We start from the raw sequence: 113,647 nt of genomic DNA, 5'->3' as shown, positions 1-113,647 counted from the left end.
ACAGCATCAAAGCCGGGCATCTGCTCGCCCATCATCTGGAACGAAGGGTTCAACGCACCAAGGCTCTGCATGTCGGTCTGCGGGCGCATATATTCGTCGCGGTCCAGAATGGTCAGACCGTTCTGATCAGTGACGGCGATCACCGACTTGTCGAAACGGCCATCGTCCCAGGCTTCCTTGGCGCGGCGCTGCGATTCAACGGCCAGCGCATCGGCCTGCTCACGCGAAAAGCCGTATTCTGTGGCGATGATATCGGCCGAGATGCCTTGCGGGACGAAATAGGTTTCCATCGCAACCGAGGGATCCACGGCGATGGCCGCGCCATCGCTGCCCATGGCAACGCGGCCCATCATCTCAACACCGCCCGCGATATAGGCCTTGCCTGCGCCGCCTTTCACCTGGTTGGAGGCCAGGTTCACGGCTTCCATGCCCGAGGCACAGAAACGGTTGATGGCGAGGCCCGGAATGCTTTCGTCCAGATCCGAGGCCAGAACCGCGGTGCGTGCAAGGCAGCCGCCCTGTTCCATGACCTGGGTGACGTTGCCCCAGATCACGTCCTCGACGGCGTGACCGTCCAGATTGTTGCGCGCCTTCAGGGCGTTCAGGGTCAGCGCGGACAGGCGCACCGAGGTCACCTCGTGCAGCGAGCCGTCCTTGCGGCCCTTTCCGCGCGGGGTGCGGATCGCGTCATAGATATAAGCTTCGGTCATAAGTATCTCCTCAAGCTCGGTCCGACGGGTTGCCGGGCATCAGATCATAGGGGTGTTTCCAGCCGGGCGTTTCGCTGAGACGGGTCAGCCAGGCGTCGATATGGGGCCATTCGGCGCGGTCAAAGCCGAAGGGTTCGGGATAATAAAGGTAGCCGCAGCAGGAAAGGTCAGCATTGGTGATCCCGTCACCAACGATCCAGTCGCGCCCCTCAAGATGGGCATTCAGCGTCGCATAAGCGGCCTTGAGCCTTCCCTGCATGAAGCCGATCACCTGATCGGGGCGTTTGTCTTCGGGCAGGAAGTTCATCAGGAACCGGGTCATGCCCGCCTGGCTGGAGAGTTTGTGGTTGTCCCACAGAACCCAGCGCAGCACCTCGTATTTGTCTTCCGGCGCGCCGCCGAATTTCCCGGTTTTGTCAGTGATATACTGCTGGATGGCACCCGACTGGGTCAGGCGCATGTCGCCGTCTTCCAGTACCGGTGCTTCGCCCATCACGTTCATTTCCCGGAATTCCGGCGTGCGGTTCACCCCGGCAAAGAAATCAACAAAGACAGGCTCCCACTCAAGGCCCGACAGCTCAAGCGCCAAAGCGGCCTTATAGGCGTTACCGCTTTCTCCGAAGCAGTGCAGTTTGATGGTCATTCTTCAAATCCTCCCACGGAATTCAGCAGATCAAAGGCTGCGCGAAATCAGTTCCTTCATGATTTCATTGGTGCCACCGTAGATGCGCTGCACCCGGGCGTCAGCCCACATTTCCGCGACGGCATATTCCTGCATGAAGCCATAACCGCCATGCATCTGGACGCATTCGTCCAACACTTCGCCTTGGGTGTCGGTGGTCCAGTATTTCGCCATCGCCGCCTTTTCGACGGTCAGCTTGCCTTGCAGATGCTCGGCCATGCATTCATCCAGAAAGGCGCGCGCAACCTTGGTCTTGGTCAGGCATTCCACCAGTTTGAAACGGGTGTTCTGAAACTGGGTCAGCGGGCCACCAAAGGCTTCGCGTTCCTTGCAATAGGCGATGGTGCGCTCGACCGCGCCCTCCATGGCCCCTACGGCACCACAGGCGATGATCAGACGTTCCTGCGGCAGCTGCTGCATCATCTGATAAAAGCCTTTGCCCTCCTCCTGGCCAAGGATGTTTTCCGGCGGGATTTCGACGTTGTCGAAGAACAGCTCGGAGGTATCGGCAGCATGCAGGCCCACCTTGTCGAGGTTGCGCCCACGCTGGAAGCCCTCGGCGCCGTCGGTTTCAAGCGCCACCAGCGACACACCCTTGGAACCCTGCGAGGGATCCGTCTTGGCTGCGACCAGAATAAGATTGGCGTGCTGGCCATTGGTAATAAAGGTTTTTTGCCCGGACAGACGGTAGGCGTTGCCATCGCGGATTGCCTTGGTCTTGATCCGCTGCACGTCCGAACCGGTGGAGGGTTCGGTCATCGCCAGTGCGCCAACCAGCTCACCCGAAACCATCTTGGGCAGCCAGCGCTTCTTCTGCTCCTCGGTGCCGTACTGAAGAATGTAATGCGCAACGATGCCGGAATGGATGCCATGGCCCCAGCTCGCCAGATTGGCGCGGCTGCCTTCAATCAGGATTGCGGCCTCGTGCCCGAAATCACCGCCCGCGCCGCCGTATTCCTCGGGGATCGAGGGGCAGAGAAGCCCCAATTCACCGGCCTGGTTCCACGTCTCGCGGTCCATCATCCCCTGTTTGCGCCATTTTTCGTATTTGGGCATCCATTCGTTGGTGATGAACTGCGCCGTCATGTCGGCCAGCATCTGGTGCTCGTCTGTCATCCAGGCGGAACGGGTCTCGGTGCTCATGTCTCTCCCTTTCAGCACGCGTCGTTGCGGCGTGCCTATCGTTTTCTGTCCTCCAGCGCGCTGTTGAAAAGACGCAGCCGGTGGGTCAGGTTTTCGCTATCGGTGACGCTGTCGAAATTCTCAAAAAGGAATGACAGCGCCTCGCCTTCGTCCAACCCGGCCTCATGGGCAAAACGTTTCAGCCTGCGATAACCATCCTCGGTCATGGCAACCGGAAAGTGGCGGGTCAGGCGGAACCGTTTTGGCATGGTTCGGTGGTCCTTTTGGTCTGGGCACCGGGCCGGAAGGGAAGGCAGCAGGGCGTCCCGGTTGGAACGCCCCGAAAGGATCAGAAGCTTGCCGCGTCCAGCGCCATCACCGTATCCGCACCGCTCTGGATGCGCACAAGGTGCAGCTGCGTGGCGGGCAGGCGCCGTGCCATGTAGTAACGGCCGGTGGTCAGCTTTGTCTCGTAGAACGCCGCGTCAGAGGTTCCGGCCTCCAGCGCCGCATGCGCCGCCTTCGCCATCTGCGCCCACATCAGGCCAAGGCAGACATGACCGAACATGTGCATGAAGTCATAAGAGCCAGAAAGCGCGTTGTTGGGGTTCTTCATGCCGTTCTGCATGAAATACATGCCCGCGGCTTGAAGATCCTTGGAGGCGGCCTTCAGAGGTTCAATGAAATCCTTGGCGTAAGTATCGGAGATGCCAGCGTTTTCCTTGCAGAAATTTTTCACCAGATCAAAGAAGGCCATGACGTGCTTGCCGCCGTCCTGCGCCAGTTTGCGGCCCACGAGGTCGAGCGCCTGAACGCCGTTGGCCCCTTCGTAGATCTGCGCAATGCGGGCGTCGCGGGTGTACTGGCTCATCCCGTGTTCTTCGATATAGCCGTGGCCGCCATAGACCTGCTGGGCCTTCACGGTCATGTCGTAGCCTTCGTCGGTCAGGAAGCCCTTGATCACTGGAGTCAGCAGCGAGACCAGACCGTCGGCGTCCTTGTCACCGTCGCGGTGCGCCTTGTCGATCATGGTTGCGCCCCACAGAAGGAAGGCACGGCCCCCTTCGACAAAGCTTTTCTGATCCATCAGGCTGCGGCGGATGTCCGGGTGCACGATCAGCGGATCGGCCGGGCCATCGGGGTTCTTGACGCCGGTCACGTCACGGCCCTGGAGGCGGTCCTTGGCGTATTCAACAGCGTTCTGATAGGCGGCCTCGGCCTGGGCAACGCCCTGCATGCCGACACCCAGACGGGCCTCGTTCATCATGGTGAACATGGCGCGCATGCCCTTGTGCTCGGTGCCCAGAAGGTAACCAGTCGCCTCGTCATAGTTCATCACACAGGTCGAGTTGCCGTGGATGCCCATCTTCTTTTCGATATTGCCCACCGAGACGCCATTGCGTTCGCCGACCGAGCCGTCTTCGTTGACGATGAATTTCGGGACGATGAACAGGCTGACGCCCTTGATGCCGTCGGGGCCGCCGGGGATCTTGGCCAGAACCAAATGGATCACGTTATCGGACATGTCGTGATCGCCAGCCGAGATAAAGATCTTCTGGCCTGACACCTTGTAGGTGCCATCTGCCTGCGGTTCTGCCTTGGTGCGCATCAGGCCCAGATCGGTGCCGCAATGCGGTTCGGTCAGGTTCATGGTGCCGGTCCATTCGCAAGACACCATCTTGGGCAGGTAGGTGTCTTTCTGCGCGTCGGTGCCGTGCGCCAGGATCGCCGAGGCGGCGCCGTGGGTCAGGCCCTGATACATCACAAATGCCTGGTTGGCCGAGGAGAACAGCTCACCCACTGCGGTGCCCAGCACATAGGGCATGTTCTGGCCGCCGTATTGTTCCGGCATATCCAGACCGGTCCAGCCGCCTTCCTTGACCTGCTCAAAGGCATCCTTGAACCCGGTCGGGGTGTAGACAATCCCGTTTTCAAGGCGACAGCCTTCGGTATCACCCACCACGTTCAGCGGGTGCAGAACCTCGGAGCTGATCTTACCAGCCTCTTCCAGAATGGCGCCGGTGAAATCGCGTTCCAACTCGCTATATCCCGGCGTGGCGGCCTCGGAGACTTTCAAGACATCGTGCAGGATGAACTGGGTGTCCTTGGTGGGAGCATTGTAAACGGGCATCGCGGTCCTCGTTGAATTTCTTCAGTGTTTGTCTGGCGTGACCTCCCGAAGGGCGGAAGGCCGGGGCGGGGCAACCGGTTATTCGGCAGCCTCCTGTTCGGATTTCATCGAGGCGATGACACTTTCGCCCCATTTCAGCTGCTGTTGCAGATCTTCGATCGCTTCGTTCAGCTCGTCCCGCTGGCGTTCCATATCGGCGAGCCGTTCGCAGGCGACATCATAGGTGCGCGACAGCTGCGTCAGCTGCTGGTCCCCGATGTGATAAAGGTCCAGAAGCTGGCGGATTTCCTCAAGGCTGAAGCCAAACCGTTTTCCACGCAGGATCAGTTTCAGGCGTGCGCCGTCCCGTTTGGTGAACAGGCGTTTCTGGCCGTCGCGGATCGGGAACAACAGTTCCTTGGCTTCGTAAAACCGCAGGGTGCGCGGAGTCACGTCGAACTCATCGCACATCTGACGGATGGATTTTGTCTCTTCGGTCATCGTCGTCACTCTTGACTGCTGGGTGCAGCCTAAAATTGAACAGCTGAGGCGTGTTTTACAACATCTTCTTGACGTTTACGTAAGCTGTACGCTACGTCACATGCGTGGGTGACGTGGAGAGAGCCATTTGTGACGCAGCGTCGGCCCCCGGAACGCCTGGTAAATCCGGCGAAAGGGGGAGCCGGGGCAGGGGTAAAGGCGGAATTCAGGTCGGATCTTTCGGGATTCGATGCGGCGGTGCGGCGAATCCTGTTCCGTGCGTAGGACATGCAGAGCGGACAGCCCAACGGCGCTCCACAGTTACGCCTGTGAAGCCGGTGGTCCCAGAGCCGCCGAAACGGGTATTTGAGTTTTACTTTGCCAGCGCCAAGGTGGTGACGCGCAGGGCGCTCAGTTCTTCCATGGCCTCATCCAGCTGTTCGCGCTGCTTTTGCAGCTCGATCATCTGCCGGTCCGCCATCTCCACAAAGGCCTGCATTTGCGCCTGATCGCCTTCGTTTTCGCGGATCAGCAGCCATTGCCTGATCTCTTCGAGCTGAAAGCCGAACCGGCGTCCGCGCAGGATCAGCTTCATCCGCGCCTTTTCACGCGGGCCGTAGAACCGCGACCGCCCTTCGCGATCGGGCTGCAGCAGCTCGATGTACTCGTAATAGCGCAATGTACGCGGTGTCACGTCGAACGCAGCGCACATTTCCTTGAATGACAATCTGGCTTCGGTCATCCACTTTCTCCCCTTGGCCGCGAACCTATGCAACTGCGGCAAACAGTGCAAGCACCCGCAGCAGGCAACTTCACCCGACGTCACGGAGCGCTGTGATCACGGGGTTGCGCTTTGGGGCGGGCAGGGCCAAGGTTGCGCATACAAAGACCAAACAGATCAAAGGGAACGCCCCTATGGCGGACAAGACCCAGCTGGCGCGCCAGTTCATCGAAGCCATCCCCCACGCCCGTGAATTGGGCATGGTGCTGACCGAAATCGGCGATGGCATGGCCGAGATCACCATGGCTTATGATGAAAAACTGATCGGTGATCCAGAAACGGGCGTTATTCATGGCGGCGCGGTTTCGGCCGTGATGGACACCTGCTGCGGTGCGGCAGTGATGAGCCATCCCTCGGCGCCCGGCGGCACCGCAACCATTGATCTGCGTATCGATTACATGCGGGCAGCGACCCCGGGGCAGACCATTGTCACCCGCGCCACCTGCCATCACATCACCCGCAACGTTGCCTTTGTCCGCGCGGTTGCGATGGATGACGACAGCGACCGCCCCGTGGCTACGGCTTCGGGTGCCTTCACAGTGGAGAAAGGGTTTTGAACCGTTCCCGACCCGAACCCGTTCAGGTGGTCAAGCAGCGCCGCGATGCCGCCCTTGCCGCCCTTGTCGAGGCCGTGCCTTATATCCGTTTTCTGGGGATCACCTTTGACCGGCGCGGGGATGAGCTGACGGCGATCCTCAACTTCGATGAGAAGCTGATCGGCAATCCGTTCCTGCCCGCTATCCATGGCGGGGTCACGGCGGCTTTCCTTGAGGTCACCTCAGTGGTCACACTGAACTGGGCGCATTTGTGGCCGAAAATCGAATCCGGCGAGCTGGACCCGAATGAGCTGACAGCAGGCAAACTGCCGCGCCAGCCCAAGACGATCGATTTCACAGTTGATTACCTGCGATCTGGCCTGCCGCGTGATGCCTATGCGCGGGCCACGGTGAACCGGGCTGGGCGCCGCTATGCCTCGGTCCATGTCGAGGCCTGGCAGGATCACAAGGACCGGCTGTTCGCGCAGGCCACCGGCCATTTCCTGATCCCACAGGATCCCGTGAAAAAGGATTGAACCGGGTGTCGCGATGACTGCCGCGTCCGAGGCGCCAATCACCCACAGCCGGGTTCTGAAGATCGCGGTGCCGATTGTGCTGTCCAACGTGACGGTGCCGATCCTTGGCGCCGTCGACACCGGGGTGGTGGGGCAGATGGGGCAGGCGGCTCCGATTGGCGCCGTGGGTATTGGCGCCGTCATCCTAGCCACGGTCTATTGGATCTTCGGGTTCCTGCGCATGGGCACCACCGGGCTTGCGGCGCAGGCGCGTGGCGCCGGGGATATGGCTGAAACCGGCGCCCTTTTGATGCGCGGGCTGATCCTGGCCGCATTGGCCGGGGGCGTCTTTATCCTGTTTCAGACGCTGCTGTTCTGGGGCGCCTTTGCCCTTGCTCCGGCCAGCGCCGAGGTGGAGACGCTGGCGCGCGAGTATCTGACCATTCGGATCTGGGGGGCACCTGCCACCATTGCGCTTTATGCCGTGACCGGCTGGCTGATCGCGATGGAGCGGACACGCGGCGTCTTCATCCTGCAGATCTGGATGAACGGGCTCAATATCCTGCTGGATCTGTGGTTCGTTCTGGGTCTCGACTGGGGCGTCGAGGGCGTTGCGGCGGCGACCCTGATCGCCGAATGGAGCGGCCTGGCGCTGGGGCTGTGGCTGTGCCGCGATGCCTTTGGTGGCAATCAGTGGCGCGACTGGGGGCGGGTATTCGACCCCGCAAGGCTGCGCCGCATGCTGCAGGTCAATGGCGACATCATGGTGCGTTCGGTTCTGCTGACCGGCTCCTTCACCACCTTCCTGTTCATCGGTGCAGATCTTGGCGATGTGCAACTGGCGGCCAATCAGGTGCTGTTGCAGTTTCTGGAGATCACCGCCTTTGCGCTTGATGGCTTTGCCTTCTCTGCCGAGGCCCTGGTGGGCGGCGCCGTGGGCGCAAAGAGCCGCGACCGGATGCGCCGGGCGGCCTTGCTGGCCTCTTTCTGGGCGTTTGGCGGGGCGGTGGCGCTGTCCCTGGCCTTTGCGCTTGGCGGCGGTGCAATCATCGATGTGATGACAACCTCGCCCGAGGTGCGCAGCACGGCGCGGCTGTTCCTCTTCTGGGCGGCCCTGGCGCCAGTGCTGAGTGTGGCGAGTTACATGCTCGATGGTGTTTTTATCGGCGCCACATGGACGCGGGACATGCGCGTTGCGATGATCCAATCGGTAACGCTTTATGTGGTGTCGCTGCTGGTGCTGGTGCCGCTGTTTGGCAATCATGGCCTTTGGGGCGCACTGATGGTGCTGAACGTGGCGCGGGCCGCCACGCTTGCCCTTCGATATCCACGGCTGGAGGCCAGTGTCGCCGCCTAAAGCAGCGCTTCGATGGCCTCGGTCGGGCGGCCAATCACGGCCCGGTCACCCTTGATGGCGATGGGGCGTTCGATCAGGATCGGGTGTTCCGCCATTGCGGCCAGCAAATCTGCCTCGGCGCTGTCCTTGGAAAGGTCCAGCTCCTTGAAGGTCTTTTCGCCCGTGCGCATCATGCCGATTGCAGGCAGGTCCAGCGCGGCTTGCACCGTCTTGAGCTCTTCCAGGCTGGGCGCGTTTTTCAGATATTGCCGCACGTCGACTTCGGCGCCGCGCTCCTCCAGCAGGGCCAGACCAGCGCGGGATTTTGAGCAGCGAGGATTGTGCCAATAGGTGATCACAGCCAGTCCTTTCTTTTGGTTCCAACAGCTTGCGCGACGTTGTCAAAGCCGTCACGTGCCAGCAGCGCATCCAGCCCGCGTGCGATATCGCTCGCCAGCGACAGACCGCCAAAGACCATCGCGGTGTAGAACTGCACCGCCGAGGCGCCTGCGCAGATCTTGGCATAGGCTTGTTCTGCGTTGCTGATACCGCCAACCCCGATCAGCGGGACCTGGTCCTGCAACAGCTCTGAAAGCTGCGCCAGAACCCGGGTAGAGCGGTCAAACAGCGGCGCTCCGGACAGTCCGCCTGCTTCGTCCCGATGGGCGCTTTTGAGGCCCTCGCGCGACAGGGTGGTGTTGGTGGCGATCACCGCGTCGATGCCGCTTTCCAGTGCCACTGCGGCGATATCCTCAATCCCGGCGCGGTCCAGATCGGGGGCGATCTTCAGGAATACGGGAACCCGGCGCGGCAGACCATCGCGGGTCTGGATCACCCCGGCCAGCAGCGCCGACAGCGCCGCCTTGCCCTGCAGGTCGCGCAGTTTTTCGGTGTTGGGGGAGGACACGTTGACGGTGGCAAAATCCAGATGCGCGCCACAATGGGCCAGGACCCGGGCGAAATCGGCAGCGCGGTCCTCGCTGTCCTTGTTGGCGCCAAGGTTCAGACCGATGACGGCATCGCGGGGACGCTGCGAAAGGCGCTTGCCGATCACCTCCATGCCTTCGTTGTTGAAGCCAAAGCGGTTGATGGCGGCGCCATCCTCGGTCAGGCGGAACAGGCGCGGTTTGGGGTTGCCGGGCTGCGGGCGGGGCGTTGCGGCGCCCACCTCGATGAACCCGAAACCGGCGCGTGACAGCGGCAACAGCGCCTCGGCGTTCTTGTCAAACCCTGCCGCCAGACCCACCGGGTTCGGTAGTTCGATCCCGGCAAGCGTTGTCTTCAGACGCGGCGAAGTCACCGGGCCGGGCGTCGGCGTTAGCCCCGATGTCAGTGCCTTGATCGACAGCCCGTGTGCGGTTTCGGGATCAACGCGGTGCAGGGCGGCAAGGGCCAGCTTCTCTGTCAGCTTCATCCGAAACTCGCTCCGCCTTTCGCAGGGTTGGTGCGGATCAGGCGCGAGGTCTCAACCGCGGCCTGACGGTGCACCACCGCCTTGCGGTAATCGGGGTCGGTCACCATCTCCAGAAACGCATGGGCAGTGGGGTAGCGGGCGATGAACATTTCGTCCCAGACCTCATCCCCCGGACCGATCAGGGTCGCCTGCCAATTGCCGCGCCAGACGATACCGGCGCCGAGGCGGGCGATGATCGGCGCGGTTTCGCGGCCGTAATTTTTGTAAGCCTCGGCCCCCGTCAGCCCGGTGCCAGCCAGCGCGTGATCCTCGGGGTAGGCGGCGGTGTCGCGGAACTTCACAAGGTTCAGCATCTCGATGGGCTGGTCGCGGTCGAGCCCCTTGAAGGCTTCGAACTGGGCGCGGTCCGGGTCGATATAATGGCTCATGTCATCTCCTGCGGGAATTGGTGGCGGCCATCCTTCAGCGGCAGCGGTTTGGCCCAAAGCACCTCGCCCAGCTTCATTTCGCGATAAAGATGGGGGAACTCCGCGCCGCCGCGAGAGACTTCCCATTTCAGCGCATCGCCCAGAGCGTCAGCCTCCAGCGCGAGGAGAAACAGCCCCTCCGCGCCCGCGAAATGCTTGGCCGCGGTTTCGGCGGCCTGCGCGGCGGTAGAGAAGTGGATATAGCCATCGGAAAGGTCGATCGGCGCGCCACGGGTGGTGCCCGCAGCCTCAAATGCGGCCCATTCGTCCGCCCGGAAAATTTTGTAGATCAGCATGAAATCGTGATGCCCCGCGCCGCGTATGGAATCAAGCCTGTAATCCGGCGATGTAGATGCCCACTGCCTGCGCAGGCTGACCCTAGGAAACCCGGTCTGGTTGTTTTTCCCCTTTGACTGGCGCGTTGTTTGGTCGCACCATTCCTCCAATCATAAAACAAGGGAGTCCTGATGATGATGACACGTTTCCTGATGTCGGTTGCGGCACTGGGGCTGACGGCGGGCGTTGCGGCCGCCGATTACAAGCTGACCATTCTGCACACCAATGATTTCCACTCCCGGTTTGAACCGATCAGCAAATACGACAGCGGCTGCCGCGAGGGTGACAACGCCGAGGGCAAATGCTTTGGCGGTTCCGCCCGTCTGGTGAGCGCGATTTCCGATGCCCGAACTCGCAGCAACAATTCGATCCTGGTGGATGGTGGTGACCAATTCCAGGGCTCGCTGTTTTACACCTATTACAAGGGTAAAGCCGCGGCCGAGATGATGAACAAGATGGGCTATGACGGGATGACCGTCGGCAACCACGAGTTCGATGATGGCCCCGAGGTGCTGCGCGGGTTCATGGATTCCGTCGGGTTTCCCGTGCTGATGTCCAACGCCGATGTCAGCGCGGAACCTGCGCTGGCCGATGTGCTGAAGAAATCCACGGTGATTGAGCGCGGCGGCGAAAAGATCGGTCTGATCGGTCTTACGCCCGAAGACACACATGAGCTGGCCAGCCCCGGCAAGAATATCACCTTTTCCGATCCGGTGGTTGCCGTGCAGGCCGAGGTCGACCGTCTGACAGCGGAAGGCGTCAACAAGATCATCGTGCTGAGCCATTCTGGCTATGGCGTAGATCAGCGCGTTGCGGCCGAAACCAAGGGCGTCGATGTGATCGTAGGAGGGCACAGTAACACTTATCTCTCCAATGTTTCGGATCGGGCGGTTGGGCCTTATCCGACGATGGTGAACGGTGTGGCCATCGTGCAAGCCTATGCCTATGGCAAATTTCTGGGCGAACTGAACGTGACCTTTGATGAGGCTGGGAACCTGGTCGAGGCGAAAGGTGAGCCGCTGATCATGGATGGCACCGTGGCTGAGGATGAAGCCACCGTCGCCCGTATCGCCGAGCTGGCGCAGCCGCTTGATGAGATCCGCAACAAGGTGGTGGCCGAGGCTGCGGCTGCGGTGGACGGAGACCGCCAGAACTGCCGCATTCAGGAATGCCAGATGGGTAATCTTGTTGCGGATGCGATGCTGGACCGGGTCAAGGATCAAGGCGTGCAGATCGCCATTGCCAACTCGGGCGGCATCCGCGCCAGCCTGGAGCCGGGCGAGGTGACGATGGGCGAGGTTCTGACCATCCTGCCGTTCCAGAATACGCTGTCCACGTTTGAAATCTCGGGGCAGGATCTGGTTGCTGCGCTTGAAAACGGTGTCAGCCAGGTGGAAGAGGTCAAAGGCCGCTTTCCGCAGGTAGCCGGGCTGACCTTCACCTGGGATCCTACGGTTGCCCCGAACGAAGGGCGCGTGCAGGAGGTGATGGTCGATATGGGCGACGGGTTTACCCCCCTGGATCCAGCCAAGACCTATCTGGTTGTAACCAACAACTACGTGCGCAATGGGGGCGATGGCTACAAGGTCTTCTCAGGCGATGACAAGAACGCCTATGACTTTGGTCCCGATCTTGCGGATGTGCTGGCGGAATATCTGGCAGAGCAAGGGGCATATTCGCCCTATACCGATGGGCGCATCGCGCAGAAGTAATCGGGCTTGCGGGTAGTGGATTTGCGCGCGGTCAAAGGCTGCGCGCAAATCATACATTTGACGTGCCCCGCCTCTATGGGGCCGGTTCTGGAACACTGAACTGCCCCTATGCGGCTTTCCGGGGGACCTGTTGCAAGAGCGACAGCAACTGAGGTTTTGACACCGGCTTCGCCAGAACCTCGTCCATGCCTGCCGCCAAATATTGTTCCAGTTGCTCAGGCATGGCGTTGGCGGTGACGGCGACGATAAAGCAGGGCAGCCGACGGGTGGCCTGTTCCATGGCGCGGATCTTCTTCGTCGCCTCTACGCCGTCCATACCGGGCATCTGAATATCCATCAGAACCACATCAAAGGCAGAAGCGCGCACCATGTCGAGCGCTTCTGTGCCGCTACAGGCACTGTGAACCTCGCAGGAGGTATGGCAGAGGAACTTTTCGAGGATCAGCCGGTTGGTCTTGTTGTCATCGACTACCAGAACCTCCATCGCCGGAGCGTCTGACACTGTGGCGACATCCGTGGTGGACTGAAGCGGTCCCGTGTCTACGTCAGGGCCTGGGACCAGCGGTAGTCTGATTTCAAAGGTTTCTCCTTTCCCGGCTTTATCGGCCAGTTCCAGGCTGCCGCCCATCAGGTGGCACAATTGACGAGAGATCGACAGCCCCAGTCCGGTTCCGCCGAACTTGCGTGTGTCGCCCGCATCCGCCTGCTGAAAAGGAAGAAAGATCGCCTGCCGGGCCCCGATGGGAACGCCGACACCGGTATCACTGACCCGGACCAACAGCTCGCTGCCCTCAGCCGTGGGTTCCGCTGTGATGGTGACGCTGCCTGACTGGGTGAACTTGATGGCATTGGAGACCAGATTGTGGAGGACCTGGCGGAACCGGTGTCCGTCGCCGACGATCATCTGAGGCAGATCCTCGTGAATGCTGGCGCTGAGCTGCAGGTGTTTTTCTTCGGCTCTAGCTGAAAACAGTGATCGCGCACCTTCGATTGCATCGCGGAGTGCGAAAGGCCGGGTTTCCAGAGCCATCCGTCCCGCTTCGATCTTTGACAGATCGAGTACATCGCCGATCGTCGTGAGCAGCACCTGACCGGAATCCTCGATAATGCGAAGATAGTCATGCTGTTCCCTGTCCAGCTCGGTTTCGCTCAGCACCGAGGCCATCCCCAGAATGCCATTCAACGGCGTACGGATTTCGTGGCTGACATTCGCCAGAAAATGCGATTTCGCGCGGTTGGCGGCTTCTGCTGTCGCCAGCGCCTCGCGCAGGGCCTCGGCAGAGCGTTCTCTTTCGGTGATGTCGACAAGGGAAACGGACCAACCCAGGAGCGGGCTCTTGCTTTGCATCGGGCTTTCGATCGGCAGCGCGCGCAGATCAAAGATACGCTGGTTGAGCCGGATCGGTTCCGCGTTGGCCAGAACGCCACTGTTCAGAAATGACTGCAGTGTCGTACCGATCTTGTCCAGATGATCCAGCGTGTCGCCATGGCGTGGAAGGGTTTCACCAAACAGCATTTTGGCGGCGGGATTGGCCCCTGCAAAGCGACCGTCTGCGTCCAGAATGATCACCGGATCATGGGTGGCATAGAACAACAGGCTCCGGCCCTGTGCGACGGTATCCATCATCGTGTTGTTCAGCAGCAGCCAGCTCAGCGCGATGAGGGTCACGGCAAACATGAAGGGGGTGGGATCATATCCGAAAACAGTGAAGCCATCGAAGATATAGGCCAAATTGGCCGTGAGCGGCGCTGCGGTGATGAAAATCAGCACCGCGAGGAATGGCCGAATAATTTTCCGGGCCCGGATCAGCGCATAGGTCAGCAGCCCAAGGGCGGTGCTCACAAAAATATAAAGCCCAGCCGCAACCGCATAGAACAGGGGGCCATGGTCAAAAATGACGAACGTATTTTTGCCCTCGGTCACGAGCCGGGTGTCAGGACCATACAACAGCTGCGTTTGACTGTTGGTGGCAGCGATGAGGGCGACAAGGATTGGCAGAGCGACATAGAGCAACAACCGGATCGGTTGCCGCTTGCGGCTGGAATTCATCGTGTAGTCGAAGACAAAGAAGGACCAGGCGATCGGCAGCAAGGTGATGCCGGGCCAGGCAGCAAGGGACCAGGCAACCTTGCAGGCTTCTCCGGGCGAAGCGAGATCGGCGGCAACGGTAAACAGCCACCACAGCATCGCACTCAATGTCAGCAGAAAGGCGGGCTTACCCGCAAAGCGGGTGTTGCGTGCGACCCAGAACAAGATCATGGCGCAGATCGCCCAGAGCATGGCAGCGGTCGCAGCGGCCAGCGTAACATGCAGGTGTGTCAGGCAGGTCATGGCCTAACCGGAACACCCTGGGGGCAAGTTGTGCAGCGTAGAGGCGAGAGCATGAAAAGATATCTTCGATATTGATACGTATGGCGTCCGGTTTCGCACAAAGGGTGTCGATCATTGTTTCGTGAGGACAGAGTGACGGTATATCGCGAAGATATTGAAAACAAGGCGGAAAGCCTGTGTGGTAAATGGTGTGTTGCTGGGCTTGGGCCGGGCTGTCGATCGCCCATATCTTTGAGCTTTCTCAGCAGAGCAGGATTCGCTGTCGCCCCTCAGCAAGTGGGCGATGGCCGGTTTTGAGCCAATACAGGTTAATTCCAGGAGAAATCTTGGCCGTGGCAACAGGGGCAAAGCGAGGCTTTGGGATCGTTTCTGCGGTCACAACTCCGGCTTGCAGGTGCCGTGAGGTAACCGGAGGTTCGTGATTGAGGTACCGCTAAGCTCCAGTCATACGTAGATTGTTTTCATTTTGAGACCTTAGCGGCTGTCACTTTTGATCGCGGCGTCTGTGGCATGGGGGTCCGGAAACAGGTCGCATCGCTCTCTTTGCATGTGTTAGGGATAATTGTCACAAAGCGCATGCTGCGGAAGCGCCGATCTGTCTGTAATTACACATGACAAACAACAGTAGCCGATCCACCTCTGTGGGGCGGGACCTTTGAACCGGCTATGCTGGATCAATACAATTGGAAGTAAAAACAGGAGCCAACATGGCGGTGAAGACAGCGGTAATCGGACTGGGGATCATGGGGCAGCGGATGCTTGAGCAACTGATCCTGCACAAAGACTACACTCCGGTAGCCCTTTGGGATCCGTCTGCGGACGCTTGCGCAGCCGCGCAGGCACTGGCGCCCGAGGCTGAGGTGACAGGTTCGCCCGAGGCGGCGATCGTGGCGGCTGATCTGGTCTATCTTGCTTGCCCTCCGGTCCCGCGCAAAGCCTATGCCCTGGCGGCGGCTGCGGCTGGCAAAGCGGTGTTTTTGGAAAAACCGCTTGGCGTTGATCTGGCGGAAAGCGAGGCGCTGGTGGCGGGGCTCAAGGCCAGCGGCGTACCAGCAGCGGTGAATTTCACTCAGGCCGCCGGTGCGGCTCTAACGGATATCTCCAGTGCTGCCCTTGCAGGGGAAATGGGCGATCTCGTCGGGGTGGATATGGTGGTGACCTATGCCGCCTGGCCGCGCGCCTGGCAGCAGGCAGCGGATTGGCTGCGGTTCCGCGCCGAAGGCGGCATGACGCGCGAGGTCCTGTCGCATTTCCTGTTCTTCACCCAGCGGATCTTTGGCCCGCTCACCGTCTCGTGGGCGCAGCCCTCTTACCCTGGGGACCCGGCGCTGTGCGAAACGGCGTTGTTGGCCCGGCTGGAAAACGAGGAAGGATTGCCGGTGTCGATTCTGGCTTCGGTCGGCGGTGCGCAGCCGGATCGTCAGGAGTTCACCATCAAGGGCAGCAAGGCCAGCCACCGGGTTTCGAATTTCTCGGACCATGCCATCTCGGAAGGGGAGGACTTCGTTCCGGTGCCCCAACCTCCGGCAGACCGCCGCACCGTCGCGCTGCAAGCGCAGTTGGACGATTTCCTTTTGTGCATGGCGGGCAAACCTCACCGGCTTGCCACCCCGCAAGAGGCGCTGGAGGTGCAGCGCCTGGTTGAGGAGATGTTGGGCGGAAAAGGCTGACAGGCGTTTGGACCTGCCGTTGGGGCAGGTCCATCCTCGATACCTTGCGAAGTGGCGGCGAGGTGAGCCGCCCTCACGTGGTACATGCGCCTCGGCCTACGAAACTCCAAGCACCAGTTCCGCCGCGCTTCCTACATTTGACTTGGCAAGAACAGCACAAGCGTAGGGAAGGCGAGCAGCAGGATCAGGCGCAGGATATCCATCAGCCAGAAAGGCGTCACGCCGCGAAAGATGGTAGCGGTCGAAACGTCACCAACCACCCCTTTGAGGATGAAGACGTTCAAGCCGACGGGAGGCGTGATCAGGCTGATCTCGATCACAACGACGACAACGATGCCGAACCAGACCGGATCGAACCCCAGCGATGTGATCAGGGGAAAGAAAATCGGCACGGTCAGGAGCAGCATCGACATGCTTTCGAAGATGCAACCGAGGCCGAGGTAGATCAATATGATCAGGATCATCACGACCCAGGGCCCCAGATCAAGCGATGTGACCAGCGCTAGTAGCCCTTCGGGCAGACCGGCCAGATTGACGAAGTTGGAAAACACCCAGGCCCCTATAAGAACCGCAAAGAGCGAGGCCGTGGTCAGAGCCGTCTCCCCCAGGACTTCGCGAATGCTTCGCCAATTCAGGTTGCCCCGGGCCAGGGCGATCAGGAAAGCGCCCATTGCGCCCATGCCTGCGGCCTCGGTCGGGGAAAAGGCGAGATTCAGCGGCCAGAAATTGAGCGCTCCGTAAAGGCCGCCGATGACCAGAAAAAACAGCAGCAGAACGGCCCAGACATGGCTGAGCGCCTGCAGGCGTTCGCCCCATGTGGCACGCGTCCCGGCAGGGCCCGCCTCTGGGTGGCGCATCACGGTCAGGCGCACGGCCGCAAGGTAGAACAGGACGCCAAGGAAGCCGGGAACGATGCCCGCGATGAACAGCTTACCGATCGATGTTTCCGTGAGCAGCCCGTAGATCACCAGGATCACGGAAGGCGGAATGAGAATGCCCAGGGTGCCGCCCGCCGCGATGGAGGCACTGGAAAGACCGTCTGCATATCCGTATTTGCGCATTTCCGGCATGGCCACCTTGGCCATGGTTGCCGCCGTTGCCAGCGAGGAACCACAGATGGCCGCAAACCCACCGCAGGCCACGATTGTGGCCATGGCCAGACCGCCACGGAAATGTCCCAGAAAGGCGTTCGAGACGCGGTAGAGCTCGCGACTGATCCCACCCTTGTTGACGAAAAGCCCCATCAGGATGAACAGGGGAATGACGCTGAGCCCATAGTCCTGTGCGGTGTCGATGATCAAGCGCCCGACCATCGAAATCGCAGCGCGATAGCTGGTTTCATAAATCAGCCCGATCATGCCGACAAAACCCATGGCAAAGGCAATCGGGATGCGCAGCAGGACCAGAACGAAGACGGCGATAAAGCCAAGGAAGGATTCAAGCATTCTTGGCCTCCAGCATATGCGGCGCAATGAGGTGCAGCAGGCCGCGCCCGATCAATGCGACAGCGGTGACGTAGATCATCGCTGCGATGAAATAGGCGATATAAAAGGTGGGGATCGACAGGTATTCTGTCACGTCGCCGTAGCTGCGCGAGCGTTCCGCCAGATCCACAACACGGCCCGCCGGATACCACAGCATCACAGCACAGATCAGGGCAACAGCCGCATCACGCCAGCGTTCAAGTCTCATCCTGCGGAACGGCCCGTCCAACAGATCAACGGCGATATGGCCGTTCTGGGCGCTCAGAACCGGCAAGGCGGCGAACACGATAAGCGCAATGCCGATACGGATCAGTTCGGTTGCCGCTTCGATCGGGGCATTGAAAACCGAGCGCATCAGCACATCTGCAAAGGTCAGGCACATCAGCGCAAAAAGGGACAGGTTGGCCAGGAACATCGGCAGTTTTGAAAGGGCGGTCAGGAACCGGAGGGCGTATTGCATCGGGCCTCGCTTGAGCGCAGTAGGATATGAAAGGACCGGCGCCCATCTGTGCGCCGGTCCCGTTTTCCGGATCGTTTACTTGCCAGACGCGGCGGCCATTTCCTTGACCATCATGTCATAGGCGGCTTGCCCGTCGACGCCTGCGGCTGTCACCTCTGCGATGATCTTGTCGCGGACCTCTGCGGCCATGATGGCAAAGGCTGCCTGATCTTCCGCGCTGGCCTCAACGATCTTATTGTCCGCGGTGTCCAGGGTCAGCTTGCGTGCGGTCGCGTCGCTTTTGTCCCAGACCGCGCCCATCATCCGCGATGCGGGTTCGCCGAAGACCTTGCTGTCGAGGGCCTCCTGCACATCGGCGGGCAGGCTGTCGAATTTCTCCTGGCTCATGATGACCGAGAAGGAGCCACGATAGAAGCCGCCGGGCATTTCATAGACGTTCTTGGCCACTTCGTTCAGTTTGAAGCTGATACGTTCGCCAAGGTTCATGGCAACCGCATCTGCAGCGCCGGAATCAAGCGTCTCGTAGACCTTGGGGGCAGGCACCTGAATGCCGACAAGACCCAGTTTCGCGCCTACGTCTGCGGAGACACCACCGCCCAAACGTGTCTTGAGGCCAGACAGATCGGCCATGGTGTTGACCTCTTTGTTCGAGTGGATCTGCCCCGGGCCGTGGGTCGTCAGTGCGATGACCTTGACGCCGCGATGCTCGTTCAGGTCCTTAAGAATGGCTTCGTGCACCCGCCAATGAGCGACCGAGGAGGCTTCGGCGTTGCCCTCGTAGCCGGGGATCTCGACCAGCTTGGTGCCGACGAACCGTCCGGGCGTGTAACCGTGAAACAGGATTGCCACATCCGCGATGCCATCAAGGACCAGATCCATCTGCGCAGGCGGCGAGGCAAGACCGCTCTTCAGCTCGGTCATCACGGCACCGTCTGTCGCCTCTGACATCATCTCGCCCAGTTGAGCGAACATTTCAGTGTTCACCGGGTGGGTGGGCGGCAGCCATGTGGAAATGGTGATCGTTTCGGCAGAAAATGCACTGGTTCCCATGCTGATCGCAACGGCGGCGCTGGCCAGAATCTTGGTTAGCTTGGTCATTGGAGTGTCTCCCAGAATGTTGGATTCATACCATTTTCAGGGTCTAGCGCCCCAATTCGGAAGGTATATGCGTTTTCATGTAACTCCATTTTTGCCGTCTTGAAAACTATTTTCTGCTTAAAGCTTCTCTGGCGCGTCCTCTTCCAGGGTGTTCAGCAATGCATGCAGTATGGGCTTCAGGTGGTGTCCGCCGTGCTCTGTCAGGCGTTCTAGCAAGGCCTTTTCATGGGCTTGTGCCTGTGGAACCAGCCTGTTGGTCAACGCGCGCCCCTCCGGCGTCAAAAAGACGCGGACCCGTCTGCCATCTTCAGGATCGCTTTGGCGGATCAGTAGTCCGCGCTTCTCCATCTGGGCGATGATGCGGGTCAGGCGGGATTGCTCAACCAGCGCGATCCGGGCCAACTGCGTGATCATTGCGCCTTCGCAGTCGTGCAGGCAAGCCAGCACCCGCCATTCCGGCACGCGCAGGCCCGAGCTGCGGACTTGGGCGTGAAACTGGGCACTGGCCCCTTCGCTGGCGGCAGCAAGCAGATAAAGCAGGTAGTTGCTCACAAACCCCGGTGTGCCATCCGGGCTGACTGGCGTTGTCATAGGTCCACCCAGCATGCGCCAAGGCGACGCCCAGAAATGTCTTGACCTGAGTTATATGAAATTTCATATTCTTTCAAAAGGAGGACTCCCGTGAGCAAAATTGATGGTGTCGTACTGGAGGTTACACCGCTGACCGACCGTATCAGCAGCCTGATAGTGGCTGCAACAGATGGTCGCGTGTTGCCCGAATGGGAGGCCGGCGCGCATGTCGAGTTCGACGTGCCGGGCGGAACCCGCGCCTATTCGCTGGTGGCGTTTGATGCTGACCTGATGTCCGCGCCGAAGGAATACCGCATCACCGTTCAGCGCGAAGATGAGGGGCAGGGCGGCTCCAAGGCGATGCATGCGCTGACGGTGGGAGATCCTGTTACTTTTGCAGCGCCCAAGAATGATTTCCCGGTGAAGCTGGACGCCCCGGCTGTTCTATTGGCGGGCGGCATCGGGGTCACGCCAATGATTTCGATGGCGGCGGCCTTGCAGGCGGCAGGCCAAAGATTCGCGTTCCACTATGCGGGCCGTACGGGTGCCGCCATGGCCTATCACGAGAGGCTGGCGGACACCTTGGGCGAGGCGTTTCACCTGCATTGCGATGATGACTCGAGCGCGCTGGATCTGGATGCACTCATAAGTGGGCTGGGGGATGCACATCTTTACGCCTGCGGTCCGCGGGGCCTGCTGGATGCGGTGCGCGCCAAGGCCGAAGGTGCCGGTATTCCAGCGGATCATGTGCATTTCGAACTCTTCACCGCGGCCGAGGCGCAGGAGGGTGACAGCGCCTTTGAGGTGCAGATCAACGATGGCAGGGTCTTCACCATCCCTGCGGACAAAACCATCGTGGAGGTGCTGGAGGAGCATGACGTCGATGTCCTTTACGATTGCCAGCGTGGCGATTGCGGCATCTGCCAATGCGACGTGATCGAGGGTGTGCCGGATCACCGCGATGTTGTGCTCAGCGAAGCGGAACGCGCCGCCGGTGATGTGATGCAGATATGCGTGAGTCGGGCGAAATCCGCGCGGCTGGTGCTGGATATATAGGGGAACGGACATGGTCAGCTATTCAGGAAACCCAACTGCGGCGGCGTCCCTTGTGCAGCCCCATCAGGTGCACCGGGATGTCTATATCAACGAGGACATCTTCAAGCTTGAGATGAAGCATGTCTTTGCCAACTCATGGGTGTTCGTCGGCCATGAAAGCCAGACCCCGGTCAAGGGCGACTACTTTGCAACCCAGATCGGGGATCAGCCTGTCATCCAGGTGCGCCACAAGGCGGATGACATTCATGTCCTCTATAACCGCTGCCCGCACAAGGGCACCAAGATCGTCATCGACCGGCAGGGCAATACCGGTAAATTCTTCCGCTGCCCCTATCACGCGTGGTCCTTCAAGACCGATGGCTGCCTGCTCGCGATCCCACTCAAAAAGGGATACGAGGGCACCGGCCTTGAAGAGACAGAAAGCGGCAAGGGCATGAAGGCGGTGGGTGCAGTCAAGAACTACCGCGGCTTCATCTTTGCGCGGCTGGCCGAAGAGGGCATCAGTTTCGAGGAGTTCTTTGGCGACAGTCTCAGCTCGCTCGACAATATGATGGACCGCTCGCCCGAAGGTCGGCTTGAGGTGGTCGGCCCGCCGCTACGCTATCTGCATCACTGCAATTGGAAAATGCTGGTCGAAAACCAGACCGACACCTGCCATCCAATGGTCGCGCATGAAAGCAGCGCCGGAACCGCAGTGAAGCTATACGAAGAGCTGGACCTGCCGGAAGGCACGCCCAAGCCCCCCGCGATGGAGATCATCGCGCCCTTCATGTCCCCCTATGAGTTCTTCGAGGGCATGGGCATCCGCACATGGCCCAATGGGCACGGGCACACGGGCGTGAGTCATTCGATCCATTCGGACTACTCCGCCATTCCCGGATACTTTGAGGCCCTGACCGAAAGCTACGGAGAGGAGCGGGCAAAGGCCATCCTGGATGACAACCGCCACAACACCGTCTATTTCCCCAATATCATGATCAAGGGACCGATCCAGCAGCTGCGGGTCTTTATCCCGCTCGCGGCCGACAAGACCATCGTGGAAAGCTATATCTACCGGTTGGTTGGGGCGCCGGATGCGCTGACTGCCCGCACGGCAATGTACAACCGCATGATCAATGCGCCCACATCGATTGTCGGGCATGACGATCTTGAGATGTACGAGCGCGCGCAGGAAGGATTGCACGCCGACGGTATGGAATGGGTCAACGTCCAGCGATTGCTCGAAGAGGACGAGGATTTCAGCGAGGAAGCTGTGCACAACGGCACCACCGAACGCCAGATGCGCAACCAGTTCAACGCCTGGGCCAAGTTCATGACCTATGATGCCCCGGAACAGGAGGTGGCGGAATGAGTGTCACACGGGATCAGCTGATCGATTTCATCTATGACGAGGTGCGGATGCTGGACGAGGGCCGCTATGACGAGTGGCTGTCGCTCTGGCTGCCCGACGGGATCTACTGGATGCCGCTTGATTACAAGCAGACCGATCCGATCAATCAGACCTCGCTGCTATACGAGGACATGTTCATGCTGAAGCTGCGGGTCGAGCGTCTGAACGGTGCGCGCACCTTCAGCCAAAAGCCAAAAAGCCGCTGTCATCATGTCATTCAGCGCCCATTCGTGGACGAGATGGGTGAAGACCGTTTCGTGACCAATACCTCCATGCACTATGTGGAGACGCGCCTGGACGAGCAGCAGTTGCTGGCCTTGACCGTGCGGCATGATCTGGCCCTGGTGGACGGGGCGCTTCGGATTGCGGGCAAGCGGGTTGATCTCCTCAATTGCGACGCGGCCTTCCGCAATATCCAGTTGCTGCCATGATCACTGCACAGACCGTTTTTGGCGCCTTTGCAGAAAGCGCCGCCCGCTGGCCCGACCGTCCGTTCCTGAATGTGCTGCCAGAGACGGCAGAGACCTACGGGATCGACGCAGGTGAGATCACCTACGCCGAGGCCCTGAAGACGGTGCAGGACCATGTCGCAGAGATCGAGGCCGCCGGATACGTCAAGGGCCAGCGCGTTATGGTCCTGCTGGAAAACCGGCCCAGCTATTTCCTGTGGTGGCTGGCCTTCAATGCGCTCGGGAACTCTGTTGTTCCCGTGAACCCCGATCTGCGCGCCGCTGAAATGGAATACATGATCGGGCACGGCGAACCTGTTCTGGCCCTGTCGCTGGCCAGTCGCGCGGACGAGCTGCGCAGCGCCGCTGAGGCGGCCAAGGTTCAGATGCCTGTGGTGACACTTGGGGAACCGCTGCCGAAGGCCGTCAGAACCGAGGCCATCGCCGTGCGTAATGGCGATGCAGAGGCGGCGCTGCTCTATACCTCCGGCACCACCGGGCAGCCCAAGGGCTGCATCCTGACCGATGAGTATTTCATCGAGGCGGGCCGCTGGTACAGCACCGCAACCGGTGTTTGTGCGTTGAACACGGATGGCGAGCGGATGATCACGCCGCTGCCGATCTTTCACATGAACGCCATGGCCTTTTCCTTTATGGCGATGGTTGCCGTGGGCGGCTGCCTGACGGCACTGGATCGTTTCCATCCACGCAGCTGGTGGGACTCGGTGCGCCGCAGCCGGGCAACCTGCCTGCATTATCTGGGCGTGATGCCCTCGATGCTGATGGGGGCGGAGCCTTGCGCGGAGGATCGCAATCATTCGGTGCGCTTCGGGTTTGGCGCAGGGATTGATCCCAAACTCCATGCCCCCTTCGAAGAACGCTTCGGCTTTGCCCTGACCGAGGCCTGGGCGATGACCGAAACCGGGGCAGGGGCCACCATCTGTGCCAACCGCGAACCACGCAATGTGGGCACCTCCTGCATCGGCTGGCCGCAGGACACGGTCGAGGCGCGGCTGGTGGATGACAGCGGCGCCGATGCCGATCAGGGCGAATTGCTGGTGCGCCATGCAGGGCCGGATCCGCGCAAGGGCTTCTTTGCAGGTTACTTCAAGAACCCGGACGCAACGGATGAGGCCTGGGAAGGCGGCTGGTTTCACACCGGCGATATCGTGCGGCGCGCGGCGGACGGGACGATGTATTTCGTCGACCGCAAGAAGAACGTGATCCGCAGATCCGGGGAAAACATCGCGGCGGTCGAGGTGGAATCCGTCCTGGCCCGCCATCCGGCAGTTCAAAGCGTTGCGGTCGCCGCCGTTCCTGATGAGATCCGGGGTGACGAGGTCTTTGCCTGCATCATTGCCAAGGAGGGGGCCAGCCCGGAGCTTGCCCATGAGATCACCACATGGTGCCTGACGCAGTTGGCCTATTACAAGGCACCCGGCTACATCGCCTTTGTCGAAGACCTGCCCGTCACCGCGACCCAGAAGCTGCAACGGGCGGTCCTGAAGACGCGCGCGGCTGAGCTGCTGAAGGAACCCCAGACCATCGACACCCGCCATCTGAAAAAGCGGAGCGCGGCATGAACCGTCTGCCCTATGACGGGGTTGTGCTGACCGCGCCCGTATCGGTGCCCTACGTGCGCTACACCAATGAAACCGCCCATTGGTGGATCGCCCGCGCCCTGCGCGAGGCCCTGAAGGTGATCGGTATGACACCGCAGCAGCTGGACGGGCTTTCGGTCTCCAGCTTTACCCTGGCGCCCGATACGCCTGTTGGCCTGACGCAACATCTGGGCATTTCGCCTCGGTGGCTCGATACCGTTCCGATGGGCGGGGCCTGCGGTGTTGCCGCCCTGCGCCGGGCGGCGCGCGCGGTGCAATGCGGCGACGCCGATGTCATCGCCTGCGTGTCGGGGGACACCAACCGGATCGACAGTTTCCGCACCCTCCTGTCCGCCTTTTCGCGGTTCTCGATGGATGCGACCTTTCCCTATGGGTTCGGCGGCCCCAACGCCAGCTTTGCCCTGTTGCAGGACGCCTATATGCAAGAGTTTGGCGCCACGCGGGAGGATTTCGGCCGTATCGCCGTGGCGCAGCGGGCCAATGCCCTGAAGAACCCGCAGGCGATCATGAAAAAACCGCTGAGCCTCGATCAATACCTTGAGGGCCGCATGATCTCGAACCCGATCGGCCTGTTTGATTGCGTGATGCCCTGCGCAGGCGCTGAGGCCTTTGTGGTCATGCGCGAAGAGATGGCCGTCTCCAAGGGCCTGCCCTTTGCCCGCATCAGCGCCACCATCGAGCGCACCAATGCCTTTCCCGAGGATCCCATGCAGCTGCGCGGCGGCTGGGCTGTGGACGTGGATGAGCTGTGGCAGATGGCGGGTCACGGCCCGGACGAGATCGACGTCTTGCAAACCTATGATGACTACCCGGTGATCTGCATGATGCAGTTCGAGGATCTGGGGTTCTGCGCTAAGGGCGAGGGCGCGGAGTTCGTGCGCCGCCACGATCTGACCATCGGCGGCGATTTCCCGCATAACACCTCGGGCGGGCAGCTGTCGGTCGGGCAGGCCGGCGCGGCAGGCGGCTATCTTGGCCTTGTCGAGGCGCTGCGGCAGGTCACGGGAACAGCGGGGCCAACCCAGGTCGAGGACGCGCGCCGGGCGGCCGTGTCGGGCTTTGGCGTGATCAACTATGATCGGGGTCTTTGTTCCTCTGCCGCTGTGATTGAAGGAGGGGCGTCATGAGTGAACCACTGGTCCCGCCGAAAAAGAAAGACCCGCAAAGGCGCACGGCCGTGCCGGTGCTGCCCCCCGCCACGCGCAGCCGGGCTGCACTTGGTCTGGGTGTGATGGCCGCGCAGGGTCGTTTTGGCTTGCAGGTCTGTGCAGACTGCCGGGCGGTACAATATCCGCCACGCGATGCCTGCCACAAATGCCTGTCCACTGATCTGCGCTGGCAGGATGTGGATCCATCCGGCACGGTGATGGCTGAAACCACGATCCGTGTGTCGCCCGAACCCTATTTCCGTGAACGGATGCCCTGGCGCATGGGCGCGGTGAAACTCGATGCCGGGCCGATGCTGAATTGCCATCTGCATGGCGAGGTTGGGCGCGGCGATGCGGTGCGCATGGCGTTGAAACTGGACAGGGCCGGGCAGGGCGTCTTGGTTGCGCTGCCACAGAAAGGAAGCGATGCGATGCAAGATGATTCCGTGCTGCGGGCGATGTCGTCCGATCCAAAATACCGCCGCGTCCTGATCAGTGATGCGCGCGCGCCGGTGGCCCTAGCCCTGACGCAGGCGCTGCTCAAGGCCGGTGCCTCCCATGTGTTCCTGGGGGAGCCGGAAGCCTGGCGCAGCTGGCCGGAACGCGCGGCCTTTGAAGCGATGGAAAACGTCTCGCTGCTGCCGCTGGACGTGACGGATGTGACGTCGATCGAAAAGCTGGCGGCCGAGATCGGCGGCAAGGTCGATATCCTGATCAACACGGCCAGTTTCGTGCGCCCCGGCGGGATCATGGGCAATGACACGGTCTTTGCCCGCGACGGTTTCGAGGTGAACACCTTGGGCTTGATGCGGCTGGCGCAGGGGTTTGGCCCCGGCATGGCGGCGCGGGTGCAGGATGGCACCAACTCGGCGGCGGCCTTCGTGAACATCCTCTCGGTTCAGGCGCTGGTGCCGGATCCGGGCTTTGGCACATTCGGGGCGTCCCAGGCGGCGGCGCGGTCGATCTCGCAAAGCCTGCGCGCCGAATTCCGCCAGAGCGGCTTGCGTGTGATGAATGTCTATATCGGCCCCATCGAGGGTGATGCCTGGTTCCAGCCCCTGCCACCGCCCAAGGTGACGCCGAACGCCGTGGCGCGCTCGGTCGTCGGCGGGTTGGTTGATGGGCTGGAAGAGGTCACCTGCGGCGACATCGCGCGTGATCACTATGCGCGCTGGCAGGCGGATGCGCTGCTGCTGGAGCGGGAAATGACCGGAGGCGGATCATGAGCGATCTTATTGCAGATGTGGCGGTGGCGCTGGGCAGCGGTGCGGCGCGTATCGTGGACCTGACCCATACGCTGGACCCGGATTTCCCGGTGATCATCCTGCCGCCGGAATTTGGCCAATGTGCCCGCTTCCGCATGGAAGAGGTCAGCGCCTATGATCATCGCGGACCCGCGTGGAAGTGGCACAACCTGACCCTCAATGAACACACGGGCACCCATTTTGACGCCCCTATCCACTGGGTGTCGGGCAAGGATGTGCCCAATGGCGCAGTGGATGAGATCGATCCTAGCGTCTTTGTCGGCCCGGTCGTGGTGATCGATTGTTCCGAAGGGGCGGCCAAGGACGACGATTTCGAACTGACGTCACAGATCATCGAAGCCTGGGAGGCCGAGCACGGAGAAATCCCTGCCGACAGCTGGGTCCTGATGCGCACCGATTGGTCCAAGCGCAGCGGGGCAGCCTATCTCAACATGGCAGAGGACGGGCCGCATTCACCGGGGCCGACCCCGGCAGCGATCGAGCTGCTGCTGAAACGCGATATTCGCGGCTTTGGCACCGAAACCGTTGGCACCGATGCCGGTCAGGGCGCTCATTACGTACCACCCTATCCGGCGCATTACTTGCTTCATGGGGCAGGCAAATTCGGGCTGCAATGCCTGCGCAACCTGGATCAGCTGCCCCCCACGGGTGCGCTGCTGATTGCCCCTCCTCTCAAGATTAAAGGCGGTACGGGCAGCCCCCTGCGCGTGCTGGCAATGGTGACGACATGAGCAACTACACGGCTGTTATCACGGGTGGCAGCAAGGGAATTGGCGCCGATCTGGGGCAGCGCCTGATTGCAAAGGGATACACGGTTGTGTCCCTGTCACGCGGCGCGCCTGAGTGGTCGGACCCGGGCCTGCATCATGTGGAGGTCGACCTGCTGGACCCAAGCGCCACGGCGAGGGCTGCAGCAGAAATCGCTGCCAATCATGACGTGACGCATCTGGTGAACAATGCCGGGATGATCTGGCCCAATCTGCTGGAAGAGGCATCGCCCGAAGATCTGGCCGGGCTGACGCAGCTGCACCTTGCGGCACCGCTGACGCTGTTGCAGGCCTTCTTGCCTGCGATGAAGGCGTGCGGTTTTGGACGCGTTCTTTTCAACGGCTCGCGTGCGGCACTTGGTGTGCCGACGCGCACGGCCTACTCGGCGACCAAGGCGGGGATCATCGGCATGGCCCGCACCTGGGCGCTTGAGCTTGCCGGGCATGGCATCACGGTGAATGTGGTCTCTCCCGGCCCCGTGCAGACCGATAACTTCTGGGGGATCATTCCCAAGGGCAGCGACCGTGAGGCAGAGCTGGCGAAGCGCATTCCGGTGGGACGTCTCGGCACAGTGCGCGATATCTCGAACGCCTTTCTGTTCTTTTGCGATCCGGAGAACGGGTTTGTCACCGGTCAGACCCTGTATGTTTGCGGTGGCGGCAGCGTCGGGGCGATGTCGCTTTGACCGGGGCTGCTCTGTAGCGCTTGAAAAATGCACTGCAATTCTAAAGCAAAAGTACGACCGCTGTCGGCTTGTGCAACAGCGCTGCTGCGCCGCAAGAAAAACCGATGGGTGCGCAGGTGTACTGCGGCATTGAGGCAAGTCATTGGTGGTGTGGTAGGCCCGGCAGGATTCGAACCTGCAACCAAAGCGTTATGAGCGCTCTGCTCTAACCGTTGAGCTACAGGCCCGCCGTAAGCAAGTGGTTAGGAAATGGCGCGGGTAAGGTCAAGCGATGATTGTCGCGGGTCTCGGCTGCGCCGCCCGGCGGTGTATCTGGGTCAGGCGCTCTGTCACTCCATCGATCACCAGTTCCCGCCGCCGGTCGATACTGTGGCGCGAGGGGAAGACCGCAAAGACGTCCTTGTCCGGGGCGTTGTACTCCGGCAGCACCTGTTCGAAGGTGCCATCGCGCAGCTGGTCCTCGACAAAAGGACGCGGGGCGCGGGTGTAGCCAGAGCCGTTGGTCACCGCCTGAATGATGAGTTCGGGATCGTCTGCCGTGAAACCAACCCGGATCGGCGCCAGGACTTCCTGGCCATCACGGTGCAGCGGAAAGAAACCTTCGGTCTGGTCTTCGTGCAGCTGGATGAACTTAAGCCTTATCAAGTCTTCGGGCTGCTGCGGTCGCCCCACGGCATCAAGATAGGCTGGTGAAGCAAAGAGCACGGTTTCCAACTCCGCGATCTTGCGGCCCACGCCATCGGTGCTGCCCAGCTTGCCGCTGCGGATGGCAAGATCGTAATTCTCGCGCACCACATCGACCAGCCGGTCCTCCAACCGCATGACGATGTCTAGATCGGGGTATTGCCGGTCCAGCTCCAGAAGAAGCGGTCCGACCACGCTGCGGCCAAGGAAGGTGCTGGTGCTGATGCGAAAGGTACCGGAGACGCTGGCGTTCAGGCTGTCCAGCTCGGCTGTTAGCCGGTCATAGCCACCCAGCAGTCCCTGGGCGTGGGTAAAGACCAGATCCCCGGCCCGGGTGGCCTGCACGCCGCGGGCGCTGCGGTGCAGCAGTTGCTGGCCCAGCAAGCTCTCCAGCTGCTTGATCTGCTGGCTGACTGCGGATTGGGTCATGCCCCGGCGCTGCGCCGCGCGGTTCAGGCTGCCTTCATCCAGCGCCACGACAAATGTTTCCAGAAGTGAAAGCCTGTCCATGATATACCTATTAGCAATGCTTATAATCGGTATCTGACTTTTGTGACTGATACCTAAGATATATGCACCTTATCTGCAGGGTGCGGGGAAATTCCGCTGATCAGATATTGGAGTGTCTTATGACTATCACCCGAAGAACCCTTTTGAAAGCCGCTGCGGTCGCCCCAGCGGCGGCTGCAGCACCTGCATTGATCACTCCTGCTGCTGCGGCGCCGCGGGGGCCGGTGCCAGTGCTACATCAGTTCACACTGGGCGATGCGCGGATTACCGCGCTGCTGGATGGGCATCTGGCGATCAAGCCGGAGTTTTTCACTGGCTATGACGCCGCCAAGGCAGAGGCGGCGCTGGCAGGCTCGCTTTATCGCGAAAATGCGAAAGGTCTGGAAATCCCGGTCAATGGCTATCTGGTGGAGCAGGGCGGTGAATATACCCTGATCGATACCGGGACGGCGCAATTGATGGGGCCGGATCTGGGCGCGCTGCCTGCGGCCCTGGCAGCGGCGGGTGTGACGCCTGAGCAGATTACGACCGTGCTGCTGACCCATATCCACCCTGACCATAGCGGTGGATTGCTGACGCCGGATGGCCGTGCCGCCTTTGCCAATGCGGAACTGGCGGTGGCTGCGGCGGAGTGGGATTACTGGCACGATGAGGCGGTTCTGGCTGCGGTGCCTGAGGAAAGCCGCAGCTTCTTCCAGACGGCGCGCAACAGCGTCGCGCCCTATGTGGACCGCCTGAAACTGTTGAGGGGGGAGGCCGAGGCCGCAAGTGGGCTCAGCGCGGTGCCGCTGCCCGGCCACACACCGGGACATACCGGGTTCATGCTTGATGCGGGCAGCGAGGCGCTGTTGTTCTGGGGCGATGTTGTTCACAGCGCCGCCCTGCAATTCGCCGAGCCGGACTGGACCATTCCCTTTGACGTCGATCAGGCGCTGGCCGCGCAGACACGGCGGCAGATGTTCGACCGGGCTGCGGCGGATGATCTGCTGGTTGTCGGGATGCATCTGGACTTCCCGGGGCTCGGCAAGGTGCTGCGCGCAGGGAAAGGCTTCCGGTTTCATCAGGCGCCTTGGCAATTCGGCCTGTAATCCGAGCGTGAGAGACGCAGTTTGACAGGTTTGCCGCGCTGCCTCTTGCGGCGCGGCAGATTCCCTTGTTCCCTTCCGAAGCGCCTTGCGTTAAAGGCTGCGCAACGTTTCTAAAGGAGCCAAGCGATGACCAGCGGCAAGAACGGTTTGACCTATGCGGATGCAGGTGTGGACATTGATGCAGGAAATGCATTGGTGGACCGGATCAAGCCGGCCGCGAAACGCACCAATCGCTCTGGCGTGATGAGCGGTCTGGGCGGTTTTGGAGCGCTGTTTGATCTGAAAGCCGCCGGGTACAATGATCCGATCCTGGTGGGTGCCACCGATGGCGTGGGCACCAAGCTGCGCATTGCCATTGATACCGGTGTTGTGGATGGCGTCGGCATCGATCTGGTTGCCATGTGCGTCAACGATCTGGTCTGTCAAGGCGCCGAGCCGTTGTTCTTCCTTGACTATTTCGCCACCGGCAAGCTGGAAACAGAAACCGCAGCACGCATCATCGAAGGCATCGCCGAGGGCTGTGTGCGCTCTGGCTGTGCGCTGATCGGTGGTGAGACGGCAGAAATGCCGGGCATGTATCCCGAGGGTGATTTCGACCTTGCGGGCTTTGCCGTCGGCGCGATGGAGCGCGGCACCGCGCTGCCCGAAGGCGTGGAAGAGGGGGATGTCCTGTTGGGGCTAGCCTCGGATGGGGTGCATTCCAATGGCTATTCGCTGGTGCGCAAGCTGGTTGAAGTGTCGGGACTCGGCTGGGATGCCGATTGTCCCTTTGCCGAGGGCACACTTGGTGAGGCGCTGCTGACTCCGACCCGGCTTTATGTGAAACAATCGCTGGCGGCGGTACGGGCAGGGGGCGTGCATGCGCTGGCCCATATCACCGGCGGCGGCCTGACCGAGAACCTGCCGCGCGTGCTGCCCGAAGGGTTGGGCGCTGATATCGATCTGAACGCCTGGCAGCTGCCGCCGGTGTTCAAATGGATGGAGGAAACCGGCGGCATCGCCGAGGCTGAGATGCTGAAGACCTTCAACTGCGGCATTGGCATGATCCTGTCGGTCTCTGCCGATCGCGCAGATGCGCTGACCGAGGTTCTGGAAGGCGAAGGCGAGACCGTCAGCCGCCTTGGCTCCGTGACCCCGGGCGAGGGTATGCGTTACTCGGGCAAGCTGCTGTGAGCCACAAGAAGGTTGCCATTCTGATTTCGGGCGGCGGCTCCAATATGGTGTCGCTGCTGGAAAGCATGACCGGAGACCATCCGGCGCGCCCCTGTCTGGTCCTGTCCAACAATGCCGATGCGGGCGGGCTGAAGAAGGCTGCCGCTGCCGGTGTCGCCACCGCAGTGGTGGATCACCGCCCGTTCAAGGGCGACCGCGAGGCGTTTGAGGCGGAACTGGTCAAACCCATTCTGGAGGCCGGCGCCGATATCGTCTGCCTTGCCGGGTTCATGCGGGTTCTGACCGCTGGTTTCGTGTCGCAGTTTCAGGGCCGGATGCTGAATATTCACCCGTCGCTGCTGCCCAAATACAAGGGGCTGCACACCCACGCACGCGCGCTTGAGGCGGGCGACAAGGAACACGGCTGCACCGTGCACGAGGTCACGCCCGCGTTGGATGATGGTCCGGTTCTGGGGCAGGCGCGGGTTCCGATCCTACCGGGGGACACGCCCGAGGATCTGGCCCAGCGGGTTCTGGTGAAGGAACACCTGCTGTATCCGGCAGTGCTGCGTCGTTACGCAGCCGGGGACCGGACACCGGTTCTGATCGACTGATCTTTCCCGCGCCGTTTGCAATGCAGGAACCAAGGGCGTATCACCGGGTGATACGCATGAAATATAAAGAAAAGCCGCGACCGATGAAAACACTCACCACCACCGAAGAGTTGACTGCCTTCTGTCAGGAGGCTGCCAAGCATGACTATGTGACGGTGGATACCGAGTTCCTGCGCGAGCGAACCTATTATTCCAAGCTGTGCCTGATCCAGCTGGCGTTTTCCGGCGATGGTGAAACGGACGCGGTGCTGGTCGATCCGCTGGCCGACGGTCTGTCTCTGGAGCCGCTTTACACGCTGTTCCGCGATGAAAGCGTGGTGAAGGTGTTCCATGCCGCGCGGCAGGATCTGGAGATTTTCTGGGTCGATGCGGGCGTTTTCCCGAAACCGCTGTTCGACACGCAGGTGGCCGCCATGGTCTGCGGCTTTGGCGAACAGGTGGGCTATGAAACTCTGGTGCGCAAGATCGTGAAACAGGGGCTCGACAAGACCTCGCGGTTTACCGACTGGTCGCGCCGCCCACTGAGTGATGCGCAGAAAACCTATGCGCTGGCGGATGTGACCCACCTGCGCCGGATCTATGAATACCTCGCTGCCGAGCTGGACCGCAGCGGCCGCAGCCACTGGGTGGCCGAGGAACTGCAGGTTCTGACCGATCCCGCTACGTATGACATTCGCCCGCAAGAGGCCTGGCGCCGGATCAAAACCCGCACCACCTCGGGTAAATTCCTGGCCGTGGTGCGCGAACTGGCGGCGTTCCGCGAAGATTACGCACAGCGCAACAACGTGCCACGCAACCGGGTGTTCAAAGATGACGCGCTGGTCGAACTGGCCTCGACCAAACCGCGCACCGGTTCGGATCTGGGCGGCTCGCGCCTCTTGCTGCGTGAGGCCCGCAAGGGCGCCATTGCCGAAGGTATTCTGGAGGCGGTTGCGCGCGGCGTGAACTGCCCGCCGGAGAAGCAACCCAAACCCGACCGCAGCCGTGAAAAACTGCAGGTCAATCCCGCGCTTGCGGACCTGTTGCGGGTACTGCTGAAGGCAAAGACCGAAAGTTCAGGCGTCGCGGCCAAGCTGATCGCGCCTAGCGCTGATCTGGATGCTATCGCCGCCGGGCAGCGCGATGTGGCGGCCCTGACGGGCTGGCGCCGCGAAGTCTTTGGTGCCGATGCGCTGCGTCTGTGTGACGGGGAAATCGCACTGGCGGCGCAGGGGCAATCCGTGAAGGTTGTTTCCCTCTAAGCGGCACCCGTTCCTGCGAAAAATCTCTCACATTGCCCTGACGAACCTTTGGTGGTCGTCAGGGTCTAAGTGCGGGTACAAAGGGCAGTAGCCTGTTCGCGTACGGCGCCTGATCAGCGACGGCGGCTTTCGCGGGCGTTGCCGGATCCGTTGACGCGGATCGTGCGAATGCCCGCCAGATCCTGCCTTCCGAGGCTGACCGCAGCGCGCAGGGTGCGGCTGAAGGCACTGCCCACGGCGGTGGCGTCTTCGGGATAGACCACCCGGAAATCATATTCGAGAACGGCAGGATCGTCATTCGGCACCGGGCGCATCTCGACATCAAAGGCGCCCAGCCGCGAGGCAACACCAGTGGCATAGACGATGGCCCCGGTGGGGGTCTTTTCAATGCGCAATTCACTGACCTCGGCGATCAGAACGCTGCGGTCCTCGGCCTCGGGTTTGTCGAGCAGGCCATTGCCGACCTTTTCGGGGATCAGCGGGTTCACGTCGCCGTCTACCGGGGCCTCAGCCACACGGGAGCTGCCGAACCAGTTGCTCGGGTTGATGCGGGAGTCACGCCAGCCGCCGCAGCCCGCCAGAACAATTGCACTGGCCAAGAGTAGTGAAAGGGGTTTGCGCATGATGTCCTGCCCGTTTGAGTTCTCCCTGACTGTGGTTACCCGATTGCTGCTGCGTTGAAAAGCGGTTGAAAAGACCGGGCCAGCCGCATAACTGCTGATCTGCTCGCACCGTAACCAACAGGGGATTGTCCTTTCATGGCCAGCGCCGCATTTGAAGAGATCGTCGAGGACTTCGAATTCCTGGAAGACTGGGAAGACCGCTATCGCCATGTCATCGATCAGGGCAAGGAAATGACCCCGCTGGACGATGCGCTGAAGGTCCCCGCAACCAAGGTCGAAGGCTGCGCCAGTCAGGTCTGGCTGCATCCGGTGATCGAAGGCGGTCGGTTCCATTTTGACGGCGACAGCGACGCGATGATCGTGCGTGGTCTGATTTCGGTTCTGCGATCGCTTTATAACGGGTTGACGCTGGCCGAGGTTCTGGCCGTGGATGCCAAGGCTGAACTGGGCCGCTTGGGGCTGAACGATCACCTTTCGGCGCAGCGTTCCAACGGTCTGCGCGCCATGATCGAGCGGATCCGCGAGACCGCCGCCGCCGCGTCCTGATCCTCCCCTGATCTGCGCCTATGAAGGTGACCCTGTCTGGGATGGTTCACAGCGCGCCTTTAGCTGTTCGATAAACTCCCTGAGCAGGGCAACCCTGCGCGGGCGAAAGCTTTCGCCGGTTTGCTCGTAGCCTTCGATGCGGGTGACGTGAAAGAAACGGAAATCCCGCCGTTTGCAACACCAGGCGAGCAGCATCACAGTGCGATCATTGTACGACAGGGCCAGCGGATAGATCCGCCGCTGCGTGCGCGCGTCCTGCAGATCGCGATAGCCAATATCCAGCGCCTCCTCGGCCCACATCGCCTCGCGCAGAAGGGTCATGTCGATCGTCGCCTGCGGCGGCGCATTGAACCGGTGTACCAGATTGACCGCATGCATCGCCTGCCGTTGCTGGCGTTCGGGCAGGGTGGCCAGAATCTTGACCAATGCATCATTTGCCGCCAGCGCCAGATCCGCATCGCCCCGCTGGTTCACATCCGCAAGCCCCAGCATCAGGGCCTCCAGTTCGATCTGGCTAAAGGTCTGCGGTGGCAGGGCAGGGTCCTCGGTCATGGTGTAGCCGAGACCTGCCTCGCCTTCGATCCGGGCCCCGGCTGCGCGCAGGCTGTCGATGTCGCGATAGATCGTGCGCTCGGACACCTCCATTGCAGCAGCAAGCCGCGCAGCCGTCACCGGCGGGCGCAGACCCCGGATCAGATGCAGTAGTCGGAACAGTCGGTCGCTTTTGGCCATGGGGGAGATTGTACCCGGAAACATCCTGACAGAAATTGGCAAGAGGGTAACGGCATAGCTGCGTCATCAGCACCCCATCAACACGAAGGTCATGGATATGCCCACTCTCTATCATTCCCCCCACAGCCGCTCCTCTCGCGTGATTGCCCAGCTCATGCTGATCGGCAAGCTGGACGCGGTCGATGTCGTCATCGTAGATGTCGCACGCGGTGATGGCACCGGGCGTCACGACCCGCGCAATGCCCATCCCGAAGGCAAGGTGCCCTATCTGATCACCGATGACGGGCAAGAGGTCCGCGAAAGCGCCGCGATCATGATGTATCTCAATGAGCTCTTCGGTCAGCCGCTAAGCCCGAAGATCGGCACCCCTATGCGTGGGAGCTTCCTAAGCTGGATGAGCTATTATGGCGGCGTCATGGAACCCGTCATCGTGTCCGCCTTCTCCGGCATTGACCATCCGGCGATCACCGGGAATTTTCGTGGGATGGCAGAGGTTTGCACCGCACTGGAGGCGGGCTTGAAGGATCGGCCGTTCCTGTTGGGAGAGGACATTGGTATTGCAGACATCCTTCTGGCTTCGCCCTTTCAATGGGCGCCCCATCTGATGCCGGACAGTCCTGCGATCAAGGCCTGGGTCAAACGGGTTGGCGATGCCTTGGATGGTTCGGCGCTGGCGACTTTCGAGGACAAGGCGGTGGCGGAGCTCGGTGCGTTGCAAAGCGCCTGAGCGAGAGGGACCAAATCGGGGGCGCGTAGGTCAGTCCTGCGTGTCCCTAGCGCCCCAGCGCCGGATCGCGGTTTCCAGATCGCCATAGCCCGTGTGGCGGTGTTCGAATTCCAGCCCCATGCGATCAGCGCAGGCGCGGGCCTTTTCGACAAGTGCGGGGGCACTCACCTGCGACTGATAGACCAGCTTGGTGTAATTGCCGAAGACCATGTCGCGCAGTTCGGGATGTTTATCCAGCCCCATGGGACGCCAGACAAAAGCATCGAACTGCTTGACCAGAAAATCGGTGAGGTAGAAGGCAGTAATTTCGCCTTCGTCTGCCTTTTGGGCAAAGGTCTCGTTGCCTTCGAAGAAAGCATAGCAATGCGGGCCGGGCACCATTTCCACGCCCAGTTCGGCGCAGCGCTGTTCCAGCGTGCCGCCGGTGCCGCAATCGGCATAGACCACATAGATCTGGTCGTAGACCTGCTGGTGTTTCAGCACCGCCTCCTCGACGGCTTCGGTGATCTTGTCGGGATAGATATGCAGTTTCGCGGGCAGGCAGGTCAGATCCATGTGATCCAGACCGTTCTTTTCCTTGATATCAAGGATTTCCCGGGCCAGGGCGCCACATCCGATCAGCAGGATGCGCCCGGTCTTTTTCTCCGGTGCAGCCAGCCCCTGTTCCGCAAGGGAGGCGGTATCGAGACTGCGCCCGGTCGGGGGGCGGAAGGCAGCCCGCTCATTCAGGCGGGCTGCGCGTCCTTTGCGTGCCAAATCAGGCGCTCATCTGGTTGTGCTTGCGCGCGACGAAGTCCTTGGCGGTTTCCACCGCAACAGCCGCATCGCGGCAATAGGCGTCTGCGCCGATGGCCTTGCCGAACTCTTCGTTCAGCGGGGCGCCGCCAACCAGAACGATGTAATCGTCCCGCTTGCCCTGTTCGACCATCGTGTCGATGACCACTTTCATATAGGGCATGGTGGTGGTCAGCAGAGCCGACATGCCGAGGATGTCGGGCTGATGCTCTTCCAGAGCTTCCAGGTAGTTTTCAACCGGGTTGTTGATGCCCAGATCCACCACTTCAAAGCCTGCGCCTTCCATCATCATCGACACAAGGTTCTTGCCGATGTCGTGGATGTCGCCCTTGACCGTTCCGATCACCATCGACCCCATGCGCGGCGCGCCGGTTTCTGCCAGCAGCGGCTTCAGGATGGACATGCCGCCCTTCATCGCGTTTGCGGCCAGCAGCACTTCGGGCACGAACAGGATGCCATCGCGGAAGTCGGCGCCAACGATGGTCATGCCGCCGACCAGCGCTTCGGTCAGGATCTTGTAGGGCGCCCAGCCGCGTTCCAGAAGGATATTCACACCTTCTTCGATCTCTTCTTTCATTCCATCGTAGAGGTCGTCGAACATCTGCTGAACGAGTTCCTCGTCATCCAGTTCCGCCAGGATGATTTCGTCTTCTTCTTCCGACATGGGCTTGTTCCTTGACTGGCGGGGTATCCCCGGCTTGGCCTTATTCACCGACTAATGGGCCAGAATGACGCAGCGAAACTGCATTATTTGCGACACTGCCTTTATCCGAACCGACCTATAGGCGGAAAAGATGCCGAATGATAATGAAGATTTCGCAAGGAAATCTTCGCGTTTGCTTGTTTGTTCTTTATTTGTTCTTGTCGCTCTGTCATCCTTGGCGCATGAGTATCGAAAGCGACCAACCCCACATGCGCCGCAAAGGGCGCGCCAGTGTCAGCAATGCGACAGGCCGGTTCGATCTGCCGAGAATCGCGGTCGATGACGGCTGGGAGCAAGAGGCGCCGCCGGAGGTGATTCCCACCGAAATCCGGCAGGAAACGGCGAAATCCATCATCAGCTACAACCGCTCGCCGGATCTTCCCTTCGATCGCTCTATCAATCCGTATCGGGGCTGCGAACATGGCTGTATCTATTGTTTTGCGCGGCCCACGCATGCCTATCTGGGCCTGTCACCGGGGCTGGATTTTGAAACCCAGCTGATCGCGCGGCCCAATGCCGCCGAGCTGCTGCGCAAAGAGCTCTGCGCGAAGCGATACAAGGTGGCGCCGATCGCCATCGGCACCAACACCGATCCCTACCAACCCTGTGAGCGGGATCTGGAGATCACCCGCAGCTGCCTGAAGGTGCTGCGGGATTTCCGGCACCCCGTGGCCATCGTCACCAAGGGAGCGCTGGTCGAGCGGGATATCGACATTCTGTCAGAGATGGCCGCGCTTGGGCTGGTACGGGTTGGCATTTCGGTCACGACGCTGGATCCGGACCTATCCCGCCGGATGGAGCCACGGGCGCCATCACCCGCCCGGCGGCTGGCCACGATCCGCCGCCTGTCGGAGGCGGGGATCCCGGTGCGGGTCATGACGTCGCCCATCGTGCCGGGATTGACCGATCACGAGATTGAGGCGCTGCTTGCTGCCGGGGCCGAGGCGGGCGCCGATGCTGCCAGCTGGATCATGCTGCGCCTGCCGCGCGAAGTGTCCGAACTCTGGCAGGAGTGGCTGTCCTTGCACGCGCCGGGCCGGGCGGCCAAGGTTATGGCCCGCCTGCGGGAGATGCATGGCGGGCGGGAACATGATCCGCGCTGGGGTGAGCGGATGCGGGGCACTGGTGAATATGCTGGAATGATCGGGCGCCGGTTTCGCGCCGCCTGCAAGCGTCTGGGCCTGACCGAGAGGTCTGAACCGCAGCGCTGCGATCTCTTTGCGCGCCCGGCGCAGGCCGGGGATCAGCTGGCGCTGTTTTGACCGGGCCGGTTTGGGCACTGGAATGTGGGAATGGGAGTGAGCTATGCGCGCCGAGCTGCGTCAGAAGATCCTTACGGTCTGCGACCGTAAAATTGCTCAGAAGGGGGCCGGTGTCGGCCTGTCCTTTTATGCCTTTTTCGCCAATCGCAATGATGATCCCGCTCTGTTGATGGAGGCGGCTACCTGGTGGATCGAGACGCATCAGCTGGATCATTTCGAAAAGGCAGTGAAGGTTCGAGCCATGGTGGCGGATGGGCTTTAGGCGCCTGCGGGGCACGGAACCCGCTGAACAGGGGGGCAATCGGCGAAACGAAAAACGGCAGCCCGGGATTGGACTGCCGTTTCATAGAATAAGGAGGGGGAAGCTTAGCCGCGGCGGCGACCCCGGCGGGTGCGGCGCTCACCGGCAGCAGCGGCATCTTCACCGGTGCCATCGCTGGCCGAGGAGAAGGGGCCAAGCACTTCGACGATCTGCTCCAGTGTGGGGCGGTCACCGCGCGGGCGGCTGTCCAGCGCGGCGCGCATGTGGCGCAGATGCTCGGGCATGGTACCACAGCAGCCGCCGATGATCTTGGCGCCGCAATCGCGCGCCATCACCGCGTATTCGCCCATCAGCTCGGGCGTGCCGTCATAATGGATGTGGCCATCGACATATTTCGGAATGCCGGCGTTGCCCTTGGAGATGATCGGCCGCTCGGTGCCCTGCGCCGAAAAGCCGAGCACGGTGCGCAGGATGTCTGAGGCGCCGGTGCCGCAATTGGCGCCAAAGGCGAGCGGCGGATTGTCGAATTCCTCGACCAGCTGCGCCAGCGCTTCGGAGGTGACGCCCATCATGGTGCGCCCGGCGGTGTCAAAGCTCATGGTGCCGCACCAGGGCATATCCGCGAGTTTGAACGCCTCGGCCGCGGCGCGGAATTCTTCAGGGGCCGAAATGGTTTCCAGCCAGAGCACGTCGACGCCGCCTTCTTTCAGGGCTTCGGCCTGTTCGTGGAACATTTCCACCGCCAGCGCGTGCGACAGTTCCCCGACCGGCTGCATGATTTCACCGGTGGGGCCGACCGAGCCCGCGACGGCGATCTTGCGCCCGGCCTTGTCGGCGACCTCGCGACCCAGTTCCGCAGCGGCGCGGTTCAGCTCGCGCACGCGGCCCTGGGCGTCGTGCAGTTTCAGGCGGGCAGCCGTGCCGCCAAAGCTGTTGGTCAGGAACAGATCACTGCCCGCATCGACCGAACCCTGATAAAGCGCCATGATCTTTTTCGGCTCGTCAGTGTTCCACAGCTCGGGCGCATCGCCCGATTGCAGGCCCATGTTGAACAGGTTGGTGCCCGTGGCGCCGTCGGCCAGCAGCACGTCTTTGTCTTGCAGGAGCTGAATAAAGGTGTTGGTCATCGCTGATCGGTCCCGTCAAAGGGTTGGCACTGGGGCGCACTGGCGGGCCAGTGCGGAGTGGCCCCTCCTGTCACGGCGCGGCGCGCAGGGCAATTTCATTTTGCTCAAGTTCATTATGAGCCGGATGGCGGTCGAGGAGATCATTCTCTGTGTCCGAAGTCTGGCCTGCGTCATCGCTACTGGTCTGCAGGACTGGCTGCACGGGACCCGGGCGGTGCACAAGACGCAGAAGCTCAATCAGGGAGACAGCCATCTGCGGCCAGCTGGGCGACGCCAGATAGCGTGCTTCCCAGCGCGGCGCGAAACAGGATTTGAACCGGCGCAGTCCCGGATCGGTATGCTTGGCCCAGCGGTGGTCGGGCACTGCCGCCAGCGACAGGCGCGGCACGTTTTCCAGCGCGGCGGCAGCAATCGCGGTGCGCACCAGCGCGTGGCCTGTGCCATCCGGCGCGTCAGGCACGATGCGGATCAGGTCCAGGCACCACTCTCCGGGCGTGGCGTGCAGGCTGACAAATCCCTCAAGCCGTCCGTCCTTCCAGGCAAGGAACACGCGCTGCTCGGCCAGATATCCCGGTTCGAACCGGCCCATGGTGGTGCCGTGGGCGTGTCCATGCGTGGACTGCCAGGCGGCGTCGATGGCGTCCATCTGGTCGATCGGCAGCGTGGCGGGGGCCTGCATGACCTTGAGGCCCGCCTTTTCCGCATGGCGGAGCTTGCGGCGTAGCTGCCGGTGGGAGGAGCCGCTGTCGCTGAAGGTGGTGGGCCGGACCACGGCCTCTTGCGCGATGCGTAGGATCTTCCATCCGGCATTGCGGGCCAGCGTCCCGGTGCGGGCGCCGCATTTGTAGAAACAGGCAGAGCCATTCCGCTGCCGGGCATAAGCGGCAAGCGGGGCAAAGACCTCGGGCGTGTGGCCCGACAGGGGATCAAAGAAGGCTACCGTGCATTGCGGGCTGTCAAGCACCGCAAGCTGGTTGAAACCCAGGGCCTGCACGTGGCCTCCGTTCTGCCGGATGATTGCCGTTTCGGCGCAGGCGCGGCTTGCGGGCAGATCTGCGGCAGGGGTGCGACGGGCGCCCAACAGGTCAGCATCGGTCGGGGCGCTGGATTTCGCGCGGCCCATACCCGGCAGGAACAGCATGCCGCAAGCCAGCGCGGCAGGCAGCACATAGTATACAAGGCGAAAGGCGACGAGGGCGCCGAGGAGGGCGCCGGTATCCGCGCCTGGCAGCAGGGCGCAGACCGTCAGCTCCAGCGGACCGGCGCCACCGGGGGCCGAAGACAGGATCGCAGCGCCAAGGGCGATCAGATAGACAGGCACCAGCGTTGACCAGGTAATCTGGACTGTATCCGGCAGCAGCATCCAAAGAGCAGTTCCCGCCGCCACCACATCGATCAGGGTCCAGCCCATCAGCGCCGTCAGGGCAATCAGTGAAGGCCAGCGCAGTCTGAGCTTGCCGATCCTGAGGGACGGAAACCAGAAGCTGGCCGCAACCGCACAGATGAAACCGGCCAGCAACAGCCCGCCAATCCAGCCAAACCCCTGTATTGGCGGGAAGAGCACGAGGGCAACCCCGGCGATAGCGGCCAGCGTGGCTATGAAGGTGAACCCGACAAGGGCAGTGATCTTGGCGGCCTGCAGCGCGGTAAGACCCGGCAGCAGGCGCCAGCGGGCATAGGTGCCGGTGATGAGCCCAAAGCCAGCTGTCTGTGAGAACGCGATGGCGGCCATTCCGGCGCGGCGGGCCGCGGCGCCATCAAGGCCGGTTTGCAGATGGCGGTGTGCCACGGAGTCGTAGCGTCCCAAAGCCCAGAAACTGATTGCAGTGGCGATAGAGGCCCCCAGCCAGCCCCATGCGGGCAAGGCGGCTAGTGTGTGACCAAGTTCGGCAAGGGAGGGAAGGCCAAGTTTTGCCTCGAAGGCCCAGAGACACAGGACCGTCATGGCCACAGGCGCGGCCCACCGGAAACCGGCGCTAAAACCGTCCTTCAGGCTAGTCCAGAGGCGGCCGCGGCCTGCACCGGAAAGAGGGAGAGTGTGGATTGTCATCAGCATCCCTGCGTAATCGCCGCACCAGCGGTTCGCGCAGGAGAATACCAAAGAAGGCGTTCTTCTTCAGTTAATATCGATGATTTCAGTTAATGCCCCTCCCGACCAAGTTGGGCGGGAGATGCATGCCTCAGCTGATTTCGGACAGAATCTGTTCCTTGGCAAGGGCCAGCGTGTCGGTCATCTTCTCGCGGATGTCATCGGCGCTCACCCGGCCAGTCAGATCCTCCGCCAGCTTGCGGATAACGTCCTCGTGCCCCGGTTCCTGAAAATCGGCGGTAACCACCGTTTTGGCATAGGCCTCTGCTGCATCGCCGGACTTTCCCAGCATTTCGGCCGCCCAGAGACCGAGCAGCTTGTTGCAGCGGGCCTGCGCTTTGAACTGCATTTCCTCATCATGGGCAAATTTGGCCTCGAAAGCCTGCTCGCGACTGTCAAAAGTACTCATCATTTCCTCCTGTTCCGCACTATGGCATGAAATGACTATGCGCCTGCCCCGGGCGCACTGCAATAGCGCCAAGAGCGGCCTGCGGAACCAAATATCCCTTCACAGCAAGCCTGTGACCGCGCGCCGCGCTTGCGGCGCAATGTCGCTTGCACTAAGAGAGCGGCAAGAAACCGGGACGGATTCCCGCCCCTGACCCCCGAAAGGTTCCTCATGGCACGTCGCAAGAAGATCTACGAAGGCAAAGCCAAGACATTGTATGAAGGTCCCGAGCCCGGAACCATCGTGCAGTACTTCAAGGACGATGCCACCGCGTTCAACGCCGAAAAGCGTGACGTGATCGAGGGCAAGGGGGTTCTGAACAACCTCTTGAGCGAATTCTTCATGCAGGGGCTGGGCCAGATCGGCGTGCCGACGCACTTCCTGAAGCGGCTCAACATGCGCGAACAGCTGGTGCGCAGCTGCGAGATCATCCCGCTTGAGGTGATCGTGCGCAACTACGCGGCCGGCAGCATGTCCAAACGTCTGGGTATCGACGAGGGCACGCAATTGCCACGCCCCATCGTCGAGTATTGCTACAAGGACGACGCGCTGGGTGACCCGCTGGTTACAGAGGAACATATCGCCGCCTTCGGCTGGGCCAGCCAGCAGGACATGGACGATATCCTGAGCCTGGCGTTGCGGGTCAACGATTTCCTGTCCGGCGTGATGCTGGCTGTGGGTATTCGCCTCGTCGACTTCAAGATCGAGATCGGCCGGGTCTATGACGGTGATTTCCAGCGTCTGGTTGTCGCTGATGAGATCAGCCCGGACAGCTGCCGCCTGTGGGACATCGAAACCGGCCAGAAGCTGGACAAGGACGTGTTCCGCCGCGATCTGGGTAGCCTGACCGACGCCTATACCGAAGTGGCACGCCGTCTGGGCGTGATGCCGAACAACCCGCCTGCAGCGGGAAAGCCGACTCTGGTCAACTGACCGACCCGACTGGCCTGTCCGGGACAGGGGATGTGGTCCTCTGACAGCGACAGGGCCGCGCATAGATCTGACAACAAGAGGCCCCTGGCGGGCTTTGTGACCGAAAGCTGAGGAAAGACGCGATGAAGGCACGGGTGCATGTGATGCTGAAGAACGGAGTTCTGGACCCCCAGGGCGAGGCGGTCCGCCACGCGCTTGGCGCTCTGGGCTTTGACAAGGTCGAAGGCGTCCGTCAGGGCAAGGTCATCGATCTGGAGCTGAGCGACGACGCCACCGAGGCGGATGTGCGGGACATGTGCGAGAAGCTGCTCGCCAATACCGTGATCGAATCCTACGAGATCGAGCTGGCCTGACCGATGCGGGCGGCGCGGCTTATCGGCTTTCGCCAGCCACTGGGGCTGGTTTTCCTGCCGGAACCGTCGGCTGCGTCTGGCAGAGTGCTGACCCGCGCCACCTCTCTTTTAAAGGCCAGCGCGATCTGGCCGCTTTTGACCGCCCGGCGCCTTCGCGTTGGGACGGTCATTACCGATTTCGCAAGCTAGGAAGGAACCCCTGATGCGTGCTGCCGTTGTCGTTTTCCCCGGATCCAACTGCGACAGGGATCTTGCCGTGGCCTTTGAACAGGCCGGATTTGATGTCTCCATGGTCTGGCACAAGGACAGCACGCTGCCCGAAGGTGTCGACATCGTTGGCGTGCCGGGCGGGTTCTCCTACGGCGATTACCTGCGCTGCGGTGCAATCGCGGCTCAGTCGCCGATCTGTCAGGCGGTTGTGGAACACGCCAACCGGGGCGGTTACGCGCTTGGCGTCTGCAACGGGTTCCAGATCCTGACCGAGACCGGCATCCTGCCCGGCGCCCTTCTGCGCAACGCGGGGCTGAAATACATCTGCCGCACGGTGGACCTGAAGGTCGAGACCACGAGCAGTGTCTTTACTGAAGGCTATTCGGCAGGGGACGTGATCGGCATCCCGATCGCCCACCACGATGGCAACTACTATGCAGACGCCGACACTGTTGCGGCGCTGAAGGACCAGGACCGGGTGGCCTTCTCCTATGTCGACAATCCCAACGGATCGGTTGCTGATATTGCCGGGATCCTGTCCGAGAACCGCCGGGTTCTGGGCATGATGCCGCACCCCGAACGCGCGGCGGACGAAGGTCATGGCGGCACCGACGGGACGGCAGTCTTCCGCGCATTGACCGGGATCGTCGCTACAGCGTGACTTGAGGCAGGCGGGCAGCCGCAATAGGTTAAGCCTATGAGCACCCCGCCTGATCGCACAGAACTCCCCGTGGCCAAATCCGGGTCCGCCGCAAGATCGCGCACGATCTCCTGGCGGGCGCGGCTGGCCTTGGTCCTGTTCATGGCGGTGGCGGCAACGACGGTCTGGGTGACCAACCGAATGCTGACGCACCGGTTCACCGAAAGTACCCGCAACCGGGCCGAACTGCGCCTTGCGCTTTACTCCGGAAACCTGGTCAGTGAGCTGCGCCGCCATGCCATCGTGCCGCAGCTACTGGCGCGTGACCAGGCGCTGATATCGGCGCTGCAAAGTCAGGATTTTTCGCTATCCACCCACCGGCTGATTTCTTTTGTTGAGGAAATCGGCGCTGCCTCAATCATGTTGCTGGCCAGCGACGGGCGTACCGTGGCGGCGACCAATCGCAACCGTCTGGGCGAAACCCACCGCAACGCGCCCTATTTCGTCGATGCGGTGCGGGCCAAATCTACCGTGTTCTCCGTCATTGAACGCGAGGTGGGTGGCTATCGTTTTACCTATTCGCGGCGCATTGTTGACACCACCGGGACGCTCGGCGTGATCGTGATCGAGGTCGATCTGCAGAAATTCGAACGGGCCTGGGCGGGGATTTCAGACGCGGTGATGGTCAGCGATAGCACCGGCCGTATCGTTCTGGCGACCGAAGCGCGCTGGCGCGGCAAGGAAGAGCGCGACGCACTGCGCCTGCAAACACCGGAGGGCGCCATTCAGCGCGCAATCCGGGCAACCGCGGATTGGACCGTCCTGCCGGCCGACGCCTATCTGCAAGGCGAGGCGGTGATGCGGCTGGAAACGCGGGTGCCGTTTCAGGGCTGGCGGCTGACCTCCTTCACCACCTATGCCTCGATCCGCGAGCGGGTGAACGCGGTTCTGGCGCTTGAAATCATGGGATTCGCGATTCTGCTGGCGCTGGCCTTCTATGCGCTCAGCCGCAAGACGGCGCTGCGCATGGCGCTGTTCCAGCGCGAGTCGGCGGAGCTTCGCGTATTGAACGCACGGCTGCAGCGGGAAATCGCCGAACGGGAACGGGTGCAGGAAACCCTTGCCGTGGCCGAACAAAGCCTGGCGCAAAGCTCGAAACTCGCGGCGCTGGGGGAGATGTCAGCGGCGGTTAGTCACGAGCTCAATCAGCCGCTGGCGGCGATGAAAACCTATCTGGCCGGGGCGCGGCTGCTGCTCAACCGCAACCGCCCCGAAGAGGCACTTGCCTCCTTTGGGCGTATTGATGATCTGATCGAACGCATGGGCGCCATTACCCGGCAGCTGAAATCTTACGCCCGCAAGGCAGGCGATGCCTTTGCCCCTGTAAACATGGGCGATGCGCTGGCGTCGTCCCTGTCGATGATGGAACCGCAGCTGCGTCAGCGTCAGGTCAAGATCACCCGAATGCTGCCCGATCAGCCGGTTTACGTTATGGGCGACCGGCTGCGGCTGGAGCAGGTGATGGTCAACCTCTTGCGCAATGCACTGGATGCCACCAAATCTGTAGAGGACCCCGAGGTGGAGATCCTGCTGGCCGCAGGCGAGACAGCAACCCTGTCGGTGCGCGACAATGGCAACGGGATCAAGGATTTCGACAATCTGTTCGAACCCTTCTACACCACCAAACAGCCCGGCGATGGGGTCGGACTGGGGCTTGCCATCTCCTCGGGGATCGTGAACGACCTCGGGGGGCGGCTGATTGCCCGCAACGGGCAAAACGGCGGCGCCGTGTTTGAAATACAGTTGCCGATCCTTGTGGACGGTATCGAAGCCGCTGAATAAGCGGCGTTAAAGATGGAGAGGCCGCGCATGGCACAGGCTATGAAAATCGCGATCGTTGATGATGAACAGGATATGCGCCAGTCGATCAGCCAGTGGCTGGCCCTGTCGGGCTATGACACTGAAACCTTTGCCAGTGCCGAGGATGCGCTGAAGGTTCTGGGCTCGGATTACCCGGGGATCGTGATCTCCGACATCAAGATGCCTGGCATGGACGGAATGCAGTTCCTGAAGAAACTGATGGGCAGCGATAGCGCCCTTCCGGTGATCATGATCACGGGTCATGGCGATGTGCCCATGGCAGTCGAGGCGATGCGCGTCGGGGCCTTCGATTTCCTCGAAAAACCCTTCAATCCGGACCGGATGTCGGAACTGGCGAAGCGGGCCACCAACTCCCGCCGCCTGACGCTCGACAACCGGGCGCTGCGCCGCGAATTGTCCGATGGCGGCCAGATTATGAAGAAACTGATTGGGATGAGCCCCGTGATGGAACGCCTGCGCGAGGACATTCTGGATCTGGGCCAAGCCGACGGGCACGTGCTGATCGATGGCGAAACCGGCACCGGCAAGACGCTGGTGGCCCACGCCCTGCATGCCGTCGGCAGCCGGGCGGGCAAGAAATTCGTTCTGGTCTCCTGCGCCGCACTGGAGGAAGAGGCCCTATCAAAGCGTCTGTTTGGTCCGATGCAGCCCGAGGACAGCCTGTTGCCCGCCATTGAAGAGGCCCGCGGCGGCACATTGGTGCTGGAGGACGTGGAGGCGCTGAGCGAGGCGCTGCAGGCCAAGCTCCTGAGCGTGATCAACGAACAGGGCATGCCGGGCGAAACCCGTATCATCGCCATTTCGAACCTACAGGAGGCGGGCAAGACCTGCGAGGACGCGCTGCGACCGGATCTGTTCTACCGCCTTGCGGCATTGCGGATCACCGTGCCGCCCCTGCGCCAGCGCGGCGAGGATATCCTGACTCTGTTCACCCGCTTCAGCGAGCAATTCTCTGAAGAATACGGCTGCGAGGCACCGCAGGTCACCGCACAGGAGGCCGCACAGCTGTTGCAGGCCCCCTGGCCGGGCAACGTGCGCCAGCTGATCAATGTGGCCGAACGAGCGGTTCTACAATCCCGGCGCGGATCTGGCACGATTGCATCCCTGCTGATGTCCGATCACGAGGAAATGCAGCCGGTGATGACCACCGAAGGTAAGCCCCTGAAGGAATACGTCGAAGCCTTTGAACGCATGTTGATCGACAACACCATGCGCCGCCACAAGGGCTCCATCGCCTCGGTGATGGAAGAGCTGTGCCTGCCGCGCCGGACTCTGAATGAGAAGATGGCGAAATACGGATTGCAGCGCTCAGAATACCTGAGCTGACAGCTGCGGGCTTGGACTGCAACCTGGCTGAGGCAGGTTTTGGCTTTGATCGACATTGATGCGGCGCCGGGATGCACCGGCGCCGTTTTCCATTCAGGTCGCTTTTTTGCGGAAAAACACCGCAGTTTTTCGGGGATTTGTTAACCAATACCGTCTAAGGAAGAATAGTTTACACTTTCAGCAATACCTGTGCCGAATGGCCATTGTCATTTCCCGGTTTCAGGCCTTATGCTGAAAATACAGGAAAAGGATGCCTCTTTCGCATCCAGCCTTATGAGATTCGCTGTCTCATGCTTTTGTCCGGAAAGAACCGAGAAAGCTGAGGCAGACCGATTTGCCCCTTGTGAAGGGGCAGCCTAGCACCTCTTCCGGCACGACCGGGAAGGAATAACATGGCAGGGTTCGGGATATCCCACCTGTCGGAGAAGAACCGCGATGACGCGCGCGAGAGCGAAGAGCATACAGGACAAAGGGCCGGACGCATGTTTCGGGACCCTGACCTGCGGCGCGCAGTCTGAAATCGCCCTGACAAGACACCACCCAAAACACGCGCAGCCCCCCGGAAGAGGAGGGGCTTTGTTTGCACTGGGCAGGTGCACCAAGGAAACATGGCCAAGAAGATGCTTATCGATGCCACCCACGCGGAAGAGACCCGCGTCGTGGTGGTTGATGGAAACAAGGTCGAGGAGTTCGACTTTGAATCCGAAAACAAACGCCAGCTTGCCGGCAATATTTATCTCGCAAAAGTAACACGGGTCGAACCTTCGCTTCAGGCGGCCTTTGTCGATTACGGTGGAAACCGCCACGGGTTCCTCGCGTTTTCGGAAATCCATCCGGACTATTACCAGATCCCCGTCGCCGATCGTGAGGCGCTGATGGAAGAAGAGCGCGCCTACGCCGAGGCGATGCGCGCCCGCGACGAGGAAGAAGAAAGCAAACCGTCCCGTGGCTCGCGCTCGCGCAGCCGCAAGTCTTCGCGCACCAAAGCTGCCAAGGCGAACGCCGGTGATGCGGTGGAGACCAAAGAGGTCACGCCGCAGGACAATGGTGATGATGCGTCCACCCAGGCCCCTGAAAAAGACAGCCCGAAAAAGGCTGAAATCGCGGGTATGGAAACCATTGATCTGGACGCCGAAGATGGCGCTGCGGATGACAAGCTTGCCGAGGTCCCCGAGGGTACCTCGCCGATGGAGACCGTTGCGGAAACTCCAGTTGAAGAGCCGGATGGCGACGATCAGAACGGTGCAGAGGCTACCAGCACCGAAGAAGCGGCCGCCGATGCTGAGACAGCCGAGGATGCCGGAGCGGACAACGGTGATGTCGCCGACAAGGCTGAGTCTGCCGAACAAGACGTAGCTGACGACAAGGACGAGGACGACAAAGAAGACACCGCGAAGTCTGACGCGACCTCGAAAGATGAGACCATCGAATCCGTCGCTGACGAGGATGACAGCGAGGACATCCGTCCGCCGCGCAAGCCGCGTCCGCGTCGCTACAAGATTCAGGAAGTCATCAAGGTCCGTCAGGTTCTTCTGGTGCAGGTCGTCAAGGAAGAGCGCGGTAACAAGGGCGCGGCGCTGACCACCTACCTGTCGCTGGCAGGCCGTTACTGCGTGCTGATGCCCAACACCGCCCGTGGCGGTGGCATCAGCCGCAAGATCACCAATGCCGCCGACCGCAAGAAGCTGAAGGATATTGCAACCGAACTGGACGTGCCGCAGGGCGCGGGTCTCATCGTGCGCACCGCTGGTGCCAAACGGACCAAGGCCGAGATCAAGCGCGACTATGAATACCTGCAGCGCCTCTGGGAACAGATCCGCGAGCTGACGCTGAAATCCATCGCGCCGGCCAAGATCTATGAAGAGGGCGACCTGATCAAACGCTCGATCCGCGATCTATACAACCGCGAGATCGACGAGGTTCTGGTAGAGGGCGAGCGCGGCTACCGCATCGCCAAGGACTTCATGAAGATGATCATGCCGTCCCACGCCAAGAACGTGAAGAACTACAACGAGACGCTGCCGTTGTTCGCGCGCTACCAGGTGGAAAGCTACCTGGCGGGCATGTTCAACCCGACGGTGCAGCTGAAATCCGGCGGCTATATCGTGATCGGCGTGACCGAGGCGCTGGTGGCCATCGACGTGAACTCCGGCCGGGCGACCAAGGAAGCCTCGATCGAGGAAACCGCGCTCAAGACCAACCTGGAGGCCGCCGAAGAGGTGGCGCGCCAGTTGCGTCTGCGTGACCTTGCGGGGCTCATCGTCATCGATTTCATCGACATGGATGAGCGCAAGAACAACGCCGCCGTCGAAAAGCGTATGAAGGACAAGCTGAAGACCGACCGTGCCCGCATTCAGGTGGGCCGCATTTCCGGCTTTGGTCTGATGGAAATGTCGCGTCAGCGTCTGCGCCCCGGCATGATCGAGGCGACCACGGCGCCGTGCCCGCATTGCCATGGCACCGGCCTTATCCGCTCGGATGACTCGCTGGCCCTGTCGATCCTGCGTCAGATCGAGGAAGAAGGCACCCGCCGCCGCTCGCGTGAGGTTCTGGTGAAATGCCCGGTGGCCATCGCCAATTATCTGATGAACCAGAAACGCGAACATATTGCGCAGATCGAAGCGCGCTATGGTCTCTCCGTGCGCATCGAGGGCCACCCGCATCTGGTTAGCCCGGATTTCGAGTTGGAGAAGTTCAAAACCGCATCGCGCACTGTTCCGGTGGCCGCATCGCCCGTGGTCTCGGTTGATACTTCGATCATGGATCAGATCGATGCCGACGAAAGTGAGGCTGCGGAAGCAGAGGAGACAACCTCTGGCGACGAGGGCAACAAGACTCAGCCTGAGGCCGAAGGCGATGGTGAGAACAAACCCAAGCGCAAGCGTCGTCGTCGGCGGCGGCGCAAGTCCGGATCCTCGGATCAGGACAATGGCGAGAACAACGGCGATCAGTCCGAAGATGATAAAGACCAGTCTGCTGGAGTTGCGGAGGGTGACAAGTCTACGGAAGACGGTTCGGCGCAGGACGCCAAGTCTGATCAGCCCGCTGACGCAGCCGAGGCCAAGGCAGAGGGCGCGGAAGAGGGTGCTGAGCAGGAAGAGAAGAAGCCTGCCAAACGCACCCGTCGCACCCGCACCAGCCAGAGCCGCAGCCGCAAAAAATCTTCCGATAAACCGGCAGAGGCTGCAGAGGCCGAGACTGCAGATGCGGTGACCGAAGAGAAACCCGCAGAGCCCGACCAAGCCGAAAACCCCGCGTCGCAGCCAGAAGAAGCTGTTGCTGCCGAAGCACCTGCGGAAGCAGCTGCCGAAGCGGAAGCTGCACCCGATGCCGCTGAGGCTGCGCCTGCGGAAGAGCCCGAGGCGGTAGAACCCGCCGAGGCAACTGCTGCTGCTGAGCCGGAGGCCGCGCCTGAGGTTGAACCGGTGGCAGAAGAGGCGGCCGCCGAAACTGCACCTGTCGAGGCGGAGACCGCTGCGCCTGAAGAGGCCGAGAAACCCGCTGAGCCGGAAGCTACGGCCCCTGAGGCAGCAGAACCGGAAACCAAGGAGCCCGAGGTGGCTGTGGCAACGGCAGAACCTGCGCCCGCGCCTGAACCGGAAGCCCCGCCCAAGCCCAAGCGCCGCGGCTGGTGGTCACTGGGAAGCTGAGACTGATATCGGGGCGGGCCGCAGGGTCCGCCCCTTTTTCATTACTGAGGGATCGCCATGGCAAAGACGCGGCCGCACAGCGACACAGCGCTACTGAACGCGCTATTGGAGTGTGAGACGCAGGTCTGGCAGGCGCTGCAGACCGGCGATAGTGCAGCAGACGCCGCCTTGCTAAGTGCGGATTTTCTGGGGGTTTACCCAGACGGCTTTGCGGGCCGGGAGGATCACGTGGCGCAGATCAGCGCTGGTGCGTCGATTGACCGCTACGAGATCTCGGAGGCAAAGGTCAGGGCGCTGGGGCCGGATCACGGACTGCTGTCTTACCGCGCACTCTACAGCCGCTGCGGTAAGGAGGTGGAAGAGGTGATGTACGTCAGTTCCATCTGGCAGCGCAGTGATGCAGGCTGGGTCAATACCTTCAGCCAGGACACCCCGGCGCTTGGTCTCGATAGAGAGACAAACTGACCTGTTCAGGTGCGTGGACCTGGCTTTCGCCCCATGCAAATAGGGATCTCAGCCGCCTTTTCGGATGCGGTAGATCTGGTGACCGGTCCCGTCGCTTTGGCCAAGGAACTCATGCCCGGCCTCGGCGCAGAAATGCGGCACATCGATAATTGCCGCAGGATCATCGGCCAGCATGGTCAAAGTATCGCCCGGGGCCAGCGCCTTCAGCCGTTTGCGGGCCTTCAGAACGGGCAGGGGGCAAAGCAACCCGATGGCATCTAGAGTGGTGTTTTCGTCAGTCATATCCTGCAGATAAGGTGCCTCTCACAGCCTGTCCACAAGGATGTGACCGCAGGTACCAGTGACCTTTGATCTGCGCTGGTCTAAATGAAGGCTATGTTTGGAATTGAAATCATCGACGCAGGACTGATTCCTGCCATGTTCGTGGCGCTGACGGCTGGTCTTATCAGCTTTCTGTCGCCCTGTGTGTTGCCGATCGTGCCGCCCTATCTTGCCTATATGAGCGGCGTCACCATCGGAGAGATGCAAGGCACGGCAACCGCCCGGCGCAAGGTGATCGTCTCGGCACTGTTCTTTGTGCTGGGGCTGTCGACGGTGTTCCTGCTGCTGGGGTTCACCGCCTCGGCCTTTGGCGCCTTCGTCCTGCAAAATCAGGAGCTGTTCGCCAAGGTCTCCGGCGTTGTCGTGATCGTCTTTGGCCTGCACTTCCTGTCGGTCTTCCGCATTCCGATCCTCGACCGCGAAGCACGGATGGAAGCGGGGCAATCCGGAGGGTCCGCCATCGGGGCCTATGTGCTTGGTCTCGCCTTTGCCTTTGGCTGGACGCCCTGCATCGGCCCGCAGCTGGGCGCGATCCTGTCGCTGGCGGCCTCTGAGGCCTCGGTCAGCCGCGGAACGCTGTTGCTCGGCGTCTATGCGCTGGGACTGGGCGTTCCCTTCCTGCTGGCGGCGATTTTCCTTAACCGTTCCATGGCGCTGATGAACCGGATGAAGCGTCACATGGGGCTCATCGAAAAGGTGATGGGCGGCCTGCTGCTGGTGGTTGGGATCATGCTGGTGACCGGTCTGTTCTCCACCTTCTCCTGGTGGCTGCTGGAAACATTCCCCGCGCTTGCAACACTTGGCTAAGAGCCGCCGCCGGGGTCTTACTCTTGCCCAGATCCGCCGCTAATCTCGAGTGAAATCGAATGAGGCCGGAATGGGCAGAACGGCAAGGCAGGACTGCGATCAATCCATCGGCGGTGCAACAGTGCGCCGCCGACAGGTTTTTTACATCCCCGGTTACGATCCCATCCACCCCCGCCGCTATCGCGAGCTTTACCGCAGCGAAAGCACCGCCCAGGCGGCGATCTCCGGCTACCTGATCTCGCAGCGCCCCAAACAGGCTGACGGCCCCTATGGCTGGCACGTAGAGGCCGAGATCGACGGGACCGAGGTGACGGCCGATGTAGAGGTTCTGGTCTGGTCTGACATCGTGCGGGGCAGCATGGCGGCCTCCATCCCGGCGACCTATCTGCAACTGGCGCGCACCGCCTGGATCTATATTTCGACCGGCGCGCTTTTCCGCCTGATGCGTCTGCGCAAAGGGCCGGTGATTGCAGCGCTTTATCCGGTGGGCATGCTGCTGTTGCAATTGCTGCTGGCGCTGGCGTTGGGGGCTGTTGTCGGCGGTGCAATCGACTGGCTCGCACAATGGGCACTCAACCCCGTGGCCGGGCCTCAGACAGCGGCGGTCATCGGCGCGGTGGCATTCATTGCGGCGCTGATTTTAACTGCGATTGCACTGCTGCGCTGGTTCAAGGCGCGCGATGGCAAGCTCTTTGCCTATTACCTGATGCATGATTACGCCTATTCCGCAGCCTCGCGCGGGGCCAACCCGCCCGAGCTGGAGGCGCGCATGGCGGAGTTCCGGCAGCTGATCCGCCGCGCCATCGAAGAGAACAGAGTGGATGAGGTTTTGGTCGTTGGCCACTCATCGGGCGCCCATGTTGGTGTTTCGGTGCTTGCGGATCTGTTGCGCGAAGGGTTGCCCGCGGCGCGCCCGGTGTTGGGGTTTCTCAGCCTTGGTCAGGTGGTGCCGATGGTTTCCTTCCTGCCAAAGGCCGACCGGCTGCGCGGCGATCTGCGGTATCTGTCGGCCAGTCCGGAACTTTCTTGGGTGGATGTCAGCGCGCCGGGGGATGGCTGCGCCTTTGCCTTGTGCGATCCGGTCTGCGTCAGCGGCGTTGCACCAGATGAAAAACGCTGGCCACTGGTCGTTTCGGCGGCCTTTACACAAACGCTGAGCCCTGAGCGCTGGAAAGAGCTGCGTTGGCGGTTCTTCCGGCTGCATTTTCAGTATCTCTGCGCCTTTGACCGGCCCGGTGACTATGACTACTTTCAGATCACCGCAGGCCCCATCTCGCTGGCAGAGCGTTACGAGGAGCGGCCTGCGTCGAAATCCCGGATCGAGGCGCCGACCTCGGGCTATACTTCGGTGTCATCGCCATGACGCCCCTGCCACCCAAACCACCCGCGCGCCCCGACAAAGTATCGCTCTGGCGCTATGTGAAGCTGTTTCGCAAGGACATCCTGTCGGCGCAGCCCGCGCGGCTTTACCGGGCATGGATGGCAGAGTTCCGCACGCCTTTCTTCCGGTCCTTCCTGCTGAACCAGCCGGATCTGGTGAAAACAGTGCTGAAGGACCGCCCGGACGCTTTCCCGAAATCGGACCGGATCAGCGAGGGGCTGAAGCCGCTGCTGGGGAATTCGGTGTTCCTGACCAATGGCGAAACCTGGAAGCGCCAGCGCCGGATCATCGACCCGGCATTCGAAGGCGGGCGTCTGAAAGAGACCTTCCCGGCGATGCGTGCCGCTGCCGAAGCCGCTGCCGCGCGTCTCAAGGGGCAGGAGGGGGAGGTGGAGATCGAATCAGTCACTTCGCATGTGGCGGCGGATGTGATTTTTCGCACGCTGTTTTCAATCCCCATCGAGCACGAGGTTGCCGCCGAGGTGTTTTCCCGCTTCCGGGACTACCAGCGCAGCCAGCCAATCCTGAATCTCGCCGCCTTTGTGCCGGTGCCGCGCTGGATGCCGCGTTTCTTTCGCAAGGGAACGCGAGAGAATGCTACGCGCATTCGCGCCCTGATTACCCAGTTGACGGATGAGCGAGCAGCCGAAATCGCTGCCGGAACCGCGCCGCAGGACCTTGCGACCAAGATCATGACCACTGCCGACCCGGAAACCGGGGCGCGCTTTTCCACCGAGGAAATGGTCGATCAGGTGGCAATCTTCTTTCTGGCCGGGCATGAAACCAGTGCTTCGGCGCTGGCCTGGACGCTTTATCTGATGGCGATTTATCCGGAGTGGCAGGAAAGGGTGGCCGAGGAAGCCGCCGCGCTTGAGGACGACAGTTTCGCCGCGGTATCCCGCATGCGGATCAGCCGCGATGTGTTCCGCGAGGCGCTGCGGCTCTATCCGCCGGTGCCGATGATGGTACGCGAGGCGATGTGCCCCGAACGCTTCCGCGACCGAGAAGTGCCGAAAGGGTCGCAACTGGTGCTCAGCCCCTGGCACCTGCATCGCCACGAACGGCTGTGGGACAACCCGGATGGCTTTGATCCGGAGCGCTGGCAAACCGAGAATGGCAAAAAGTGTCAACGCGAAGCCTATATGCCGTTCTCGGCTGGTCCCCGGGTCTGCACCGGTGCTGGCTTTGCTATGGTCGAAGGGCCGTTGATCCTGTCGATGCTGCTGCGCCATTTCCGGGTGGCGCCGGTGGTAGGCAAGGAGCCCGTGCCGGTTGCACATCTAACGGTGCGGGCAAAGAATGGGATCTGGCTGCGGCTGGAACGGCGGGATCAGTCCCCGGTCTGATGCGCCTGCAAGTGGCGCAAAACGTGCAGGCGGATGGCCGAGGCCAGCCCGCATTCTGTTCCGCGTTCTTCATCAATGTCAGCGGCCAAGTCGTTGATTGCACGTCCTTCCTTGGCGGCTATGGCGCGGAAGGCGGTCCAGAATTCATCCTCCAGTGAGACCGAGGTGCGGTGCCCGCGCAGGGTCAGGGAGTGTTTCTTGGGACGGTTGCTCATTCTTCGGACTTGTGACCGTCAAGTTGGCGGTCGCTTTTGTCACGCCGACTGCGGTCCAGCTGTTTCTCGGCCTTGCTGCGGCCGAATTTCACAGCGTTGGCATCAGCGCGGGCCTTTTTGTCGGCCCGCGCTTTTTGTTTTCTGAACCGGTTCAGATTGACCGGTTCCGCCATCAGGCCTTGGGCCCGATCATGTCTTCGGGGCGCACCACAGCGTCAAAGGTGGCTTCATCCACAAAGCCGAGCGCGATGGCTTCTTCCTTGAGGGTGGTGCCGTTCTTATGCGCGGTCTTGGCGACCTTGGTGGCGTTGTCATACCCGATGGTCGGCGCCAGTGCGGTGACCAGCATCAACGACTCTTTCATCAGCTTTTCGATGCGCGGCTCGTTCGCCTGAATGCCCATCAGCATCCGCTCGGTAAAGCTGTCCGCCGCATCACCCAGCAGCTGGATCGACTGCAGCAGGTTGTAGGACATCATCGGGTTGTAGACGTTCAGTTCGAAATGGCCCTGGCTGCCCGCGAATTTGATCGCGGCGTCGTTGCCCATGACGTGAGCGGCGACCTGTGTCAGTGCCTCTGCCTGCGTCGGGTTCACCTTGCCGGGCATGATCGAGGAACCGGGTTCGTTTTCCGGCAGGATCAGCTCACCCAGACCCGAACGCGGACCAGAGCCGAGGAAGCGGATGTCGTTGGCGATCTTGTAGCAGCTGCCTGCGATGGTCGCGAGGGCGCCGGACAGGAACACCATGGCGTCATGCGCGGCCAGTGCCTCGAACTTGTTCGGTGCTGTGACAAAAGGCAGGCCGGTTATCTCGGCCATGTTGGCCGCTACGGTCTCGCCCCAGCCGTTCTGGGTATTGAGCCCGGTGCCGACGGCGGTGCCGCCCTGTGCCAGCTCGTAGATGCCGGGCATCGCAGCCTCGACCCGTGCCAGACCCTGACGGATCTGATGCGCGTAGCCAGAGAATTCCTGGCCCAGTGTTAGCGGGGTCGCGTCCTGGGTGTGGGTGCGGCCGATTTTGATGATGTCTTTGAACTCTTCGGACTTCTTCTCCAAACCTTCGGCCAGTTTGGTCAGGCCCGGCACCAGCACGTCGCGCACGGACATGGCGGTGGCGATATGCATCGCGGTGGGGAAGGTATCGTTCGAAGACTGCCCCATGTTGCAGTGATCGTTGGGGTGCACGGGATCCTTGGAGCCGATGACGCCGCCGAGGATCTCGATCGCGCGGTTGGCGATCACCTCGTTCGAGTTCATGTTCGACTGGGTGCCGGAGCCGGTCTGCCAGACAACCAGCGGGAAGTTGTCGTCGAACTTGCCTTCGATCACCTCACCGGCGGCCTGGATCACCGCATCGGCGATCTTGGCGTCCATTTTGCCAGAGGCCTTGTTGGCCATGGCGCAGGCTTTCTTGATCACGCCCAGCGCGCGCACGATGGCGACGGGCTGTTTTTCCCAGCCAATGGGGAAGTTCATGATCGAACGCTGCGTTTGCGCGCCCCAGTATTTGTCGGAAGGAACTTCCAGCGGACCAAAGCTGTCTGTTTCGGTGCGGGTATCGGACATCTTGTCTCTCTCCGTCTCGTATGCCGTTGCATGCCGTTTAGCCGACGCCCGGGTCAGGCGCAATCGGCCAGTTGCGCGCATCATAGGGAAACGCGCGCGCGGGTATAGGGACAAATGGGCGCGCCGGATTGCCTGCGCACCGAAATAAGCTAAAGTCACCGGAAGATACTTTCGCTCATCTTTAGACAAGGAACGCCAGTGCCCGATTATTCTGCCCCCTCCAGTCCATCAGCCGTTGCCCGCGTCAGGGCGTTTCCGGCCGTACGTGACGGTGTGGCATGGCTCCGCTGGGTCATGCTTCAGGCTGCGATGTTTTGTGCCGCAGTTCTGCTGCTTGCGCAGGCGGCTATTGCGGATATCGCGCCGTTTGTCGGGGCCTACACCGGGTCGGTGATCGTCACCCATGCCAACGGCGAGAGCGAGCTGCGGGACATGAGCGTGACGATTGCTGAGGCCAAGAAGGGATTTACCGTCAAATGGAGCACCGTCACCATCAAAGGGGACGGCAACCGCAAGGCAAAAACCTATGAGATCAGTTTCGTGGACAGCGATCGGTCGGGGATTTTTGCCGCTGCGATGGAGCAGAACGTCTTTGGCCATGCCGTCCAGATGGATCCGATGAAAGGCGATCCCTACGTGTGGAGCCGGATTGCCGGAGATACCTTCACGGTGTTTTCAATGTTCATCGCGCCGAACGGCGATTACGAGATGCAGCAATACGACCGCACACTGGTCAAAGGGGGGCTGGATCTGAAGTATGTGGTCCATCGCAATGGTGAGCCGACCCGGATGGTTTCGACCTTTCTGAAACGTCAGGACTAACGCCGCGCCGTATTGCCTTGCTGTCCCCCGTCAGGGCTGGTTTTCGATGCAGGGTAGCCGCGCTGATGGCTGACGGTTCAAGCGGACAAGGGCCTTGTTCGGGGTATCTGAAGAGACGGCACCCGTGACGTGCAAGAGATTTAGCCGTACTTCGCGATCTGGGTTTCTGGAGATCCGGCAGGCCGCGACCGGCGGTTACTTGCGGAAGCTGTCCAGCGATACCACCTCGGCGTCGGTTTTCTCCGCCGTCTCGTCCGTGGTCGTATCTTCCTCGGGCGCGGTGGTGTCTTCGGGCTGTTCGTCCTCGACGTCGTCCTCGGCGGTTTCGAACCGCAGGCCGAATTCGACGGAGGGGTCCACGAAGGTTTTGATCGCGTCGTAAGGAATATAGAGCGGCTCTGGCGTTTCACCGAAATTGAGCGTGACGGCAAAGCCATCCTGGTCGACGGCAAGATTGTCGTACCAGTGCTGCATCACCACGGTCATTTCTTCCGGGTAGCGTTCGCGCAGCCAGTCGGCAAGCTGGGCATCGGGATAACGGGTGTCAAAGGTGATGAAGAAGTGATGATTGCCGGGCAGACCGTTGTCCGCCACATCCTGCAGGACGGTGCGGATCAGGCCGCGCATGGCGGAATGCATCAGGTTACCGTAGTCGATTTCTCGGGACACGCTGAGACCCCTTTTTCTTTTCCCCCAGCATAGGGGATTCTCCGGGAAACGAAATAGTTACCGGAACCGATTTGTTAAAAAAACAGCGGAACGAAGGGGGCGTTTTCCGCTCTGGCGCAGGGATTACGGGAGCAGCAGATCGGGTGCAGCCGCAACTGCGAGCCCCGCCACAACCATAAGCGCCAGAAGCCAGAGCAGCCGCCCGCGCAGCGTGATGGCCGCGCCCGCTGCCACTGCTGTGAGAAACAGCGCCTCGGCGTCAAGGCTGCTCCAGTCCGGCACCACAAAGGACAGCGGCCCGACCTGTGTCTGCGGCAGGTCATGGAACAGGACGTGCAGCAGGAACCAGACCGACAGGTTGAGTATGACACCGGTCACCGCAGCGGTGATCGCCTTTAACGCGCTGCCAAGGCGGGGATGCCGCGAGAGGCGCTCCACATAAGGGGCGGCGGTAAAGATCCACAGGAAGCAGGGCACGAAGGTCGCCCAGAGGGCCACCGCCCCGGCAGCCAGGAACACTGGCATCCCGCCGGTCGTCAGCCCGGCCAGCATTGCGATGAACTGGGTGACCAGGATCAGCGGTCCGGGGGTGGTTTCTGCAAGACCCAGCGCGTCGATCATCTGCCCGGCGGTGACCCAGCCATGCTGCTCGACCACGGTCTGGCTCATATAGGCGAGCACCGCATAGGCGCCGCCAAAGGTTACCACGGCGAGTTTGGCAAAGAACCAGCCAATGTCTGCCAGAAAGCCGAAGCCGGAAAAATGCAGCAGTGCCAGCGGCGTCAGCCAGAGAATGCTCCAGAAGGCAGCGACCCGCAGCGGCGATTGTGACCCGTGTTCCTTTGTGACTTCTGCCGGTGCCGCTGCCGGTGTCTGGCCTTTCACAAGACCAAACAGACCTGCGCACAGGACGACAACGGGAAAGGGCAAGCCAAGGAAAAACAATCCGACAAAGCCAAGTCCGGCGAGGGCCCAGTCGGAGCCTTTGCTGAGGGCCTTCTTACTGAGCCGCCACAGGGCTTGCAGAACCACGATGATGACTGCTGCCTTGATCCCGGCAAAGGCGGCCTGAACCCCCGGCACGGTGCCAAAGGCAGCGTAAAGCCAGACCAATGCGGCGATAACTGCGGCGCCGGGCAGCACAAAGAGCAATCCGGCCAGAATCCCCCCAAAGGTGCCGCGCAGGCGCCAGCCGGTATAGGTGCACAGCTGCATCGCTTCGGGGCCGGGCAGCAGCATGCAGAAGGAGAGACCGCGCAGGAATTCATCTTCGCTGAGCCACGGGCGCTGCTCCACCAGTTCGCGATGCATCAGGGCGATCTGGGCGGCGGGGCCGCCAAAGCTCAGCAGGCCGATACGAAGGAAAACGCGGAACAGATCGCGCAGATCCGGGCGGTCGGGCGTGAAACTGGCAGACAAGTCGATCTCCGCGGCTGATCGGGGCAGGGTCTTGCATGCCTATAGGGCAGCCGCGCCCGCGGAGACAGAAAAAACTAGCTTAGTCAGTGGAGGGTTTACTGAGCCCAGATCAATTGCTCGCCTGTGAGGCAGATCGGGAGGGAATCCTCGGGCAGCTGGCCAAGCTGCTCGAACATCTTCATGTAGTCTATGGTTGCAATAAGTTCTGTCACTATTGCTTCTTTGACCCGGGCGATGATCTGCCCGGTAAAGCGAACGTCATCCCCAGTTGCGGCGGATTGCGCCTGCACGATCAACTTTACTGCAACCCATTCCCCCTGCTCGACCGGATAGGCGTATTCGAAGTGAATATTCTTTAGCAGGTCATTCAACGCGGTGACCACTTCGCCATAGTTCTGTGGCGCAGCCAGCTCTGATATCGCTCCCTGCATCGTGGTGCCAGAATTGGAGAGGGCATTTATGGCGGCCGTGTCCGCCTCTTCCCAAAGCTCGTGAAACCATTGCTTTACAGTCTCAAGAACGCTGCCTGTCTGATGAGTCATTCGTTGGGGTCTCGGTTGGTCAGAGTTGAAGTGTCAATCCGGTACTTGTTACCAACAGTGAAGTCGAGAGGGCTTGTGGCTGCGAATCAACCACTTTTACGTGTGTGTGTTTTCTGGTGAAAAGGGTGGGTTGAGTCCGTTTGTGGGGCTGGCGGTCTAATGCGCCGCGGCGAGGCTGTGGGGTGTCTGTCTGACCCAATCGAGCCGCTGCCCGGTCATGCAGATCGGGATCGTGTCGGGCGGCAACAGGTCCATTTGCTCCAGCAGGCAGATATAATCGACGTGATTATAGGCTTCGGCGATCTTGCCGTTTTCGAACCGGGCCATGACCTGCCCTGAAACCTCTAGCGGGGCGCCCGTGTCGGTTCTTGAGGTGCGCACGACGAGAAAGGCTGAAACCCAGTCGCCTTCGGCGATCACCTTGGGCAGGTCCACTTCAAACCGCCCGACCTGGGCCTGGAAGGTCATGATAAGGTCTCGGAAATCATCGATTCCCATCTGCATTTCAGGAACGATTCCCTTGGCGATGGTGTCCGGTGCAATGAAATCTGTGATCGCGTCCAGGTTTCCTTGTTCCCAGACCTCGGTATACCAGTTTCGCAAGCGTTCGGCGTTGGTCATCACAGCTCTCCGTCTTGCGCATAGGATGAGCCTATTGTCTGAACAAAACCTATACGCGTATCCGTTACGGGAGGGAAAGGTGGGGATAAAGTGCAGGTTTCTGTTGCCAGGTACCTGCGAACCCCGCCTAACGCGGCTAGGCGCTAGGACTTAAAGTCGGTTCGACTCGAACTGCTTACGCAGCCAGAGCAACCGGAGCACGATTGTCGTTTGCAATTGTACTAGTTTCGCCGATAACGGTGGCAGACAGCCGAGACAAAGCTAACCCCTTTAGACGTTCGTCGATCCTGTTTCGGCCCCATGATCCCCAAACGAAGGATATATGGTGGAGCCGCCGGGTACCGCCCCCGGGTCCGATCCGCTTATTACGAGCGCGTTTATGTCCATAGTTCCACGAGGGAACAGTGAGAACATAGGTGCTGACCGGGCGGAGTTAAAGGGGCAAATCGGATAGACAGTGCGAATTTTGTGGGCCGAATTACCTGCGATCAGGCGTCAGGTAGAGACCGCCGCAGCACGTGCGGCGAAGACATCCGAGGCCAGCTTGCGCGTTTCCTTTTCCAGATCACTGAGGCCTTCGCTGGCAGCGGTGCCGTCACCGGATTCGATGGCATCCGCGATGCGTCCGTGCAAATCCACGATACGTGCACGGTCCCTTGCGGTGAAAGTGATCATGTTCATCAGCGGCTGCATCGCTTCGACTGCGCCAGCCAGCTGATAGGACAGGACCGGATTGCCCGCGCCATCGACGAGCGCCCGGTGAAAGGCAACATCCGAGGCGCAGAAGGCTTCATCGGTCAGGCCGGGCTGGGACTGGCGGAACATCTCGGTCCGCATCGTGGCCAGTTGATCGGCTGTGCGCCGCTGGGCCGACAAGGGCGCGCAGGCGCGCTCGAGCGCATAACGCGCTTCGCAGGCTGTGTCGAAACTGACCGCATTCATCGACAGCAGCAGGGTCGAGGTGGTCACCTGCTGGGGGTAGGCATCCTCAAAACTCAATCTGTTGACGAAGGCGCCGCCGGTGGCGCCGCGCTGCGTACGGATCAGCGATTGCGCCGCAAGCCGTTTCAACGCTTCGCGTACGGTCGGGCGGGACACCTGAAAATGATCGGCCAGTTCGGCCTCGGAAGGAAGTCGTTCATCGACGATCAGCTGACCGCCAATAATCGCGTCCTTGATTGCTTGTGCGATTTGCACAGAGAGGTCGTCGGAACTGGAAGGGTCGATTTTCATGGGTACTGTCCTGTCGATATCCGGCGTCATTACCATATCGTGAGGGGCTGTAAAAATCATTTGTCAGACATTTAAAAGTCTGACATTTGGGAAGCAAGCGTTGAGTCGCGGTTTCCGACCCTTGGGTGAAGCGTAAAAACCCTGTTCCGGTGAGGATGAGGAGGACCGCAGGCTACTGGGCAACGCGCCTTGCCAGGGAGGATTTGCAATGGCACTGATTTCACCGTCGCGTCGGCTGCGGCGCACCCCGTTTTCCCAAGGTGTGGAAGAGGCCGGAGTGCGCGCCTACACCGTTTACAACCACATGCTGCTGCCCACGGTTTTCGAAAGCGTCGAGGCGGATTACCATCATCTGAAAAACCATGTTCAGGTCTGGGATGTGGCCTGTGAGCGCCAGGTTGAACTGCGCGGACCCGATGCCGGGCGCCTGATGCAGATGCTGACCCCGCGTGATCTGCGCGGGATGACGGCAGGCCAGTGTTTCTACGTGCCCATCGTCGATGAAACCGGCGGCATGCTGAACGATCCCGTGGCAGTGAAGCTGGCCGAGGACCGCTGGTGGATCTCCATCGCGGACAGCGACCTTCTTTACTGGGTCAAGGGTATCGCCAATGGCTGGCGTCTGGATGTGCTGGTGGACGAACCCGATGTCTCACCGCTGGCCGTGCAGGGACCCAAGGCCGAGGAGCTGATGGTGCGTGTCTTTGGTGAAAGCATCCGTAATATCCGCTTCTTCCGCTTCGGGGTTTATCAGTTCCAGGGTCATGATCTGGTTATTGCGCGCTCGGGGTATTCCAAACAGGGCGGGTTCGAGATCTACGTGGAAGGCAGCGAATTTGGCATGCCACTGTGGCGCAAGCTGTTCGAGGCGGGTGAGGATCTTGAGGTCCGCGCGGGCTGTCCGAACCTGATCGAACGGATCGAGGGCGGCTTGCTCAGCTACGGTAACGACATGACCGATGACAACACGCCGCATGAATGTGGTCTGGGCCGGTTCTGCAATACCCATACGGCGATTGGCTGTATCGGCCGGGATGCGTTGTTGCGGGTCGCCAAGGAAGGGCCGGTACAGCAGATCCGCCCGATTGCCATCGACGGGGATGCCGTGCCACCCTGTGATCAGTTCTGGTCGGTGTTTGCAGGCGGTCGTCCGGCGGGGCGAATTTCCTCGGCGGCGTGGTCGCCCGATTTTCGTACCAATGTGGCAATCGGCATGGTCCGCATGACTCATTGGGATGCGGGCTCAAGACTTGAGGTGGAAACACCCGACGGCATGCGCACGGCCACCGTGCGCGAGAAATTCTGGATGTGAAACGAGGGGAAGCATGATGTTCAACGCATTGGTCGTGAATAAGGACGAAGACACCGGAAAGACATCTGCGGCGGTCGAGGAGATCAGCCTTGATGACCTGCCCGAGGCCGAGGTGACTGTGGCGGTGGACTATTCCACCGTGAACTACAAGGACGGTCTGTGCATCGGCCCTGGTGGCGGTCTGGTCCGCAAATACCCGCATATTCCCGGCATCGACTTTGCCGGTACGGTCGAGGCGTCTTCGGATGCGCGTTACAAGGCGGGGGACAAGGTGGTCCTGACCGGCTGGCGCGTGGGAGAGGCACATTGGGGCGGTTATTCGCAAAAGGCCCGTGTGCGCGCCGATTGGCTGGTACCGCTGCCCGAAGGGCTGACAACCCGCCAGGCGATGGCAGTGGGAACCGCTGGGTTCACCGCCATGCTGGCGGTCATGGCGCTGGAGGATCACGGGCTGCAAAAGGACCACGGTCCGGTTCTGGTGACAGGCGCCGCCGGTGGGGTTGGCTCAGTTGCAACCGCGATTCTGGCTAATCTCGGCTATGAGGTCGCGGCCGTGACCGGCCGTCCAGAGACCGCGGATTACCTGCGCAGCCTTGGCGCGACACAGATCGTGGCCCGTGAAGAAATCAATGAGACGGTCAAACGCCCGCTGGAAAGCGAAACCTGGGCGGGCTGCGTTGATGCGGTCGGCGGGGCGATGCTGGCACGTGTGCTGGGGCAGATGAAATACGGTGCCTCCGTTGCGGCGGTGGGGCTGGCTGGTGGTGCGAACCTGCCCGCAACTGTGGTGCCCTTCCTTTTGCGCGGGGTGAACCTGCTGGGTATTGATTCCGTAATGCAGCCCTATGACAACCGCCTGCGCGCCTGGGAGCGGATCGCGACCGATCTGCCGATGGACAAACTGGAGGCGATGATCCAGCCCGCAACTTTGCAGGATCTGCCGCAACTGGGCGCAGACATCCTCAAAGGGCAGGTCAAAGGCCGCGTCGTGGTGGATGTGAACGGGTAACGGAAACACCGTTTTTCTGAGACGAAGGGAGCGCGCAGGGTTGATACTGCGCGCTCTTTCTTTTGGCTACGCATCTGGCGCCTCACGCTGCAGGACGGTTCCACCGCGTACCGGCGCTTGACCTTGCACGGCAAGATCTGCATCCCTTTTGCGAACACAAAAGCAGGGGAATGACAGATGGCGCTGGATATTGATTTTGTACGCGGGCAATTCCCGGCCTTTGCCGAACCCACGCTGCAAGGGCAGGCTTTCTTTGAAAACGCAGGCGGCTCCTATACCTGCAAGCCGGTGATTGATCGTCTGATACGCTATTACACCCAGCGCAAGGTGCAGCCCTATGCGCCTTACGAGGCCTCGACCCTGGCCGGGGCAGAGATGGACGAGGCCCGGCAACGGCTTGCGGCAATCCTGGGGGTGGATACCGATGAGGTTAGCTTTGGCCCCTCGACCACGCAGAACACCTATGTTCTGGCGCAGGCGTTCCGGCAGTTCCTGTCCCCGGGGGAGGCGATCATCGTCACCAATCAGGATCACGAGGCCAATACCGGCCCCTGGCGGCGGCTGGCCGAAGAGGGCATTGAGGTCCGTGAGTGGAAGATCGACCCTGCCACCGGTCATCTGGATCCGGCGGATCTGGAGGCGCTGCTGGACGAAAACGTGCGCCTTGTTTGCTTTCCCCATTGCTCGAACGTGGTGGGAGAGATCAACCCGGTGACCGAGATCACCGCGCTTTGCCATGCAGCGGGGGCCTTTGTCTGCGTCGACGGGGTGTCCTACGCGCCGCATGGGTTGCCCAACGTCGGGGAGCTGGGACCGGACATTTACCTATTCTCGGCCTATAAGACCTATGGTCCGCATCAGGGGATCATGGTCATCCGCCGCGCGCTGGGCGAAATCCTTCCGAACCAGGCGCATTATTTCAACGGCGACGTTCTCTACAAGCGCTTCACCCCTGCGGGACCCGATCACGCACAGGTCGCGGCCAGCGCCGGTATGGCGGATTATATCGACGCCCTGTGCGATCATCACGGCGGCCCTACCGAAGACGCGGCAGCGCGCGCCGGGTTCGTGCACGATCTGATGCGTGACCACGAGGTCAAACTGCTGCAACCGCTGTTGGATGCGCTGAAGGACCGCAACGATCTGCGCCTCATCGGGCCAAGCGACGCCGCCGTGCGCGCGCCGACCGTGGCTGTTGCCGTCAACCGGTCTGGCGCTGGGCTGGCAGAGGAACTGGCCGGGCATGGTATCATGGCGGGCGGCGGGGATTTCTACGCGGTGCGCGCGCTCTCGGCGATGGGGGTGGACCCGGAACAGGGCGTCCTTCGGATGAGTTTTACCCATTACACCAACGAAAATGAGGTGACGCAGCTGATCGAGGCCCTAGATCGCGTGCTGTAACTAGAATGGCAGCACAGGACTTTCAGACATATGACCAGCAATGCCCCGGTGATCTGGTGGATCCGGCGCGATCTGCGCCTTGCGGATAACCCGGCCCTGACGGCGGCCGTGAACAGCGGCGCGCCTGTCATCCCGCTTTATATTCTGGATGCGCAGGACAAGGCGCTGGGCGCGGCGCCGAAATTCCGTCTTGGCCTTGGGCTGGAGAAACTCGCCGAAACGCTGTCCGCGCGCGGCAGTCGGCTGATTTTCCGTCGCGGCGATGCGCAAGAGGTTCTGCGGCAGGTGATTGATGAGACCGGGGCAGGGAGCGTCGTCTGGTCGCGGCTTTATGATCCCGAGGCCATCGCGCGGGATACAGCGATCAAGGAGGATCTGAAGGCCTCCGGGATCGCTGTACAATCCCAAGGCGGGCGGCTGCTGTTTGAACCCTGGACGGTCGAGACCAAGGCAGGGGGCATGTTCAAGGTTTACACCCCGTTCTGGAAAGCCGTTCGCGATCGCCAGCCCGCCGATTTGCTGCCCGAGCCGGGCACGCTGCCCGCGCCGGAGAGCTGGCCGGACAGCGATGCGGTGGCGGATTGGCAGATGGGCGCGGCGATGCGGCGCGGCGCCGATATCGTGCGTGCGCACTGCAATGTGGGAGAGCAAGCGGCACTGGACCGTCTGGACGGGTTCCTCGAAGAGGCCGTCGCTCGCTACAAGGACCGCCGCGATTACCCGGCCGAGGATGCAACCTCGAACCTGTCGGAAAACCTCGCCTGGGGTGAGATCAGCCCGCACCGGATGTGGCATCTGGGCCAGCGCGCGATGGCAGGCAGCGGGAAAGGCGCGGAACATTTCCTGAAAGAGGTGGTCTGGCGCGAGTTTGCCTACCACCTGATGTATCACAGCCCGCAGATCCTGACGGAAAACTGGCGGCCAGAATGGGACGGTTTTGGCTGGTCCAGCGAGATCACCCCGGATGTGGAGGCCTGGCAGCGGGGGCAGACCGGGTATGACTTTGTCGATGCCGCGATGCGGGAGATGTATGTCACCGGCAGGATGCACAACAGATCGCGCATGATCGTGGCAAGTTTCCTGACCAAACATCTGATGGTGCATTGGAAGGTCGGGATGGACTGGTTTGCGGATTGTCTGGTGGACTGGGATCCGGCCGCCAATGCGATGGGCTGGCAATGGACCGCGGGCTCTGGCCCGGATGCGGCGCCGTTCTTCCGCATCTACAATCCGGAAGGCCAGATCGACAAGTTCGATGCAGATCGCCGTTATATCCGCCGATGGATGGCCGAAGGTCAGCGCACACCGCCGCAAAGCGCCACCAGCTTTTTTGATGCGGCGCCGCTCAGCTGGGGCCTGTCCCCGGACCAGATGCGCGCCCGGCCCCTGATCGATCTGAAAGCGGGGCGGGAGCGTGCCTTGGAGGCTTATGGGCAGCACCGTAGCGCCGGACAGAAAGCAGGCTGAGTGACGCCGGGCAGGGTAGCTTTGTTGCCCAGTTGCGCATGGTGGCAGAACTTGTTCCCGGCACTCTTGTCTGCGAGGCGGGAACCGGCGAAATTGCTGATCAATGCAGGATGCGGTGGCCGTTTGGGGGCGACCGCCACAACAGGAACGGAACCCGCCGGGATGCCAAACGGAGCACGACTGATCGCAGCCCTGTCGATGGCGCTGCTTGCCTTTGTTGTTTCGGGCATGATCATGCCCCTGATGCCCGAGGGTACCGATTTTGGCTATTTCACCTATGTGAACATGGCCATCGGGGTTGTCTGTGGCTGGATCCTGATGGGGCGGCGGGCTGGTCATGGTCTGGTGCCCGCCATCAACAACGGGATCACCGGCATGGCGGTGATGGTGTTCTGGGGGCTGTTCGTGCAGGGCGTCTGGGAGATGTTCCGGCTGGCCATGCGGCACCGGTTTGACGGGCCGTTCGAGGCGCTGACTGCGATCTTCACTATTTCGCTGGATTATTTCTTTGTCATGGCGGTGCCGCATGTCCTGCTGGCGCTGGTGATCGGCGGGGTTCTGGCCGGGCTCGCCACCGAGAATGCTCACAACCGCTGGCGCTGACTGACAATTTTCACTTCATAACGGGAGCGCCTTGTGGCTGATCTCTTTTTATACGGCACGCTGCGCTATGTGCCGCTGCTGGAATGCGTTCTGGGACGCAGCGCCGAAAGTCTTGATGCGCGGCAGGCGCAGCTTGCCGATCACGCAGTGCGGCAGGTCAGGGACCAGCCCTTTCCCGCCATCGAGGCCTGCGAAGGCGCCTCTGCGCCGGGGCTGCTGCTGCGCGGTGTGACGCAGCAGGATCTCGACGCGCTCAATTTCTATGAAGGCGGTTTCGATTATGCGCTGAAACAGGTGGAGGTGCGCCTGGAGGGGGGAGAGCCTGCGCATGCAGAGGTATATTTCCCAGCGCCCGGTATGTGGGATACCACTGAGCTCTGGGATTTGGACGGCTGGATTGCAGACTGGGGCGCGCTGTCACTGCGCGCTGCCGAGGAGGTCATGGACCTGCGCGGTTGCAAATCGGCTGAGGAGATCGCCCGGATCTTCCCCTCGATCCGCCGCCGCGCCGCGTCCTGGTTGGAGGCGCAGGCCCGGCCAGAGGATCCGGCCCACGATCTGGCGCGGGATGTGCGGGTGCACGGCCACAAACGTGCCTATGTGAATTTCTTCGCCATGGAAGAGATGGACCTCCAGTTCCGCCGCTACGATGGCAGCTTCAGCCCGGTGGTGAACCGGGGAGTGGCGCTGGTTGGACGGGCGGCGGTGGTTCTGCCCTATGATCCGGTCCGCGATCAGGTGCTGCTGATCGAGCAGTTCCGCGCCGCGACCTATATTGCCGGAGAAAAACGCCCCTGGATGTGGGAGCCGGTGGCGGGTCTGATCGACCCCGGTGAAACGCCGGAAGAAACCGCTCGGCGCGAAGCACAGGAAGAGGCGGGCGTAGCCGTCACCCAGCTGGAGCGCGTGGCCGAGGTCTATCCCTCAAGCGGCGCTTCAGGTGAATTCATTCACATTTTTGTGGGGCTTGCCGATCTTGATGCGGTCGAAGGTGGCGGCGGGCTGGCCAGTGAACACGAGGACATCCGCAGTAAAGTCATTTCGTTCTCTGAATTTATCGATGCGGTGGACAGGAATACCTATCAGGACATGCCTTTGGTAACGGCAGCGCTGTGGCTGGCCCGGCACCGGGACAGGCTTCGCGCGCACATCGGTTGAGCGGGGCACAGTTGTGGCTTCGCGCCTTGTGATCGGAGGGGCGGTTGGCTAAGTCTGTAGAGAAAGATCGAAAGGGATACTATGCGCATTGCACGTGATCTGGCCGATGCAATCGGCCATACGCCACTGATCCGGCTGAACCGCGTCAGCGACGAAACCGGCTGTGAAATTCTGGGCAAGGCGGAGTTCATGAACCCCGGCCAGTCGGTCAAGGACCGTGCGGCGCTCTATATTATCCGCGACGCCATCGCACGCGGCGAGCTGAAGCCGGGCGGCACCATTGTTGAAGGCACCGCGGGCAACACCGGGATCGGTCTGGCGCTGGTGGGGGCCTCGATGGGATTCAAGACCGTCATCGTGATTCCCGAAACCCAGTCCGAAGAGAAAAAGGACATGCTGCGCCTTGCGGGTGCGCAACTGGTGCAGGTTCCGGCGGCGCCCTATCGCAACCCGAACAACTTCGTGCGCTATTCCGAGCGTCTGGCCAAGGAACTGGCCAAGACCGAACCCAATGGTGCGATCTGGGCCAATCAGTTCGACAATGTCGCCAACCGTCAGGCCCATGTGGAAACCACCGGCCCCGAGATCTGGCAGCAGACCGACGGCAAGGTCGATGGTTTCATCTGCGCTGTCGGCTCGGGTGGTACGCTGGCCGGCGTCGCCGAGGCGCTGCAGCCCAAGGGCGTGAAGATCGGTCTTGCCGATCCGATGGGCGCCGGGCTTTACAGCTATTACACCACCGGTGAAATCGCGATGGAGGGCTCCTCCATTGCCGAAGGCATCGGTCAGGTACGCATCACCAAGAACCTTGAAGGCTTCACACCGGATTTCAACTATCAGGTCCCGGACGAAGAAGCGCTGCCGTTTGTCTTTGATCTTCTGCATAACGAAGGTCTGGTGCTCGGCGGTTCGTCGGCGATCAACATCGCGGGCGCCGTACGCATGGCCAAGGAAATGGGACCGGGCAAAACCATCGTTACGGTGCTGTGTGATTATGGCACGCGCTATCAGTCGAAACTTTTCAACCCCGATTTCCTGCGTGAGAAAAGCCTGCCGGTGCCGGACTGGATGACTCACGCTCCTGCCTCCATCCCGGGTGTATTCGAGGACGTATGAAACGCATAGCTGACTTGCTGCGCATTTTGGGGGCTGGGCTGATCCTGTTGATCGGCCTGGCCCTTCCGCTGTCTGCACAGAGCACGGAAGAGATCCGGGCCATGTCTGCCGAATGGCAGAAAACCGCGACGCGTGCGGAACAGGTTATTGATGCCAACCGGGCGTCCAACGCTGCGCTGGAACAGCTGCGAAGCGAATTGGCCAGATTCCGGCAGACCTTTCTGTCTTCAGGCACCGACAACGCTGACCGGATCCGCACGTTGGAAGGGCAGCTCGAGGCGCTTGGCCCGCCCCCGGCAGAGGGGGAAACCGAGGCCGAGGATATCGCCCAGTTGCGGGCAAGCCTCCGAGATCAGCTGAATGCCTTGCGGGTCCCACGGGTGGTTTCTGAAGAGGCTTACAGCCGCGCCGACGGCTTGATTGCAGAGATCGACAAGATCATTCGCGAACGGCGCACCAAACGGTTGCTGGAACGGGGGCCGTCGCCTCTGAACCCGCAATACTGGCCCGAGGCAGCGGCCGATCTGTCCGATGCCGGAATGGCGGTGTGGCATGAAACCGCTTTCCAATTGGGCAATGACACCACGCGGGAGCGGATCAGCAACAACCTGCCGGCGATTTTGCTGCTGCTGCTGTTGTCCGGGCTGCTCCTCTTACGGGGACGTCCTTGGGCACGGGCTGCGGGCAGCCATTTGCGCCAATATGGCGGCGGTGGCACCGGCGTTTGGAGTTTCGTGGTCTCCTTGCTGGAAGTTCTGCTGCCGTTCGGTGGCATCCTGTTGCTGACCGCTGCAATTGATCTGTCCGGTCTTCTCGGGCTGCGCGGTTCGTTGCTGACGGATTACGTGCCGGTCTGGGCCTTCTTGCTGTTGTCCTTCCATTGGTTGGGCGAACAGGTCTTCAAGCCGCGCGACGGCAGCAGTCTGATCCCGGTTGCCGACAACCGGCACCAGCAGGCCCGGTTGATGCTGGATCTTCTGGCGGTGTTGCTGGTGCTGAAGGATGCGCTGATCCGTTTTGAGCAGATCGAAAGGATCTCGGTCGAGGCCCATGCGGTGCTGGGCTTCCCGCTGATCGTCTTTGCGGCGCTTGTGATGTTGCGGGTACAGCGGCTAACGGCCATCTCCGAGACGTCCGAGACCCAGCAGAGCGAGGACGACGACACAGGAGCGCCAGCTGTTTCAAATGTCGGGCGGATACGGTCCGTCGTGCGACGTGGCGCCTATACCTTGGGGATCGTGTCGCCGCTGGTGGCTGCAGTCGGCTATACCAGTGCGGCCGAGGCGCTGATTTATCCGGCAATCTCCACGCTTGCGATCCTCGCGGCAATGCTGGTGCTGCAACGCTTCATTGGCGATGTTTACGGCTGGCTTAGCGGCAAGGGGCAGACCGCGCAGGATTCGCTGTTCACGGTGATCTCTGGCTTCCTGCTGGTGACGCTGTCGTTGCCGATTTTGGCCATCGTCTGGGGGGCCCGCGTTGCCGATCTGACGGAGCTGTGGTCTCGGTTCCTTGCGGGCTTTTCGATTGGCGATACGCGGATTTCTCCGACGGCTTTCCTTAGCTTTGCAATCGTATTCGCCGCCGGGTATGCGCTGACCCGGCTGGTGCAGGGTAGCCTGCGCAATTCTCTGCTGCCAAAGACCAAGATCGATCCGGGTGGCCAGAATGCCATTGTTTCGGGGCTTGGCTATGCGGGGATATTCATCTCCGCTGTGGTGGCGATTTCCCTGGCCGGACTGGACCTGTCTTCGCTGGCGATTGTTGCCGGTGCCCTGTCTGTCGGGATCGGTTTCGGCCTTCAGACCATCGTGTCGAATTTCGTATCGGGCATCATCCTGCTGATCGAACGCCCGATCTCCAAAGGCGACTGGATCGAGGTTGGCGGGTTGATGGGCTACGTGCGGGATATCTCGGTGCGCTCCACCCGGATTGAGACCTTTGACCGCTCTGATGTGATCATCCCGAACTCTGACCTGATCACCGGGACTGTGACCAACTATACGCGTGGCAACACGGTAGGTCGCGTGATCGTGCCGGTCGGGGTGGCCTATGGCACGGACCTGCGCAAGGTTGAGAGTATCCTGATGGAGATTGCCAAGGCCAATCCGCTGGTTCTGATGAACCCGGCACCCAGTGTGATCTTCCAGGGCTTTGGTGCTGACAGTCTCGATTTTGAAATCCGCGCGATTCTGCGGGATGTGAATTGGGTGCTCTCAGTCAAATCCGAGATGAACTACGAGATCGCCCGCCGGTTCCACGAGGAAGGCATCGAGATCCCGTTCTCGCAGCGCGATATCTGGATCCGCAACCCCGAGGCTCTCGCGACATCGCAGTCTTCCGGTCCGGCTGCCCCTCGTTCGGCGGTCGACGACCCGGTTAAACCCGATCTTCAGGATCTCGACCCCGATCAAGCCGACGGAGAGGATTGAGCGGGCGCGCCTGACGTGCCCGTAAAACCTTGCGCGATGCGGCGTCGCGGGCGGCGGCGAATAGTTGATTCGTTAAGATTGCCGCGGCTGTTTGTTTCGTACGTAGCAACATTGGCGCTTGTTTCTTGTGATTGCCTCAAACTGGGTGATTATCCGAGAAATTGGCCCGGCACGGCTGCTCGGATGTTTGGCGCTTCAAACAGGCAGAAATTGCAATGAGCAGAGAAACAGAAGGCCGGGTATTGAGTGAATTTTGCACACAATAAGGGTGGTAAGTGCCGGATTGTTTCGAATGCGCGTTGCAAGTTAAGCTCTTGCCGTCGTTGATATACTTCAGCTTGGAAACAGTTTTTCAACGTTACAAACTTAAAGAGGGCGCGTTTCTTTCAGTTTCTACAAATCGTTTAAATTTTCTTTCGATTTTTTCCTTTGTTGGTTTCAGGGCCTGGGGTAGTTTCGATTGAGCCCATCTGGGGGGCTGTTTTTGAGTACGCCGAAATTCGGCACTGGGGTTCTGTTCGCTCTGGTATTTGCTGTCGTCTGCCTGGCAGTGAGTGTGTCGTTGAATGTGCATTGTTGACCTGCACGCCTTTCGGGCTGTGCGGAATACGGCGGCGGTAGAATAGGCCGCATCCCCCTACATGATCGGGTATTGGCGATGTCGGCAGATCTGTGCGGCATGGTTATTTGGTATTCGGTCGCTCCGGCGTCCAGAGTTTCTGGTGCGAGCGCGTGCCGAAGAGGAGAATGTGATGGCTGAGAATTTCGACAACCCGTATTCGGCAAATCTGATTGGTTTGTGGGACTTCCGCGAGGATTACACGGAAGACGACACCGGTCTGGGCGATGGCATTGCTCAGGATGGGACGGGGTCTCCCTCCACCACCTACGCTGGCGGCTGGATGCTCGGAAATGGCAGCAACACGCAATTCTCTGTCGATGGCAGCAATGATGGCCCCTTCGATCTGACCGAAGGCACCCTTATCAGCACCTTCCAGCCGAATGAGGTCCCGGCCTCTGACTCCCAAACCGTTGTCAGCCGCGGTCTGGAAACGTCGGGCGATGCCGATGGCGAGAATGTCGAAATCCGGGTCACCGCCGATGGGTCGGTCGAGGTCGCGCATGCCGATAGCGGCGCCTCCGTGCTGCTGACGACGGACCCGGGCTTTTTCACCTATGGCGATGTGCTGACCGTGAAATACAGCTGGACCGATGGGGGCCAGACGATGGTGGTGGAAAACACCACTCAAGGTACGGTTGCCACCGCCGGGGATGATGTGGCTGGACTGTCTCTGGATGTTACCGCTGACGGCGATGACAGTTTCTCCATCGGCGCCGCCGGGGACGGGTCTGCGTCCTTTAACGGTCTGATTGATTATGTGGCCGTGCTGGATGAAGACGTGATCGCCGGTGAGTTGGACGGGATTGTAGAAGGTGGAGCCACGGACGACCTGATCGACACGGCCTATACCGGTGATCCAGAAGGCGACCGGATCGACGCCGGTGATGCGATTAACCCGGCAGATGGCCCGGATGACGATCTGGTCAACGCCGCAGCCGGGGATGACACCGTTGAAGCGGGCGCCGGGGACGACACCGTGCATGGTGGCTCTGGGGCAGACAGCCTTAGCGGGGGCGCAGGCGATGACGTGCTGGAGGGTGACACCGATGCGCCGGGCGCCGGTCCCGGCAGCCGCGAGGTGTTCCAGTGGGATCTGGCTCCGGACCCGGATGACGGTGGAGCCGTTGATCCGCAGGACGATCTGAGCGGCGGCTTTTCGCAGGATACAGGTTCGGTCACCGTGGACTTCTCCGTGCTGTCTCAGACCTCGGGTTCTGAGACGCTATTCAGCGACACCACGCAGTTTGTTGGCAATATCGACACCGATGGCAGTGCTGCCGATGCCAACAGTGGCATGGCGTCTGAACTGGACGGCGACGGTAACAACGCGGCCTATCGGCTCGACTTTTCTGACCCGGTTGGAAATGTTTCCTTCCGTATCAACGATATCGATGGCGATGGCTCGGTACAGGTCAGCGCATTTGACGCCGATGGAAACCCGGTAATCGTCAATCTCTCGGGCGGACCGGCGCTGACTTTGTCGGATGCGGATGCCGTACCGGGCGATGACAGCGCCGAGGTCAAGGTTGACGGCACCTATGCCAGCGATTTCGACCCGGACATTTCCCTATTGGTGACGATACCGGGGCCGGTATCTTCGATCGTGATCAGCCACACGCAGGATGGACATGACAACAGTGGCATCGACGTCTCCGACGTCTATTTCGATGCCACCGATCCCACCGCGCCGATCGTGCCGGGAAATGACACCATTGATGGCGGCGACGGTGATGATGTGATCATCGGCAATGGCGGGGACGACAGCCTGACCGGCGGTGACGGGTCTGACAGCGTCGATGGCGGCGACGGGGATGATGTCATCGACACCTCTGGCAACGAGCCGACACCGCTGCCGGATCGCGGTTTCCCGGGCTACACCGGCACCACGCCGAACATTCCGCCGATCCCGGCGGACAGCGATCCCTATGATGACATGGATACCGTTGCGGGTGGCGCAGGCAATGACACCATCACCACTGGTGATGACGCCGACCTGATCTCCGGTGGCGCCGGTGATGACAGCATCGATGGTGGCATTGACGACGATACGGTCGATGGCGGCGCCGACAACGATATGATCATCGGCGGTGAGGGCTCTGACGTTCTGCTGGGGGGCGATGGGGACGATATCCTTTATGGCGGTCTTGATCCGGCCTTCCCGGATGGGTTCAACATCATGGACGATGGCGCTGATGGGCGCCCTGTTGATCCTGATCCGACCAATGGCATGGACACCATCGAAGGCGGTGCTGGCAACGATCTGATCTATGGCCAGGACGACGACGATGTCATTTCCGGTGGTGAAGGCGACGACACCATTGATGCGGGTATCGATGACGACGAGGTGACCGGCGGCACTGGCAATGACGTGATCACCGGCGGCCATGGGGCCGACACGCTGAGTGGCGGCGCCGACCGCGACTTGTTCATCGGTGCATCCGATGGCGATGTGGTCGATGGTGGTTCCACTGGCGATGATTATGACACGCTGGATCTGACCGGTCAGAACTTTGAAATCACCAGCCGCACGCTGGACGCCGATGGCAACAGCTATTCGGGCACCATCAACCTGCTGGATGGCGCGGACTCCGTGATTGGATCCATGACCTACAGCGAGATCGAGCGGATCATTCCCTGTTTCACGCCGGGCACCCTGATCGCGACCCCTGATGGGGAGCGCAAGGTCGAGGATCTGCAGGCGGGGGACCGGGTGATCACCCGTGACAACGGCATTCAGGAAATCCGCTGGATCGGAGCCCGTAGCCTGACCGAAGCCGAACTGAAGGACGCCGCGCATCTGCAACCGGTGTTGATCCGTCAGGGTGCGCTTGGCAATGGTCTGCCGGAGCGCGACATGATGGTCAGTCCGAACCACCGGGTACTGGTCGCCAACGACAAAACGGCGCTTTATTTCGAGGACCGCGAGGTTCTGGTCGCGGCGAAGCATCTGACCGGCCTTGAAGGGGTGGACGTGGTGGAAACCACTGCGGTGACCTACATCCACTTCATGTTCGACCAGCACGAGGTGGTTCTGTCGGATGGTGCCTGGACCGAAAGTTTCCAGCCCGGTGATCTGACCCTGCGTGGTCTGGATGGGGATCAGCGCAACGAGGTGCTGGAACTGTTCCCCGAATTGCAGACTGTCGAGGGCCGCGAGGCCTACACGTCAGCGCGCCGGTCGTTGAAGAAACACGAAGCGCGGCTGCTGGTTCACTGAACGGTCCGTCCGTAGCGCCGGGGGGAAGCTGCGGAAGAGGACCCGTGAACCATTGCTGACCGAGGCTTCGGGGGAGGGGCAGGGCCGCTGGGTCCTGCCTTTCTTGTTGTCAGGTGGTCTTTCGGATTGGGGTAGGCGTCCGAGGGTAGGCCTTCAAACCCGCGCGGCACGCCAGGCGGCCCAGGCTTCGGGCGTGTCCAGATCCGTTATCGCATGGCGGGCGGGCAGGGCGATGTATTGTACCTTGTCCTGCTTCAGCAGCACACGGGCGCCCTGATCGCCGGTGATCGCCTCAAGATCCGCAAAACAGCGTTTGGGGAAGAGTACCGGATGCCCGGACTGGCCGTCCTCGGCAGTGGCACGCAGGATCGGGCCATCGCCGCCATGGAAATGCGCTGCCATGTGCATCAGGTCCTGAGTTTCCAGCTCGGGCATGTCTGCAGGCACGATCATCACGCCTTCGGTCGTCTCCGGCAGGGCGGTAACCCCGCACCGGATCGAGGCAGCCATGCCTTCATCAGCGTCCGGTACTGGTATGGGCGTCGCTGTGCCGGTCAGACCGGTGCGCGGGTGTGCTTCATTCGGGACGGTGACATAAACCGGCAATCCGGTCAGCGCAGCGCGGCGGCACATCAGAGCGAGCAGGGGCTGGCCTTCCACATCTTCGCTCAGCTTGTCGCGCCCCGCCATACGGGACGACGCGCCTGCCGCAAGCAGAAGGATAGCAATGTTGGACATGGAACGTTCCCCCGTGGCTGCTCTGTCACCTGCCAGCCGTTTGGGGATCTTGTGGGCATTGTGCTCATAAAGCCAGAGATTTCTGGCGCCTGCGTCACCCCCGCCCGGGAACAGGCGGAGGCGAAATGCGTTTCAGATCACTGGTCAGCCGCGCATGCGGGCGCCGTCGGCGTCGAACAGCGGCGTGGTGATCAGGCGGGCCTTGTGCATCTTGCCGAGAATTTCGATCTCGGCCTCCAGCCCTTCGGCCACCTTGTCGGTCGGTACGAACCCTTGTGCGATGGATTTCCCGGCGTGATGCGAATAGCCGCCCGAGGTGCAGAATCCGACAACCGTGCCATCCAGCCAGATCGGTTCATAGGCGGTGACGTCGGCGTCATCCGCATCAACCTCAAAGGCGCAGAGCTTGCGCGCAGGACCCGCATCGCGTTCTGCCTCGGCAGCCGCGCGGCCAATGAAATCCACGTCCTTCTTGAAGGAGATGAAACGGTCCAGACCTGTTTCGGCGGCGGTGTAATCTGGGGAGAATTCCCGCAGCCAAGCGCCAAAGAATTTGTCCAGCCGCAGCGACATCATCGCCCGCATGCCAAAGGGCTTCATGCCATGGGGCTGGCCTGCCTCCCACAACACATTCCACAGGGCACGCTGGCTGGGCAGATCGCAGTAGATCTCATAGCCGAGGTCACCTGTATAGCTGACCCGCTGCACCACGCAGTCTGCCATGCCGACGCTCATCCGGCGCACGTCCAGGAATTTCATGTCGGAAATATCCTGTCGCGTGCAGGTCTGCAGCACCTCGCGCGCCTTGGGGCCGGCGATCTGGAAGCCATTAACCCGGTCCGAGATATTCTCGACGTGAACACCGTCCTGTGCGTTCTGCTGGAACCAGCGCATATGATAGGCCTGCGCGCCATAAGAAGCGGTCAGCTGGTAGGTTTCCTGATCGAGGCAGGAGATGGTGAAATCACCGATCAGACGTCCCTTGTGCGACAGCATCGGCGTCAGGCTGATCCGGCCCGGCTGCGGCACCCGGCCGGCCATGATACGGTCCAGCCAGGCGCGGGCATTGGGGCCGGTGACCCGGTATTTGCCGAAGTTATGCACCTCGTTGATCCCAACCGCTTCGCGCACGGCCTTGACCTCACGCGCCGTGGCGTCAAAGGCGTTGGAGCGGCGGAAAGAGGGCGTCTCATAGCGCGGCTCACCCTCTGCGGCGAAGTAGTTCACCACTTCCATGCCGTATTGCTGGCCCCAGACCGCGCCCATCTTGTCGAAGATATCGTACATCGGCGTGGTGCGGAAAGGACGCGCGGCGGGCAGTTCCTCGTTCGGGTAGGAGACGGAGAACCGGGTCTGGTAGTTTTCGATCACCTTGGGGCGGGTATAGCCCGGCGTGATCCAGTCGCCGTAACGGGCACAGTCCATGGCAAAGGTATCGCGTTCGCATTCACCTTCGACCATCCATTGCGCCAGCATCAGGCCAACACCGCCACCTTGGGAGAAGCCAGCCATGACGGCGCAGGCGGACCAGTAGTTGCGCATGCCGGGAACCGGGCCGACCAGCGGGTTGCCGTCGGGGGCAAAGGTGAAGGGACCGTGGATCACCGATTTCACCCCGGCGCGCTCCAGCGCGGGGAAGCGGCGATAGGCAAAGGCGATGCTGTCCTCGATCTTGTCGAAATTGTCGGGCAGCAGCTCGTGGCCAAAGTTCCACGGCGTGCCATCCACCGCCCAGGGTTTGCAGGGTTGTTCATAGAAACCGATGCAAAGGCCGCGGCCCTCCTGGCGCAGGTAGCTTTCACCAGCCGGGTCCATGACGTGGGGGTGCTCGCCGCCTGCGTCGATAATAGCTGCAATCTCAGGCACTTCGTCGGTGACGATATATTGGTGCTCCATCGGGTGCAGCGGGAAATAAACCCCGGCCATCGCGCCCACTTCGCGCGCCCAAAGTCCGCCTGCGTTGACGACGTGTTCGGCGTGGATGGTGCCCTTTTCGGTGACCACGTCCCAGGTGCCGTCGGGGCGCTGGTTGGTCTCGATTACCTTGCAGTGGGTTTCGATGGTGGCGCCGCCCATGCGCGCTGCCTTGGCGTAGGCGTGGGTGGTGCCCGAGGGATCAAGGTGCCCGTCGAGCGGATCGTAAAGCGCGCCAAGGATGCCGTCGGTATTGGTGACCTCCGACAGTTTCTTCACTTCTTCGGGGCCGATGATGTCGGTCTCAAGCCCCATGAAGCGGTGCTTGGCCCGCTCGGCCTTCAGCATGTCAAAGCGTTCCTGGTTATCAGCCAGGGTAATACCGCCGACGTGGTGCAAGCCACAGGACATGCCGGTGATCTCTTCCAGCTCGCGGTAGAGTTTGATGGTATAGCCCTGAAGCGCCGCCATATTGGTGTCGCCATTGAGCGTGTGAAAGCCGCCTGCCGCGTGCCACGTCGAACCCGAGGTCAGCTCGGACCGTTCGACCAGCATGACGTCGGACCAGCCCAGTTTGGTCAGATGATAAAGGACCGAACAGCCGACGACTCCGCCGCCGATGACTGCCACGCGCGTTGTGGTCTTCATGATTGTGCTCCCTGGCGTTCTGCGTTTCGGCCATTCTGGACAGAAGTGAACAGTAATCCAGTGAAAAAGCGACATCTCATGTCGCTGGCAGATCGGAGGAGAGGGGAACTGTCAGTCTTCGCTGCGGAAACGGCTGTTCTGGATGATGACAATGGCGATCAGCGGCGCGACCAGCGTCAGTACAGCGACGGTGATCAGCAATGGCCCGAGCTGAGTGTAATCGGCGGCAGTCACGACGGTGCCATCGGCATCTGTGACCTCACGCGTGACCACGAAGATCTGGTTGAGGTACTTGGTGCCAAGGCTGGAAGCCGAAAGCGCCAGATTGGTGAAGGAGGCCATCACCGCAAAGAAGGTCGCCTTCAGCCCCGAGGGCGCGTTGCGGGCAATCCAGGCCAGCATCGGGATCATCGATACCTGTCCCAGCGGCGATTCCACTGCGGTGTCCACCAGTGCGATGAATCGCGCGTCCACCACGCCGCCGGTCATCGCCGAGGTCCATTCATGTACGCCGTAGTAAAGCGCCAGATTCGGCAGGCTGAGCAGGGCTTCGCTGCAGGTCAGGAAAATCACGATCCATGCGATTGTGTGATTGGCCATCATCGGCCGCAGGACGATCATCCCCACCAGTGTCAGCAGCGAGGCGATCAGCGACAGAACCGAAAAGAACTGCGGGTCAAAGCCAAGAACGTCGATTTCAAACCAACTGGCCCCTGGACCGCTCAGCGGTTTGGCCCGGTAGACGAAGATGATGATGGCGGTGCCGATCAGGGCACGGGCCTGGGCCGGTGTCAGTACCGCGATCAACTGGCGCATCAGCAGCAGCACGATAAGCATCGACCCGGCAAAGATAATCTCCTGCCCATAGGTGAGATCGCTGAGACCGACGCTGAGCGACAGCGCCACAAAGGCACCGCCGCCGATGAAATACCACCAGTTCACATCCACCGGATCGCGCGGCGGATCGAGCCGAGCGCGGATCTCGGCCTGTGGCAGTCCGGCGCGGCGCAGATCGGCAGTCCTGCGCAAGCGCTGCACAAGGGCAAGCGCGACCCCGGACAGTGACAGCACCGGCACCAGCAGCGCCAGTGTATAGACATGGGCGTAAAGCGCGCCCTTTTCGGCTTGTGGCAGGGCTTCGGCGCCTTCGAACAAGAGAACGTTCAGCGCGGCCGCCGCGCTGGAGCCGCCGATCAGGGCGATACGGCCCAGGGTTTGCATGGTTGTGTGCAGTGCGCGGGTTTCTTCTTCGGCTAGCAACGTGCCGTCGGTATCCCGGTGCGGAACCGCCTCGACAGACATGGCATCGGCGACCACGTCCTGCAGCACAAAACCGCAGGGCGCCAGAATGATTGCGGTTACATACCAGGCATTGACCGGCATGATCGCCTGCATAACCTCGGGCAGGGTCAACAATGCCACGATGATCCCATAGCTTGACGCCATCAGCGCCGCACCCAGAAGGATCAGCAGGTATTTCCAGCGCCAGATCAGATCCACCAGATGCCCGATCGGCATTTTCAGCGCCCAGGGAATACCCACCCAAAAGCTGAGCCCGGCGAGGAAGGCCGCGGGCAAGTCCAGATATTCCTTGACGTAAAAGGCCCCGGCAACCGAGGTGATGCCCTGCGCCCCATAGGCGAAATAGATCAGCAGAGGCGGCAGGAACGACCAGCGCATCTGCCGGGACAGATCCACGAAGATACTGTCGATCCACCGCCACGCCCGGGTCATGGGCTGCGTCCGGTCCGGGAGGCGGGGCTATCGCCTCCGTTTCTGCGCTGGCTCTGGGTCATGTCAGCGGGCGCACCTTCAGATCGGTGATCCGGTTGCCTTCACGGCCAGTCACCTCGAACCGGAAGCCATGGAAGGAAAACACCTGTCCGACGGTGGGGATCATCTGGGCCTCATGGATCACAAGACCGGCGATGGTGTTCGCCTCATCATCGGGCAGGTTCCATTCGGTGGCGCGGTTGAGATCGCGAATAGTCGTGGCGCCCTCCACGAGGAAATTGCCGTCCTGGGTCTTCTTGGCAAGGGATTGCTCCGCCGGGTCGAATTCATCGGTGATCTCGCCGACGATTTCCTCAAGGATGTCCTCAAGCGTGATGAGACCTTGCAAGGCACCATATTCGTCCACCACCAGGGCGAAATGACTGCGCATGCGCAGGAACTGGCGCATCTGGTCGTCCAGCGTGGTGGTTTCCGGTACAAAGTAGGGCGGTTTCGCGACCGAGGTGATCTGGAAGTTGCGCAACGCCGCGGCATCGCCATCCGGCCCTCCGATCTGGGCATACATATCGCGCAGCAGATCCTTGGCATGGACAACGCCGATGATGTTTTCCTGCTCATCCTTGAACACCGGCAGACGGGTATGGGGTGAGGTCAGGCATTGCTCCAGAATGACCTCTGGGTCGGAATTGGCGTCGATCATCTCGATATGGGAACGGTGCAGCATGATCTCTTCGACAAAGCGGTCGGACAGATCCAGCGCGCCGAGGATACGGTCCCGGTCCTCTTTTTCCACGACGCCTTCGGAATGGCCCAGTTGCAGGGCGCCTGCGATCTCTTCGCGCACTGCCATGATGTGGCTGTCCGGGTCGATCTGAACTCCGAAGAGGCGCAGCACGCCGCGCACCAGCAGCCGCACTGCACCGACGACCGGCGCCAGTATGGTCACCAGAAAGCCAATCACCGGGGCTACGGCAGATGCGGCCTTTTCGGCGTTGGAAATCGCATATGTCTTGGGCAGAACCTCGGCAAAGATCAGAACCAGCAGAGTCATGACCAGGGTCGCCAGCGCAACGCCGCCTTCGCCGAATGCGCGGGTGAAAAGCGCTGTCGCCAGTGAGGTCGCCAGGATATTGACGAGGTTGTTGCCCAGCAGAACCGAGCCGATCAGCCGCTCGCTGTCCTCGGTTACGACCAAGGCGCTGCGGGCGCCGCGTGCGCCCTTGTCGGCCTGGGTGCGCAGCTTCCCGCGCGAGGCGGCGGTCAGGGCTGTTTCGGAGCCAGAGAAGAAGGCCGAAAGAACGAGCAGCAGAGCAATGGATCCGGCGCTAAGCCAGAATGCGCTGTCCAGAGTGGTCGGATCGGTTTCCATGTCGGGTCCAGTTTATCAGAAGGATTTTGTATGGTTATGGGCGTCCTGCCGGTTTCGTTCAAGGGGCAGGGCGCTTCCGTGCGGCGCGGCTTATTCTTTGTCGCCAGGGCCCTTGTTGCGGGACAGGGGGTGGTGCTGCAGGACCAGCTCGCTCAGCCGGGCATCCAGCACATGGGTATAGATCTCGGTCGTGGCGATGTCGGCATGCCCCAGCAGCGCTTGAATGGCGCGCAGATCGGCGCCATTGGCCAGTAGATGGGTGGCAAAGGCGTGGCGCAGCGTGTGCGGCGTCACCTTTTGCGGCGACACGCCACCGGTGACGGCAAATTCCTTGATCAACAGGTAGAACCGGTGCCGGGTCAGGTGCCCTTCCTTGCCGCGCGAGGGGAACAGAAACCGTGAGGCGGGCTTGCCCTGTTTTTCAACCTCGGCAGCGGCGGCATCGCGGGCTTGCAGCCATTCGGCCAGCGCATCGCGGGCCGGGGGCGACAGGGGTACCATGCGTTCCTTGCCGCCCTTGCCCAGAACCAGCAGCATGCGCGGATCGCCCCGTGCGGCGCTGACCGGCAGCGAGACCAGTTCGCTCACCCGCATGCCGGTGGCATAGAGCAACTCCATCAGGCAGGTGTTGCGCAGCCGGTCGTCGGGTGTGCGGCCAGTCTGACGCGCGGCCTCTAGCAGGCGGTCGACTTCGGTCACCTCCAGCGTCTTGGGCAGGGATTTGCTGCGCCCCGGCCCTTTGATCTGAATGGCGGGATTGTCTGTGCGCCAGCCTTCTTCGAAGGCAAAGCGATAAATCTGCCGGATCGCGGAGAGACGCCGCGCGCGGGTGGCGCGAGAGAGGCCCTCGGCGTCGCAGGCAACCAGGTAGGATTCGATGTCATCCTGACTGGCCGCGCTAAAGGAAATACCACGCCGGGCCATCCAGCCCGCCAGATCCTTCAGATCGCGGCCATAGGCCAAAAGCGTGTTGCGCGCCGCTCCGAGATCAGCTGTCTGAGCATCAAGGAAGGTCGCGATCCATTGCAGATCATCGCGCGGGGCATCCATATCAGTGCCTGCCGAGCAGCAAGAGCTGAAGCGCCGCCCGGCGCGCGGTATCCTCAAGCCCCATCGCCCGTAGTGCAACCAGCGCGGCGCTGAGATCGCCCAGGTTGCCGTCGGCGCCATGGGCAAAGAGCTCGATGGTCTGCAAGATCGCTTCGCCCAGCTGGCCGTTGTCCAGAAGGCGGGCGATGGAGACCGGCATTTCTGCGTCGGCAGCAAAACCGGTCGCGATGGAGGCCGACAGATCGGAAGGGGGCTGCACCTCTGCTGGGCGGCCTTGTGCCAAAGCAGCCAGAAACAGATCTTCGGCGGAGCGCGACGGCGGATTATGCGCCGCGAGTTCATAGCTTCGCGCCAAGAGCCGGATACGCCAGGCCAGTTCGGCGGCCTCTCCCTGCAGGCGTGCGCGGCCCAGATCGTCGGCAAAAAGATCGGCAAAGGCGACTTCGATCCGAGAGGCTTGCGCGGCCTCCCAAGCAGACTGAAGGGCGTCATCCACTGCCGTAGATGTGCCCGGATCGCTCCGATTGCCGCGCAGCGCGGTTTCAAAGGTCTGCAGGGCGCGGACCCGGTCCCAGATACCGCCGGAGGCGGCAGGTTTGCGTTCGGTGAACAGGCCAAGCAGTTGGTTGGGGTTTAGCGCCCCGACACGGGTCAGTCGCTCTGCCGCCTCAAGCTGGGCCTTCCAACCGGCAATGTCGCGCAGATCGGCGGCGGCAAAGGCGCGCGGCAAGGGCGCCGTCGGTTGCCGTTCTCCGATGGTTTCAAACAGGCGGAAGGTCAGGGGATCAGGATTGTCTGGCGCCGGAAGCGGTGCGGCTCCTTCGAAAATATCCGGGTTCAGGAACCGGTCGAGCAAGGCCAGCGCCGGTGGATCCAGCAGCTCCAGCGCATGGGCGGATTCCAGCATTAGCGCCGCAGTCGGCCAGTCGCCGCGCCGGGCCGCGCAAAAGATCCGCGCGCTATAATCTGGCGCCAGATAGGGTGCAGCGGTCAGGGCGGCGCAGGCCCGGTCCTCATCCCCGGTCAGGAGCGTGCTGTCAAACCAGCGGTCGAATCGAACGCGTGTTTCCGACGGTCCAGCCTGTTCGGCCAGCGCCTGTGCCGGGTCGATGGCACCGAGGTCGATCAGCCGGTCGAGGCGGGCCAGCAGAATGGCGTCATCGCCGCCGGGCAAGGGGCGGCTCTCTGATAGAATGACAGTGAACAGCAGCGACTGCATCGCCGGGCTGTTATGCACCGGCACGTCGCGCAGCAGCCGTGCAATGTCCTGCGGAGCGCTGCCGCGCCAAAGGTCGATTGGTAGCCCGGTGGCAGAAGGTGTTACGAGCCCGATCGGGGGCAACAGCGCCTCAAGCGGGGTTACCGAGATTTCCGGCCGCGCGGCGCTTCCCGCGGTTGGCGGCTCCAGCAGTACTGTATCCGGCAATACCTGGCTTTGGGTTTGTCCCAGCCAGTCGATCACCGTCAGCGGTTCCTCTGCCAGTGGGGGAGAGGCGCCCGCAGCGCCCGCAAATATCGTCGCAACGGCAAGGGCCAGAGGTCCTGAAGAACGCCTAGTCGGCATGCAGGACCACCGGTTTGCGGATCTCCTCTGTCGGGGCGCTGAAATCAGCGCCGAACCACGGGCCGACATAGGCGTATCCCACCAGGCCGATCGCGGCCAGAACAACAATATAAAATAGATATTTGATCAAACTTGCCATTGCGTCCCTGCTGCCTGCTTCTTTGTGTTTTGCTCAAGTTATATATGGCCTTTTCGGCAATATCACGTCATTCACTGAAGAATGAGCGAAAAAGAGCAAACCGAAGAAACTGTGACCGTCGGACCGACACCGGGAAGGCTGAAAAAGACGATCGTCATGGTTGGGATGATGGGCGCGGGCAAGACCGCTGTGGGCCGGGCGCTGGCTGCCCGGCTGGATGTGCCGTTTCTGGATAGCGACCACGAAATCGAAGCTGCGGCCAATATGTCTATCCCTGAGATCTTCTCGCGCGATGGGGAGCCGTTTTTCCGGCTCAAGGAACGTCAGGTCATCGCCCGCTTGCTCGAAGAAGAGCGCGGTGTGCTGTCGACCGGAGGCGGCGCCTTCTTGTCCGAAGAGAATCGCACCCTGATCACCGAAGGCGGTGTGTCGGTCTGGCTGCAGGCGGACCTTGAGGTTTTGTGGAACCGGGTGCGCCACCGGGACAGTCGCCCTTTGTTACGTACCAGTGACCCCAAGGCCACCCTGCGCGAGCTTTATGACGCGCGGGTGCCATTTTATGAAAAGGCCGACCTGACGGTGAAATCCGACGGGCAGGCTTCGATTGAAACAATGGTCGACCGGGTGCTTGAAGCCCTTAAGGAGCGGCCAGACGTATTGGAATGGACGGAATAATGCAGCGCACAGTTCACGTACCCCTTGGCGAGCGTGCCTATGATGTGGTGATCGGTCCCGGCCTGTTGCAGGAGGCGGGCAAGCGGATCAAACCGCTGCTGAACCGCCCCCGGGTTGCGGTTCTGACCGACGAAAACGTGGCGGCCAGGCACCTTGATACCCTGCGGGCCGGACTGGCGGCGGAAGGCATCGAAATGGATGCGCTGGCCTTGCCGCCCGGCGAAGGTACCAAAGCCTGGCCGCAGTTCTCGCGCGCGGTCGAATGGCTTCTTGAGACGCAGGTGGAACGCTCTGACATCGTGATTGCCCTTGGCGGTGGTGTGATCGGGGATCTGGCAGGGTTTGCGGCGGCGGTCCTGCGGCGGGGTGTGCGTTTCGTGCAGATCCCGACCTCCCTGCTGGCGCAGGTCGACAGCTCTGTCGGTGGCAAGACCGGCATCAACGCGCCGCAGGGCAAGAACCTGATCGGCGCTTTTCACCAGCCCTCGCTGGTGCTGGCGGATACCGAGGTTCTGGGCACGCTGACCGCGCGGGATTTCCTGTCCGGCTATGGCGAGGTGGTGAAATACGGTCTGCTGGGCGATGCTGCGTTCTTTGACTGGCTCGAAGAACACGGCCCGGCACTGGCGGCGGGCGATATGGCGGCCCGGGTCGAAGCGGTGGCCCGCTCGGTCCAGATGAAGGCCGATATCGTCGTGCGCGATGAGACCGAACAGGGCGATCGCGCCTTGCTGAACCTTGGCCATACATTCTGCCACGCGCTGGAGGCGGCGACCGGCTATTCCGACCGTCTGATGCATGGAGAAGGCGTTGCCATCGGCTGCGCGCTTGCGTTCGAATTGTCCTCGCGTCTGGGGCTGTGCAGTCAGGAAGACCCCAGCCGGGTCCGCGCCCATCTGAAGGCGATGGGGATGAAGGCGGATCTGTCGGATATCCCCGGCGATCTGCCCGGCGCTGTGGCGCTGCTGGACCTGATGGGGCAGGACAAGAAGGTGGTCGCCGGCCAGCTGCGGTTCGTTCTGGCGCGCGGCATTGGCAAGGCCTTCGTGACGGCAGATGTGCCGCGCGAAACGGTGCTGGCCGTGCTGGAGGATGCGCTGGCCCTGCGTCAGGTCGAACAGGCGTAACCTTTCGGGGAATGGGGGCTGTTGGCCCCCGTCCTGTTACAGGTCGTCTGCCTATGGTTAGCGGCCTTTCACCACCATCATCTCCCCGATGTTCTCCGAGGTGATATAGCCTGCAAGAGCGCCTGTTTTTGTCGTGACGACAACGGCAGGCGCGCCCTTGTGCAGGGCGTCGAGAACGGTCTCCAGCCCGGCAGTCAGCGGGACCGAGGGGATATCATTTGTCATCAGCATGGAAACCGCCTTCATGCGCGGGGTTTCTGCGGCGATGGCGGCGAACAGATCGCCGCGCGTCACAAAACCCCGCGGGCGGCCTGTGGCATCCAGAACCGGGAATTCATGCTGGGTGGTGCGGATGACTGCGGCAGAGGCCGTCTCCAGCGTGTCCTCAGGGCGCAGCGCCTCGAAACTGGTGATCATGGCATCGCGGGCCATGAACCGCTTGGTAACGGCGCGCATCGCCACGTCCTGATTTTCGGCATTGGCGGCAATGAAGACAAAGCCCGCCACCAGCACCAATACCGGGTTGCCGGAGGTGAGGCCGAGATATGCCAGCCCCATGGCGGCGATCTGCCCGGCGATGGCGGCGATGCGGGTCGCCTTGACCCGGTCCATCTTCAGGCACAGCGCAGCACGAAGCACCCGGCCGCCATCCATCGGAAAGGCGGGGATCAGGTTAAAGACTGCAAGGATCAGGTTCACCAATGCCAGACGGCCCAGGAAATTCCAGCCGGAAAACTCCTGCGCCGGATCTGCCAGGCTCGCCAGATCCCAGCGGCCCGCACCAATCACCACCAGAATGGCCCAGATCGCAATGTTGACGGCAGGTCCGGCAAAGGCCACCGCGATCTCGTGCCAAGGGTTGGACGGCATCCGTTCCAACCGTGCCAGACCGCCGATGGGCAACAGGGTGATGTCGGGGGTGGCAATGCCGTAGCGCTTCGCCATCAGCGCATGGCCGAATTCATGGGCCAGAACACAGGCAAACAGCGCCAGCACGAAAACGGTGTTCTCAATGGCGCCCGTCAGGCCCTGTTCGCTGTAGGCAGAAAGCCCGATCCACCCCAGAAGAAGGAAGAAGGTGACATGAACTCTGACCTCTGAGCCAAAGAGGCGGCCGAGAGAAAAAGACCATGTCATCGCGTCATTCCTTTTGCAGCCTTTGCGGATCGGGCAAGGATCATCAGAAGGATATCACCAAGGCTATATCGCCAGGGTGATATCACGCGTCAGAACCGTTAGATCAGAACGGGATCTCGTCGTCGTCGATATTGTGCGAGGGGCCACCCTGACCGCCGCCGCCAAAGCCACCGCCCTGGGGGCCACTGTCGTAGCCACCGCCGCCACCGCCATATCCGCCGCCGCCACCATAGCTGCCGCCACCCTGGCCGCCGCCACCGCCGCCTTCACCGCGGCCATCCAGCATGGTCAGGGTGGAGCCAAAGCCCTGCAGGACGACTTCGGTGGAATAACGGTCCTGACCGTTTTGATCCTGCCATTTGCGTGTTTGCAGCTGGCCTTCGATATAGACCTTGGAGCCCTTGCGCAGGTATTGCTCGCAGACGCGCACCAGACCTTCGTTGAAGACGGCAACGCTGTGCCATTCGGTCTTTTCGCGGCGTTCACCGGTGTTGCGGTCTTTCCAGGTTTCAGAGGTGGCGATGCGCAGGTTGCACACCTTGCCGCCGTTCTGAAAGGTCCGCACCTCTGGGTCGCGGCCCAGGTTGCCGATGAGGATGACTTTGTTGACTGAGCCGGCCATTTGGTCCTGTCCTTGTTCTTATTGGATGTTCTTGTCTGTGGATGGGCATCTGGTGTCAGAACCGAATCTGAGCGCGCCCGGATTTTGGGCCACAGTACAGACCCGCAAGCTCTGATGAAAGCAACCTTCTTGGCCGCGGGACGGGGGTTTTCGCAGGTTTTCGGTCGGGCAGCCTCCCACCGGAATCTGTTCGCCGCACGCTGACGCTTTCAATTTAGTTAAGATCCGCTATAGTCTCGCCGGTCGGAAAACGGATCGCGACGGTAACAGAGTTGAGGGCCGCTATGTTTGGGCAAGCCACGTTTAAGACCGCTTTGATCAATGTCTATGCAATGAACGCTCGTGGCCTTGCTGCGGCTGCCGGGGTTTCGCTATTGGCGACTGGCGCTACCGCCGACATGTTCTCGACCAAGAACCAGCGCAGCCTGTTCGCCGCCCATACCAAGGTTCTGGATGGCCGTGCGGCGCAACAATACGAGAACTCCAGCCGTCTGTTGCCGCGTTCCTCGTTTGAGACGGGCCAGTATGGCAGTCTGCCCTATACCGGAAAATACCGTGGGAAATTCATGACCATGGCGCGTGCCGCAGCGCGCAAACACGGCGTGCCCGAGGATCTGTTCCTGCGTCTCGTGCAACAGGAAAGCAACTGGAACCCCGGCGCGAAATCCCACAAAGGCGCGCTGGGGCTGGCGCAGCTGATGCCGCAGACTGCCCGGTCGCTGGGGGTGGATCCCGCTGTCCCGCAGGAAAACCTGGAAGGCGGCGCGCGGTACCTGGCGCGCCAATTCCGTAAGTTCGGCTCCTGGCGCTTGGCACTGGCTGCATATAACGCAGGCCCCGAGGCAGTCCAGAAACACGGCGGCGTGCCGCCTTACCGTGAAACCCAGGCCTATGTAAAAACGATCTGGGGCGGCTGACCGCTTACGAAACGCCTTGAACCGTGCCCGTTTGGGGCGGCCCGGATCACGACCGTGTTAACGCCTCGGTAAACTTGGTAAATACCGCGTTAACTTCTTTTCTCCGCCACGAAGCTGCCCGAATTCCCCCTGAAAAATGCGAGCAGTTTCAGGAGGAATTGCCGTGACAGCCTACAGTTTTGATGATCGCCTTGACCGTATGCACTGGACCCCGTCGGCGGGTCCCAGCCGCGAGATCGTCGACAGCGTCCTTGGCGCGCGGCAGCGTGCCAGCGCCCGCAGTGTCGGTGTTACCCTTGCCGGGGCCATCGTTGGGATACTGATTGGCTTTGGCCTGATCGGCATGTCCTTCGAACAGTCTCCCTGGGGGCCGGGCAGCGGTGCGGTCGGTCTCGTGTTTGGTACCCTGTCGCTGGCTGGTCTGGCCCTGTCGGTCACGCTGGCCTTGTTCGCGGCGTGGAAAAGCAAACGTTTCCCGCGCTTGATGCAGTTCGCCTCGATGAACCTTCTGATGATCGTTGTTCTGTTGCTGAGTTAACCAGTATCGGCCCGCCCTATGATCGGGGCGGGTCTTTTCCTAGTTTTATTGTCGGGAATTGCGCTTGATCAAGGTCGGGGCTATAGCTGTCGGGTACTTCGCGTGGGGACTGCCCCGGATCCAAAGGCCCTGATGATGACGATTTCTCCTTTCTGGCGCATGGGCGCCGCTGCCCGTTGCCTTGCCTTGTTGGTCATCGCGGCATCACCGCATACTGCATTGGCCGAGGATGCAGAGCTGACGCCGGTTGAGGCCTTGGGAGAGGCTCTGTTTCACGATCCGATGCTGTCGCAGAATCGCACCCAGTCCTGTGCCAGTTGCCATGATGCCGAATATGGCTTCACCGATCCACGCCGTTCTGCCGATGGGGCGTTCTCTCTTGGCGATGATGGGCACTCGCTGGGCGACCGCAACGCGCCAAGCGCGGCTTACGCGGCCTTCACGCCGCCGTTTCACCAGAAGGAAGACGGAAGCTGGGCCGGGGGGATGTTCTGGGACGGGCGCGCCCGGGATCTGGCAGAGCAGGCCGCGGGGCCGCCGCTGAACCCGATCGAGATGGGGCTAAGTGATAAGGCGCAGCTCGTCGCGCGCCTGAAGGAAGAGCCGGACTATGTCACAGCCTTTCAGCAGAACTTCGGCGCGGACATCCTGAAGGATCCTGAGGCCGGGTATGCGGCGATGACCGAGGCGCTGGCGGCCTATGAAAAAACCGCCATCTTTGCGCCGTTCGACAGTAAATACGACCGTTTCCTGCGCGGTGAGGTTCAGCTCAGCAAAGAAGAAGAATTGGGCCGGATCCTGTTCTTCTCGGAGCAGTTCACCAATTGCAACCAGTGCCACCAGCTGAAGCGCAGCGCGATGGATCCGCAGGAGACCTTCACCAACTACAGCTACCACAATATCGGCGTGCCTGAGAATGTTCTGGGGCGGGCCGAGAACGGCGTTGCCGCCGGTGCCATTGACGATGGGCTGCTTGCCAACCCGGCGGTCACTGATCCGGCAGAACGGGGCAAGTTCAAGACGCCGGGATTGCGTAACGTGGCTGTCACCGGCCCCTATATGCACAACGGGGTGTTTCAGGAGCTGCGCACGGTGATTGCCTTTTACAATCGCTACAACAGCAAATCGGACGCCGCGCAGATCAATCCCGAAACCGGAAAACCCTGGGGGCCGCCGCCGGTTGCAGGCACCCTGTCGACCACCGAGCTGACCCACGGGCCTGCGCTGGATGACCGGCGCATTGACGCCCTGGTTGCGTTTCTGAAAACGCTGACCGATCAGCGCTACGAAGAGTATCTGGAATAGAAAGGGCGCCCGCGTGATGAACGCGGGCGCCGCTTTGGGTGTGATCAGAGTGGCTACTCGGCGGCGATCTTGATGACCGGGTTCATCCGTTCAAGGATCTCATCGCTGAGGTGGCATTTGATCTGATGCCCGCCCTGCATGTCGCGCACCGGGGGGACCTCGCGTTCACAGAGACCGCCCGGAACTTCGCTCTTCCAGCGACAGCGGGTCTGGAACGGACAGCCTGATGGCGGGTTCATCGCTGACGGGATGTCGCCTTCGAGAACGATATGCTCCTTTTCCACCGATGTATCGGCGATGGGAACCGCGCTCAGCAGGGCCTCTGTATAGGGGTGATAGGGTGGCGAGAAGACCTGATCGGTCGTCCCCAGCTCCACCACATGGCCGAGATACATCACCATCACCCGGTCGCTGAGATAGCGCACGATGGACAGGTCGTGGCTGATGAACAGCAGCGTCGTCTTCTCGTTGCGCTGGATCTCCATCAGAAGATCGGTCACCGCCGCCTGCACCGACACATCCAGTGCCGAGACGGGTTCATCCGCCACAACGATGCGTGCACCGCCAGCAAAGGCGCGGGCGATGCCGACGCGCTGCTTTTGCCCGCCGGACAGCTGCCGCGGCATGCGGTCGGCAAAGGCGCGTGGCAGTTTCACCAGATCCAGCAGCTCCAGCATCCTCTGCTTGCGCTCCGCGTCGTTGTCACCGATGCCAAAGATTTCCAGCGCCCGGGTGATCTGCCGTCCGACGGTCATCGACGGGTTCAGCGTATCAAAGGGGTTCTGGAACACCATCTGCACGTCCGAAATCGTCTTGGTGTTGCGTTCTTCGATCGGGGTCTGTTCGATGTTCTGGCCATCCATCAGGATGTCGCCGTCGGTGGCGGTTTCCAATCCCATCAGAACCTTGGCGAAGGTGGATTTCCCGCAACCCGACTCCCCGACGATGGCCAGTGTTTCGGATTCGCGGGCCTCGAAGCTCAGCGTTTCATTGGCCTTCACCACTTTCTTGGCGCCACTACCGAACAGGGCATTTGCTGCCACCTCGTAATATTTCTTGAGCTTGTCGATCTTGAGGACAACCTCACCCGGGGCGGTCTTTTCCTTCTTGTCGGCTACGGTGATCGGCGCGTTCCAGTCGATTTCCTGGAACTTCAGGCACCGCGTGGCGTGGCGGTCATTGCCGGGCACATCGGCCATGGCAATATCGCCCGCGTCGCAACGGCCCGCTTCGAAATAATCGCAGCGCGGACCGAAGTTGCAGCCCGGCGGGCGTTCGTGGGGCAGTGGGAAGTTGCCCGGAATCGCCACCAGCGGGCGCGCGTTCTTGTCGGCGCCCGGCAGCGGGATCGAGCGGAACAACGCCTGCGTATAGGGGTGCTGCATCTCGTCAAAGACGTCTTCGATACTGCCGCGTTCCACCGCTTCACCGGAGTACATCACGCAGAGCCGGTCGCAGGTTTCCAGAACAAGACCAAGGTTGTGCGAGATGAACAGCATCGAGGTGCCGTATTTCTTGCCCAAATCCTTGACCAGTTCGACCACGGCTGCCTCCACCGTCACGTCAAGCGCGGTGGTGGGCTCATCCAGGATCAGCAGTGCCGGTTTTGACATCAGCGCCATGGCGATGACGATCCGCTGCTGCTGGCCGCCTGACAGCTGGTGCGGATAGCTGTTCAGCATCCGCTCTGGGTCGGGCAGGCGCACGTCGGTGACAACTTCGAGGGCGCGCTTGTAGGCTTCCTCTTCGCTGACGCCCTCGTGGATCATCGGCACTTCCATCAGCTGTTTGCCGATTTTCATCGCCGGGTTAAGGCTGGCCATCGGCTCCTGGTAGATCATTGCGATCTCGTTGCCGCGAATATCGCGCAGCTCCTCGACGCTCATCTCGCCCAGATCGCGGCCCTTGAACTTGATCGATCCGCCCACGATGCGGCCGTTCTTGCCAAGGTCCTGCATCACCCCAAGGGCGACAGTGGATTTGCCGCAGCCGGATTCGCCTACAAGGCCAACCGCCTCGCCGGGCATCACGGAGACGGAAAAGTCCATCACCGCCGGGATTTCGCGCAGCCGGGTGAAAAAGGAGATCGACAGGCGGTCGATTTCCAGGATCGGGCCATCGGTTTGCTCAAGCTTGCTCATGTCATCAATCCCTCAGGCTTTCTTCGCGCAGACCATCGGCCAGCAGGTTCAGACCCAGCACCAGGCTCAGCAGGGCAATGGCGGGGGGCAGGGCCGGGTGCAGGTAGATCGACAAGAGCTTGCGCCCTTCGTTGATGGTCGATCCCCAGTCCGGGCTTTCGGGCGGCAGGCCAAGGCCGAAGAAACCCAGAGTCCCGAGAAGGATGGTCGTGTAACCAATGCGCAGGCAAAAATCGACGATTAGCGGCCCGCGGGCGTTCGGCAGAACCTCCCACAGCATGATGTACCAGGGACGCTCACCCCGGGTCTGCGCGGCGGCCACGTAATCGCGGGTCTTGATGTCCATCGTTAGGCCCCGCACGATGCGGAACACGGTGGGTGAGTTCACGAAGACCACCGAGACAAAGACGACAAGGATACCGCCCGGAATGTCGAACAGATCCACCGGCCAGAAGTCGATCTTGGACCCCTTGGCATTGATCAGCGACATGTAAAGGATGAACAGCGGCGCGAGAACGACAGCTAGGATGATGAAGTTTTTCTTGGGCTGCGTCCGATAGCGGGCGTTCAGCAGCACCCCGAAGAACACCATCGGAAAGGCAAAGAGCACCACTGCCATATATTGCGGCAGTCCGGTCTCGACGATCTCGGGGGTTACCATCAGGTAGAACAGCAGGATCACCGGGAAGGCCAGGATCAGGTTGGCGAGGAACGACAGGAAGGTGTCCAGTTTGCCGCCATAGTATCCGGCCGGCAGCCCCAGGGTGATCCCCACCATGAAGGCAAAGGTCGTCGCGAGCGGGGCAATTTTCACCACCTCCCAGGAGCCTTTGACCATCCGGCTGAACACATCCCGCGCCAGGTTGTCACCGCCAAGGAGATACCATTGGAATTCCCCCTCTTCGGCGCCGCGCAGGGGCGTGCCGGGGGCTTTGTTTTTCATGCCCGACGCCTGCGACAGCGCATCATGGGTGGCCAGCATGTCAAAGGCCGCAAAAAAGCCGGTGAAGACCCAGAACATGACAAGGCCAAAGCCGATCATGCCGATGGGGCTGTCAAACAGCTTGCCATAAAGGCCAAGGCGCCGCTTGAAGGTGATGGAAACGGCATAAAGCACCACAAGGGCGATCCAGACCGGCAGCATCTGCTGCGACAGGGCGCCGATGATGCCCGCGCCGGTGCCCATCACGAGGCCAAGCAGCAGATAGGCCAGAAGGATGACGGCCGAGGCCAGGAAGGTGAGGCGCACGGCCAGCGCGGCAAGGCCCTGCGGCCCGGCCGACAGGCTGAGCGTACCGCCTGCGTTGGTAATGGCGCGTTCCTCGGGGGTGACCGCGCCTATGATGATCCAAAGAAGGATCGAGATTGCCAGTAGTCCCAAAGCCGCAAAAAGAAGCGGGTTGAGAAAGGCGATTGATCCGGTCCAGCTGAGTGGTTCCATAGTCTTTCTCCGTCTTCAGGAAATGCGAATGCGCGGGTTGAGGTAGACGTAGCCGATGTCCGAGATCAGCTGCGTGATCAGCACCACGAGAACCGAGACGACCGAGACGCCCAGCAGCAGTTCGATATCGTTGTTGCCAGCGGCTTGTACCAGCGTCCAGCCAAAGCCCTTGTAGTTGAACAGGGTCTCAACGATCACCACGCCGTTCAGGAGCCAGGGGAATTGCAGCATGATCACGGTGAAGGGCGCGATCAGCGCGTTGCGCAGGGCATGTTTCATGACAATTTTGGGAAAGCTCACCCCTTTGAGCCGTGCGGTGCGGATATACTGCGCCGTCATCACCTCGGTCATCGAGGCGCGGGTCATGCGTGCGATATAGCCCATGCCATAAAGGGCGATAGTCAGAACCGGCAGCAGGAAGTTTTCGATGTTGGGGCTTTCCATCGCGCTGGTCGCGGTGCCCTTGAACCATTTGAGGCCGACGGCAGAGGAGGAGAAAATAGCGATAAACAGGACGCCGGAAACATATTCGGGCGTCGCCGTGGTGGTGATGGCAAAGGTCGACAGTGTTCGGTCGGTGGCAGAGCCTTCCTTCATGCCTGCCAGAACGCCAAGGATCAGCGCCGAGGGCACCATGACCAGCATCACCCAGAACATCAGCGTGCCCGTCAGCGACAGGCGGGTGGCGATGATGGAACTGACCTCATCCTTGAACACCGTGGAATAGCCCCAATAGCCCTGCAGGATGCCGCAGAACTGCGGGGCCTCGGCTGGGTCCATGCCCGGCGTGATGCAGCGGCCGGTGATGGTGCCATCCTCAGCCGTGTGCTGGTACGACGGCGCGAGGCCGATCCATTCCATGTATTTCTTTGGCGTGGATTGCAGGTAGCCGCCCTTTTCAAGCCAGCTGGCCACGGCTTCGTCCGACATGCGGAAGTTGCCCTGGGTCTTGGCGAGTTTTTCAAGGTTCGGATAGAGGTTTGTCATGAAGAACACGACAAAGGTCAGACAAAGCGCCGTCAGGATCATGACCCCGACGCGTCTGAGGATAAACAGTCCCATGGATGCCCCCATTGGTGGCTATGCGCCCGGTTCAATGCCGCTGCGCTTTTGCTAGGCGCGGATGCGCCCTGTCTTTTGGCTGTGCTACGGGTCCAGCGGAAACGGGCCGCGCGATGCGCGGCCCGTGCAGGTCCAGGTCAGGCTTTTAGAGCCCACTTGTAAAGCTGGGGCAGGTCCGCAATGTGCTTGTCGACACCGACCAGGGTATCCCGGTGGTGACGCATGGCGGTGCGCCAGTAAGGCTGGATGGTGACGCCTTCGTCGATCATGATGGCTTGCAGTTTGCCCATCACTTCGCGGCGCTTGTCGGCATCTGCGATCGAGTTGGCCTCGGCCAGCAGAGCGTCGAACTCGGCATTTGCAAAGCCGCTTTCGTTCCAGGCCTCGCCCGAGCGATAGGCCAGTGCCAGAACCTGAGTGCCCAGCGGGCGGTGGTTCCAGTTGGTCGAGGAGAAGGGATATTTCACCCAGTCGTTCCAGAAGGTGGAACCGGGCAGGATGGTCCGCTTCACGTTGATGCCTGCATCGCGCAGCTGGGCTGCCACCGCATCGGTGGTGTTGCGGCGCCAGTCATCGTCGATCGACAAGAGCTCGTGCTCGTAATCGCCCATGCCCGCTTCATCCATCAGGGCCTTGGCCTTGGCGGGGTCATAGGGGATGCGGGTGACGCTGGGGTCGTGCTCCGGGTGCATCGGGCCGACGTGGCAGTTGTCTGCCGGGATGCCGTAGCCGGACATGCCCAGTTCAAGGCAGACGTTGTTGTCGACTGCCATGGCCAGGGCCTGGCGCACGCGCTTGTCAGCATAGGGCTTCATGCCATCGACTTCGGCCAGCTGGTTCGGGCGGATGACGATGGTAAAGCCGGAGGGGATTTCCGATCGGGTCAGGCCGATGCTGTCGAAGATGTCGACATATTCACCGACCGACTCCCAGTTCATGTCGATTTCTTCGGCTTCGAAGGCGGCCAGGAAGGCGGCCGGATCGGTGCCGTAGTCGATGAACTCGATGCGGTCCAGATGGCCGCCCTTGCCAGCGGCGTAGCCCCACCACTCGTGGTCCTCGTTGCGCACCAACACACCCTTGACGCCGACTTCCATGCTCTCGGGCAGCATGTAACCGGTACCGATCGGGTTCTCCAACATGGTTGCGGCGTCATGGCTGGCATGGGTGATGGCTGCGGGATAGTCCGCCATGCCGGGGATGATGGTGATGTCCGGCGTGTTGGTCTTCAGCATCACGGTGTGGTTGTCCACCACGGTGATGGCGCCATCTGCGGCCTTGCCAGTGGCTTCGTCGATCAGCGATGCCATGCGGCCTGCCATCGAGTTGCCTTCGACACCCTTGTCACACCAGCCGGCGATGTTGCGAGCCACGTCCTCGGCGGTGAAATCGTCGCCGTTGTTCCATTTGACGCCTTTGCGGACGTTCAGGGTGTATTCGGTCGCATCGGCATTGGCGCTCCAGCTTTCCAGCAGCATCGGGCCGAAAGAGCCGTCGCTGTTGTATTCGACCAGATATTCCAGCCAGCCGGCGGTAAAGGTCGCGATCTGGGTCCAGTCAAAAGTGCGCGGATCCTTGAGCGCACGGACCTCCATCTGCATACGCAGGGTGCCACCCTTCTGGGCATGTGCAGCGGCCTGCACCGGGGTCTCCAGACCGATCAGCCCGTAGGCGGCTGCGGCGCTGACGCCCAGTGCGGTGGAGCGGGCTAGGAATTCACGGCGGCTCAGTTTGCCGTTTTTGACTTCCTCGGCATGCATCTGGGCGGCCCAGTGGATCGGCGCGCCGGTGGTGGTATCGTTGTTCATACGGATCTCCCTGTTTGCACCAACAGGACGCTTGGCCCTGCCTCGAGGTGGCGATGGTATGTCCGGATTGCGGTCCGGAAAGGTGCTATTTTTGAATTTCGCCGTCTCACGCACCTATTCGGCCTCATAAGGCGGCTTAGGTCAATGCACAGATTCGGCGGAATACGGCAGAAAAGCGACCTTTTTTGCGTCGTTTTCGTATATTCGTGGTGGGTCGCGCCACAGGACTGGGCAGAAGTGCCCAGTTCTCCGCAGGGTTGAGGTGCAAACGGGGGCCTGGGCCGACTCACGACGGCAGGTCGCGGTCAGAGGCTGGAACGTTACTGGGGAATAGCGGCTTTGCGCGCCTTCTTGCGCAGGGCGCTTGGTGTCTCACCGGTGTGCTGGGTGATGAAGCGAGTGAAATAGGCGGCGCTGCCGAACCCTAGTTGGGCGGCGATGTCGCGCATGGCCAGATCGCTTGAAATCAGCAGGCTGCGGGCCGCGTGAAGCTGCCGCTCTGTCAGCAGCGTGGCGGCAGTCTTACCGGTTTCCGCCTTGCAGACACGGGTCAGGTGGGTCGGCGTCACGTTCAGCGCAGCGGCGTGATCCGCCATGCTGGCGTGTTCATCGAAATAGGTTACCACCCGCTTGCAATAGGCCTGTGACAGGCGCCGCGCGGCGTTTGGTTTCACCGGGGGCAGGGGGCCGGAGGGGGGCTGACGGCGCAGCTGGATGCTGATCAGATCGGTGTAGGACTGCATGGCCCGGCGCCACAAGGCAGGATGAGTGGATTGTTCGACCGACACCGCCTCAAGCAGGCTGTTGAGACGCGCTTGCTCGACCGGGTCGTTGAACTTCAGGTGTAGCGGCTCGGGCGGCATCGACACGGGCGCGGTGGCAGGCACGATCAGGGCCTGACCCAGGCATTGGCGTCCGAATTCCACTGACCACAGATTGCCGGCCGGAAAGAACAGCGCCGTATGCGCGCCAAACCCGCGTCGGTGCCCATCCATCAGAAAACGACCCTGTCCGCGTGTGATCCAGATCAGCACATGCTCGGCGCGATCATGCGCAAGTTCTGTTTGCCAAGGACCGTCTGGGTAGAGACGCGAAAGCGGCGAAACGTGAAGATCTTCGGCTGGTTTCGGGTCGAATGGCATGAGATGTTACATAGATTTACTTAAACTTTATCGATGTAACAGCGCATGAAAATGTGATTCTGGCAAGTTCCTGCCGAAGAAGGTTAAAAATTGATAAATTTGTGCCTCTTACCTGCACCTGCCGTTTAGCTGAGCTGATAGCCGATCTCCGGGGAGATTTTCCGCCATTTCTCCATGCGGGCACGGAACCAGGTGCGCTGCCGTTTGGCGAAACGGCGGGTGGCAATCGCGGCGCTTTCCTCCGCCTCCTCCAGCGTCATTCTGCCAGTGGCATAGGCCATGAGTTCCGGCGCGCCGATCGCCTTGCAGGAGGGCAGGCTGGGGTCGAACCGATCTCGCATGGCCTCGACTTCATCCATGGCGCCCTGTTCCAGCATGGCGCGGAATCGTTTGCGGATGCGTGCCTCCAGCCAGTCCTTACTGCTTTCCAGAACCAACGCACTGCAGGCGTCCAGCGGCAGGGGCGGCGGCGGGGTGTCATCCTGCCAATCGGCCAGCGCCCGTCCCGTGGCGGTCAGAACCTCCCAGGCGCGCTGCACGCGGGCACGGTTTTGCACATCGATGCGGGCCGCGGTCTGGGGATCAAGCGCCGACAGCAAGTCTTCGAGCGACATCGAATCGCCCTCGGCCCGGACTTCTGCAGGTGTGGGCGGGATTTCAACCATACCTTCGGTCAAGGCACTGAAATAAAGGCCGGTTCCGCCGACGATGATCGGCCGCTGCGCTCCTGACAGCAGCGGCACCACCTCCCGCAGCCAGTGACCGGCGGAATAGGGCGCATCATAGGCCACATGCCCATAAAGCTGGTGCGGCGCGCGGGCTTCTTCTTCGGCAGAAGGGCGGGCAGTGACGATCCGCCAACAGTCGAACACCTGGCTGGCATCGGCATTGACCACCACACCGCCTTGTTTTTCCGCAATTTCCAGCGCGAGCGCGGATTTCCCTGAGGCCGTCGGGCCAGCGATCAGAACGGGCCTATCCGGATCGATGCGAAGTTCTGTCATGTCAGCCTGTCCTCACCGAGGGCGGATTTGTTATACTCCCGGGAAGAAAAGGCGCCTGGCCTGCATTGATCCTGCCGGTGATTTGCTTCATTTTGCGGCGCAAATTAACCCCGTCATATTCCGGAGCGCAACATGCCCCAAGAAATCGAAACACCGGCCGCCACTTCGGCCGTTGCCTATAAACGTGTCATGCTGAAAATCTCTGGGGAGGCGCTGATGGGGGATCAGGGCTTTGGTCTGCATCCGCCGACTGTGGAGCGGATCGCCAAAGAGGTGAAGTCGGTGCATGACATGGGCGTCGAGATCTGCATGGTCATCGGCGGCGGCAATATCTTCCGGGGCCTGTCCGGCGCTGCGCAGGGCATGGAACGCACCACAGCTGACTATATGGGGATGCTGGCGACCGTGATGAACGCCCTTGGCATGCAGGCCGCTCTGGAATCGCTTGGCGTCTTCACCCGGGTGATCAGCGCCATTCCGATGGATCAGGTCTGCGAACCCTATATCCGCCGCCGCGCCGTGCGCCACCTTGAGAAGAAGCGGGTCTGCATCTTCGCGGCCGGCACCGGCAACCCCTATTTCACCACCGACACTGCGGCGACGCTGCGCGCCAATGAAATGGCCTGCGAGGCGATCTTCAAAGGCACCAAGGTCGATGGCGTCTATGATAAGGATCCGGTGAAGTTCGACGACGCCAAACGCTATGACACCGTCAGCTATGACGATGTGCTGGCTAAACGCCTGGGGGTTATGGATGCCTCGGCGATTGCTCTGGCGCGCGACAACAGCCTGCCGATCATCGTCTTCTCGCTGGATGAGCCTGGCGGGTTCCGCGGTATTCTGGCTGGCGAAGGCACCTACACCAAGGTTCAGGGCTGAGCCGCAGTTGGTTTGATAATGGCAAAAGACGCGTGTTCCGGCGGGAGGCGCGTCTTTTCGTTTATGCAAGGGGTTGCAAGCCGGTATCAACGCTGTGGCTAGCTGCTGCCATCGGGCAGAGTGGCCGTCAGCGGGCCGAGATTGCTATACAATCTTGCGACAATCGCTTATGAGCGGTGTAAAGACCGCCTCAAGTCAGGGGAGAGAGCAGAATGTCTGATGATTTTGAACTGGATACCGACGATCTGAAACGTCGCATGGATGGCGCCATGGCCAACCTGCGCACCGAGTTTGCCTCGCTGCGGACCGGGCGTGGCTCGGCCTCGATGCTGGATCCGGTGATGGTAGATGCCTATGGCTCGATGACGCCGATCAACCAGGTCGGCACCGTCAACGTGCCCGAGCCGCGCATGGTGACGATCAACGTTTGGGATAAATCCCTTGTTGGCAAAGTTGAAAAGGCGATCCGGGAATCCGGCCTTGGTATCAACCCGCAGCTGAACGGCACCATCATCATGCTGCCGATTCCGGAGCTGAACGAAGAACGCCGCCGCGAGCTGACGAAGGTTGCCGGGCAATACGCTGAACACGCCCGTGTGTCGGTGCGCAACGTGCGCCGCGATGGCATGGATCAGATCAAGAAGGCCAAGGCTGATGGGATGTCCGAGGACGACCAGAAGTTCTGGGAAAGCGAAGTTCAGGATCTGACCGACGCGATGATCAAGGCCGTGGACGAGGCGCTGGAAAACAAGCAAGCCGAAATCATGCAGGTCTGACGCCCGGATATGGTCAGCAATACCGACACGGCGCCTTCCGAGGGCGCGTCCGAAGACGGCACGGGGCAGGGCCCACGCCATGTTGCCATCATCATGGATGGCAACGGCCGGTGGGCACAGTCCCGTGGCCGCCCGCGTCTGTTCGGGCACCACGCAGGCGCCAAACGGGTGCGGGAAATCGTCGAATGCTGCCCGTCCCTGGGCATCAAGTATCTGACCATATTTGCCTTTTCGACCGAGAACTGGAAACGGACGCAGGTCGAGGTCGCGGGCCTCATGAGCCTGTTCCGCCGCTATATCTCCAAGGAGATGAAGGCGCTGGCCGCGCGTAATGTACGGGTGCGTTTCATCGGGGATCGGGTGCGGCTTGATGCCAAGCTGATCCAGTTGATGGATCAGTTGGAAGAGGAAACCAAAGGTAACGACGGCACCAATCTCACAATTGCCCTGAACTATGGTGGGCGGGACGAGGTGGCCCGCGCCACGAAGCGGCTGGCGCAGGATGTTGCGGCTGGAAAACTATCTCCTGACGATGTGGACGAGGAAACCCTGCCGAAATACCTCGATACCCATGTGCTGCCGGATCCCGATCTGGTGATCCGCACCAGCGGTGAGGCACGGATTTCCAACTTCCTGCTGTGGCAGTCTGCCTATGCGGAGTATGAGTTCATCGACACGCTCTGGCCGGATTTCACCGCCGAAGAACTGGGGCGCCTGTGCCGGGGCTATGGCGCCCGTGACAGACGTTTTGGCGCGGTGAAGACATGAGCGCGGGACGTTGGTCCGACCTGATGCCGCGCTTGCTGTCTGCGGTCGTCATGCTTGTTGTAGGCGCCGTGGAAATCTGGCTGGGTGGCATCTGGTTTGCGCTGCTCATCGCTGCCGCTTGCGGTGGCATGATCTGGGAACTTGTCCGGATGCTGGCGCCCGAAAAGACCGGACAGGCGCTGCAACTGGGGGCAATGTCAGCCATTGCGGTGCTGGGCGCGACCCTGCTGCCGCCGGTTTGGGGTATGCCCTTGCTGGTTTCGCCTATCCTTGGCGGTATGTTTCAACTGCCTGTTGCTGCCCGCCTGCGTTTTGGCTTGTTTGGTCTCTGGATCGTTTGCGCCGGATTTACCTTTGTATGGCTGCGCAATGAAATGGGGGCCTCTTGGCTGTTGTGGCTGATCGGCGTTGTCGTTGCCACCGATGTAGCAGGCTATTTTGCCGGTAAGATGATCGGTGGACCAAAGCTTTGGCCGCGTGTCAGCCCCAAGAAAACCTGGTCCGGATCTTCGGCTGGCTGGATCGCTGCGGCGATTGTCGGGGCCTTCTTCAGCGAAGCCTCGGGGCTGGGCGTGGGCGCGATTGTCCTGTCGGTTGTCATGTCGATGGCTAGCCAAGCGGGCGACATCGCGGAAAGCGCTCTTAAGCGGAAGACCGGCGTTAAGGATTCCAGCGCGCTTATTCCCGGTCACGGTGGCCTTTTTGACCGGTTCGACGGGATGCTCGGGGCGGCGGCGGCCTTCCTGATCTTCGTGACATTTCTGGGATAGCCTTGTAGGGCATGACCATGCGTAAAATCTCTATCTTCGGCGCCACCGGCTCGATCGGGCAGAACACCATTGACCTGATCCGGCGCGATCTGCGCGCCTATGACGTAGTGGCACTGACGGGCGGTGCCAATATTGCCCGGCTTGCGGCGGATGCCATCGCGCTCAAGGCAGATGTTGCGGTAACGGCCTATGAGGAGCGCCTGCCGGATCTGCGCGCCGCGCTGGAGGGCAGTGGCGTGGAGGCCGCAGCGGGAGAGGCTGCCCTGATCGAGGCGGCAACCCGTCCGGCGGACTGGATCATGTCGGCGATCGTTGGCGCTGCCGGTCTGGCGCCGGGTCTCAAGGCGCTAGAGCAGGGCACCACGCTGGCGTTGGCCAACAAGGAATCGCTGGTCTGTGCCGGTGGCCTTCTGATGCAGACCGCGCTGCGACATGGCGCCCGGCTCTTGCCGGTGGATAGCGAACATTCGGCGGTGTTTCAGGGGCTGGTCGGTGAAGAGATTTCAGCAGTTGAGCGGATCATCATCACCGCATCCGGTGGCGCGTTCCGCGACTGGCCGCTGGAAGATCTGCAAAAGGCAACCTTGGCCGAGGCGTCCTCTCATCCAAACTGGGACATGGGCCAGCGCATCACCATCGACAGCGCATCAATGTTCAATAAGGCGTTAGAGGTTATTGAAACAAAAGAGTTCTTTGGTGTGGCGCCAGAGCAGATCGAGGTTCTGGTGCATCCCGAATCGATGGTGCACGCGCTGGTTGGTTTTCGTGATGGTGCGCTGATGGCGCATCTGGGCGCACCAGATATGCGCCATGCCATCGGATACGCGCTGCACTGGCCCGAGCGAAAGGATCTGCCGGTTGCGCGGCTCGATCTGGCGGAAATCGGTCAGCTGAATTTCACGGCTCCGGATACCGCGCGGTACCCCGCACTGCGGCAAGCCTATGATGTAATGCAGCGCGGCGGTCTGATGGGCGCCGTTTTCAACGCAGCCAAGGAAAAGGCGCTGGATCTGTTCATCGCGGGACAGATCGGGTTCACCGAAATGGCCGAGGTAACGGCCGCGGTTCTGGAGCGGATGGAGGCACAAAGCGGCCTTATTGATTCCGCAATGACCCTTGATAACGTCACTGAGATTGACCATCTCGCCCGACAAGAGGCAGAGCGCGCCGCAGCGGAACGCAGATAAGGTAAGAACTTGGATATCGTGACCCTACTCCCGCAGTTTGGCGGCTTTCTCTACACCATTGGCAGTTTTGTTGTCGCGCTTTCGGTGATCGTCGCGGTGCATGAATACGGCCACTACATCGTTGGCCGGTGGTCCGGAATCCATGCGGAGGTTTTTTCGCTGGGCTTTGGCCCGGTGTTGTTCAGCCGCGTCGACAAGCGTGGCACCCGCTGGCAGATCGCGCTGTTGCCCTTTGGGGGATATGTGAAATTCCTTGGCGATGCAGATGCGGCTTCGGGCAAGGACAGCGCCGCGATGGAGGCGGCGGCCAATGATCCGACGCGCCTGCGCCAGACCATGCACGGTGCCCCGCTTTGGGCGCGTAGCGCTACGGTTGCTGCCGGACCGGTGTTCAATTTTGTGATGTCAGTGATCATTTTCTCGGTTCTGGCGATGACGCAGGGAACCCTGCGGGATCCGCTGGCTATCGGCACCTTGGTGCCGCTGCCCGGCATCGAAAACCAGCTGCGCGAAGGTGACGAATTGGTCGCAATCGAGGGCGTTGCCATCCCGGACGAGGCCGGAGCCATGTCATGGGGGGAATTCCGCGACCAACTGCCGATGGTGCAGCCGATGGAGTATCAGGTGCGCCGGGATGGTCAGCTGGTCTCGGTTCAGGGCCCGTTCCTATCGCCGCCGCATGTGCGGGCCGTTGCGCCGCGTAGCGCTGCATCGGATGCCGGGCTTCAGGCTGGGGATGTTATTACGGGCGTCGATGGAGAACCGATCTTTGCCTTCGATCAGCTGAAGCAGACCGTCGAACAGGCCGATGGCCGCGTACTGCTGTTGGATGTCTGGCGGCAAGGGCAGGAGTTGGAGCTTGCGCTGGCACCGCGTCGCACGGATGAGCCGCAGCCCGACGGAAGTTTCGCGACCCGTTGGCGGATTGGTGTGGTCGGCGGTCAGGCCTTTGAGCCCGCAACCGAAGTGGGCGGGGTCGGCGAATCCCTGGTGGCAGGGGCGTCCCAGGTCTGGTCGGTGATCGACATGTCGATTTCGGGCCTGACGCATATGATTACCGGCGCCATCAGCACTTGCAATCTATCAGGGCCCATCGGGATCGCGGAAACCTCCAGCGCAATGGCAAGCCAGGGCGCGGTCAGCTTCATCCGCTTCATCGCGGTTCTGTCGACGGCTGTTGGCCTCCTGAACCTCTTCCCGGTGCCAGCGCTGGATGGGGGCCATCTGGTGTTCTACGCCTATGAGGCGGTCACTGGGCGTCCGCCCAGTGATGGAGTCATGCGGATCCTGATGACCCTTGGAATTGCGATGATTCTGTCGTTGATGGTCTTTGCACTCGGCAACGATCTTTTCTGTTAAAATTTATCACACTTGTTGTGGCGCCCGCCTCCGGGAAGAGGGCGGGTGCCCAACTGTCGCCATATTCCGGCATTAACCCTTTCTCAATCTGCTACGTCCGCGGCGCAGCCTTGCGCGCGGCATCGACTGGGGAAAGGAAGTCGCCATGCACGCTCTGATGAGAACGGACAATGGCCTGGGTCTTTTGATGCGCCTGAATTGGGATCGCGCACTGTCGGTCGTGACGATTTTTCTCGCTCTGACTGCAGGTGCCTGGTTCGGATCCCTTTGAAACCATGGGGATGCGGCGTTTGCACCGCGCAACGCGTCGGTCACCCGTGCTCAGTCTGTGCGCATCTTCATGCCCCGGAGTGATTTCTTAGTTTTGACAACGGTCAGTAAACCCGGTACGCACAGTTAAAAGCTGCTTAAAAAATCGGATTATGACTGATGGTTCGGGGGAAGGTCGTGGGTACATCCTGCGGTGTGCGCACAAAACGCACCAATATACTGTATAGAAGCGTATCGAGCGCCGTATTGGCTGTTGCCTTGGGATTTGTCCTGACGCCCAGTTTCGCATCGGCGCAAAGCTACCAGTTCAATTCGGTCCGGGTGGAGGGCAATCAGCGCATCCAATCGGATACGATCGTGTCCTATGCGGCGCTGGAACGGGGGAAACCAGTCAGCGCTGGCCAGTTGAATGACGCGTATCAGCGCATTCTCGACAGCGGTGTTTTTGAAACCGTTGAGCTGGTGCCGAGTGGCAATTCTCTGATCATCAAGGTCACAGAGTTCCCGACGATCAACCAGATCAATTTCGAAGGTAACCGGCGGATCAAGGATGACAAGCTGGCCGAGCTGATCGAATCCGCGCCACGCCGCGTGTTCCGCGCCGCGCAGGCGGAACGGGACGCCGAGACCATTGCTGCCGCCTATGGGGCGCAGGGACGTTTGGCCTCGCGGGTGACGCCGCGCATCATCCGCCGTAGCGACAATCGCGTCGATCTGGTGTTCGAGATTGCCGAAGGCGACACCATCGAAGTCGAGCGCGTTTCGTTTGTCGGCAACAAGGTCTATTCGGATCGGCGTCTGCGCCGGGTTCTGGAAACCAAGCAGGCTGGTCTCTTGCGGACCTTCATCAACAAGGACACGCTGATCGAGGACCGCCTGCAGTTTGACCGGCAGGTGTTGCGCGATTTCTACCTGTCGCGCGGCTATGTGGATTTCCGGGTCAACAGCACCAACGCCGAAGTCACTCGGGAGCGTGACGCCGTCTATCTGGTCGTCGATGTCACCGAAGGCCAGCAGTTCGAGTTCGGCAATATCTCGGTGACCAGCGAAATCGCTGAGGCCGATGCTGACCTCTACCGCTCTGCGTTGAAAGTCAAACCGGGCGTGACCTATTCGCCGCTGATTGTTGAACGTTCCATCGAGATGCTGGAAACGCTGGCAACGCGTCAGGGGATTGATTTCCTGCGGGTTGAGCCGCGGGTGACCCGCAACGACCGCGATCTGACGCTGGATGTTGAATTCGCGATGGTGCGCGGGCCGCGTGTCTTCGTCGAACGCATCGATATCGAAGGCAACACGACAACGCTGGACCGGGTGATCCGCCAGAAGTTCCGCTCGGTCGAAGGCGACCCCTTCAATCCGCGTGAAATCCGGGATGCCGCAGAACGGATTCGTGCGCTTGGATTCTTTGCCAAATCAGACGTGGACGTCCGGGAAGGCAGCTCCGAAAGCCAGGTGATCGTAGACGTGAACGTCGAAGAGCAACCGACCGGTTCGTTGAGCCTTGGCGGCGCATACTCTGTCAACGACGGCTTTGGGGTGAATGTTGGCCTGACCGAGAACAACTTCCTGGGCCGCGGTCAACGCCTGTCTTTCTCGATCGCGACTGCTCAGGAATCGGAAGAGTACGTTCTGGGCTTTACCGAGCCGCATCTGCTGGGACGCGATCTGAAATTCGATTTGGACCTTGGTGTGTCCGAAACCGATTCTAGCTATGCGGAGTACGACACCTCCCGCGCGTTCTTCCGTCCGGCGCTGACCTTCAATGTGACCGAAGATACCACTCTGGAAGTGCGCTATACTTGGGCCGACAGTGAGATGATCCGCCGCGATGACGTGAGCTTTGTCGGAGGGACCTACCCTGTGGCGGGCCCTGTGATAAGAAGTGAGATCAATCAAGGCAGCAAAACGTCCAGCTCCCTTGGGTTCACATATTCCTATGACAGCCGTCTGACCGGACTCGACCCCAATATTGGTTTCACCATGCAGGTGGGCGCTGATTATGCCGGGCTTGGCGGAGATAGCGAATACCTCAGAACCACGGCCAAGCTGGTCGCGCAGCGCAAGATCCTCAACGAGGAAGTCACGCTTCGGGCCACTTTGGAAACCGGCTCGCTGCACTGGATGGGCGACGATTACAGCCGCTCGATTGACCGTTTTGTTCTGACCCCCAGCGTTATGCGGGGGTTCGAACCCGGCGGGATCGGGCCTCGGGATACTGCACCGCGGGCTGATGGCGGAAGTTACGACGATTTCCTCGGCGGCAACGTCTATGCTGTTGCACGTTTTGATGCCGAATTCCCGCTGGGTCTGCCTGAGGAACTGGGGCTGCGCGGTGGTCTTTTCTACGATGTCGGCAACCTTTGGGGCCTGCAGGACGTGGACACACCTGCCAGCGGTGGTTTCGTCGTCGGCCGTAACGGCTCTTTCCGGCACGTGGTCGGGTTTTCGGTCCTCTGGACCACGGCCTTTGGCCCGTTGCGGTTCAACTTTTCCAATGCGGTCAAGAAGGAAGACTTTGACAAGGAACAAAGTTTCGATCTGACCTTGCAGGCCCGGTTCTGACCCGGTGATGCAGGCAAGGCCGACGTGTATAACAAAGAGGGCGCCGACCGGCTGGTCGGCGCCCCTTTATCAGGCGCGCCGGGGGCTTGTTATGGGCCTGGCGCTGTGCCTGCCTTTGACCGCTGGAACAGCTTTGGCCCAGTCAACGGCTATTGGAACACCCGCGCCTTTCAATCTGTCTCTCGGCCAGGAAATGCAGATTGGCGCGCCGCAAAGTGGCATTCTGACGATCCAGCCTGACCGTCTCTTCTCCGAAAGCGCCTTTGGCCAGCGCGTCACGCGTGAGCTGGAAGGCGAAGGTGCCGTGCTCACCGCCGAGAACCGCCGTATCGAAGCAGAGCTGCGCGCCGAAGAGCAGGACCTGACTCAGCGGCGGCCCTCTATGGAGCCCGAGGCGTTTCGCACGCTTGCGGATGCCTTTGACAAAAAGGTGCAGGAGACCCGGCGCACGCAGGATCAGAAACTGCGCGAGATCACTCAAATGGGCGAAACAGCCCGCCGGGAGTTCTTTGTGGCCTCTTTGCCTATCCTTCAGGGGATCATGCGTGACAGCGGCGCCGGTGCCATTCTGGATAACTCTTCGGTTTTCCTCAGCTCTGAGGCCGCGGATGTGACGGATCTTGCGATCACGCGCATCGATGCCGTTCTGGGAGACGGGGCAGACCTTGAAAGCCAGTCGTCTGACCAGTGAAACAGGTCTGACCGGTGCCTGACATCGGCGCGGTGCGCTTGCTCAGACCGTTCCCGCTTGGTAGTGACGCAGGACATATAAAAAAACGGGATACCCGCCATGACCGCCGATCTGAAAAGTGCCGATATTCATCTGATCCAGCGCATTCTGCCGCATCGTTACCCGTTCCTGCTGGTCGACAAAGTGATCGAAATCGACGGTTACACCTCGGCGCATGGGATCAAGAACGTCACCATGAACGAACCGCATTTTCAGGGCCACTTCCCCGGCACGCCGATCATGCCGGGCGTGACCATCGTCGAGGCGATGGCGCAAACCGCCGGCGTCATGCTGGGTGTGGGCATGGATATGGTCGATACCGACCTGCTGATCTACTTCATGAATATCGACAAGTGCAAATTCCGCCGCAAGGTGATCCCGGGCGACGTCCTGGACATGCATGTCGAAACCCTGCGCGGGAAGAAAGGTGGCAAGATCTTCAAGTTCAAGGGCGTTGCCTCGGTCGATGGCGAAACCGCTGCCGAGGCTGAATTCTCGGCCATGGTCGACATTCAGAAGGATTGATCGCGATGAGCCAGATCCATCCGTCGGCGGTGATCGAACCGGGCGCCACCATTGGTGAGGGCTGCGAAATCGGCCCGTTCTGCATGGTCGGCGCTGACGTCACCCTTGGCGAAGGGGTGGTTCTGAAATCCCATGTGGTGGTCACTGGCGAAACCGAGATCGGCGCAGAGACGACGGTGTTCTCCTTCGCAGTGATCGGTGAGATTCCGCAGGATCTGAAGTTCAAGGGAGAGAAAAGCCGGACCGTGATCGGTGCGCGCAACCGGATCCGTGAACATGTGACCATCAATGCCGGTACCGAAGGTGGCGGCGGGGTGACCCGGATCGGCGATGATGGCTTGTTCATGGCCGGTTGCCACATTGCCCATGACGCGCAGATCGGGGATCGGGTGATCGTGGTCAATTCTGCCGCCGTCGCAGGTCATTGCGTGATCGAGGATGATGTGATCATCGGTGGTCTTTCGGGTATCCACCAATGGGTGCGTATTGGGCGCGGCGCTATCATCGGCGCGGTGACCATGGTCACAAATGATGTGATCCCCTACGGGCTGGTACAGGCCCCGCGCGGAGAGCTGGACGGGCTTAACCTGGTCGGCCTGAAACGCCGCGGTGTGTCGCGGGCAGATATCACCGCCCTGCGCGCCGCCTTCCAGATGCTGGCACAGGGGGAGGGCACCTTTCAGGAACGCGCCCGGCGCCTTGGTGAGGAAACCGACAGCGCTTATGTGCAGGAAATCATCGCCTTTATCACCGGTGCAAGCGACCGGTCGTTTTTGACACCAGGGGGATGATCGCATGATCGCTCTGATCGCGGGGCGCGGTGCGCTGCCGCTTGAAATCTGCAATCGCCTGTCCGAACGACCGCTGGTCTGCGCCATGGCGGGGTCCGAGCCGGATGCGCTTGATCCGGAAATTACCTTTCGGCTGGAACAGCTGGGCAGTTTCCTCGCCCGGCTGACGTCCGCAGGCGTAACGGAGATTTGCCTGGCGGGGGCCGTGTCGCGCCCGGCCATTGATCCTGCGGCTATCGATGCCGAAACCCTGCCGATGGTGCCGGTGTTGCAGGCTGCGCTTGGCGCCGGGGATGACGGCGCATTGCGGGCGATCATGGAGCTGTTTGAGTCAGCAGGCTTTGCGGTACGGGCTGCGCATGATGTGGCGCCGGATCTATTGATGCAGCCAGGGGTGCCGACCCGTATTCAGCCAGGTGAGCTCGACAAGGCAGACGCGGCCCGGGGAACAGAAATCGTTGCCGCGATGAGCGCGGCTGACATTGGCCAGTCCTGCGCGGTGCGGTCGCGGCAAGCGGTTGCCGTGGAAACGGTCTTTGGCACCGACTGGATGCTGGAAACCTTGATCCGCCGTCCGGACGGGCAGGGCGGAGTGATGGTCAAGGCGCCGAAGACAGGACAGGACCGGCGCGCCGATCTGCCCACCATTGGCCCTGCCACGGTGGAAAAGGCCGCAGCAGCCGGTCTGTCCGGCATCGTGCTGGAGGCCGGAGGCGTGATCGTGCTGGAGCAGGAGGCGGTGATTGCCACCTGTGACCGTCTGGGCCTGTTCCTGTGGCTGCGCGACGCGGCATGAGCCTCCGGGTCTTTATCCTGGCCGGGGAGCCTTCGGGGGATCGGCTGGGCGCGGCCCTGATGGAAGGGCTGAAAACGCTAGCGCCCGATGTTTCATTTGAAGGGATTGGCGGTACCCTGATGGCTGAGCAAGGGCTGCAGTCCCGGTTTCCGATGGACGAGCTGTCCGTCATGGGCCTGGCCGAGGTTCTGCCGAAATACCGCCATCTGAAACGCCGTATCCGTGAAACCGCCGATGCGGTGATCGCCATGCAGCCTGATGTACTGATCACCATCGACAGCCCGGATTTCTCGCTGCGCGTGGCGCGGCTGGTGAAACAGGGCAGCGACATCCGTACCGTGCATTACGTGGCACCGTCCGTCTGGGCCTGGCGACCGGGCCGGGCGCAGAAGATGGCCTCCTGCATCGATCACGTGTTGGCGCTGCTGCCGTTCGAGCCGCCCTATATGGAAGCTGCCGGGATGGACTGCGATTTTGTCGGCCATCCCGTAGTAGCAGAGCCAAAGGCGACGGCAGAGGAAATCGCCGCGTTGCGCCAGACCTGCGACCTTGGCGAGGCGCCGATCCTATTGGCCCTGCCGGGATCACGACGGTCAGAAGTGGGGCGCTTGGCGCCC

General features: G+C 61.3%; 106 protein-coding genes, 1 tRNA gene and 1 other RNA gene (2 of these 108 running past the window's edge). 58 read left to right on the top strand and 50 right to left on the bottom strand.

Translation table 11 applies throughout. The features are described 5' to 3' along the window. The 7 genes from SM766_RS02095 to SM766_RS02065 form a co-directional block, all read right to left on the bottom strand. On the bottom strand, positions 1-710 hold the 5' portion of the coding sequence (locus SM766_RS02095) for an acetyl-CoA C-acetyltransferase (RefSeq protein ID WP_274827891.1). 502 nt of this gene lie to the left of the window's left edge; the window shows 710 of its 1,212 coding nt (coding positions 1-710); it begins with the start codon at positions 708-710; the stop codon falls past the left edge of the window. Positions 711-720: 10 nt separating this feature from the next. After that, positions 721-1,353, bottom strand: a complete 633-nt coding sequence (locus tag SM766_RS02090) for a glutathione S-transferase family protein (protein WP_274827892.1) — start codon at positions 1,351-1,353, stop codon at positions 721-723. 30 nt (positions 1,354-1,383) lie between these two features. Further along, entirely contained in the window at positions 1,384-2,535 is a 1,152-nt protein-coding gene (locus tag SM766_RS02085) for an acyl-CoA dehydrogenase family protein (RefSeq protein ID WP_065273345.1), read from the bottom strand. Between the two features lie 35 nt (positions 2,536-2,570). Next, positions 2,571-2,783, bottom strand: a complete 213-nt coding sequence (locus SM766_RS02080; RefSeq protein WP_368946727.1) for a hypothetical protein — start codon at positions 2,781-2,783, stop codon at positions 2,571-2,573. A gap of 80 nt (positions 2,784-2,863) precedes the next feature. Next, positions 2,864-4,645 carry an acyl-CoA dehydrogenase C-terminal domain-containing protein gene (locus SM766_RS02075; RefSeq protein ID WP_368946726.1) on the bottom strand — a complete coding sequence of 594 codons (1,782 nt, stop codon included), beginning with the start codon at positions 4,643-4,645 and terminating at the stop codon, positions 2,864-2,866. Between the two features lie 78 nt (positions 4,646-4,723). After that, positions 4,724-5,125, bottom strand: coding sequence for a MerR family transcriptional regulator (locus SM766_RS02070; protein ID WP_065273348.1), 402 nt, complete (start codon positions 5,123-5,125; stop codon positions 4,724-4,726). Positions 5,126-5,477: 352 nt separating this feature from the next. After that, on the bottom strand, positions 5,478-5,846 hold the full coding sequence (locus SM766_RS02065) for a MerR family transcriptional regulator (RefSeq protein ID WP_065273349.1): 369 nt from the start codon (positions 5,844-5,846) through the stop codon (positions 5,478-5,480). 173 nt (positions 5,847-6,019) lie between these two features. Between SM766_RS02065 and SM766_RS02060 the strand changes: the two genes are divergently transcribed. The 3 genes from SM766_RS02060 to SM766_RS02050 are packed head-to-tail and all read left to right on the top strand — an operon-like array spanning position 6,020 to position 8,293. Continuing rightward, complete coding sequence (locus SM766_RS02060; RefSeq protein WP_065273823.1) at positions 6,020-6,442, top strand: PaaI family thioesterase; 423 nt, start codon at positions 6,020-6,022, stop codon at positions 6,440-6,442. Continuing rightward, complete coding sequence (locus tag SM766_RS02055; protein WP_065273350.1) at positions 6,439-6,957, top strand: PaaI family thioesterase; 519 nt, start codon at positions 6,439-6,441, stop codon at positions 6,955-6,957. Before SM766_RS02060 ends, SM766_RS02055 begins: the two co-directional genes overlap by 4 nt. Positions 6,958-6,970: 13 nt before the next feature. Next, the gene (locus SM766_RS02050; protein WP_368946725.1) at positions 6,971-8,293 is read left to right on the top strand and encodes an MATE family efflux transporter; all 1,323 of its coding nucleotides are present in this window, start codon (positions 6,971-6,973) and stop codon (positions 8,291-8,293) included. On the opposite strand, the gene arsC is transcribed toward SM766_RS02050, so the two are convergent. Genes arsC through SM766_RS02030 form a run of 4 tightly spaced genes read right to left on the bottom strand, consistent with a single transcriptional unit; the run spans position 8,290 to position 10,449 of the window. Beyond that, positions 8,290-8,631: an arsenate reductase (glutaredoxin) gene (gene arsC / locus SM766_RS02045; RefSeq protein WP_368946724.1), complete on the bottom strand. Its 342-nt coding sequence runs from the start codon at positions 8,629-8,631 to the stop codon at positions 8,290-8,292. The two genes, SM766_RS02050 and arsC, sit on opposite strands and share 4 nt — an antisense overlap. Continuing rightward, a complete protein-coding gene (locus tag SM766_RS02040) occupies positions 8,628-9,686 on the bottom strand; it encodes a quinone-dependent dihydroorotate dehydrogenase (RefSeq protein WP_368946723.1) in 1,059 nt (352 codons plus the stop codon). The genes arsC and SM766_RS02040 overlap by 4 nt, the downstream gene beginning before the upstream one ends. Further along, positions 9,683-10,114, bottom strand: coding sequence for a DUF1330 domain-containing protein (locus SM766_RS02035; RefSeq protein ID WP_274833844.1), 432 nt, complete (start codon positions 10,112-10,114; stop codon positions 9,683-9,685). Before SM766_RS02035 ends, SM766_RS02040 begins: the two co-directional genes overlap by 4 nt. Next, a complete protein-coding gene (locus SM766_RS02030) occupies positions 10,111-10,449 on the bottom strand; it encodes a DUF952 domain-containing protein (RefSeq protein ID WP_368946722.1) in 339 nt (112 codons plus the stop codon). The genes SM766_RS02035 and SM766_RS02030 overlap by 4 nt, the downstream gene beginning before the upstream one ends. Before the next feature lie 174 nt (positions 10,450-10,623). Between SM766_RS02030 and SM766_RS02025 the strand changes: the two genes are divergently transcribed. Beyond that, the gene (locus SM766_RS02025) at positions 10,624-12,201 is read left to right on the top strand and encodes a bifunctional metallophosphatase/5'-nucleotidase (protein WP_368946811.1); all 1,578 of its coding nucleotides are present in this window, start codon (positions 10,624-10,626) and stop codon (positions 12,199-12,201) included. A gap of 106 nt (positions 12,202-12,307) precedes the next feature. Here the strand turns inward: SM766_RS02025 and SM766_RS02020 are convergent, their stop codons facing one another. Further along, a complete protein-coding gene (locus SM766_RS02020) occupies positions 12,308-14,533 on the bottom strand; it encodes a hybrid sensor histidine kinase/response regulator (RefSeq protein WP_368946721.1) in 2,226 nt (741 codons plus the stop codon). Between the two features lie 707 nt (positions 14,534-15,240). Here SM766_RS02020 and SM766_RS02015 point away from each other — a divergent pair. Continuing rightward, positions 15,241-16,203 (top strand): Gfo/Idh/MocA family protein, encoded by a 963-nt coding sequence (locus tag SM766_RS02015; RefSeq protein ID WP_368946720.1) that lies wholly within the window; start codon positions 15,241-15,243, stop codon positions 16,201-16,203. Between the two features lie 131 nt (positions 16,204-16,334). Here SM766_RS02015 and SM766_RS02010 read toward each other — a convergent pair whose 3' ends face one another. From SM766_RS02010 to SM766_RS01995, 4 genes are all read right to left on the bottom strand, one after another. Next, a complete protein-coding gene (locus SM766_RS02010) occupies positions 16,335-17,648 on the bottom strand; it encodes a TRAP transporter large permease (protein ID WP_368946719.1) in 1,314 nt (437 codons plus the stop codon). Beyond that, positions 17,641-18,147 (bottom strand): TRAP transporter small permease, encoded by a 507-nt coding sequence (locus tag SM766_RS02005; protein WP_065273358.1) that lies wholly within the window; start codon positions 18,145-18,147, stop codon positions 17,641-17,643. The genes SM766_RS02010 and SM766_RS02005 overlap by 8 nt, the downstream gene beginning before the upstream one ends. A 75-nt stretch (positions 18,148-18,222) precedes the next feature. Then, positions 18,223-19,245 (bottom strand): TRAP transporter substrate-binding protein, encoded by a 1,023-nt coding sequence (locus SM766_RS02000; RefSeq protein WP_368946718.1) that lies wholly within the window; start codon positions 19,243-19,245, stop codon positions 18,223-18,225. Between the two features lie 117 nt (positions 19,246-19,362). Then, entirely contained in the window at positions 19,363-19,836 is a 474-nt protein-coding gene (locus tag SM766_RS01995; RefSeq protein WP_274867575.1) for a MarR family winged helix-turn-helix transcriptional regulator, read from the bottom strand. A gap of 90 nt (positions 19,837-19,926) precedes the next feature. Between SM766_RS01995 and SM766_RS01990 the strand changes: the two genes are divergently transcribed. Genes SM766_RS01990 through SM766_RS01955 form a run of 8 tightly spaced genes read left to right on the top strand, consistent with a single transcriptional unit; the run spans position 19,927 to position 28,198 of the window. After that, positions 19,927-20,871: a PDR/VanB family oxidoreductase gene (locus SM766_RS01990; RefSeq protein ID WP_368946717.1), complete on the top strand. Its 945-nt coding sequence runs from the start codon at positions 19,927-19,929 to the stop codon at positions 20,869-20,871. A gap of 10 nt (positions 20,872-20,881) precedes the next feature. Continuing rightward, on the top strand, positions 20,882-22,222 hold the full coding sequence (locus tag SM766_RS01985; RefSeq protein ID WP_368946716.1) for an aromatic ring-hydroxylating dioxygenase subunit alpha: 1,341 nt from the start codon (positions 20,882-20,884) through the stop codon (positions 22,220-22,222). After that, complete coding sequence (locus tag SM766_RS01980) at positions 22,219-22,692, top strand: aromatic-ring-hydroxylating dioxygenase subunit beta (RefSeq protein ID WP_065273363.1); 474 nt, start codon at positions 22,219-22,221, stop codon at positions 22,690-22,692. The genes SM766_RS01985 and SM766_RS01980 overlap by 4 nt, the downstream gene beginning before the upstream one ends. Next, positions 22,689-24,293, top strand: a complete 1,605-nt coding sequence (locus tag SM766_RS01975) for an AMP-binding protein (protein ID WP_368946715.1) — start codon at positions 22,689-22,691, stop codon at positions 24,291-24,293. Before SM766_RS01980 ends, SM766_RS01975 begins: the two co-directional genes overlap by 4 nt. Continuing rightward, complete coding sequence (locus tag SM766_RS01970; RefSeq protein WP_368946714.1) at positions 24,290-25,459, top strand: thiolase family protein; 1,170 nt, start codon at positions 24,290-24,292, stop codon at positions 25,457-25,459. The genes SM766_RS01975 and SM766_RS01970 overlap by 4 nt, the downstream gene beginning before the upstream one ends. Continuing rightward, on the top strand, positions 25,456-26,706 hold the full coding sequence (locus SM766_RS01965; protein ID WP_368946713.1) for an SDR family NAD(P)-dependent oxidoreductase: 1,251 nt from the start codon (positions 25,456-25,458) through the stop codon (positions 26,704-26,706). Before SM766_RS01970 ends, SM766_RS01965 begins: the two co-directional genes overlap by 4 nt. After that, complete coding sequence (locus SM766_RS01960; RefSeq protein ID WP_368946712.1) at positions 26,703-27,476, top strand: cyclase family protein; 774 nt, start codon at positions 26,703-26,705, stop codon at positions 27,474-27,476. The genes SM766_RS01965 and SM766_RS01960 overlap by 4 nt, the downstream gene beginning before the upstream one ends. Next, positions 27,473-28,198 (top strand): SDR family NAD(P)-dependent oxidoreductase, encoded by a 726-nt coding sequence (locus tag SM766_RS01955; protein ID WP_368946711.1) that lies wholly within the window; start codon positions 27,473-27,475, stop codon positions 28,196-28,198. The genes SM766_RS01960 and SM766_RS01955 overlap by 4 nt, the downstream gene beginning before the upstream one ends. Positions 28,199-28,349: 151 nt before the next feature. On the opposite strand, the gene SM766_RS01950 is transcribed toward SM766_RS01955, so the two are convergent. Both SM766_RS01950 and SM766_RS01945 read right to left on the bottom strand, forming a co-directional pair. Next, positions 28,350-28,425, bottom strand: a tRNA-Ile gene (locus SM766_RS01950). A gap of 37 nt (positions 28,426-28,462) precedes the next feature. Then, positions 28,463-29,392, bottom strand: a complete 930-nt coding sequence (locus tag SM766_RS01945; protein WP_368946710.1) for a LysR family transcriptional regulator — start codon at positions 29,390-29,392, stop codon at positions 28,463-28,465. 119 nt (positions 29,393-29,511) lie between these two features. Between SM766_RS01945 and SM766_RS01940 the strand changes: the two genes are divergently transcribed. The 4 genes from SM766_RS01940 (at position 29,512) to rnd (ending at position 33,487) form a co-directional block, all read left to right on the top strand. Further along, entirely contained in the window at positions 29,512-30,480 is a 969-nt protein-coding gene (locus tag SM766_RS01940) for an MBL fold metallo-hydrolase (RefSeq protein WP_368946709.1), read from the top strand. A 126-nt stretch (positions 30,481-30,606) separates the two neighbouring features. Continuing rightward, positions 30,607-31,653: a phosphoribosylformylglycinamidine cyclo-ligase gene (gene purM, locus SM766_RS01935; protein WP_368946708.1), complete on the top strand. Its 1,047-nt coding sequence runs from the start codon at positions 30,607-30,609 to the stop codon at positions 31,651-31,653. Further along, a complete protein-coding gene (purN, locus tag SM766_RS01930) occupies positions 31,650-32,246 on the top strand; it encodes a phosphoribosylglycinamide formyltransferase (protein ID WP_065273372.1) in 597 nt (198 codons plus the stop codon). Before purM ends, purN begins: the two co-directional genes overlap by 4 nt. Before the next feature lie 83 nt (positions 32,247-32,329). After that, positions 32,330-33,487: a ribonuclease D gene (rnd, locus tag SM766_RS01925; protein ID WP_368946810.1), complete on the top strand. Its 1,158-nt coding sequence runs from the start codon at positions 32,330-32,332 to the stop codon at positions 33,485-33,487. Positions 33,488-33,600: 113 nt separating this feature from the next. Here the strand turns inward: rnd and SM766_RS01920 are convergent, their stop codons facing one another. Then, positions 33,601-34,110 carry a hypothetical protein gene (locus tag SM766_RS01920; RefSeq protein ID WP_065273373.1) on the bottom strand — a complete coding sequence of 170 codons (510 nt, stop codon included), beginning with the start codon at positions 34,108-34,110 and terminating at the stop codon, positions 33,601-33,603. Between the two features lie 135 nt (positions 34,111-34,245). Here SM766_RS01920 and SM766_RS01915 point away from each other — a divergent pair, with 135 nt between their 5' ends. After that, positions 34,246-34,656 (top strand): SufE family protein, encoded by a 411-nt coding sequence (locus SM766_RS01915; protein WP_274833874.1) that lies wholly within the window; start codon positions 34,246-34,248, stop codon positions 34,654-34,656. 18 nt (positions 34,657-34,674) lie between these two features. On the opposite strand, the gene SM766_RS01910 is transcribed toward SM766_RS01915, so the two are convergent. Continuing rightward, on the bottom strand, positions 34,675-35,388 hold the full coding sequence (locus SM766_RS01910; protein WP_368946707.1) for a helix-turn-helix transcriptional regulator: 714 nt from the start codon (positions 35,386-35,388) through the stop codon (positions 34,675-34,677). A gap of 97 nt (positions 35,389-35,485) precedes the next feature. On the opposite strand from SM766_RS01910, the gene SM766_RS01905 reads away from it, so the two are divergent. After that, positions 35,486-36,115 (top strand): glutathione S-transferase family protein, encoded by a 630-nt coding sequence (locus SM766_RS01905; protein WP_368946706.1) that lies wholly within the window; start codon positions 35,486-35,488, stop codon positions 36,113-36,115. A 30-nt stretch (positions 36,116-36,145) separates the two neighbouring features. Here the strand turns inward: SM766_RS01905 and SM766_RS01900 are convergent, their stop codons facing one another. Together SM766_RS01900 and SM766_RS01895 are read right to left on the bottom strand one after the other, a co-directional pair. Next, positions 36,146-36,871, bottom strand: coding sequence for a DUF1638 domain-containing protein (locus SM766_RS01900; RefSeq protein ID WP_368946705.1), 726 nt, complete (start codon positions 36,869-36,871; stop codon positions 36,146-36,148). Position 36,872: 1 nt separating this feature from the next. Next, positions 36,873-37,574: a corrinoid protein gene (locus SM766_RS01895; RefSeq protein ID WP_065273377.1), complete on the bottom strand. Its 702-nt coding sequence runs from the start codon at positions 37,572-37,574 to the stop codon at positions 36,873-36,875. A gap of 221 nt (positions 37,575-37,795) precedes the next feature. Here SM766_RS01895 and SM766_RS01890 point away from each other — a divergent pair, with 221 nt between their 5' ends. Both SM766_RS01890 and SM766_RS01885 read left to right on the top strand, forming a co-directional pair. Then, positions 37,796-38,875: a PA0069 family radical SAM protein gene (locus tag SM766_RS01890; RefSeq protein WP_368946704.1), complete on the top strand. Its 1,080-nt coding sequence runs from the start codon at positions 37,796-37,798 to the stop codon at positions 38,873-38,875. Positions 38,876-38,918: 43 nt separating this feature from the next. After that, a complete protein-coding gene (locus SM766_RS01885; RefSeq protein WP_065273379.1) occupies positions 38,919-39,137 on the top strand; it encodes a DUF6500 family protein in 219 nt (72 codons plus the stop codon). 104 nt (positions 39,138-39,241) lie between these two features. On the opposite strand, the gene bmt is transcribed toward SM766_RS01885, so the two are convergent. From bmt to SM766_RS01870, 3 genes are all read right to left on the bottom strand, one after another. Further along, positions 39,242-40,264, bottom strand: a complete 1,023-nt coding sequence (gene bmt, locus SM766_RS01880; RefSeq protein WP_065273380.1) for a betaine--homocysteine S-methyltransferase — start codon at positions 40,262-40,264, stop codon at positions 39,242-39,244. 70 nt (positions 40,265-40,334) lie between these two features. Then, on the bottom strand, positions 40,335-42,209 hold the full coding sequence (locus SM766_RS01875; protein ID WP_368946703.1) for a phosphatidylglycerol lysyltransferase domain-containing protein: 1,875 nt from the start codon (positions 42,207-42,209) through the stop codon (positions 40,335-40,337). A 235-nt stretch (positions 42,210-42,444) separates the two neighbouring features. Continuing rightward, a complete protein-coding gene (locus tag SM766_RS01870; protein WP_274833887.1) occupies positions 42,445-42,762 on the bottom strand; it encodes a DUF1476 domain-containing protein in 318 nt (105 codons plus the stop codon). A gap of 210 nt (positions 42,763-42,972) precedes the next feature. On the opposite strand from SM766_RS01870, the gene purC reads away from it, so the two are divergent. The 7 genes from purC to SM766_RS01835 all read left to right on the top strand — a co-directional run bounded on the left by purC (position 42,973) and on the right by SM766_RS01835 (position 52,259). Beyond that, positions 42,973-43,734, top strand: coding sequence for a phosphoribosylaminoimidazolesuccinocarboxamide synthase (gene purC / locus SM766_RS01865; RefSeq protein ID WP_065273381.1), 762 nt, complete (start codon positions 42,973-42,975; stop codon positions 43,732-43,734). 122 nt (positions 43,735-43,856) lie between these two features. After that, entirely contained in the window at positions 43,857-44,087 is a 231-nt protein-coding gene (gene purS / locus SM766_RS01860) for a phosphoribosylformylglycinamidine synthase subunit PurS (protein WP_368946702.1), read from the top strand. Positions 44,088-44,289: 202 nt separating this feature from the next. Next, positions 44,290-44,958 carry a phosphoribosylformylglycinamidine synthase subunit PurQ gene (gene purQ / locus SM766_RS01855; protein ID WP_368946701.1) on the top strand — a complete coding sequence of 223 codons (669 nt, stop codon included), beginning with the start codon at positions 44,290-44,292 and terminating at the stop codon, positions 44,956-44,958. A 36-nt stretch (positions 44,959-44,994) separates the two neighbouring features. Then, the gene (locus SM766_RS01850; RefSeq protein ID WP_065273385.1) at positions 44,995-46,779 is read left to right on the top strand and encodes an ATP-binding protein; all 1,785 of its coding nucleotides are present in this window, start codon (positions 44,995-44,997) and stop codon (positions 46,777-46,779) included. Between the two features lie 27 nt (positions 46,780-46,806). Continuing rightward, positions 46,807-48,144 carry a sigma-54-dependent transcriptional regulator gene (locus tag SM766_RS01845; RefSeq protein WP_065273386.1) on the top strand — a complete coding sequence of 446 codons (1,338 nt, stop codon included), beginning with the start codon at positions 46,807-46,809 and terminating at the stop codon, positions 48,142-48,144. A 608-nt stretch (positions 48,145-48,752) separates the two neighbouring features. After that, positions 48,753-51,794, top strand: a complete 3,042-nt coding sequence (locus tag SM766_RS01840) for an Rne/Rng family ribonuclease (protein ID WP_368946700.1) — start codon at positions 48,753-48,755, stop codon at positions 51,792-51,794. A 57-nt stretch (positions 51,795-51,851) separates the two neighbouring features. Next, positions 51,852-52,259, top strand: coding sequence for a DUF4440 domain-containing protein (locus SM766_RS01835; protein ID WP_368946699.1), 408 nt, complete (start codon positions 51,852-51,854; stop codon positions 52,257-52,259). A 48-nt stretch (positions 52,260-52,307) separates the two neighbouring features. Here the strand turns inward: SM766_RS01835 and SM766_RS01830 are convergent, their stop codons facing one another. Further along, entirely contained in the window at positions 52,308-52,541 is a 234-nt protein-coding gene (locus SM766_RS01830; RefSeq protein WP_274827971.1) for a sulfurtransferase TusA family protein, read from the bottom strand. Positions 52,542-52,634: 93 nt separating this feature from the next. Between SM766_RS01830 and SM766_RS01825 the strand changes: the two genes are divergently transcribed. The 3 genes from SM766_RS01825 (at position 52,635) to SM766_RS01815 (ending at position 56,114) form a co-directional block, all read left to right on the top strand. Beyond that, positions 52,635-53,387 carry a cytochrome c biogenesis CcdA family protein gene (locus SM766_RS01825; protein ID WP_065273390.1) on the top strand — a complete coding sequence of 251 codons (753 nt, stop codon included), beginning with the start codon at positions 52,635-52,637 and terminating at the stop codon, positions 53,385-53,387. A gap of 70 nt (positions 53,388-53,457) precedes the next feature. Continuing rightward, positions 53,458-54,750 (top strand): hypothetical protein, encoded by a 1,293-nt coding sequence (locus SM766_RS01820; protein ID WP_368946698.1) that lies wholly within the window; start codon positions 53,458-53,460, stop codon positions 54,748-54,750. Continuing rightward, positions 54,747-56,114: a cytochrome P450 gene (locus SM766_RS01815; protein WP_368946697.1), complete on the top strand. Its 1,368-nt coding sequence runs from the start codon at positions 54,747-54,749 to the stop codon at positions 56,112-56,114. Before SM766_RS01820 ends, SM766_RS01815 begins: the two co-directional genes overlap by 4 nt. Here SM766_RS01815 and SM766_RS01810 read toward each other — a convergent pair. From SM766_RS01810 to fumC, 3 genes are read right to left on the bottom strand one after another with little or no spacing between them, the layout of a single operon-like run. Continuing rightward, positions 56,099-56,329, bottom strand: a complete 231-nt coding sequence (locus SM766_RS01810; protein WP_274827974.1) for a ribbon-helix-helix domain-containing protein — start codon at positions 56,327-56,329, stop codon at positions 56,099-56,101. The two genes, SM766_RS01815 and SM766_RS01810, sit on opposite strands and share 16 nt — an antisense overlap. Then, the gene (locus SM766_RS01805) at positions 56,326-56,502 is read right to left on the bottom strand and encodes a DUF4169 family protein (RefSeq protein WP_347509858.1); all 177 of its coding nucleotides are present in this window, start codon (positions 56,500-56,502) and stop codon (positions 56,326-56,328) included. Before SM766_RS01805 ends, SM766_RS01810 begins: the two co-directional genes overlap by 4 nt. Then, positions 56,502-57,896 carry a class II fumarate hydratase gene (fumC, locus tag SM766_RS01800; RefSeq protein ID WP_274827975.1) on the bottom strand — a complete coding sequence of 465 codons (1,395 nt, stop codon included), beginning with the start codon at positions 57,894-57,896 and terminating at the stop codon, positions 56,502-56,504. Before fumC ends, SM766_RS01805 begins: the two co-directional genes overlap by 1 nt. 198 nt (positions 57,897-58,094) lie before the next feature. On the opposite strand from fumC, the gene SM766_RS01795 reads away from it, so the two are divergent. Next, on the top strand, positions 58,095-58,718 hold the full coding sequence (locus SM766_RS01795) for a hypothetical protein (RefSeq protein ID WP_368946696.1): 624 nt from the start codon (positions 58,095-58,097) through the stop codon (positions 58,716-58,718). A gap of 195 nt (positions 58,719-58,913) precedes the next feature. On the opposite strand, the gene SM766_RS01790 is transcribed toward SM766_RS01795, so the two are convergent. The 6 genes from SM766_RS01790 to SM766_RS01765 form a co-directional block, all read right to left on the bottom strand. Next, the gene (locus tag SM766_RS01790; protein WP_368946695.1) at positions 58,914-59,387 is read right to left on the bottom strand and encodes an SspB family protein; all 474 of its coding nucleotides are present in this window, start codon (positions 59,385-59,387) and stop codon (positions 58,914-58,916) included. A gap of 123 nt (positions 59,388-59,510) precedes the next feature. Next, on the bottom strand, positions 59,511-60,812 hold the full coding sequence (gene chrA, locus SM766_RS01785; protein WP_490363342.1) for a chromate efflux transporter: 1,302 nt from the start codon (positions 60,810-60,812) through the stop codon (positions 59,511-59,513). Between the two features lie 89 nt (positions 60,813-60,901). After that, positions 60,902-61,348, bottom strand: a complete 447-nt coding sequence (locus tag SM766_RS01780; protein ID WP_065273398.1) for an ester cyclase — start codon at positions 61,346-61,348, stop codon at positions 60,902-60,904. A 156-nt stretch (positions 61,349-61,504) separates the two neighbouring features. Then, entirely contained in the window at positions 61,505-61,969 is a 465-nt protein-coding gene (locus SM766_RS01775; RefSeq protein ID WP_368946693.1) for an ester cyclase, read from the bottom strand. An 89-nt stretch (positions 61,970-62,058) separates the two neighbouring features. Next, positions 62,059-62,411, bottom strand: a transfer-messenger RNA (tmRNA) gene (gene ssrA, locus SM766_RS01770). A 53-nt stretch (positions 62,412-62,464) separates the two neighbouring features. Further along, entirely contained in the window at positions 62,465-63,202 is a 738-nt protein-coding gene (locus tag SM766_RS01765; RefSeq protein ID WP_065273400.1) for a FadR/GntR family transcriptional regulator, read from the bottom strand. A gap of 208 nt (positions 63,203-63,410) precedes the next feature. Here SM766_RS01765 and SM766_RS01760 point away from each other — a divergent pair, with 208 nt between their 5' ends. From SM766_RS01760 to SM766_RS01720, 9 genes are all read left to right on the top strand, one after another. After that, on the top strand, positions 63,411-64,514 hold the full coding sequence (locus SM766_RS01760; protein WP_368946692.1) for a dimethylsulfoniopropionate demethylase: 1,104 nt from the start codon (positions 63,411-63,413) through the stop codon (positions 64,512-64,514). Between the two features lie 16 nt (positions 64,515-64,530). After that, positions 64,531-65,523, top strand: coding sequence for an acryloyl-CoA reductase (acuI, locus tag SM766_RS01755; protein WP_368946809.1), 993 nt, complete (start codon positions 64,531-64,533; stop codon positions 65,521-65,523). A 177-nt stretch (positions 65,524-65,700) separates the two neighbouring features. Next, the gene (locus SM766_RS01750) at positions 65,701-66,924 is read left to right on the top strand and encodes an aminotransferase class V-fold PLP-dependent enzyme (RefSeq protein WP_368946691.1); all 1,224 of its coding nucleotides are present in this window, start codon (positions 65,701-65,703) and stop codon (positions 66,922-66,924) included. Positions 66,925-66,954: 30 nt separating this feature from the next. Beyond that, on the top strand, positions 66,955-68,391 hold the full coding sequence (locus SM766_RS01745; RefSeq protein ID WP_368946690.1) for a cryptochrome/photolyase family protein: 1,437 nt from the start codon (positions 66,955-66,957) through the stop codon (positions 68,389-68,391). 162 nt (positions 68,392-68,553) lie between these two features. After that, entirely contained in the window at positions 68,554-68,994 is a 441-nt protein-coding gene (locus SM766_RS01740) for a TrgA family protein (RefSeq protein ID WP_065273832.1), read from the top strand. Between the two features lie 33 nt (positions 68,995-69,027). Next, complete coding sequence (locus SM766_RS01735; RefSeq protein ID WP_368946689.1) at positions 69,028-70,152, top strand: NUDIX domain-containing protein; 1,125 nt, start codon at positions 69,028-69,030, stop codon at positions 70,150-70,152. Positions 70,153-70,233: 81 nt separating this feature from the next. After that, complete coding sequence (locus SM766_RS01730) at positions 70,234-71,268, top strand: cysteine synthase A (protein ID WP_065273405.1); 1,035 nt, start codon at positions 70,234-70,236, stop codon at positions 71,266-71,268. Next, a complete protein-coding gene (locus tag SM766_RS01725; protein ID WP_368946688.1) occupies positions 71,265-73,700 on the top strand; it encodes a DUF3772 domain-containing protein in 2,436 nt (811 codons plus the stop codon). Before SM766_RS01730 ends, SM766_RS01725 begins: the two co-directional genes overlap by 4 nt. A 752-nt stretch (positions 73,701-74,452) precedes the next feature. Then, positions 74,453-77,539, top strand: a complete 3,087-nt coding sequence (locus tag SM766_RS01720) for a Hint domain-containing protein (protein WP_368946687.1) — start codon at positions 74,453-74,455, stop codon at positions 77,537-77,539. 153 nt (positions 77,540-77,692) lie between these two features. Here SM766_RS01720 and SM766_RS01715 read toward each other — a convergent pair whose 3' ends face one another. The 7 genes from SM766_RS01715 to SM766_RS01685 all read right to left on the bottom strand — a co-directional run bounded on the left by SM766_RS01715 (position 77,693) and on the right by SM766_RS01685 (position 86,695). Next, the gene (locus SM766_RS01715; RefSeq protein ID WP_368946686.1) at positions 77,693-78,277 is read right to left on the bottom strand and encodes a nucleotidyltransferase family protein; all 585 of its coding nucleotides are present in this window, start codon (positions 78,275-78,277) and stop codon (positions 77,693-77,695) included. 144 nt (positions 78,278-78,421) lie between these two features. Then, positions 78,422-80,839 carry a GcvT family protein gene (locus SM766_RS01710; protein ID WP_368946685.1) on the bottom strand — a complete coding sequence of 806 codons (2,418 nt, stop codon included), beginning with the start codon at positions 80,837-80,839 and terminating at the stop codon, positions 78,422-78,424. A gap of 111 nt (positions 80,840-80,950) precedes the next feature. Then, entirely contained in the window at positions 80,951-82,573 is a 1,623-nt protein-coding gene (locus tag SM766_RS01705; RefSeq protein ID WP_368946684.1) for an MFS transporter, read from the bottom strand. Between the two features lie 58 nt (positions 82,574-82,631). After that, positions 82,632-83,942 (bottom strand): HlyC/CorC family transporter, encoded by a 1,311-nt coding sequence (locus SM766_RS01700; RefSeq protein ID WP_368946683.1) that lies wholly within the window; start codon positions 83,940-83,942, stop codon positions 82,632-82,634. A gap of 90 nt (positions 83,943-84,032) precedes the next feature. Next, entirely contained in the window at positions 84,033-84,992 is a 960-nt protein-coding gene (locus SM766_RS01695) for a site-specific tyrosine recombinase XerD (protein ID WP_368946682.1), read from the bottom strand. Position 84,993: 1 nt separating this feature from the next. Continuing rightward, positions 84,994-86,556 (bottom strand): hypothetical protein, encoded by a 1,563-nt coding sequence (locus SM766_RS01690; protein WP_368946681.1) that lies wholly within the window; start codon positions 86,554-86,556, stop codon positions 84,994-84,996. Continuing rightward, positions 86,546-86,695, bottom strand: a complete 150-nt coding sequence (locus SM766_RS01685; protein ID WP_197492328.1) for a hypothetical protein — start codon at positions 86,693-86,695, stop codon at positions 86,546-86,548. The genes SM766_RS01690 and SM766_RS01685 overlap by 11 nt, the downstream gene beginning before the upstream one ends. 81 nt (positions 86,696-86,776) lie before the next feature. On the opposite strand from SM766_RS01685, the gene SM766_RS01680 reads away from it, so the two are divergent. Together SM766_RS01680 and aroB are read left to right on the top strand one after the other, a co-directional pair. Beyond that, positions 86,777-87,370: a shikimate kinase gene (locus SM766_RS01680; RefSeq protein ID WP_274839217.1), complete on the top strand. Its 594-nt coding sequence runs from the start codon at positions 86,777-86,779 to the stop codon at positions 87,368-87,370. Next, the gene (gene aroB, locus SM766_RS01675) at positions 87,370-88,497 is read left to right on the top strand and encodes a 3-dehydroquinate synthase (protein ID WP_368946680.1); all 1,128 of its coding nucleotides are present in this window, start codon (positions 87,370-87,372) and stop codon (positions 88,495-88,497) included. Before SM766_RS01680 ends, aroB begins: the two co-directional genes overlap by 1 nt. Before the next feature lie 57 nt (positions 88,498-88,554). On the opposite strand, the gene SM766_RS01670 is transcribed toward aroB, so the two are convergent. Both SM766_RS01670 and SM766_RS01665 read right to left on the bottom strand, forming a co-directional pair. Beyond that, on the bottom strand, positions 88,555-89,634 hold the full coding sequence (locus tag SM766_RS01670) for a site-2 protease family protein (RefSeq protein ID WP_368946679.1): 1,080 nt from the start codon (positions 89,632-89,634) through the stop codon (positions 88,555-88,557). A 103-nt stretch (positions 89,635-89,737) separates the two neighbouring features. After that, positions 89,738-90,256, bottom strand: a complete 519-nt coding sequence (locus SM766_RS01665) for a single-stranded DNA-binding protein (protein WP_065273417.1) — start codon at positions 90,254-90,256, stop codon at positions 89,738-89,740. Positions 90,257-90,588: 332 nt separating this feature from the next. On the opposite strand from SM766_RS01665, the gene SM766_RS01660 reads away from it, so the two are divergent. The 3 genes from SM766_RS01660 to SM766_RS01650 all read left to right on the top strand — a co-directional run bounded on the left by SM766_RS01660 (position 90,589) and on the right by SM766_RS01650 (position 93,016). Next, positions 90,589-91,173, top strand: a complete 585-nt coding sequence (locus SM766_RS01660; protein WP_274828146.1) for a lytic transglycosylase domain-containing protein — start codon at positions 90,589-90,591, stop codon at positions 91,171-91,173. Positions 91,174-91,336: 163 nt separating this feature from the next. After that, positions 91,337-91,711: a hypothetical protein gene (locus tag SM766_RS01655; RefSeq protein ID WP_065273418.1), complete on the top strand. Its 375-nt coding sequence runs from the start codon at positions 91,337-91,339 to the stop codon at positions 91,709-91,711. Between the two features lie 135 nt (positions 91,712-91,846). Next, on the top strand, positions 91,847-93,016 hold the full coding sequence (locus SM766_RS01650) for a cytochrome-c peroxidase (RefSeq protein WP_368946678.1): 1,170 nt from the start codon (positions 91,847-91,849) through the stop codon (positions 93,014-93,016). A gap of 53 nt (positions 93,017-93,069) precedes the next feature. Here SM766_RS01650 and SM766_RS01645 read toward each other — a convergent pair whose 3' ends face one another. From SM766_RS01645 to miaA, 6 genes are all read right to left on the bottom strand, one after another. After that, positions 93,070-95,157 carry a dipeptide ABC transporter ATP-binding protein gene (locus tag SM766_RS01645; protein WP_368946677.1) on the bottom strand — a complete coding sequence of 696 codons (2,088 nt, stop codon included), beginning with the start codon at positions 95,155-95,157 and terminating at the stop codon, positions 93,070-93,072. A gap of 4 nt (positions 95,158-95,161) precedes the next feature. Beyond that, on the bottom strand, positions 95,162-96,598 hold the full coding sequence (locus SM766_RS01640; RefSeq protein ID WP_274827996.1) for an ABC transporter permease: 1,437 nt from the start codon (positions 96,596-96,598) through the stop codon (positions 95,162-95,164). Between the two features lie 15 nt (positions 96,599-96,613). Continuing rightward, complete coding sequence (locus SM766_RS01635; RefSeq protein ID WP_065273421.1) at positions 96,614-97,660, bottom strand: ABC transporter permease; 1,047 nt, start codon at positions 97,658-97,660, stop codon at positions 96,614-96,616. 137 nt (positions 97,661-97,797) lie between these two features. Then, positions 97,798-99,468 (bottom strand): ABC transporter substrate-binding protein, encoded by a 1,671-nt coding sequence (locus SM766_RS01630; protein WP_368946676.1) that lies wholly within the window; start codon positions 99,466-99,468, stop codon positions 97,798-97,800. A gap of 320 nt (positions 99,469-99,788) precedes the next feature. Next, on the bottom strand, positions 99,789-100,610 hold the full coding sequence (locus tag SM766_RS01625; RefSeq protein WP_274827999.1) for a helix-turn-helix transcriptional regulator: 822 nt from the start codon (positions 100,608-100,610) through the stop codon (positions 99,789-99,791). Positions 100,611-100,735: 125 nt separating this feature from the next. After that, the gene (gene miaA, locus SM766_RS01620) at positions 100,736-101,614 is read right to left on the bottom strand and encodes a tRNA (adenosine(37)-N6)-dimethylallyltransferase MiaA (protein WP_368946675.1); all 879 of its coding nucleotides are present in this window, start codon (positions 101,612-101,614) and stop codon (positions 100,736-100,738) included. A gap of 132 nt (positions 101,615-101,746) precedes the next feature. Between miaA and pyrH the strand changes: the two genes are divergently transcribed. The 12 genes from pyrH to lpxB all read left to right on the top strand — a co-directional run. Then, positions 101,747-102,493 (top strand): UMP kinase, encoded by a 747-nt coding sequence (gene pyrH / locus SM766_RS01615; RefSeq protein WP_065273425.1) that lies wholly within the window; start codon positions 101,747-101,749, stop codon positions 102,491-102,493. Positions 102,494-102,705: 212 nt separating this feature from the next. Further along, entirely contained in the window at positions 102,706-103,269 is a 564-nt protein-coding gene (gene frr / locus SM766_RS01610) for a ribosome recycling factor (RefSeq protein ID WP_065273426.1), read from the top strand. 9 nt (positions 103,270-103,278) lie between these two features. Continuing rightward, a complete protein-coding gene (gene uppS / locus SM766_RS01605) occupies positions 103,279-104,037 on the top strand; it encodes an undecaprenyl pyrophosphate synthase (protein WP_065273427.1) in 759 nt (252 codons plus the stop codon). Continuing rightward, complete coding sequence (locus tag SM766_RS01600) at positions 104,034-104,807, top strand: phosphatidate cytidylyltransferase (protein ID WP_274833942.1); 774 nt, start codon at positions 104,034-104,036, stop codon at positions 104,805-104,807. Before uppS ends, SM766_RS01600 begins: the two co-directional genes overlap by 4 nt. Before the next feature lie 17 nt (positions 104,808-104,824). Beyond that, positions 104,825-105,994: a 1-deoxy-D-xylulose-5-phosphate reductoisomerase gene (dxr, locus tag SM766_RS01595; protein ID WP_368946674.1), complete on the top strand. Its 1,170-nt coding sequence runs from the start codon at positions 104,825-104,827 to the stop codon at positions 105,992-105,994. Between the two features lie 9 nt (positions 105,995-106,003). Further along, positions 106,004-107,353 (top strand): RIP metalloprotease RseP, encoded by a 1,350-nt coding sequence (gene rseP / locus SM766_RS01590; protein WP_274828004.1) that lies wholly within the window; start codon positions 106,004-106,006, stop codon positions 107,351-107,353. Positions 107,354-107,782: 429 nt separating this feature from the next. Further along, on the top strand, positions 107,783-110,188 hold the full coding sequence (bamA, locus tag SM766_RS01585) for an outer membrane protein assembly factor BamA (protein ID WP_065273430.1): 2,406 nt from the start codon (positions 107,783-107,785) through the stop codon (positions 110,186-110,188). A 91-nt stretch (positions 110,189-110,279) separates the two neighbouring features. Further along, positions 110,280-110,879: an OmpH/Skp family outer membrane protein gene (locus SM766_RS01580; protein WP_490363340.1), complete on the top strand. Its 600-nt coding sequence runs from the start codon at positions 110,280-110,282 to the stop codon at positions 110,877-110,879. A 99-nt stretch (positions 110,880-110,978) separates the two neighbouring features. Next, on the top strand, positions 110,979-111,443 hold the full coding sequence (fabZ, locus tag SM766_RS01575) for a 3-hydroxyacyl-ACP dehydratase FabZ (RefSeq protein ID WP_065273432.1): 465 nt from the start codon (positions 110,979-110,981) through the stop codon (positions 111,441-111,443). A 5-nt stretch (positions 111,444-111,448) separates the two neighbouring features. Continuing rightward, complete coding sequence (gene lpxA / locus SM766_RS01570) at positions 111,449-112,234, top strand: acyl-ACP--UDP-N-acetylglucosamine O-acyltransferase (protein ID WP_274832145.1); 786 nt, start codon at positions 111,449-111,451, stop codon at positions 112,232-112,234. 4 nt (positions 112,235-112,238) lie between these two features. Next, positions 112,239-113,030: an LpxI family protein gene (locus SM766_RS01565; RefSeq protein ID WP_065273434.1), complete on the top strand. Its 792-nt coding sequence runs from the start codon at positions 112,239-112,241 to the stop codon at positions 113,028-113,030. Further along, positions 113,027-113,647: the 5' portion of a lipid-A-disaccharide synthase gene (lpxB, locus tag SM766_RS01560; protein WP_368946672.1), read on the top strand. The gene runs 537 nt beyond the window's last position; the window shows 621 of its 1,158 coding nt (coding positions 1-621); the start codon lies at positions 113,027-113,029; the stop codon falls past the right edge of the window. The genes SM766_RS01565 and lpxB overlap by 4 nt, the downstream gene beginning before the upstream one ends.

The sequence above is a fragment of the Pseudophaeobacter sp. A-200-2 genome, assembly GCF_041008815.1.
Lineage (GTDB): Bacteria > Pseudomonadota > Alphaproteobacteria > Rhodobacterales > Rhodobacteraceae > Phycobacter > Phycobacter gallaeciensis_A.
The sequence above is the reverse complement of the archived record's forward strand: the minus strand, read 5'-3'. Positions and strand labels throughout refer to the sequence as shown.

Coding starts and splice junctions, on each gene's coding strand:
- SM766_RS02090 (WP_274827892.1), bottom strand. CDS start 1,353: ATGACCATCAAACTGCACTGCTTCGGAGAAAGCGGTAACGCCTATAAG.
- SM766_RS02085 (WP_065273345.1), bottom strand. CDS start 2,535: ATGAGCACCGAGACCCGTTCCGCCTGGATGACAGACGAGCACCAGATG.
- SM766_RS02080 (WP_368946727.1), bottom strand. CDS start 2,783: ATGCCAAAACGGTTCCGCCTGACCCGCCACTTTCCGGTTGCCATGACC.
- SM766_RS02075 (WP_368946726.1), bottom strand. CDS start 4,645: ATGCCCGTTTACAATGCTCCCACCAAGGACACCCAGTTCATCCTGCAC.
- SM766_RS02070 (WP_065273348.1), bottom strand. CDS start 5,125: ATGACCGAAGAGACAAAATCCATCCGTCAGATGTGCGATGAGTTCGAC.
- SM766_RS02065 (WP_065273349.1), bottom strand. CDS start 5,846: ATGACCGAAGCCAGATTGTCATTCAAGGAAATGTGCGCTGCGTTCGAC.
- SM766_RS02060 (WP_065273823.1), top strand. CDS start 6,020: ATGGCGGACAAGACCCAGCTGGCGCGCCAGTTCATCGAAGCCATCCCC.
- SM766_RS02050 (WP_368946725.1), top strand. CDS start 6,971: ATGACTGCCGCGTCCGAGGCGCCAATCACCCACAGCCGGGTTCTGAAG.
- SM766_RS02040 (WP_368946723.1), bottom strand. CDS start 9,686: ATGAAGCTGACAGAGAAGCTGGCCCTTGCCGCCCTGCACCGCGTTGAT.
- SM766_RS02035 (WP_274833844.1), bottom strand. CDS start 10,114: ATGAGCCATTATATCGACCCGGACCGCGCCCAGTTCGAAGCCTTCAAG.
- SM766_RS02030 (WP_368946722.1), bottom strand. CDS start 10,449: ATGCTGATCTACAAAATTTTCCGGGCGGACGAATGGGCCGCATTTGAG.
- SM766_RS02025 (WP_368946811.1), top strand. CDS start 10,624: ATGATGACACGTTTCCTGATGTCGGTTGCGGCACTGGGGCTGACGGCG.
- SM766_RS02020 (WP_368946721.1), bottom strand. CDS start 14,533: ATGACCTGCCTGACACACCTGCATGTTACGCTGGCCGCTGCGACCGCT.
- SM766_RS02015 (WP_368946720.1), top strand. CDS start 15,241: ATGGCGGTGAAGACAGCGGTAATCGGACTGGGGATCATGGGGCAGCGG.
- SM766_RS02010 (WP_368946719.1), bottom strand. CDS start 17,648: ATGCTTGAATCCTTCCTTGGCTTTATCGCCGTCTTCGTTCTGGTCCTG.
- SM766_RS02005 (WP_065273358.1), bottom strand. CDS start 18,147: ATGCAATACGCCCTCCGGTTCCTGACCGCCCTTTCAAAACTGCCGATG.
- SM766_RS02000 (WP_368946718.1), bottom strand. CDS start 19,245: ATGACCAAGCTAACCAAGATTCTGGCCAGCGCCGCCGTTGCGATCAGC.
- SM766_RS01995 (WP_274867575.1), bottom strand. CDS start 19,836: ATGACAACGCCAGTCAGCCCGGATGGCACACCGGGGTTTGTGAGCAAC.
- SM766_RS01985 (WP_368946716.1), top strand. CDS start 20,882: ATGGTCAGCTATTCAGGAAACCCAACTGCGGCGGCGTCCCTTGTGCAG.
- SM766_RS01980 (WP_065273363.1), top strand. CDS start 22,219: ATGAGTGTCACACGGGATCAGCTGATCGATTTCATCTATGACGAGGTG.
- SM766_RS01975 (WP_368946715.1), top strand. CDS start 22,689: ATGATCACTGCACAGACCGTTTTTGGCGCCTTTGCAGAAAGCGCCGCC.
- SM766_RS01970 (WP_368946714.1), top strand. CDS start 24,290: ATGAACCGTCTGCCCTATGACGGGGTTGTGCTGACCGCGCCCGTATCG.
- SM766_RS01965 (WP_368946713.1), top strand. CDS start 25,456: ATGAGTGAACCACTGGTCCCGCCGAAAAAGAAAGACCCGCAAAGGCGC.
- SM766_RS01960 (WP_368946712.1), top strand. CDS start 26,703: ATGAGCGATCTTATTGCAGATGTGGCGGTGGCGCTGGGCAGCGGTGCG.
- SM766_RS01955 (WP_368946711.1), top strand. CDS start 27,473: ATGAGCAACTACACGGCTGTTATCACGGGTGGCAGCAAGGGAATTGGC.
- SM766_RS01945 (WP_368946710.1), bottom strand. CDS start 29,392: ATGGACAGGCTTTCACTTCTGGAAACATTTGTCGTGGCGCTGGATGAA.
- SM766_RS01940 (WP_368946709.1), top strand. CDS start 29,512: ATGACTATCACCCGAAGAACCCTTTTGAAAGCCGCTGCGGTCGCCCCA.
- purM (WP_368946708.1), top strand. CDS start 30,607: ATGACCAGCGGCAAGAACGGTTTGACCTATGCGGATGCAGGTGTGGAC.
- rnd (WP_368946810.1), top strand. CDS start 32,330: ATGAAAACACTCACCACCACCGAAGAGTTGACTGCCTTCTGTCAGGAG.
- SM766_RS01920 (WP_065273373.1), bottom strand. CDS start 34,110: ATGCGCAAACCCCTTTCACTACTCTTGGCCAGTGCAATTGTTCTGGCG.
- SM766_RS01915 (WP_274833874.1), top strand. CDS start 34,246: ATGGCCAGCGCCGCATTTGAAGAGATCGTCGAGGACTTCGAATTCCTG.
- SM766_RS01910 (WP_368946707.1), bottom strand. CDS start 35,388: ATGGCCAAAAGCGACCGACTGTTCCGACTACTGCATCTGATCCGGGGT.
- SM766_RS01905 (WP_368946706.1), top strand. CDS start 35,486: ATGCCCACTCTCTATCATTCCCCCCACAGCCGCTCCTCTCGCGTGATT.
- SM766_RS01895 (WP_065273377.1), bottom strand. CDS start 37,574: ATGTCGGAAGAAGAAGACGAAATCATCCTGGCGGAACTGGATGACGAG.
- SM766_RS01890 (WP_368946704.1), top strand. CDS start 37,796: ATGAGTATCGAAAGCGACCAACCCCACATGCGCCGCAAAGGGCGCGCC.
- SM766_RS01885 (WP_065273379.1), top strand. CDS start 38,919: ATGCGCGCCGAGCTGCGTCAGAAGATCCTTACGGTCTGCGACCGTAAA.
- bmt (WP_065273380.1), bottom strand. CDS start 40,264: ATGACCAACACCTTTATTCAGCTCCTGCAAGACAAAGACGTGCTGCTG.
- SM766_RS01875 (WP_368946703.1), bottom strand. CDS start 42,209: ATGACGGTCCTGTGTCTCTGGGCCTTCGAGGCAAAACTTGGCCTTCCC.
- SM766_RS01870 (WP_274833887.1), bottom strand. CDS start 42,762: ATGAGTACTTTTGACAGTCGCGAGCAGGCTTTCGAGGCCAAATTTGCC.
- purC (WP_065273381.1), top strand. CDS start 42,973: ATGGCACGTCGCAAGAAGATCTACGAAGGCAAAGCCAAGACATTGTAT.
- purS (WP_368946702.1), top strand. CDS start 43,857: ATGAAGGCACGGGTGCATGTGATGCTGAAGAACGGAGTTCTGGACCCC.
- purQ (WP_368946701.1), top strand. CDS start 44,290: ATGCGTGCTGCCGTTGTCGTTTTCCCCGGATCCAACTGCGACAGGGAT.
- SM766_RS01850 (WP_065273385.1), top strand. CDS start 44,995: ATGAGCACCCCGCCTGATCGCACAGAACTCCCCGTGGCCAAATCCGGG.
- SM766_RS01845 (WP_065273386.1), top strand. CDS start 46,807: ATGGCACAGGCTATGAAAATCGCGATCGTTGATGATGAACAGGATATG.
- SM766_RS01840 (WP_368946700.1), top strand. CDS start 48,753: ATGGCCAAGAAGATGCTTATCGATGCCACCCACGCGGAAGAGACCCGC.
- SM766_RS01835 (WP_368946699.1), top strand. CDS start 51,852: ATGGCAAAGACGCGGCCGCACAGCGACACAGCGCTACTGAACGCGCTA.
- SM766_RS01830 (WP_274827971.1), bottom strand. CDS start 52,541: ATGACTGACGAAAACACCACTCTAGATGCCATCGGGTTGCTTTGCCCC.
- SM766_RS01825 (WP_065273390.1), top strand. CDS start 52,635: ATGTTTGGAATTGAAATCATCGACGCAGGACTGATTCCTGCCATGTTC.
- SM766_RS01820 (WP_368946698.1), top strand. CDS start 53,458: ATGGGCAGAACGGCAAGGCAGGACTGCGATCAATCCATCGGCGGTGCA.
- SM766_RS01815 (WP_368946697.1), top strand. CDS start 54,747: ATGACGCCCCTGCCACCCAAACCACCCGCGCGCCCCGACAAAGTATCG.
- SM766_RS01810 (WP_274827974.1), bottom strand. CDS start 56,329: ATGAGCAACCGTCCCAAGAAACACTCCCTGACCCTGCGCGGGCACCGC.
- SM766_RS01805 (WP_347509858.1), bottom strand. CDS start 56,502: ATGGCGGAACCGGTCAATCTGAACCGGTTCAGAAAACAAAAAGCGCGG.
- fumC (WP_274827975.1), bottom strand. CDS start 57,896: ATGTCCGATACCCGCACCGAAACAGACAGCTTTGGTCCGCTGGAAGTT.
- SM766_RS01780 (WP_065273398.1), bottom strand. CDS start 61,348: ATGACTCATCAGACAGGCAGCGTTCTTGAGACTGTAAAGCAATGGTTT.
- SM766_RS01775 (WP_368946693.1), bottom strand. CDS start 61,969: ATGACCAACGCCGAACGCTTGCGAAACTGGTATACCGAGGTCTGGGAA.
- SM766_RS01765 (WP_065273400.1), bottom strand. CDS start 63,202: ATGAAAATCGACCCTTCCAGTTCCGACGACCTCTCTGTGCAAATCGCA.
- SM766_RS01760 (WP_368946692.1), top strand. CDS start 63,411: ATGGCACTGATTTCACCGTCGCGTCGGCTGCGGCGCACCCCGTTTTCC.
- acuI (WP_368946809.1), top strand. CDS start 64,531: ATGTTCAACGCATTGGTCGTGAATAAGGACGAAGACACCGGAAAGACA.
- SM766_RS01750 (WP_368946691.1), top strand. CDS start 65,701: ATGGCGCTGGATATTGATTTTGTACGCGGGCAATTCCCGGCCTTTGCC.
- SM766_RS01745 (WP_368946690.1), top strand. CDS start 66,955: ATGACCAGCAATGCCCCGGTGATCTGGTGGATCCGGCGCGATCTGCGC.
- SM766_RS01740 (WP_065273832.1), top strand. CDS start 68,554: ATGCCAAACGGAGCACGACTGATCGCAGCCCTGTCGATGGCGCTGCTT.
- SM766_RS01730 (WP_065273405.1), top strand. CDS start 70,234: ATGCGCATTGCACGTGATCTGGCCGATGCAATCGGCCATACGCCACTG.
- SM766_RS01725 (WP_368946688.1), top strand. CDS start 71,265: ATGAAACGCATAGCTGACTTGCTGCGCATTTTGGGGGCTGGGCTGATC.
- SM766_RS01720 (WP_368946687.1), top strand. CDS start 74,453: ATGGCTGAGAATTTCGACAACCCGTATTCGGCAAATCTGATTGGTTTG.
- SM766_RS01715 (WP_368946686.1), bottom strand. CDS start 78,277: ATGTCCAACATTGCTATCCTTCTGCTTGCGGCAGGCGCGTCGTCCCGT.
- SM766_RS01710 (WP_368946685.1), bottom strand. CDS start 80,839: ATGAAGACCACAACGCGCGTGGCAGTCATCGGCGGCGGAGTCGTCGGC.
- SM766_RS01705 (WP_368946684.1), bottom strand. CDS start 82,573: ATGACCCGGGCGTGGCGGTGGATCGACAGTATCTTCGTGGATCTGTCC.
- SM766_RS01700 (WP_368946683.1), bottom strand. CDS start 83,942: ATGGAAACCGATCCGACCACTCTGGACAGCGCATTCTGGCTTAGCGCC.
- SM766_RS01695 (WP_368946682.1), bottom strand. CDS start 84,992: ATGGATGCCCCGCGCGATGATCTGCAATGGATCGCGACCTTCCTTGAT.
- SM766_RS01690 (WP_368946681.1), bottom strand. CDS start 86,556: ATGCCGACTAGGCGTTCTTCAGGACCTCTGGCCCTTGCCGTTGCGACG.
- SM766_RS01685 (WP_197492328.1), bottom strand. CDS start 86,695: ATGGCAAGTTTGATCAAATATCTATTTTATATTGTTGTTCTGGCCGCG.
- SM766_RS01680 (WP_274839217.1), top strand. CDS start 86,777: ATGAGCGAAAAAGAGCAAACCGAAGAAACTGTGACCGTCGGACCGACA.
- aroB (WP_368946680.1), top strand. CDS start 87,370: ATGCAGCGCACAGTTCACGTACCCCTTGGCGAGCGTGCCTATGATGTG.
- SM766_RS01670 (WP_368946679.1), bottom strand. CDS start 89,634: ATGACATGGTCTTTTTCTCTCGGCCGCCTCTTTGGCTCAGAGGTCAGA.
- SM766_RS01665 (WP_065273417.1), bottom strand. CDS start 90,256: ATGGCCGGCTCAGTCAACAAAGTCATCCTCATCGGCAACCTGGGCCGC.
- SM766_RS01660 (WP_274828146.1), top strand. CDS start 90,589: ATGAACGCTCGTGGCCTTGCTGCGGCTGCCGGGGTTTCGCTATTGGCG.
- SM766_RS01650 (WP_368946678.1), top strand. CDS start 91,847: ATGACGATTTCTCCTTTCTGGCGCATGGGCGCCGCTGCCCGTTGCCTT.
- SM766_RS01645 (WP_368946677.1), bottom strand. CDS start 95,157: ATGAGCAAGCTTGAGCAAACCGATGGCCCGATCCTGGAAATCGACCGC.
- SM766_RS01640 (WP_274827996.1), bottom strand. CDS start 96,598: ATGGAACCACTCAGCTGGACCGGATCAATCGCCTTTCTCAACCCGCTT.
- SM766_RS01635 (WP_065273421.1), bottom strand. CDS start 97,660: ATGGGACTGTTTATCCTCAGACGCGTCGGGGTCATGATCCTGACGGCG.
- SM766_RS01630 (WP_368946676.1), bottom strand. CDS start 99,468: ATGAACAACGATACCACCACCGGCGCGCCGATCCACTGGGCCGCCCAG.
- SM766_RS01625 (WP_274827999.1), bottom strand. CDS start 100,610: ATGCCATTCGACCCGAAACCAGCCGAAGATCTTCACGTTTCGCCGCTT.
- miaA (WP_368946675.1), bottom strand. CDS start 101,614: ATGACAGAACTTCGCATCGATCCGGATAGGCCCGTTCTGATCGCTGGC.
- pyrH (WP_065273425.1), top strand. CDS start 101,747: ATGCCCCAAGAAATCGAAACACCGGCCGCCACTTCGGCCGTTGCCTAT.
- frr (WP_065273426.1), top strand. CDS start 102,706: ATGTCTGATGATTTTGAACTGGATACCGACGATCTGAAACGTCGCATG.
- uppS (WP_065273427.1), top strand. CDS start 103,279: ATGGTCAGCAATACCGACACGGCGCCTTCCGAGGGCGCGTCCGAAGAC.
- SM766_RS01600 (WP_274833942.1), top strand. CDS start 104,034: ATGAGCGCGGGACGTTGGTCCGACCTGATGCCGCGCTTGCTGTCTGCG.
- dxr (WP_368946674.1), top strand. CDS start 104,825: ATGCGTAAAATCTCTATCTTCGGCGCCACCGGCTCGATCGGGCAGAAC.
- bamA (WP_065273430.1), top strand. CDS start 107,783: ATGGTTCGGGGGAAGGTCGTGGGTACATCCTGCGGTGTGCGCACAAAA.
- SM766_RS01580 (WP_490363340.1), top strand. CDS start 110,280: ATGGGCCTGGCGCTGTGCCTGCCTTTGACCGCTGGAACAGCTTTGGCC.
- fabZ (WP_065273432.1), top strand. CDS start 110,979: ATGACCGCCGATCTGAAAAGTGCCGATATTCATCTGATCCAGCGCATT.
- lpxA (WP_274832145.1), top strand. CDS start 111,449: ATGAGCCAGATCCATCCGTCGGCGGTGATCGAACCGGGCGCCACCATT.
- SM766_RS01565 (WP_065273434.1), top strand. CDS start 112,239: ATGATCGCTCTGATCGCGGGGCGCGGTGCGCTGCCGCTTGAAATCTGC.